This window comes from Stutzerimonas xanthomarina DSM 18231, from assembly GCF_900129835.1.
Taxonomy (GTDB): Bacteria; Pseudomonadota; Gammaproteobacteria; order Pseudomonadales; family Pseudomonadaceae; genus Stutzerimonas; species Stutzerimonas xanthomarina.
In genome coordinates, this window is sequence record NZ_FQXA01000004.1 from 111,080 (window position 1) to 226,422 (window position 115,343).

The following is a 115,343-nucleotide window of genomic DNA, read 5'->3' on the forward strand; positions in this document are numbered from 1 at the left end:
TTGGAGAAGCGAAAGGCGCTTAGCCCCGGGGCCCGAGCCCTCTTAGCCGAGATCCGTGGCGGGTGGGATATGGTAGGGAAGCGCATATTTGATAAGGACAAGCCAGGAATCCAGGGTTTTGCGTATGACGACCGGTGTGTGCTCACGCTGCGCAAGCTCAATGTGCTGTTGCGTGAAAAGTATCTTCCAAAGGATTTTCCATACACCACGCCGTACACGGAGGGCAAAGCTCGTGTGAGGTACCGTTATGCGTTGTTCACCGTGCGCACGGGAGCACTAACTGACGACTCAGCTCGCGTTGTGATACACGGGTTTGGCGTGGAGATCGCGGCGAATGCTATCCGATTGACTACGCAACTAGGCGGTACTAACAACCGGAGAAAGAAAAGCCTGTTCGAGCGCTATGGCTACCCCGGTCTCAAGGTCAACACGCATGCGTTTCGGCACGAATTAAACACGCGGATGCACGAGGCCGGTCTGTCGCAGCTCCTGATTGACGCCTTCTCCGGGCGCACGTCGATGGGGTCTGTCTACAACCATGAAACCATCGAGGACCGCACCCAAGGTGTTGCGGCTTACCACCCCAAAACGAAGCACAGCACCGCTGCTCACCGGCTGGACAAGGTCATAACCAATCAGCCTCTGCATCTTGCTGATGTGAGGGAACTGCGCGAGGGTGAGCAGGATCGCATTATCCATCAAACCCACCTTGGCGTTTGTGTTCACAACTTTCCATCCGAACCCTGCCCGAAAATGGGTGCCTGTTTGGACTGCGGGCGGCTCGGTTGCATCAAAGGGGATGACGTGAAGCTGGGCAACCTCATGGAAGAACGCGACGACCTTAAACGCCGCCTAGATAAAGCCATGGATGCGCAGTCTCGTGGTGTGTTTGGGGCGTCGGAGTCGGCCAAAAAATTGGGTGAGAAACTCTTTAAGTGCGAGGCGCTCATCCAAATGCTGGAAAACCCGGAACTCGAAAAAGGTGCCATTGTGTGGAACGCCGATAACGGTTGGACGCTGGCCAAGAACGCCGCCGCAATGTCGGGGCTGATCGAAGTCAAATTCATTGAAGATAACCAGACGCAAGAGGCGTTGCCATCGTTGGATGACGTCTTGGCTTTGCTGGATGAGATCGAGGATTAACGATGGGGCATTTAACGCCAAAGGATGAGAAACGCATCATTAAGCTGATTGAGGAATGGTCAGGGCCGAAGCTGACCTGGCCATTGCTTGTTGATGCCTGCAAAGAAAAACTGGGTATTAGTCGTGCTCGCCAGTCCCTGATGAATCTACCTGCCGTGGATTTAGCAATGAAGAATGCCAAGGCGGGATTGAAGGCTCAGAAGCTGAAGCCGGGCTGGATTAGCGATATTCAGGCAGCCAACGAGCGCATTGAGAAACTGACAGAGAATAATCAGAAACTGTCAGCTGCTGTTCGAGATATGTATCGCCGGTTTTTGATTTGGCAAGCCAATGCGGATATGCACGGGCTAACGCAATCGATGTTGGAGCGGCCGGTTTCACAACTTCGAAAGAAGAGCTGATCCGGTGCTCAAAACACATACCTGGAAAAGACTCATGGCAGCAACGTCCTGAAATCCGAGCACTCGGACCATGCTCCGCGCTAAGCTCTGGAGGGGTACGAGTTGATGACACGTCCATATTGCAAGCCACAATCGGGGATGCGAGTGCCAGTGGAGCAAAAGTCGTAGATCACATTCTCAATCATGGCTACCGTCGCCAGCGATTTGATTTCCATGCTCACACCTGAATAATTTTCTCGTGAATGAAGCGGTCTGTTGCCGCTGGCCATTAATGACCGATTTTGACCGCTTTGAGCCTTTCGGATTAGGCAGGAATCGGCCAGGAGCGGACAGTCATCCCAGGGGATTGGTTTCGCCTGCGAAATCATGCCATATAGCTACCTTTCATCAGGGATGAGTACTGCGTTGGCGGAAATGGCCAAGATAGGCGTCCCTGCCTCGTCATGAGTAACAGGGGGCCTAATCGTGTATCTATCCGTCTTGAAACTAGAAAATTTCCGCCAGTTTGGCCAGGCTAACTGTGGCTTGGAAGTCACCTTCAACCCAGGTGTTACCGCGTTGGTCGGGGAAAACGACGCAGGCAAAACAGCCGTCATCGATGCGATCCGGTATGTACTGCAAACCCGTGATGCCGAATACCTGAAGCTTCAACTCCAAGACTTCCATATCGATGACAGCGGAGCTCAGGCCAGTACCATCACGCTGAGGTGCACATTAGATGGTTTGAGTAAGGCCGAACTGGGAGCGTTCGCTGAGTATGTCACCTACAAAAACGGCGTAGGTCGTCTACACATCCATTGGTCAGCCACGCGTGTCCAAGGCTCAACTCTAACCCGCAGATGGGTGGATATTTCAGTGCGTTCTGGTGAGAATGGGGAAGGGCCGTCCCTGGATGCAGGGGCCCGTCTTCTGCTCGCCACTGCGTACTTGAAACCATTACGTGATGCAGAGCGCGAGATGTCGCCAGGCCGAAATTCCCGGCTCTCTCAGGTCTTGAGCAGCTTCCCAAGCATCGATGTCGGAAGCGCTTTCGATACCGCGACCCCGCCTGCTAGCCCCGTCGATGCAGAAGCGTTGAGCATTGCTGGCATGGGCGACTACATGCGCTATCTGGTGAACAAGCACAGCGCTATCGTCAGTGCTGAACATGCCATTAACCAGAACTACCTGGCCCCGCTTTCTCTTGTGGGACAGCCCCTGACAAGCCGTATCAGTTTCGGCGAGGGGGGTACCGAGGATGCGAGGCTCAAACAGATCCTTGAGCGCTTGGAACTCGGGTTGCTTGATCACGCTTCGGGCGAGTCCCGGGGCGTTTATGGTTTGGGCTCAAACAACGTACTGTTTATGGCCTGCGAGCTCCTCCTGCTTGGAAAGGAGCCAGACGGCCTGCCGCTTCTATTGGTAGAAGAGCCTGAGGCTCACCTGCACCCGCAGCGGCAACTGCAGCTCATGGAGTTTCTTGAGAAGGCCGCGAAACCTGCGGACGGTTTGAGACCGGTTCAGGTGATTCTGACCACTCACAGCCCGAATCTGAGCTCAAAGATTCCGATCCAGAATCTTGATCTCATGCATCGAGGGCGCGCGTTCTCGCTGGCTGAAGATCAGACCTGCTTGGGCGCCGATGACTATCGATTCCTCAGTCGCTTCCTGGACGTCACGAAAGCAGGATTGTTCTTCGCCAAAGGACTATTGGTGGTGGAGGGCGATGCTGAGGCGATCCTTCTGCCAGCCATTGCGCGTAGGCTTGGAAAAGACCTGACCAAGCATGGTGTGTCGGTGATCAATGTGGGCGGCGTCCTGCCAGTGAGGGGCCACCGACCAACCGGCGCTATTTAGAAGTCTGCGTGTTCTCCTACCTGGCCAGCGAGCTGCGATCGGGTGACATGTGTGTATCGGCACGTGGCCAACAACTACATCGCTGTGTTCCAGCACTTCATCCCACCTGGCATCTGGGAGGCGATTTACGTAATTGAGGGGCTGCTTAAGGCTGATCTGAGTGTCGAGGCAGACACTGTGTATTCAGATACTCAGGGGCAATCGGCGACCGTCTTTGCCTTCACCCATCTGCTGGGCATCAACCTGATGCCGCGCATACGCAACTGGCGTGACCTGGTGATGTGCCGGCCGGATCGCGGCGCGTCTTACAAGCATATCAACCGCCTGTTCACCGACACTGCCGACTGGCATTTGATCGAAACTCACTGGCAAGATCTGATGCAGGTCGCGCTGTCCATCCAGGCCGGCAAAATCTCCTCGCCTATGCTGCTGCGAAAACTCGGCTCCTACAGCCGGCGCAACAAGCTCTACCACGCCGCCCAGGCACTGGGCAGCGTGATCCGCACGATCTTCCTGCTCAACTGGATCGGTAGCCGCGAGTTGCGCCAGGAAGTCACTGCGAACACCAATAAAATCGAGTCCTACAACGGTTTCTCGAAGTGGCTTTCGTTCGGTGGCGACGTGATTGCTGAGAACGATCCGGACGAACAGCAAAAACGTCTGCGCTACAACGACATGATGGCCTCATCGGTGATCCTGCAGAACACTGTGGATATGATGCGCATTCTGCAGAAATTGGCCCGAGAGGGTTGGCAATTCACCGACGAGGACGTGTCCTTCCTCAGCCCCTACCAGACCAGCAACGTCAAGCGCTTCGGCGAATTCAACCTCAAGCTCAACCGGCCACCGGAGCCCTGGATCAAGGACTCGGTGTTTCAACAAGCTGCCGGCTCGCTGCGGGTGATCACACCTCGCCAGCTAGATACCGAGAAAACCACATGATCAATGTTCCTCCCCCGTCCTTTCGCGTTACGCCGTACGGCGAAGTCGATGCGGTGGCGTTGGAAAACCTGCGCGCCGCCTTCGACACCTCTCAATTGCTCTGGCTGGCTGATCGATTGGATGCCTGCTTGCTGGAACTGGGCGGAGCCACCGCCATCCGCGACGAGCTGCTGAGATTGCATGCGATGGCTCTGACGATAGTTGAGGGCATCGCTCTTACAGTGCCTGCCGAGAATGCTTGTATCTGGGCAGAGGCCGAATCTCTACAGATGGATCTTGAAGCGCTGGTTTCCTGGGCTCGCACTGCTCAGCTCCTCCTTGCGCCGCTTATAAATCTCGCACCAATCCACGAGGCATGAGCACTCTGGATGATTTCGACAAGACTCAGCTGTTCCTGACCATGGATAGGATCGCCGGTAAATGGATCACCTCAGCAATCAGCTCTACGAGTGGGTGATCACAGCCGCTGCAGCCAGCTCGCGAATGGACTCTGGGAGCGCTAGGGCCAGGGGAAGCACTACAAGCGAGTTGCGAGTGCCTGAGCTAAAGGCTACTGCCCGTGAGGCAGATGCCTCCAAACCAAATAGCCGGGAGCTGAGTACGCCGAGGGCGGGAGCGAGTAATAGAAACGCTCCGTATACCGGAAGCAACGGCGCCAGGATGTCGAGTTGGTACACTACGGCCGCGATCTACGAACCCACCACCACGATTAGAACCAGGGCCATCGCAGGCACTGGCAGCCAGGCCCAACCTGCGCTCCATGCGCGAACCAGCTGAGATCGGCGCCCGCCAAATTCGGTGAGCACAGCCGCTACCAAGGGTAGGACGATCAGTAACAGGAATGCTTCTGCGAAGGGCCACAGCTCGATCACTGTGCCGGCTTCGGAACCAAGGATTAGCTGCAAGTAGAGGGGCAGCAGCAAAAGCTGAAGCAACAGCAGCAATGGCGTCGCCGCGGGCACCAGACGAGAGTCTCCTTTGCCCAGGTGGGTGAAGACCACCACGTAATCACATGGCATACATCAGCACGGCAATCGCCGGTGTGATGGCCATGGCCGTCAGTCCGGTGAATTGCGCAGAGCTCAAACCTGCAATGGCAGCGGCCACCACCGCCGCGAAATAAAATGCTATCTGATGTTCTTCCAGCCAGTCCCGCGACATCTGATATCTTCTCTTGTTGCGCAAGGGCGACATTCTCGCACTGGCATCGAATTTAACCCAGCGCTGAGGCTGGTTGCGCAGCGGGCTGCCTGGTTGCTTTTCGCTTGTGCCGGTGGGCGGAGGTTTACAACGCTCCAACAAGTCTTGCCGACAAGAGGAAGCATGGTGTTTCGAAATAACCGGAAGGCGAGTCTGACGCAAGTGTTCGTCACCGCCAGGAGCTAACCGCAATGAACCCTCAACGTTCAGGCATGACCTGGAACCTGCTGCTGCTAACCTGGCTGGTCGCACTGGTATCGACCCTATCCGCGCTGTTCATTGGCGAGGTGATGGGCCAGGCACCCTGTGTTTTGTGCTGGTTCCAGCGCGCCTTTATGTTTCCGCTGGCGGTGATCCTGGCCATCGCCTGCTACCGCTCGGATTTCACAGTCTGGCGTTACGCCCTACCGCTGACCGTTATCGGTGCGGCGCTGGCATTTGTTCACACGCTGCTCTATGCAGGGCTGATTCCACAGCCGATCCAGCCCTGCACGGCCACCGGTCCATCCTGCTCGGGCGCCGGAATGACACTCTTCGGCGTGGTGCCCCTGCCGGCACTCGCCTTGTTCGCCTTTATCCTGATCGCCATCCTGCTCATTCTCATCCGTCGGAGAACAACTCCATGAATCGCCGTTCCGTGGTCCTGATCATCAGTGCCGTGCTCCTGGCCGTTTTTGCCGCCGCCGCATTCTTCTATTCTCCGTCGCAGTCACCTCAACAGGCCCAAGCTCCCGGTTCGACAGCCCAAGAGACCGCGACACAACCCAAACAGAACCGTGGCCAACTGGTTCGCTTCCACTCGCCAGTGTTCGGCCCAGCGCAAGCGCCAGTAACCATTGTCGAGTTCTTCGATCCTTCATGCGAGGCATGCCGCGCCTTCCATCCCTATGTGAAGCAGATCCTCGCCGAGAACCCGGAAGATGTACGTCTGGTGCTGCGCTATGTACTGTTTCATCAAGGTTCGGAAGAAGTGGCGCGGATGCTTGAGGCGGCGCGCAAGCAAAATCTTCATGAACAAGTGCTGGAGGCTGTGCTGGAGACCCAACCCGGTTGGCACGACGACCCCAAGGTAATGCAGGCATGGGCTGCTGCCGAGGGCGTCGGTTTGAACTTGGAGCAGGCCCGCCAGGACATGCATACGCCTAGCGTCAACGCCGTGCTTGAAACGGACATGCAGGACGTCAAGGCCGTTGGGATTCGTGGCACCCCGACCTTTTTTGTAAATGGTCGTGCGCTCAGCGAGTTCGGCCCGGAGCCGCTGCGCCGATTAGTGAGCAGCGAAGTGGCCAAGGCACGGGAATGACACTATGAGCGCGCTGGAGAACCGCGTGCCACCGCTGCTCGTAGCGGTCCTGATCGCTCTGCTGATGGGGTTGTCGGGACCCAGATTGCCGAGCATCGAACTGGCATGGACCGAGCGCCTGACCTTCGCTTTGCCGGTACTGTTCCTGGGGCTCGGCGTGTGTTTCGCCGGCGTACTGTCGTTCCGCCGCGCACGTACTACTGTCAATCCATTGCAGCCGCAGCAGGCTTCGGTGTTGGTGGAGGCTAGCATCTATCAGTACAGCCGCAACCCCATGTATTTGGGCTTCGCCATCAGCCTGACGGCCTGCGCGCTGGCCCTGGCCTCGCCTTTTACCCTGCTGGGCGTGGTTGCCTTCGTGCTTTACATGAATCGTTTCCAAATCGAACCCGAAGAGTCGGCGCTGGAAGCGCTGTTCGGCGAATCATTCGCTCGCTACCGCGCACGAGTCTGCCGCTGGCTCTGAGCGTCCGCGGCGGTAGCGACTGGCGGGGCTTGCTCGTCGCTGCAGCCCGCCGAAGGTGCCACGACCTAGCCTGATCTCCTCGTGACGAGCTGCTTTGGCCACATGCCGCTAGCATGTCTCTGGTCGAGGATATAGCGCCAACGAGTGATCTCGCGAGTTCACTCCGTTGATATCGAGCTAACTGTCTAGCAACAGCGGTGAGCGCAAAGCAGGCTTATGCTTCGCTGCGATGACTGTCGGCCTGCCTGGTATCGATACAAACACTGCCGTCTAGCTCCATTTCAAGTGTCGAGTGGCTAACTTCGAATTGCTCATGAAGTACTCGTTTTAAATCAGTCTTTACTCGTTCAATATCGGGTAGGCTAGCCTTCTTGATGACAACGTGAGCTTCCAATGCAGTTGAATGTTCGGCGATTTCCCAGACATGTACGTGGTGAACACTCATAACGTCTTCTACTTGCTCCATGACATTGATTATATCAGTGATGGAAACTCCTTCTGGTGCGCCCTCCATTAACAAGTGAATGGTTTTAGGTAGCATGCTAAAGCCTTGCCATAGCACGTAACCAGCAATCATCAGCGTCAGTACAGTATCTGTCCAATACCAGCCATACAGGAGGATTAATGTTCCGGCAATAATAACGCCGACGGAGGCCAGCGCATCCGACACATTGTGCAAGAATGCCGCCTTTATATTCATGCTGTCCTTAGACATTGTGTAGGTCAGCAAGGCCGTAGCGATATCTACAATCAAGGCTATTCCCGCCACCACGACCACTGTCCATCCTTCAATGGGCTGTGGGGCAAAAAACCGTCCTATAGCTTCGTAGATGAGGTAGAGACCAACGATAATTAGCGTGACCAAGTTAATCAAAGCCGCTATGGTTTCACTGCGTCGGTAGCCAAAGGTTTTAAAAGCATCTGGAGGTTTGCGGCCGATCTTACGTGCGATGAGCGCAATAACCAGTGATGCAGCATCGCTCAAGTTATGTAGCGCGTCAGCTATGAGCGATAAGCTCCCAGAAAGTATCCCGCCAACAACTTGTGCCAGAGTGAGTGCAGTATTAACGCCAATAGCTGCGATTAAACGCTTATCGCCTATGGCTTCGGTGTTATGGTTATGTTCGTGAGCCATTGGTTTTTAACCGTCCTTAAAATAACATAAGACAAGGATAGGAAGCCCAAAAAAAGTAATAGATAATACTAGCACCAATACCATCTGGCCTTCCAAACCACACTGACAGAAATGCGACCACTCTCAAGCGAGTTTGTGCGTTATCGTCTGAATCTTGCCGATAACTGGCCGATCCCTCTCAAACGCTAAACGACGTTGCTCGCTAATGATAGATGATGCGGCGTCAATCCGAAGATGACAAAATTGTAATCTTCCAATCATTCTTTTCGTAGGATAGGCCCTTGCAGATTGGTGCGCCTCGGTGCTGACATGACGAAGCAAGGCGCTCATGTCACCGCGCAATGGAAGCATTACATTTCAATAATGTAATGCTTGGCTCATGCTGCTGTTAGCTTCAGTCACGCAAAATTCATTCGAACCTGTAGAGCTCACCGATAAAGCTCAGCAAGACACCTTTGAATTTAGCGAGGACTGCCCTATGAATCTGTTGAAAGCTATTGTTGTTGGATCGGTAATATTCGGCTCCGCATTGTCTTATGCAGAAGATGGCTACGACCGCTCGATTAAATTTAATGAAAAATTCCGAGCAGATCAAAAGCGAATTCACGGAACCGAATCCGCCGAAAAAAAAGCAGGCGAGTTGAAGGTTAATGATATTCGCCAGGATCAGAACAACATGGAAATCAAGAAAGAAACCAAAGCTGACTAACCACTTAATATCCGAACGATATCCGCCGCCGCCAGCTTCCAAGCTCCGTTGGTAGCAGTTGTACTCTAAGCGCCCTTCGGGGCGCTTTTTTATGTCCATCACTTGCACGCAAAATCGCTACCAGCGAATCGCCCTGGCCTTTATAGGCCGTTTCGTTAAGTCAGGCCGCTATCGCCTGATCTGTTTGTTATTAGCGTTCGCAAGAGCATATCCGATTGAGCTGAACAGACGCTGGTGGCGTACAACGCATCCATGTCAGGGTCGCCATCTCAACGGCCTCGCGGTTCGTCCATGATTGAAGGTGTCAGCTCGGCCTTGTAAAGCCCGCTGATCGTTCCAGCCAGGGCGTTTTCGTAGCTATCGCCCGTGCTGCCGCCCGGGGCAGGTCAGCCGCTGCTTGCATAATCTTTCGTCAGCTCACCGTGGGTGAAAGCCATCAGCCGAGGAGGCGTATGTAGCGCGGAGTCATACGCACTCAGCGCTGAGCACCCTTTCTATTCACCGCTTAGATGCATTAGACCTACGCTATAAAGGCTTTGCTGCCCGCTGCGCCGCAGCTGAATCTTAGCACTCCGAAACCAACACGCCCCGTTCTCGCTAGCTAGCAAGAACGGGGCGTTGTGTGCCGCCATCCAATCTCTAGCTTGTTCTGTCAGCGGCCAACGCGATTTCTTGCTCCTCCAATTCATCTTCGCGCCTATGAGCCAGCTGGTAGAGCAACGGCAGCACTAATAGCGTTAGCACCGTTGATGAGAGAATTCCCCCGATTACCACTGTCGCAAGGGGACGTTGTACCTCTGCACCGGTACCCACATTCAAGGCCATCGGAACGAACCCGAGTGAAGCCACCAGGGCCGTCATCAATACCGGTCTTAGCCGGGTGAGAGCGCCTTCGCGGATAGCAGTGTCCAAAGGTAGACCTTGCTCCCGTAAGCTACGGATGAAGGAGATCATTACCAAGCCATTAAGAACGGCGACGCCTGACAGAGCAATAAAGCCAACTCCTGCTGAAATGGACAATGGGATATCTCTCAGCCACAGCGCAACAATGCCTCCGGTGAGCGCAAATGGAATCCCTGTAAAGACCAACAAGCCGTCTTTGACATTGTTGAACATCATGAAAAGCAGAATGAAGACAAGGAGCAGCGCCACGGGGACGACAATCTGCAGCCGCTTCGTTGCTGATTCAAGCTGTTCAAATGTACCGCCCCAGTCGATCCAATAACCTGCCGGAATATCTATCTGGGCCTGGATTTTCTGTTCTGCCTCGGATACGAATGATCCAATGTCCCGATCACGGACGTTTGCACTAACGACAATTCGCCGTTTCCCTTCCTCTCTACTGATCTGATTCGGGCCGGGGGCCAAATCTAGCGTGGCCACCTCGCCGAGGGGGATATAACTTATGGCGCTGTTTAATTCCCTTGGGAGGGCAATTGGAAGCCTCTCAATTGCGGCGAGATCGCTGCGTATCTCGTCCGGTAAACGAACCACGATATCGAAACGCCGATCCCCTTGAAACAAGGTGCCTGCCTCTCGGCCACCGATAGCTACTGCAACCGCTTGCTGGACGGTATCTAAACTCAGGCCGTATCGTGCGATCTGATCGCGATCGATATCAATCGTGAGCATGGGAAGGCCAGTCGTCTGCTCGACCGTAACCTCTGAAGCGCCTGGTACTTGTCCTAGCACCTCGGATACTTCCGCCGCCGTGCTGTTAAGAACGTCCATGTCATCACCATAGATTTTCACGGCTACCGCGGCACGAACTCCGGAAATCAGCTCGTTGAAACGCAGCTGAATCGGCTGGGAAAACTCGTAGTTATTGCCCGGCAACTCAGCGGCGGATGCTTGCACCTCGCTTAAGAGCTGATTACGCGACTTGCCTGGATCCGGCCACTGTTCTTGTGGCTTCAGCATGACGTACCCGTCAGAGATATTTGGAGGCATGGCATCAGATGCCACCTCCGCAGTGCCAGTGCGCGCAAATATGCGTTCGATCTCCGGAAACTCATCCATGAGCTTTCGCTCCAGCTGCTGCTGCATTTCAACAGACTGACTAAGACTGGTAGCTGGTACACGAAGGGCTTGTATAGCGAAGTCTCCCTCGTTGAGGCTAGGCACGAATTCACTGCCCATACGTGACCCTACGAGGCCAGAAAGTATGACTACAACTACCGCAAAGGTGAGCACTGCTGGCTTGTTGGCCATCACCGCATCGAGTGCAGGTGCGTAGGCCCGTTTAGCATTGCGGATTAGAAAGTTTTCCTTCTCCGTAACCCGCTTACCGATAAATAGCGCAACGGCTGCCGGGACGAACGTCACCGAGAGGATCATCGCCCCGAATAGCGCTGTCACTACGGTAAACGCCATGGGCGTGAACATCTTACCTTCGACCCCTGTAAGGGCGAATATCGGCAGATATACGATCATAATGATCAGCTGTCCATAGAGTAGAGGTCGACGCACTTCTTTTGCCGCAGCGAACACTTCATGAAGCCGTTCGGACAGCGTTAATGCCCGCCCGTGATGGGACTGAGCGTGAGCAAGTCGACGCACGCAGTTCTCAACAATCACCACGGCACCATCGATAATGATGCCGAAATCCAATGCGCCTAAGCTCATCAGGTTGGCGCTGACCTCGTTGGCTACCATGCCGGTGAACGTAAAGAGCATCGCCAGCGGTATAACAAGTGCGGTTAGGATCGCCGCACGGATATTGCCCAAGAAGAGAAAAAGTATAACCACAACAAGAATGGCACCTTCAGTGAGGTTCTTCTTAACGGTGGATATAGCTTTGTCTACGAGAACAGTTCGATCGTAGACAGTAATCGCCTTTACGCCTTCCGGAAGCGAAAGGTTTATCTCTTTCATCTTGTCATCGACAGCCCTAGAAACTACCCGGCTATTTTCACCGATAAGCATGAAAGCCGTACCTAGAACCACTTCGCGGCCATTCTCGGTGGCTGCGCCAGTACGGAGCTCCTTTCCAACCTCGACCGTCGCAACGTCGCGGATACGTACTGGGGTACCGTCAACGTTGCTAATAAGGGTATTGCGGATGTCCTCTACTGACTGCATTTGTCCTGGAGCACGAACAAGATACTGCTCGCCGCGTTTTTCAATATATCCGGCACCTAGATTGTTATTGTTTTGCTCAACCGCCTCGATCAGATCTTGTAATGTCAGTCCAAACGACCGCAAAGTGTCTGGGTTGGGGGCGATCTGATATTCCTTTGCATATCCTCCGATCGTATTGATCTCAGTAACACCAGGTACATTTCGGACTTGCGGTTTGATGATCCAATCTTGAATCTCACGCAAGTCAGCAGGGGTATACGGCGTACCGTCCGATTTGGTGGCACCTTCCTCAGCTTCAACCGTCCAAAAATAGATTTCGCCAAGCCCAGTGGAAATAGGGCCAAGTGTTGGAGTGACGCCATCTGGGAGCTGATCTTTGGCCCCTCCCAGGCGCTCGTTCACAAGTTGGCGGGCAAAATAGATGTCAGTGCCTTCCTCAAAAATAACTGTGATCTGAGAAAGTCCATATCGAGACAAGGAGCGTGTCTGCTCGAGCTTGGGCAACCCGGCCATTACCGTCTCGAGCGGGTAGGTAATGCGCTGCTCCACTTCCAGCGGGGAATAACCTGGCGCCGCAGTGTTGATTTGCACCTGTACGTTGGTGATATCAGGAACAGCATCGATAGGCAGCTTTTGGTAGCTGTAAGCTCCTAACGCTGCCATGCCAAGCACGGCTAGCAAAACCAGCCAGCGATGCTCTATAGAAAAACGAATGATACGTTCGAACACAGTCTATAACTCCGTATCAGTGAGCATGCGATGCGCTGGCTTTGCCAAGCTCGGACTTAATGATGAAGCTGTTAGCCAAGGCATAGCGCGCTCCGGCCTGAAGACCTTCCTTGATTTCAACCGCTTCACTATCGCCGCGACCAGTCACGATTGGCTGAGCAGCAAAGCCATGGTCGGTCCGTACAAACACCACCGGATTATCTTCCAATGTGTGGATCGCATCGGGCTTGACTGCAACCGGCACGGACACTCCGCCAGAGCCTACCCGCACTTTGACGAACAGGCCGGGACGCCATACTCCTTCCGGGTTGGGAAGCGTGACCCGGGCGGTAGCGGCGCGGCTTTGCTGACCAACAAGTGAGCCGACATAAGAAACGGTGCCATTGGCACTAGAGTCGAATGCTGTGGCCTCGATAACGGCATTGCTGCCGACTCGTACCGCGCTGAGTGCATTGGCAGGAACGCTGATATCTGCCCACACGGTAGAGAGATCGGAAATGATGAATATCTGGTCATCGGTATTGACTGACTCGCCGAGCGTGATGTCCTTCTCAACGATCATCCCATCGAACGGCGCCCTGAGTTCGTAGCGGCTCAATGCGTCTGGCTTGCCAGCATCACTGCCAAGCGCTTGTAGCTGTGCTTTTGCATTCGCAACAGTCAGCTCTGCTTCCCGTAGAGCCTGTTGTGCCTGTAAATAATCCTGTTCTGCAGAAATACGCTCTTCCCACAGCTCCTTTTCGCGTCGATAGGTTTTCTGAGCCAATGCAAGACGTTTTTGTGCCGCGTAGAACTCGCTTCTACGTTCCGACAGGTCAGTACTCGCGATCACAGCGAGTACTTGCCCCTGTTTCACCTGTTCGCCCAAATCGACTTTGACCGCTTCAACGACACCTGAGAGACGAGGCACAACTTGCGCTGTGCGATCCTGGTTAAACGTAATTTCACCTGGCAGCTCGATTGCGCTTTGTATCTGTGCAGGCTGAGCGGTTGCCAGCGAGATGCCCGCGGCTAGGATTTGGGTCTCGGAGAGTTCAACCTCTGCTGCTTCGGCGTGCGCTGCTCCCTCAGGACCATCGTCATGCTCATCTTTCTCTGCCGCACCGACCTCGTGATCGCTATCGGCGCCTCCTTCATCATGGCCATGATCTCCTTCGGCTTCGGCTTCCTCATCCGAATGCCCTTCATCCCCATGCTCCGAAGCGCCACCATGCTCTCCATGCGCGTCGCTCGCATTAGGCACAGCAGGACTATTGCCAAGAAGCAATCCGCCAAGTACTAGTGCCACGCCTAATATGACGACGATCCAAAAAATCTGCTTCTTGTGAACAGCCAAGGAAGATGTGTTCGATTTACTTGTCATATGGATTCCTTATGGCTGAGTGGCCGAGGTGATAACGGCAGACCCATCGCTGACAATTCGCGAGATTTCTGCCGCCGCCTGGTTAGCTTGCGAGAGCGCAGACAGAAACTGAGAGCGGGCTTGGAAAAGCGTGCGTTGAGCATCCAGTACATCAAGGAAGGTGAACTTTCCAAGTTCGAACCCCTTGCTAGCAGCTTCATAAGCGTTTTGGGCACTGGGGAGCATGTCGTTGCGCAACAGTTCAAACTGCTGGCGAGCAGTGCGCAGGCGCATGTGTGCTTGGGAAAGCTCGCTTTTCAGGCGTATGTGAACGGCGTTGAGCTCGTCCTGGGCCTGGTAGGCCCGTTCCTGCGCTGCTCCGATGTTGCCTTGGTTTCGATCAAACAACGGCAAGGGCATCGAGATACTCACCAGTCCCAGCGTGCCGTTATATTCATCTGAGCGTTGGGCACCTACGCTAACCGTCACGTTAGAAAAGCGATTCGCCCTTTCCAGCTCCAGCGCAGCCCGACGTCTTTCAGCCTCCCGACGCGCGCGGGTTAGTTGGGCGGAATCGTTCAAACGGCTATAAAGCTCAGCTAGCTCGGGAAGAGGAGGCACTGCCTCTACCGGCTCTTTTACTCGCTCAAAGCGTGGCTGTGGATTTCCCCAGTTGGCCGCCAGCCGAGTGCGCGCAGCTTCGAGTTCAGCTGTGGCCTGGGCAAGCTCTACTTGCACTCCAGTAGCCGCAACCCGCGCCCGGGTTTCCTCTACGGGAGAGACCATGCCGGCCCTCACACGTCGATTGGCAACGTTCACAGCTTGCTTCGCAAGCTTTGAAGCAGCCTGAGCGAGGTCCAGCCGTTCTTGAGCAGTAAGCACATCGTAGTATGCACCCATCACTGCCCCCCTCAGTCGAGCTTGGGCGTCCTGTAGGTCGGCGGCCGCTACGTCCATGGCGCGTTGCGCTGCCTCAATACGAGCCGAACGTTTACCACCCAGCTCTATTTCTTGGCTCAGCTCAAGCGTCGTCTCGGGGGCATCACCTCGGATTCCCTCCTGGCTAGCGGACAATATTGGATTCGGACGTGCTCCGGCTTGGCTAATCAATGCGCGAGAAGCAGCCAGCTCACGTCTTGCAGCAGCCAGTTCAGGGCTTGCAGAGCTAGCGAGCTCCAAGGCGCGTAGAAAGCTTATGGAGTCGACAGACTCAACGGGGAAGGTATTTGACACACTGACAGGTAAGGTCTGTGTGAAGGTCGGCAACTCTAAAGGCTGCGCATAGGCGAGGTTGCACGACAACATCGACAACCCCAGCGGTAAAAGAACTTTTCGCACCGAAATCTCCTAGAAAAGGGAAGGTTCGGTGAGACGTCAGATACAGATAAATGGCGTCCTACTGGTTAATCTGGCGTCTCACCGGCTTTGCACCGATGCGCCAATTAGGTTTCTCAGGACGCCCCGCTTCAGCCGATGCGTAGCTAGCAGAAGGAAACGGTTTCAAGCTCATTGATAATACCGAACCAGTACAGATCCCTTTCGTTATAAGCGGCTTGATATGGTCGCCATGAAAGACACAGTCTCCATCCAGACTGATTTTTTTTGCGGCTTTTGACGATCCTTCCTCGTCAGTACCCAGAGACTCGTGCGGATGTTCATGATGTCCAAGATGATTTGCTGCCGAGCCATCCTCATGACTGCAATTTGTGCTAACAACTGCCCACGATGATTGCAATGGGAACAAGGCTAGCAACATCAGCAAAACTATTTTTTTCATCCAAGGCAAAACGATGACTTCCTGGTTTAGATGTCGAATCCAATCATAAGAACTACCCCCGCCAAGACGCGAAACACATGCGCCTCTACTGCGATAGTGATTCGCCTTAGGTTTAGACAAATACACACAAGCGTTTTTTATCAGCCTTGCCAAGCCAGCGAGATAGCTGATGCTATGGGGTGGTGACTTTAAAGAAGAGTGGATAACGACCGGGTGACCGCAACATTACAAATCTGTAATCGAGGAAATGCGCGATTGCTTTTCCCTCAGATTACAAAATAGTCATTTGCCGCTAATCCTACGGTCATCTCCAGGGGAAGAACATGGCCAGGCGCTAAAAAACAAAAAGGCAAGAGGCGCCATTCGAGCGCTGACCTGCCGTATATCAGGAGCATCATCATGAGCAAAAAGGCCGCCCTTTCACTGACAGCCCTTTCATTGGCACTGGGCAGCGCCCCGGTCTTTGCCCAATCGGAAACAGCGGAGGGCTTCATCGAGGGCAGCACGCTATCGCTGATAAATCGCAACTTCTATTTCAATCGGGATTTTCGCGACGGTGAGAGCGCCACCGGCAATGGCTACTCCGAGGAATGGGCCCACGGATTGATGGCCTTCTTCGAGTCCGGATATACCCAAGGCTCGGTGGGGATCGGCGTCGACGCATTCGCCATGCTCGGCCTCAAACTCGACTCCGGTTCGGGGCGCTCCGGTGTGGGCGGCAGCATCGACCTGCTTCCCCACGACAGCGCCGGCGATCCTGAGGATGATTTCACACGGGTGGGGGGTGCGGTGAAAGCACGAATGCTCGACACCGAGATCAAGGCCGGCGATGTATTTCCCACTACACCTGTCGTGCACTTCGGCGACTCACGGCTGCTGCCAGAGTCTTTCAAGGGTGTCACCGTTGTGAACAACTCGCTGGACGACCTCACCCTCCAGGGAGGCCGCTTGCACGCGATGAGCCAGCCCAACACTAGTAACATGAACGAAGACTTCGTCACCTTCTACGGCGGAGACGTCGACGCGCCTTGGCTCGGCTACGCAGGCGGCGACTATAGCGTGAATGAAAATATCAGTCTTAGCCTGTACACCAGCCGCCTCAAAGATGCCTGGAACCAGCATTACTTCGGTGCGTCGGCCACCTATCCGCTCTCCGATATCGTCGCGCTGCTGGCCAGCTTCAACTATTACAAGGCAACCGACGAAGGCCGTGAGTTGCTGGGCGAGTTCAACAACAACATCTGGAGCTCCAGCCTGGGTGTCGCCTTCGGCGCGCACACCGTCACGGCGTCGTATCAGCGAAACAACGGTAACAACGACTTTGACTACTTGCGCCAGGCGGACTCGATCTACCTGAACAACTCCATTCAGTACAGTGATTTCAACTCACCTAAAGAGCAGTCCTGGATGCTGCGCTACGACCTGAACATGGCGGAGTACGGCATACCCGGGCTTACTTTCATGACCCGCTACGCCCGCGGTTGGGGCGCCGATTACAGCAACGCGAACGAGGTGTACATGCGCCAAGACGATAACGGTGCGCCGCTGACGGGACAGAACCGCTGGGAACGCGACGTCGAAGCCCGCTACGTTGTACAGACTGGCTCTCTCAAGGATTTGTCTCTGCGGGTGCGCCAGGCTACCACGCGGGCGACTGCTTTCGAGTCCGACCTCGATGAGGTCCGATTCATCGCCGAGTACCCTCTCTCGATCTTGTGAAACACCATGAGCAACACCACATCTTCTTTAGTTTTGCTCCCTTGGTTTGAAGATGTGTTTCAGGCGCCCATCAGGGCGCCTTTTTTCGTTTGGTGCACCCGCTCGCGCTGCGGGTCAACCAAATGACCGGTAGATTACAAATTCGCAAGATAGCCCTCACAGGGCTTTTACCGCGTTAAAGTGCTTCCCGCTTCCCTGGGCAGATCTTTTCGCCTCTGCCTTTCACGCTAGAGCCAAGCCGCTTTCGTCTTGACCTAGTTACTACATGGATTTTTTTGGTTCCGCTTACCGCGCACCTCCTTGCCGAGTTACCTCAAAACATGCGCATCCTGGTTGTCGAAGACGAGATCAAAGCTGCGGAATACTTGCAGCAGGGTCTTATCGAATGTGGTTACTTGGTCGATTGCGTAAGTGATGGCCTCGATGGGTTTCACCTGGCACTGCAGAACGACTATGACATCGTGCTGCTAGATGTGAATCTGCCAACCATGGATGGGTGGGAGGTTCTCGAACTCATCAGGCGGCGTAAGCAGACACGCGTCATCATGCTGACTGCCAATGGCCGCTTAGAGCAAAAAGTCCGCGGCTTGGAATCGGGCGCCGACGACTATCTGGTCAAGCCGTTCCAGTTCCCCGAGCTGCTTGCCCGTATCCGGACACTGTTGCGGCGAGGCGAGGCAGTCACACTTCCGAGCAACCTGCGTGTAGCCGACCTCGAACTGGACCCGGCCCGGCATAGGGCTTACCGGAGCGGTCAGCGTATCGACCTCACCAGCAAAGAATTTGCGTTATTGCATCTGCTCATGCGCCGGACTGGCGAAGTCCTCACGCGTACGGAAATAACTGCCATGGTGTGGGACATCAATTTCGACTGCGATACCAATGTGGTGGATGTTGCGATTCGTCGCCTGCGGATGAAAGTGGACGAACCCTTCGGCGATCGCCTGATACACACCATCCGGGGTGTGGGCTACGTGCTGGAGGCGCGGCCTTGAAGCCACTCAGCCTCGCATCGCGTCTCGCGCTTCAAATCACACTGACCGGCGCCGCTTTGGTCGCGCTGCTGATTGCACTGAGCTACTGGGTACTGGTGCGCCAACTGGAACTGCGCGCCCAGGAGGAAGTGACGGCCAAGCTCTCTCAGATCGATCATGGACTCCTCGAAGACACCAAAGCCCGTATGGGCCGCTCCTGGCAACACGCATTGAGCGATACCGTACTCGGCCATGACAACCTTTCGATTACGGTCATCGGCGATACAGCGAAATCACCCATTTTCAGTATCGGCCGATTCGCCAATGCGCCGCAGCAGCTGGATCTCGTGAGCAGGGACGGCGACTATCTTGGCTGGACAACGAAAGATGGCGTGCAGATGCTAACCGGGCGCAAGCAAATCCAAGTCCCGGGACTGGCTCCAATGACGCTTTTACTTTCGCAAGATCGCAGTGCCGATCAACGGCTGGTGGCTGCATTCCTGCGCTCGGCCTTAGTGACCGTGCCGATGCTACTGATATTGATCGGATTGGCTGGATGGCTAATCGCCCAAAATGGCTTGCGGCCGCTTCGCAAGTTCCGGGCCTTGGCGACTAAGGTATCTACACAGGATCTATCACCTCGAATCCGCACCGATCGGCTTCCGCAAGAGCTCCAGGCATTGGCGCACAGCCTCAACGTAATGCTTCATCGACTCGATGACGGCGTTCAGCAACTGTCACAATTCTCGGACGATGTGGCTCATGAGTTAAAAACTCCGCTGAACAACCTGATAGGCAAGGCGCAGGTGACTTTGGTGCGTGAGCGAAGCAAGGAGCATTATCGGGAGGTGATCGAGTCGTCGGTTGAAGAACTCGAACGCATGGATCGAATCGTGTCAGACATGCTGTTTCTCGCCCAGGCCAGCCACGCCAGCCCAGCACTGAAGCTCGAACAATTATCTTTAGGAAGCGAGGCGAGGCGCGTATGTGAATACTTCGAAGTCCTTGCCGAAGAAGCGGGAGTCGCTACGACAGTAACGGGCGATGCCATGATTTTGGGAAATCGACTTATGGTCCAGCGGGCCATTTCCAACCTGCTATCCAACGCGCTGCGGCATTCAAATACTGGCAGTACGGTCGAACTTAAGATCCTTGAGGAGGACGTAGACATCGTCTCGCTGGCTGTCACCAATCATGGCGCGACTATCGAATCGGATCATCTCCCACATCTGTTCGACCGCTTTTACCGCGTTAACGGCATACAACCTCGCGGGGCAGGATTGGGGCTAGCGATTGTCCGCTCAGTGATGAACCTCCACAAAGGCCACGTGGCCGTCGCCAGCAAAGACGGTCGGACCACGTTTGAACTCACGTTTCCTCGGCAGGCCTGACTCAAAGTGATACCGCACGGAGACAGCCATCACTACGAAGGGGCAAAAACCACAGGGACAAACAACCATTTCGAGGGCATGCGCGTTGGCCGGGTAACCAGGCCCGCAAGCCCCAACGCCGTTCATTTAATGCATGCGTCCTCGCTAATTCCGGCGAGAATGCCGCAAGCCTCAACTTCCCGCCCATCGTTGCAATTAGCCCGCAGTGAAACGAGTTGTCGTTCGAGTGATTGCAGAGCGGTTATCTGGGATCTGACTTGAGAAATGTGATCATCGAGTAAGGCATTGACGGCCGTACAAGGCTGGCGAGGGTCATCCTGGTAGCTTTGGAGTGCGTGAATCTCTGGAAGTGACAGATTCAAGATTCGGCAGCGCCGGATGAAAGCTAGCCGCTCGCCATGCTTCTCGGTGTAGACACGATAGCCGTTCGCCTGGCGATCAGGCGGTGGCAACAAGCCCTGCTGCTCATAGAAGCGGATCGTCTGTGTATCAATCCCTACTAGCCTTGCTAACTGACCAATGCGCATCGCGCGAATCCTCTTCGGTTCTCTGCGTTATTGACCTTATGGTAGCTATAAGGTTTTTAATGATCCCATCTTCGATTTCAAGTGGAGCCGTATCATGAGCAAATCCGATGGCGATCGTTGCGGCTGCGATGCGACACCAGCCGCCGATGCCGGTGTGCAAAACCCTGCCGATACGACAGCACAATGGGTCAGTGTTTACGCCGTGCCAAAAATGGATTGTCCATCAGAAGAGCGAATGATCCGCTTGGCTCTGAGTGGTTTGGACGGAATTCGGAAGCTGACTTTTGATTTGTCGGACCGTCGGTTAGATGTCATGCATTGCGGTGCCGTTGAGCCCATAACCACAAAGCTGGCGACGTTAGGGCTAGGCGCCACTCTTCAGAAAACTGTCGCTGCCGACCCAGAGATGATCAAAGCCGCCGAGAATTCGGCGGACTCTACACAGGAATCCCGCTCCCTGCGTTTACTGTTAGGCATCAACGCCTTCATGTTCGTGGTAGAGATGACCGCTGGCCTGATCGCCAGGTCCACGGGCCTGATTGCCGATTCGCTCGATATGTTCGCTGACGCGGCAGTGTACGGCCTAGCCCTTTATGCAGTTGGACGTAGCGTCAGTCTGCAGGTGCGTGCTGCACACCTTGCTGGTGTTCTCCAGCTAATTTTGGCACTCGGCGTGCTCGTAGAGGTGATTAGGCGCTTTGTATTCGGTAGTGAGCCCGAGTCGCTGATAATGATCGCCGTTGCGTTCCTGGCATTGCTCGCCAATACGGGCTGTCTGCTGCTTATTTCCGAACACCGGGAAGGTGGTGCTCACATGAAAGCGAGCTGGATATTCTCCGCCAATGATGTGGTCATCAACATGGGGGTTATAGTCGCCGGAGCGCTCGTCGCTTGGACTGGGTCAAACTACCCAGACCTGATTATCGGTACCGTTGTGGGATTCATCGTTCTAAACGGCGCTCGGCGTATTCTGGCGCTCAAGAGCTAAAGAAGCTCCCGTTACAGAAAAAGGCGTCGTCATGCCTCTAAGCCATCCGGGTCTAGCGGCGTCAGCTAAAACTGGCGACGCAGCTTTAGCCGTTAGCGGATGGTGGGTATTGTAGAACGTGGGCTGCAAAGTCCATCAGCGAGACGAAGCCGCACTGATCGGCTTTCCTTCACGCTGTTGGTGGTAGCCCCGCTTAACCAATCAGCTCTACGAATGCCTGAGTGATCACAACCGCTGCGGCCAATGCGCGAACGGACTTTGGGAGCGCCATCGTCAGGAAAAGCACTACAAGCGAGTTGTGAGTGCTTGAACTGAAGGCCGATAGCTGGAGGCGACCTCGATGTGCGCTAGTGCTACGTTCTAGTGACAGTCCCCGTGCCCAAAATGTGGTCTGCAAATTCGATCAGGCTAGCTAATCGGTCAGGACCACGGATGGCATCGCGCTGGAGGTGGAAGCCATGCATTCCCAGCCTTTCGGGACCGAACACATCGGCCTCCAATGTATCGCCGATCATTGCAATGGAAGACGCTTTGCAACCCAACCGCTTTAGCAGATGTTCGTAGATCGCTGGCTCCGGTTTGATCGCGCCCACCTCGAAGCTCCAGGCATAGGCGTCAAACTCAGGCAGTAGCAACTTGGCAGGTATGGCATAGGGGGTAGCCAAGTTGGAGCACAGCGCCACTTTCAGCCCCGCTCTCTTAAGGCTTTCCAGTGCCCGCAGGGCATCATCATAGGGACGCACGCTGGCCAGTTCCGCGTAGAGATCAAGCTCCAAAATAGCAAGCTCATCGTTACCTAGTTGTGTACCAAACAGGTCGGCGGCGCCGGCCAGCCCCAAGTTTCGTGTCATCAATGTCCTGGCATCATCGGCCCTAGGTTGACGACCTTGGCTGCGTACCTGTTTTAAGAGCTTGCGAAATGGCCGCCGTCGTTCACTGATTTGCAGGAGTGTGCCATAGACATCAAAAATTACGGCTTCTATCAAAACAGAGCACCTGCGCTTAGGCTTTGCACGGTTCGGTATTCATTAAAAGAAAGCGGCCGGGCTTCGGATAAGGGAGGCATAGGCTAGGCCAGCAAGCGGTATTCGCGCGAGCTACTTTTTTCAGCAGCTCGCTTCAGCATTCGTACGACCTGACATACCGGAGAACCTGACAGAAATGTAATGGTTACTTCAGCCTTTGGTCAGGACGCTTTGCATATATTGGTTGTCGGACGCTGTAAGCATCGGAAAAACCACAAACGTCCCCGCAGTAGGCTGTTCGTTGCTAACCAATCCATAAGGAGCCCGCATGACCTCCTCGCATTGCCATCATCAGCCTGACCAAACGAAAGGCTCTGCAGGACTCACAGACCCCGTCTGCGGGATGAAGGTGAAAGAGGACAGCGAGCATCAAGAGCACTATCAGGGAAGCACTTACCGCTTCTGCAGCCAGGGTTGCCAGACCAAGTTTCGTTCTGATCCTGCTAGATATCTCACTGCACAGCAGGATCATAGGGCGTCGTCTCAGGCTTCTACGTCGGCGGCACAGAAGGCACCCGACGGTGATGTAACGACCGAGTACACCTGTCCAATGCACCCTGAGATTCGCCAAATGGGGCCAGGTGATTGCCCTATCTGCGGGATGTCATTAGAACCGCTGATCCCTGAACTAGATGAGGAGGAGAATCCTGAACTCAAGGACTTTTCGAAGCGTTTCTGGTGGTCACTGCCCCTGACCGTAGCAGTGACCCTGTTGGCCATGGCGGGACATGCACTTCCGCTGTTTCACGGCGCTAGCCAGAACTGGGTTGAACTAGCCCTTACGACCCCGGTTGTCTTGTGGGCAGGCTGGCCATTTTTCGTGCGCGGTTTCGCATCTGTTAAGCATCGCAGCCCAAACATGTGGACGTTGATCGGGCTTGGCACAGGGGCTGCGTATATTTACAGCATCGTAGCAACCGTCTTACCGAGCATATTTCCAGAATCATTCACAGTGGGCGGCCGGATAGGCGTTTATTACGAAGCCGCCGCGGTCATCATTTCCCTGACGCTTTTAGGGCAGCTGCTCGAATTGAAGGCCCGCTCCCAGACGTCCTCGGCAATCAAGTCCTTGCTTGGCCTATCGCCCAAAACAGCTCGCCGTATCGCCAAGGATGGTTCCGAGGAGGACATTCCGCTTACACATGTTCACGAGGGTGACCATCTGCGCGTTCGTCCTGGTGAAAAGGTACCGGTGGATGGAGAAGTATTGGAGGGCGAGAGCGCCGTCGACGAATCCATGCTAACGGGCGAGCCCGTCCCGGTGACGAAGCGGACAGGCGATGCGCTCATCGGCGCGACGATGAACACGAGCGGCTCGCTTGTCATGCGAGCCACCAGGGTTGGCTCCGGGACTATGCTTTCACAAATCGTCCAGATGGTTGCGAATGCGCAACGCTCCAAAGCACCCATGCAGCGAATGGCGGACACGGTTGCGGGTTATTTCGTGCTGACGGTCATTGGTATCGCCTTGCTGACATTCTTTGCATGGGGCCTGTTTGGACCCGAGCAGGGCTGGGTATTCGGCCTGATCAATGCAGTTGCGGTTCTGATCATTGCTTGCCCTTGCGCACTTGGCCTTGCAACGCCTATTTCGATCATGGTTGCCACAGGCAAAGCGGCTGGAAGCGGAGTGCTTTTCAGAGACGCAGGCGCCATCGAGAACGTCCGTAAGGTAGACACGCTGATTGTCGATAAAACAGGAACCTTGACCGAGGGCCGACCTGTCTTCGATCGGGCCATAGGCGTCACGCCGTTTGACTCGCAGGAAGTCATCCGTTTGTCTGCCAGCTTGGATCAAGGTAGTGAGCATCCCCTAGCCCACGCGATCGTAGACCATGCCAGAAGCGAAGGTATCCAGCTGGCGAAGCCAGAGACCTTCGAGTCAGGGTCAGGTATCGGAGTCCGTGGTCTGGTGGAAGGCAAGCAGCTACAACTAGGCAACACCGCGCTTATGGAAGATGCGGGTGTGAGCGTCGAGCCGTTGAGAGATCAGGCAGAAAAAATGCGCGAGAGCGGTACCAGCATTGTGTACCTGGCTGTTGATGGGGCACTTGCCGGCTTGCTGGCCGTATCGGACCCAATCAAACCGACTTCCAAGGAAGCTGTAGCGCGGCTCCAAGCGGAGGGCGTGCAAGTCATCATGGCCACCGGCGACGGGCTTACCACTGCCCGCGCGGTGGCTCGTGAGCTATCGATCGATGAGGTGCATGGCGAAGTGAAGCCGCAGGACAAGGAGGCGCTGGTGGTTAAGCTACAAGCCCTAGGTAAAGTAGTCGCCATGGCAGGCGACGGAATAAATGATGCGCCGGCGCTCGCCAGGGCTGATGTCGGCATAGCGATGGGCACGGGCACTGACGTCGCCATGAACAGCGCCCAAGTTACGCTCGTTAAAGGTGACCTGATGGGGATACTGCGCGCGCGCACGCTTTCGGTGGCGACGGTTCGCAATATGCGTCAGAACCTTCTGTTTGCCTTTATGTACAACGGGTTGAGCATCCCGATTGCCGCAGGTCTGCTCTATCCGTTCTTCGGACTGTTGCTGTCTCCGATGATTGCTGCCCTGGCCATGAGCCTCAGCTCAGCATCGGTTGTGTTCAACGCACTCCGGCTCCGTCAAACGCGTGTAGTTTGAAGCCTGTCGGCTTAGGCTTAGGCTTAGGCTTCGGTTGCGAAGCGACCGAAGCCTCATTGATTGCTCATGAATTGCCCCGTAAGCTGGAAATATGAAGTCCTACATGCGCTCCTTCCTTGTCCTGCTGCTAGTGCTCGCGCTTCCGATCAACGGGATGGCGCAATTGCTCATGCCGGTTGGGTCGTCAGCGCATCACGTAATGCCTGATAGGGTAGGCATAGAGGCTATGGCAGCCAGCCACGCGTCGATGGCTGGCGTCAGCGGCGCTGAGCCCGAGTGCTGTGAAGCGAATGAGCATGGAACGGCGACCGTCTGCAAGACGGGCCAAGAATGCAAAACTGCAAGTATCCTTCAGCTTGTCTCAATAAAAGCCCAGCTGATGCCTGCTGCTAAACCCGTGACCACTCCCTATAACGGCCTGATCCCCTCTAGCCTTTTAGACGCCGTCTGGCATCCACCCCGCGTCTAATTCCGATCAAATTATAGGAACCGCCCGAGTGAGCATTCGGGCCGGCTACCGCGCGCCTTTGGCTCGCATGAAAGATCAGGAATCCTTCGCAAATGAAACCCCGTATTTATTGGGCGCCGCCGTACGTGGCCGCCTTGATCATGGGCGCGCTCTCGTTTCCAGGGTTAGCGTCCGCTTTGACCTTAGAACAAGCTCTGAGCGTGGCCGAGCAAGACGCGCCTTCGCTGCATGCGCAAGCCGCCAACCTGGTGGCCGCACGCAGCGCTGCAATCCCTGCCGGCGAGCTTCCTGACCCTAAACTTAAGCTTGGACTGCAAAGCGTGCCCATCGAAGGTGACGCTCGCTGGCAGTTGGAGCAAGAGGCCATGACCATGCAAATGGTTGGGGTCATGCAAGATGTGCCAAACCGAGCGAAAAGGCGCGCTCGTGTCGAGGCCGCGCAGGCTAGTGTTGCGCTCGCAAACGCCCAGCAAACGGTTGAACGTCTCGGTGTGCGCCAAGCAACCGCCGAGGCATGGATCGCTAGCTTCGCGGTCGAGCAGAAGCTAAGCCTTTTCAAGCAGCTTTACAGCGAGAATCAGCTCCTTTCGCGGGCTGTTCAGGCCCGCATTGCTGGCGGCAGCGGACAAACCGCAGACAGCGTACTTCCGAGGCAAGAGGCAGCATTGCTGGCTGAACAAGAGGATGAGCTGCTGCGTAACCAGGCTGTTGCGCGGGCCGGCCTCCGGCGCTGGATAGGCGAGCTAGCAGGCCAGCCGCTTACAGGTGACTGGCCGCAATGGCTTGCCGCCGTTGATAACTATCAGCACAACCTGAACCGGCACCCGGCGTTACTCGCCTTCGACCCGATGACTCGTGAAGCGGAGGCAAAGGTTCACCAGGCCATCGCAGAGAAAACACCGGATTGGAGTTGGGGGGTCGACTACCTGCGACGTGGCCGTGAGTACGGCGACATGGTGAACCTCAGCGTCAGCTTCGACCTGCCGCTGTTTACCAGCTCTCGGCAGGATCCGAAGATCGCGGCCGAACGAGCTCGCCTTGCCCAGATCGAGGCTCAGCGCCAAGCGACCTTGCGCCTGTACAACCAAGAGCTGAGTACTGACCTCGCTGAGTATCAGCGTCTGGACCGCGCACTCATCCGCCTCGACAAAACCTTACTACCCCTCGCTGAAGAGAAGGTCCGCCTTGCCATGGCCGATTACCGCTCCGGAAGCGGTGAGCTGACCGCTGTGATCGAAGCGCGACGACAGCTTGTGGAGACCCGGCTACGGCGTATTGACGTCGCCCGCGATCGATCGTTGAGCAATGCCCGCCTGCATTTCGCCTTTGGAGATACCCGACCATGACATTCCAACACAAGCGGCTGGTACTCGCCTTCAGTCTGCCTCTGATGATTAGCGCTGCAGCGCTAATCGGTCTGCCTACCGCAGCCTTCGGACAATCGCCTGCAGAAGAAGACAAGGAAGTGCTCTATTGGTATGACCCTATGGTACCCCAGCAAAAGTTCGATAAGCCGGGCAAGTCGCCATTCATGGATATGGAATTGATTCCACGCTATGCAGATGAGGGAAGCGACGGGGCATCGATCAGTATCGACCCGAGCGTGACGCAGAATCTCGGCGTGCGCTTGGCAACCGTAACGCGTGAATCGATCAGCCAGTCGCTCGAAGCGACAGGCGCGTTGATGTTTGACGAGCGAGACGTGGCGGTTGTGCAGGCGCGTGCCGGTGGCTTTGTCGAGCGCGTTTACGACCGAGCACCGGAGGATGTCATCGAAAAAGGCGCGCCGTTAGCCGATCTTTTGGTTCCCGAATGGGCTGCCGCACAGGAAGAGTACCTGGCGCTCAAAGGGGTCGGCCAACCCCAGCTGCTCGCAGCGGCTCGCCAGCGGTTGCGCCTTGCTGGCATGCCGCCAGAAGTCATAGTGCAGCTAGAACGAACTGGTAAAGCGCGCCCCGTTTGGACAGTGACGAGTCCAATAGGCGGCGTGCTGAACAGCCTCGACGTTCGCGAGGGCATGACCGTACCCGCCGGCGCTACTCTTGCGCGCGTCAACGGGCTGGACACGGTTTGGCTAGAAGTTGCAGTACCAGAGGCGCGGATCGCAAATTTAGCGCCAGGGCAATCAGTAACAACGCGCCTGCCCGCTTTTGCGGGTGAAACGCTGGAAGGAACGATCCAGACGGTACTATCGCAGGCCAACCTGGATAGCCGCACTGTGCGTGTCCGGGTCGAGCTACCTAACCCGCAACAACGGCTTCGTCCCGGCATGACGGCCGAGGTGACGTTGAGTCGCAACGTCGAAGATGTCTTGGTCATCCCGTCCGAGGCGGTCATTCGCACCGGTCGGCGCGCATTGGTGATGCTGGCCGAGGATCAAGGCCGTTACCGCCCGATTGAGGTTCGCACAGGCCGGGAATTCGATGACCAGACAGAGGTGCTTGAAGGGCTGGAAGCCGGTCAGAAGGTCGTGGCGTCCGGTCAGTTTCTCCTGGATTCAGAGGCGAGCCTACGCGGGCTGACCGCTCAGGGTTTGGAGGAGCCTGCAACTTCTACAGAACCTGCGCTGCACGAGGCTGAAGGTACGATCGTCAGCCTGGAAGATGGCATGGTTGGCCTGTCGCATGGGCCGTTCAAGACGCTGAACATGCCTGGGATGACAATGTCCTTTCCGGTTGCAGATCAATCGCTCCTAACAAAGTTGCAGACCGGCGATCACGTCCGTGTCGGCGCGCGTGAAAGCGAAGAGGGCCTGGTCATTGAGCACATCGAGAAGCTGGGGGGCCAGCCATGATCGCAGCCATAATTCGCTGGTCAGTGGCCAACCGCTTTCTGATCCTGCTGGCTACTGTGTTCGCGGTGGCTTGGGGTGTCTGGTCGGTCAAAAACACCGCTGTTGATGCATTGCCAGACCTTTCCGACGTTCAGGTCATCATCCGCACGCCATACCCCGGGCAGGCGCCCCAGATCGTTGAGAATCAGGTCACCTACCCACTGACGACGACCATGCTGTCTGTCCCCGGCGCGAAGACAGTCCGTGGCTACTCCTTCTTCGGGGATAGCTACGTGTACGTCCTGTTTGAGGACGGCACCGACCTCTATTGGGCCCGTTCTCGGGTGCTGGAGTACCTGAGTCAGGTGCAGAGTCGGCTTCCCGCCGCCGCCAAACCCGCTTTGGGCCCTGACGCCACAGGTGTCGGCTGGATCTACCAATATGCTTTGGTAGACCGAACGGGCAAACATGACCTCTCGCAGCTGCGCTCTTTGCAAGATTGGTTCCTGCGCTATGAGCTCAAGACACTGCCCAACGTGGCGGAAGTCGCGCCCATAGGCGGGATGGTCAAGCAGTATCAGGTCGTACTGGATCCCGTGCGCATGGCAAGCAGGGGCGTGACGCAGCAGCAGATTGCAAAGGCGATCGATGAAGCCAACCGTGAAACCGGCGGGAGTGTTCTGGAACTCGCAGAAACCGAGTTCATGGTCCGTGCGACCGGGTATCTCAAGACACTCAAAGACTTTCGAGCCATTCCTTTGCGTCTCGACGGCGGCGTGCCAGTGACGCTAGGGGACGTTGCGCATATCCAGCTCGGCCCGGAAATGCGCCGGGGCATCAGCGAGCTTGACGGTGAAGGTGAGGTAGTCGGCGGCGTGGTGATCCTGCGGAGCGGCAAGAACGCTCGGGAAACCATCGCTGCCGTTCAGACCAAACTGGATGAGCTGAAAGCGAGCCTGCCCCAAGGCGTCGAAATCGTCACGACGTACGACCGTAGCAAGCTGATCGACAGTGCCGTTGAAAACCTCACGCACAAGCTCATCGAGGAGTTCATTGTCGTTGCGTTGGTTTGCGCGATTTTTCTGTGGCATCTGCGCTCGTCGTTGGTCGCCATCGTGTCGTTGCCGATCGGCATCCTGATTGCTTTTGTGATCATGCAGCGGCAAGGCATCAACGCCAACATCATGTCGTTGGGTGGCATCGCGATCGCCATCGGAGCGATGGTCGATGCAGCAATCGTCATGATCGAAAACGCCCACAAGCACATTGAGGCCTGGCACAAGCGGCATCCTGACTCCACCTTGAAGGGCCAGGAGCACTGGAAGGTCATTACTGACGCGGCTGTTGAAGTGGGGCCGGCATTGTTCTTCAGCCTGCTGATCATCACGCTGTCGTTCATTCCAGTGTTCACCCTGGAGGCGCAGGAAGGCCGGCTGTTCGGTCCACTGGCGTTCACCAAAACCTATGCAATGGCAGCCGCCGCGGGCCTGTCTGTCACGCTGGTTCCGGTGCTCATGGGGTATTGGATCAGGGGCAAAATCCCTGACGAACACCGTAATCCACTCAACCGTGGCCTCATCTGGATCTACAAGCCGGCCCTGGACGCGGTACTGCGCTGGCCCAAGATGACTCTGCTGGTGGCTGTTCTGGTCTTCCTGACAGGCTTGTGGCCGGCCTCTCGCCTTGGTGGGGAGTTCTTGCCCCCGCTGGATGAAGGTGACCTCCTTTATATGCCCACTGCGCTTCCAGGCCTCTCCGCTCAGAAGGCTTCTGAGCTACTGCAGCAGACGGACCGGCTCATAAAAACGGTTCCAGAAGTTGCACACGTGTTCGGTAAGGCTGGTCGAGCCGACACCGCTACCGATCCCGCCCCGCTGGAAATGTTCGAGACGACCATTCAGTTCAAGCCGAAGGATCAATGGCGCCCTGGGATGACGCCTGACAAGCTGGTTGAGGAGTTGGATCGCACCGTACAGGTACCTGGATTGGCCAATCTGTGGATCCCGCCGATTCGAAACCGTATCGATATGCTGGCGACGGGTATCAAGAGCCCGATCGGGGTGAAAGTGTATGGCACTGACTTGGCACAGATCGACAAAGCCACCCAGGCAGTGGAAAAAATCGCCAAAACGGTGCCTGGGGTCAGTTCGGCGCTTGCTGAGAGACTGACCGGCGGCAGGTATATCGATGTGGATATCGATCGTGTCGCCGCCGCACGCTACGGCCTGAATATCGCGGACGTGCAATCGATCGTGGCCGGTGCCATCGGTGGTCAAACCATTGGTGAAACCGTGGAAGGGCTCGCCAGGTATCCGATCAACCTCCGCTATGGCCGCGAGTGGCGCGACTCGATATCCGATCTGCGCAACCTACCGATCTACACGCCGCAAGGCAGCCAGATCACGTTGGGGACCGTGGCCAAAGTACAGGTGACCGACGGGCCGCCAATGCTTAAAAGCGAAAACGCAAGGCTGTCGGGCTGGGTTTACGTCGATGTTCGTGGCCGCGACATGGCGGCTGTGGTGGGCGATCTGAGGGAAAAGATCAGCGAAGGGGTCCAGCTCGAGTCCGGCATGAGCATCAGCTATTCCGGCCAATTCGAATTCATGGAGCGAGCTAACGCGAAGCTGAAGCTCGTCGTGCCGGCTACCTTGCTCATCATTTTTGTCTTGCTCTACCTCACGTTTGGGCGCTTTGGGGAGGCGTTGCTGATCATGGCCACGCTGCCATTCGCCCTAACCGGTGGCGTCTGGTTCCTCTATTTGCTCGGGTACAACCTATCCGTAGCGACAGGAATCGGTTTCATCGCACTGGCAGGCGTTTCTGCTGAGTTCGGCGTCATTATGCTGCTGTATTTGAAGAACGCATGGACAGATCGGGTTAACGCTGGAGCCCATGGCGAAGGCGTACTGCTCGACGCAATCCGCGAAGGCGCTGTGCAGCGGGTGCGCCCCAAGGCCATGACCGTAGCAGTGATTATCGCCGGTCTGCTGCCCATCCTCTGGGGTAGCGGAACCGGCAGCGAAATCATGAGCCGCATCGCCGCGCCTATGGTGGGCGGGATGATCACCGCCCCTTTGCTCTCCCTGTTCGTTCTGCCGGCAGCTTACCTGCTGATGCGCCGCCGGCAATTGCGAGTTACCACCCAGCAAGCAACCAACCCCACTGGAGAACATCCATGAACATTAAGCACATCACCCTTGCCTCACTCTTCCTGGTGCCAGTCGCCTATGCCGCCGACAAGGAGCCAATGGACGGCATGCCGATGGATCACAAAGGCATGAACATGCCAATGGACCAGAAGTCGGCGGGACAGACCGCTACAGCCATCGGCACAGTCAAGAAAGTAAACACCGAGAGCGGCACCGTGACCATTGCACACGGCCCGGTCGAAGCGCTGGGTTGGCCTTCTATGACGATGGGCTTCAAAGCGAAGCCTGATCAGCTCCAAAAGTTGAAAGAAGGGGACCAGGTCGAATTCGAGTTCTCCTCGAAGGGCATGGATTCCACCATTACGCGTATCGAAAAACGGTAAGCACAGAAAGCGACCGCCGCAGACGCGGCGGTCGTACCAACAAAAAAATGAGCGATTACAGCTTTGTAAGCTTGGCAACAGCTTCTTGTAAGTAGCAAGCCTTTAATCTACAGGCATCAACTAACCAAGAGGTGCAAACCATGAACCGTATAACCAAAGTAATCGTTCCTTTTATTCTGACCGTTGCGTCTTCTCTTGCAATGGCCGAAGGCGGAAGCGATCGGACAATGCATCGCCTAAATGATCCTGCAGGATCCAATCTCACTCTTAAAGAGCTTGTCAAAGAAGGCAAAGTGCTGAGCATCGCACCTGCAGGGGCGACCGGTACGACTGAAATGATTCAGAACTATCGGACTACTGCAAAAGTTCAGACATATGAAATGAAGGTAAAGACCCCAGACGGGGAGATTCATACGGTGGAATTTTTGAGCGCACCGGTAGGCGTAAACAACGGCTAACCTGCAAATTAAATATTCGAGGGTAATGATATGAGCAGCCTGTTTTCGAGAATGAAAAGTGTACTGCAGCGCAATCCGATCGTGACCGGTCTAACCGTAGCTGTGGTTGGCTACATGCTCCTGAACCAAAGCACTGGGGCGTTGGCAACGACGCTGCCAAGCCTGCTCTTTCTCTTGCCCTGCTTGTTGATGATGGTCGTATGCATGAAGCATATGTCTAGCGGTAAGTGCGACAAGCCCAAGGAGCCCAACGTTGGCGAAAGCACCTTGTTAAGCAAGAGCGAATAACCCACTGAACTTGGAGATTTAACATGCGAAACACCATTACAGTAACAGCAATTGCAATCACCCTGGCGAGCGGACTGAGTTTCGCAGCGGCAGATAAAGCGGACCAAAGCCATTCAGAAACCGGCATGATGAGCGGCGACAAGCATATGGAAATGATGGGCGACATGCGTGGAATGATGAAAGAGTGTCGTGAAATGATGGAGGCGGCCAAAGCCGGCCACTCGCAAAATGGGGAAAACCCAGACGCTGCCTAGGATACGAGAGTGCGAGCAACTATGATCGAAGCAGGTCGGGCACCTTTTCTGGGTGCCCCACCTGCTTTTTTGTGCTTGATGGCCTAACCAGGACCGTACTGATGGGAAAAGTGTCACTGACGAGCAGAATGGCGATAGCTTTCATGCTCGTGGTTACGGTTGTGCTGCTGGCGGCCGCAATCAGCTTTAATTATTTTTGTCAGCTCCATTTCGAACGCAAAGATGCACAAGTGCTTAATGAAAAGGCCGCTGCAGTAGAGCGTACGCTACTCAACAGCTCAGCATTCGGGCCTGAGACCGCTTCAAGGATCGATGCCGTTATTGAGCACTCCTTTGGCTTCGCGACTGCGGTTGTAGTAGACGGTAAGACGGTTTACTCCCATCACAATCTGTCTGAGAGCTTGCTACCTCTTGTCACAGACATCCAAGAGGAACGCTGGACGGTAAGTTTCGGTGGCCACCAGTACAGCGGAATTACCAGAAAAGTAAATCGGTGGGTAGAAGGGCAGGACACTGTTATCTATTTGGCTTTGGATGTAACGCACCGAATCCACTTCTTCGATATGATTCAGCAGTGGTTTGCTTATACGCTTGTCGTTAGTGCACTTCTGAGTGGCGCGTTAGGTGTTGTTCTGATCAGGAAAGGCTTAAAACCAATAGACGAACTGTCCAAGACTTCTTCTACGGTAACCGCCCACTGCTTAGATACCAGAATTCCAACCGAGTCGGTGCCAGGCGAGCTGCATGAACTCGTAGACAACTTCAACGAAATGCTTTCGCGCTTGGACGACTCTTTTCTCAGATTGTCAGGTTTCTCAGCGGATATCGCGCATGAGCTAAGAACGCCGCTGAACAGCATGCTTACCCAAATGGAGGTCGCGCTCTTGCGCGACCGCGAGAATACCGACTACAAAGACATTTTGTATTCCGCCCTCGAAGAACTTAGGCGCATGTCAAAGATGGTCGATGACATGCTATTCCTCGCCAAGGCGGACAACGGGAAGATTACGCCCAATGCCGAAGATGCCAGCATGGCTGAGATTACCGCGAGCGTTATCGAATATTACGAGCTTGCAGCCGAGGACAAAAAGGTAGAAATCGCGCTTTCAGGCGATGGATCGGTACATGGCGATAAATCGATGCTGAGACGGGCCGTCTCAAACATAGTCTCTAACGCAGTTCGATATTCAGAGGAAGGCAGCACCATCAGCGTTGAAATAAGCGAGAGCGGTGGCTCGGTTTGCACAGCCATATCCAACCGAGGCACAACGATTCCAGCCGAGCTTCAGGCCCGAGTGTTTGATCGATTCTATAGGGTCGACACCGCAAGGCGCGAAGGAACCACCATGAATGCGGGCCTCGGCATGGCTATCACTCGTTCGATAGTCGAAGCGCACAAAGGGCGCATCGCTTGCGAATCAGCTGAGGGGCATACGACTTTCACAATGACGCTTCCAAAGCTTATGTCTAGTTAATGGCAGAGTGCCAGCAACGACCCTGACCTACGCTCATAGAAACGCCAGGCTGAACCGAAAGAGGCCGAGACTTTCGAAGCTGTATGTTTGGTTCTGGAGGTTCCCGTGCAAGCGTCCTCATCGAGAAAATGCGGTACGACAGCCGCAGCGCTCAACGAAGCGTGCTTCTGCGTAAGCCTAGATCAAGCTGCGCTCGTAAACTCATTGACCGAACAGCTTGGGAATTCAGAGCTGTCGGAGCTATTGAAGTCACGTTGCCCCCATGTGTTTGCAGCACGACCGGTCTTTGTTTCATCCTTGCGGCTGCGCCAGGTTAATGAGGTTATTCAGGCCATCGAGCAGACCGTGAGCTCGCCCGGTTGGCGTGAGCATGCTCTGGATTCTGCACCTCCTATTGCCCGACACGATCCTCGGGGCGCGCGCGGCGTCTTCTTTGGCTACGACTTCCATCTGGATGATGACAAGCTTGGGCTCATCGAAATAAACACAAATGCGGGCGGAGCGATGCTAAACGTATTGCTCGCCCGCGCGCAGCGTAGTTGTTGCAGCGGCGTAGTCGGGCTTTCGCCAGGTCAGGAAGGACCCGGCGGCTTCGAGCGTTCGATTCTGGATATGTTCGCCCAGGAATGGTCTACGAGCGGCGAGCCACGTCCGCTCACGCGCGTGGTGATCTTGGATGAAAGCCCACAAGCCCAATACCTGTATCCCGAGTTCCTTCTTTTTCAGCGGTTATTCGAGTCAGCAGGAATCGACTGCCTAATCGCGGACCCAGCCGATCTGGCCTTTCACAACGAGTGCCTCTTGGTCGACGGGAAGCCTGTGGATCTCGTCTACAACCGGCTCACCGATTTCTATCTAGAAGGCGACAATTGCAGCGCGCTGCGCAGCGCTTATTTGGCTGATGTCGTGACGGTAACGCCACATCCTCAGGCCTATGCCCTTTATGCCGACAAACGCCGGTTGGTTGACCTAACCAACGCACGTTTTTTGGAGGAGATTGGCGTCGATCAGCAAGTCCGAGCCGTATTGGCCCAGTACGTCCCGCTTACGGTTCCTGTCGAGCATCGCAATGCGGAGCACCTCTGGCAAAACCGCCGTAGCCTCTTTTTCAAGCCTGTCAGCGGGTTTGGTAGTCGCGGTGCGTACCGAGGAGACAAGCTCACCAAGCGGGTTTGGGAAGAAATCATTGGCGGAAACTACTTGGCCCAGTCCCTTATAGCTCCTGGCGAGCGTAGAACCGTCGCCGACCCTCAGGTACGACCAATGAAGTTTGACCTGCGCGCGTACGCTTATGCTGGCGAGGTGCAGTGGAACGCTGCCAGGGTCTACCAAGGCCAAACGACCAACTTTCGAACGGAGGGGGGCGGCTTTGCTCCTGTGTTTACCTTAGGCGAGGAAGAGGAGCTGGCCGGTTCCACAAAGCAACTATCGCACGCCTCGTTCACTTTCTTGCTCGACGAAACCGGAGCCATAGAAAAGCTGCCGCACCCGCTCTATCTCGCGTTGGTTCGAGCCGAAAGGGCTACTTCGAAGCTTGCCGGTAAGCGTTTTCGATTGGCGGACTGGTATGTGGCAATGGAAGACGGCCAACCGTCTAAGGTCATCCGAGAGTGGTACGGGTGGGTAGCGTTCGACGCAGATGGCGGTTACCACCCTGAACGTGGTTCGCCGAAAAACGACGAGTCGGATAGTGATGACAATGTAGATTCAACCGCTCTACCGACACGGGAAGAACACGATCGAATTGAGGGACTGTTGTTTAAAAGCGAGTGAGAGCCTGTCTCGCACAGCCCAGAGGTTCCTTACGGGCGCAGAGCCAAAGGAAGATTGCTTTTTCACTCACCTTTCAGGGCCATCATTAAACCCTTGAATGCGCCGTTCAGCCGAGTAAATGCAGCCTGGAAACGAATCGAATTTTCCGCATATTTTGCTTGTTCAACCTGAACGTCGACTGTGTTCTGATCAAGCGACGGTTGATTGGGAACCCTGTAGAGTAGGGCCGCATCGCTAAGAGTAACCTCCAAGCCACCAGTATTTATATGACTCTGGTTAGTTTTGGCCAGTGAAAACTCAGTGTTAATTGCCTGCTTGTTTTGAGCGGCAAGCACCGAGGCAAAATTCAAATCCCTGGCTTTGAAATTGGGTGTATCAGCATTGGCTATATTGTTGCTCAGCACCTCTGCTCTTTTGGCAGTGTAGAGGAGCGTTTTTTCTGGCCCGCCTACAGCCTTTTCGAAACTAATCCTCATCAACGATCCTATCAAGTTGGGAGAAAACCAGTGCTGATCAGAATTACGTCGATCAGCCCCATAGGATTTACGCCCGACCTGGCACCTGGTCGGGCGGTGCAGAGCCAGAGGGCGTTGTAATCGTAATCCTGGAAGAGTAGAGAATTATTACTGATGACACTCCCTATCAGCCGTCATCAGCTTATGCTCGCGAATCATTTGTTCCAGTACGTCGTCTACCAATTTGTCGTGCTTCTCCATCCAAGCCAAATGCTCCTCGGTAGAGACGTTTGGTCCTGGATGATCTTTATGGAGCTGGCTCATCATTTCTTCGAGCATTCCCATATGTTCTTTCATATGCACTTGGCGCTCGCAGACTGGCGCTTTCTCTGCTTGAACCAAAACCGCTTCAGCTTTATCGCGCAGTTGCTGAAGGCGCTCGAGAGTGCGGTCGCTTCCTCCTTCAGCCAAAGCCATGGGAGACAGCATCAGCGATCCGACAAGGTAAAAAGGTATCAACGATTTCATAGAGGTGACCTCCGTAGTGAAAGCTGCGGCCGTTGCTACTGAGCCTGTTTCAATGGACTAGAACCATTTTATGCCGTGTCTTGGACCATCTACTTCTGCAGATTAGTTAATCTACCCTGTCATGAAGCTGAGCTAGTGATTACATTTTTGTAAGCTATCGGTTTTTTGACCGAGCGGCCGCTCACCCGCATAAACTGGTAGCTCATTACCAGAAATCACCAGCACGGGTATTTCATCCCAAGCCAGCTCGATCAACCGGTAATAGCCGGCGTTATTTCGATTGCTCTCGTGCAGTCTCTTCCCGCTCCATACGTTCACGCACGCCGCCTTCCACACCAGTGCCAGAGTGCATTGGCTTGTAAAGCGAACCCGTTGTTGGCGGTGCTGGCGGAGCTTTTTCGATCTGCCAGCGGTGCGCGATGTTCGCCGCGAATCGCTCGGTGAGAGAGGGGAACAGCGAATGCGAGATCACTGCGCCCCGGGCTTTCCAGCCTACCGGCAGACGTTTGCGCGGGTTGACCGAGACCCAGGCGATGGCTTCAACCACCTGCTCAGGGCCGTCCATTGCGGCCATGCGTGGCGTGCCGCCGGTGTAGTTGGCCGCGTGTTCCCAGAACGGTGTGTCCACAGCCCAGGGCATAACAGTGGCGACACTAATAGTCTCGCTGCCGCTCAGGCGAATCTCCTCGGCGATTGCTGCCCCGAGATTCATCACTCCACCTTTGGTCGCTGCGTAGGAGGCATGGTAAGCCAGCGGTATCTCGCTCTCGACCGAGCCGACGTTGACCAGCGTGCCGAAGCCCTGAGTTCTGAACTGGCGCATGGCCGCGTGGCTTCCGTAGATCACGCCCTTGAGATTGACGTCCACAACCCGCGCATGGTCCTCGACGGGGACGTCTTCGAAGCGCCCCAGTGCTCCGACCGCTGCGTTGTTGATCCACACGTCGATACTGCCGAAGCGTTCGATGGCGGCTTGGGCCAGGCCTTGTATGTCGGCTGGTTTGCTCACATCGGTGGTCACTACGAGTGCCGACCCTCCTGCCTCGCGTATCTGCGTAGCCAGTTCTTCGAGCACCGCGGTTCGGCGGGCCGCCAGCACCACGTCGCCTTGCAAAGCGGCAAGCCTGAGCGCCACGCCGCGACCGAAGCCACTGGAGGCACCAGTGATGACGAAGGTTTTGCCAGCTACGCTTGGCTGGTCGCTTGGTTTCAGGCGTGGGGAAACGGCGCAGCCACTGAGTTGCAGGGCGGTAAGCAGAAGCAGCAGCAAAGCCAATCTCTGCGATGAGAAGATTCGCAAAACCATTATTGGTTCTCCTGGCAAAGTCATACGGCCGAATGGTCCGTAACTCCAGTGTTGTACGACTGCCTTGTGCCAGCGCCGCCGCAGGACAGGCGAATAGAACTTTTCAGGCTAGATCATCAATCTAGTTATGGCGCGGAAACTTGATTACATTTCTGTAAGCATAGAACTGAATTATTGAGCTATACGAATGCATGCTTGGAAAAGATTTTGCTATTCGATCTATCGAGTCTGACAATTCACAATTCACAATTCACAATCGCAATTGAAACTACTGATTAATCGTGCAGTCGACTAATAATCTGTTTCTTGTATTTTCGCGCGGCTTGCGCTTCGAAAAGCGACATCGTTATGGTTAAAAATAAGCCGGCGTACGTCGGGTTACTCTTCATGCCAACTTCAATGCATTTATTACCTCAACGCGAGCCTGCCGCTTTGAAGCAGCAGTCCAGACTGGCCTTTGAACCGTCTGTAAGCGCACCGACACGAAGAGAACTATGAGAATTAATCAGCAACTGGCAGCTGGAAAGGCAGAATATCCAACGATCGCTTCGCTGGCGGCCATCGGTGATGGTCGCTCCATGGCATTGGTGGGCCCAGATGGCAACGTGGAATGGTTCTGTCCCCAGCGCTTCGATGCCACACCGATGATTTGGCCGCTGCTCGACCGTCAACGTGGCGGGCGGCTACAGCTGTCGACACCGGGTGACGTCAAAACGCATTATCTGGACGATTCTGCAGTATTAGAGTTCGAAGTGCACAGCGCGTCCGGGTCCGCCCGTGTCACGCTTTGTATGGAGTGGCCTGGATCGGACGATCAGCAACGCTTGCTTTGGCAGGTAGACGGCTTAGCTGGCCGCTGTGAGTTCACTCTGCAGTTTGAGCCGCGTCCAGATTTCGGAAGCGTAGCCGGTGAGGCAAGCATTTCAGCCGAAGGGTTAACCTATTCTTATATGGGTCAACAGCTGTTGCTTCAAGCGGACTGCGCACTGTATCCGGACGGCGAAGGCTGGAAGGGAGCGATCTCAGTAGATGCAGGAGGGCGTGCGGGAGTTTCTCTAAGCGTTTCCTTAGAGCAAGATGCCCCACCCGTTCCTGTGTCGATTGAATCTGTACCCGCGCGGATTGAGGCGACCCTGATTGCGTGGCGCGACTGGTGCGCAGCGCTGGAGTGCCCCGCAGCATATAGAGGCGCCGTGGTACGCAGCGCGATTAGCCTTAAGTTATTGATTTACGCACCCAGCGGAGCGGTCGTTGCCGCCGGAACCACTTCCCTACCTGAACACCTGGGCGGGGAGCGGAACTGGGATTACCGCTACACCTGGTTTCGAGATGCGGGGCTGACACTTGGTGCTCTTTTCGGCCTCGGTTGTCGGGATGAGGCACATTGTTGGGCCCAGTGGATGCAGCGAACCATTGAGCAGCATGGGACGCCGCTGGCCGTGCTATACGATGTAAACGGAGCTGCGCCACCGCCAGAACGTAATATCGAAGGGGTTGATGGCTATCGCGGCTCGCGGCCGGTGCGTGTGGGTAACGCTGCTGATGGCCAGTTTCAGCTGGATGTTTATGGCGAGTTGCTGGAGTGCGTGAGCATCTGCGATAGCATGGGCGACGATGCGATGCGGGCGCACTGGCCTCATATGCGCGCCGCTGCTGATTTCATTGCAGCGCACTGGCAGGAGCCTGACCAAAGCATTTGGGAGATGCGCAGCGCGCCGCGCCACTATGTGCACTCCAAGGTCATGGCCTGGGCCGGTCTACAGCGTGCGCTATGGCTGAAGCGCCGCCATGACCTAGACGGAGATGAGGAAAGTTGGGTCAATCAGGCCGAGGCTCTACGTCAGTTAGTCCTGCGCCGTGGTCTCAGCGCCGACGGCAATAACTTCGTCCGGGCCTTCGATGACGATAGGCTGGATGCTAGCCTCCTGTTATTAGCGCGTGTTGGCTTCGTCGAAGGCGGCGATGAACGTTTCGTCAATACGGTCGATATGATCCGCAAACAACTGGACGAAGGCGGCGGCGCGCTACGGCGCTACCCTGCTGAAATTTCGGATGGGCTAGAGGGCCGAGAAGGCGCCTTCTTCATCTGTAGCTTTTGGCTGGTCGAGGCATTAGTGCAAACCGGCCGGCCTCGAGAGGCAAAGGAACTTTACGAACAGCTGCTGCAACGCAAGGGTGAGCACGGCCTGTTCGCTGAGGAGTTCGACACCCGAAGCGGCCAGCATTTAGGGAATGTACCTCAGGCCTTTTCTCATGTCGGTTTGATAAACGCCGCCCTGAGCCTCGGCTCTGCTGATTAACGTAGCTGTAGCCGGTCTATAACGCGCTCTTGCATGGTCTAGTCGTTGCCACCCAGCTAGCTAGCGGGCAATGGCAACTACTGCCGCTACACAAATCACCATTACCAGTGCCAAGGCGCCCGTGGCCAGCTTGCCCACGGATTCGGAACTGAGGCCCAGTGCCTTGTCCTTGGCCTGCGCGCCGAAGCGCCCTTCGAGACGGTGCAGGCCCTCTACGGGATGGAACAGGTTGTCAGGCTGTTCATCACCGGCCGGCGAGTCGGTCATCTGCCCACTCCAGGCCTGCTTGGCCATCATCCGGTCGAGTAGGCCGGGCATGAACATGTTGCCGATAATCGCCTGAAAAGAGGCGCGTCCGATCCACAGTTCGCGCGGCGCATCGGTTGCCGCGCGGACAATCGCGCGCGCTGCCACAGCAGGCGTATGGATCGGTGGGACCGGCTGCGGTCGTTTTTGCATCTTGTTGCGCGACCAGTCGAACTGCGGCGTGTTGTGCGCTGGCAGCTGCACCATGGTCAGCCGCACCCGGCTGTTGGTATGGATCAGTTCGCAGCGCAGCGAGTCGGTGAACCCACGAATGGCGAACTTGGCGGCGCAGTAGGCCGATTGCAGCGGTATCGCGCGATAGGACAGCGCCGAACCCACCTGGACGATGGTGCCGCGGTTGCGAGACTCCATATGCCGCAGCGCCGCCAGCGTGCCATGCACGAAGCCCAGATAGGTCACGTCGGTCACACGTTTGAATTCCGCCGTGCTGATCTTGTTCACCGGGCCGAACACCGTCGCCATCGCCGCGTTGACCCAGATCTCGATCGGCCCCAGTTCCGCCTCGATCCGATCGGCCGCCTGATCGATAGCTTCGGGGTCGGCGACATCCGCGGCAATTGCCAGAACTTTCGCCCCAGCCGCTTCCAGCTCGTTGCGAGTGTCCGCCAGGCCCTGCTCACCACGCGCAATCACGGCGACGCGGTAGCCCGCCTGGGCGAACGCGTGAGCCGTCGCGCGGCCTACGCCTGCGGTCCCGCCACAGATCACGGCGGTCTGTTCACGGTCAGTCATGTCCGGGGCTCCTTTGTGTTCGGTGAAGGTTGGCTACCGCAACAACGCATTCCAGCCGGCATAACGATGGTGAATAGGACCTCTGGGCAGACTCAGGCCGATCACCAGCGCGCCGGCGATCAGACTACCCACGGTCGCGGCGAACCCTGCACCGTCGAGGAAGGCGGGTGATGCCAGTAGCCAGGCACCGATTGGCAGGTTCAGAAAACGCAGCGGCCGTGCCACTTCGGCGCACGCCAGGACCGAGACGGTGAGCAGCAGCGAGCCCATCAGGTGATCACTGTTGGCCATCGCGCCGTCGGTGCCGAAGATCAGGCGGGTTGACATCAGCCAGACGCCTAGAATGCACAGCAGCGCGAGCCCCCAGGGAAGGTTCACTCCGCGAAGGCCTCTGAGAGTCATCGAGGAGAGGCTGCCGTCGAACTCCGGCGTATTGTCCTCACGGGCGCCTTCCATCGCATCGCCTTTGAAGAAAGTTCTCCAAAACGGTTTGCCACGGCGCCGCGCATCCTTGAGGAACTGGCCCATGGCAACCAGTTCATCCAGCGCGTAAGGCATCATCACCAGCATAGCCAAGGCTTGAGCCAGGCAAAGCGTGCACCAAGTACCGATGAAGATCGGCTGGGCGATGATGAAGAAGATGCTCACGACGCCCAGGGGCACTACCACCACGCCGAACGCGGCGACCATCCACGGCATGGTCCGCCAGCGCCGGGCATCGCCCATCACCGCCATGAGGAGCTCGATCATATAGGCCATCACACCGATCCCGGCATCGGACACCGGCCAGGCGCGCGACATGTCGGAAGTGATGATGGTTTCCGTGCCGTTGGGCTGGGTGCCGAAGAACGGGTCCCAGGCATTCGAGGTATGGCCAAGCTGATAAGCGGTTAGATAACGTGCGAGCAGAATGCCAATCACGGCGAGAATAGCTATTGGCAGGCGTTGCAGCCAGGTTGAAGGGTTGTAATCCCAGCCCGGTGGAACCGCGGCCTTCTGCATCATCCCGGACATGCTCATGCCGGGCATCATCGGCACCAGAGTGGAGAAGGCAATTACCAGCCCGCCGACCAGCAAGGCATTGCCGTAGCTCGCCGGGGAAGGAGTCCAGAACAGCAGCGGCGCGAACATCAACCACAATCCCATAATCGTGTTGGCCCATTGCGCCCAGCTGATCCGTTTGAGCGAGAGGATGGCGAACAACACGATCAACGCGCCGCTGATGACGTCGTTCCAGGTCATCAGCAGCGCGCGAGTGGCGACCTCGGGTAGATCACGCTCGGTTGCGAGGCGTGGCAGGTCGAGGTCGCCCGGCGCTACGTTCATGTAGCCGAATATGAAGGGCGCACTCAGCACCCAAAAGCCGAGCAATACATTGACGAAGTGGCACCAAAGCGTCGCGATGTGGCGCCGCTCCATCATCTGCATATGCACATCCATACCCATATCGGACGACATGGCGCCTTGGCGTAGATATTCCCCTTGATGCTCCATAAATTTAGTCCCCAGCACTGAGTATTCGTTACGTTGCGGCAAGAGAAAAAGCGTTACGGTGTAGGCCGATTCGGGACGCGCGACCACGACTGATAGCACATGAGCAGCGTGAGTTCAGCTGCGGATCAAAACACTACTGGACACGGATTGATTCGCTCCTGGCTATTGCGGGTCTCGTATGCGCTTTTTGGTAAGCCATGTACGCCAAGCATTAAGCGCAGCATGTTTTTTTCTTCGAGCGGCTCTGGAACCATCAATTTAGCTGTGCCAGAGCGGTCATCGCCGTTCTCCAGGGCTCGATAGGTATGTCGTCGTGCCTGCTCCTTCATCAGCGTCTTAGCAAGCACAGAAATACGACATGCCCCCGTCGAGCCCGTTTCGATCAAAATCATTACAATGCTGTAAGGTGCTCAACGGTACCGGAGGTAGATATGCGGGAGGGCAGCTAGGGACGGGCATGCGATCCAAGCCGGCTAGGTGGCGCTATTGATCGACCAGGATGGCCTGGCGGCCGTTCCCGAGTTTTACGGAAATTGAAGCGCGTCCGCTTGACTTGGATTTCGACGATACCGGCGGGGCCATTACCGAGCTCAACGCGCCGCTGCTCGACCGCAATGGCGAGGAGCTGGGCCGTAAACTGGGTATTGCCGAGTGGGATAGCGAAGCCATGCAGGTTTTTTGCAGCGGGTTTTAATCCACGGCAGGGCAGTGAGTACTGCAGAGCGCCGACCCGGTTCGGTCGTTTACCGCGCGCGCGTTAATAGATCAGGACTGGGTCATGAATAACAAAACGTTCCTCAATGCACCAGAGCTTCACATTGTTATTGTGGCCTTCTCCTTGCACTTTGTCTGGGAACTCATCCAGACACCGCTATACGAATGTTTTCGCGACATGCACTATTACACCGTTGTCCTGCTCATTATCCGAGCCTCGCTGGGCGATGTGCTCATCTCACTTGCCGCTTTCTGGTCAGCCAGCGTCGCCGTCAGGTCTCGTTTCTGGATCCTCGACAAGGGCAAAAAAGGCCTATGGGTGTTTCTCGGCATGGGCATGCTGATCACGGTCGTTTTCGAGGAACTTGCTACCGGTCCGCTGAATCTCTGGGAGTATACGAACGCCATGCCTATCTTGCCCATACTGGGGACGGGGTTGGCACCGGTGGCCCAGTGGATCATCTTGCCCCTCCTACAACTCTGGTTCGTCAGGCGGCAATTGCTAGGAGGCTCGATAAGCGGCTACTAGATTCGATAATTTATGAGTCTTATATGCTTGAGCATGCCCCTAAAACTAAGCGCATCCGTGTTTCCCGCGAAGCTGCTCTGGCAACGAGATAATGAGCTTTGCCAGAGCAGCAAGTCGCGAATGTTACGCAGCCATGCGCTCGCATTCTTCAGCGCACTTCATACACGCTTTAGCACACTCTTGGCAGTGGTCCGCTTGATGCTTCGCACATTCCTCGCCACATGCCCGGCAGATCTTTGCACAAAGGGCACAGAACTCTTTGGCGTAATCACTTCCACGGCTCATCAACGTGGCGGCCAACGCACAGATGTCCGCGCAGTCACGGTCAAGCTCGATGCATCGAGCCATCATTTTCACGTCATCCTCGCGCAGGCAAGTAGCGGCGCACGTTTCGCAAATCAGGGCACAGTTCGAGCAAGCTTGGATGCAGGAAGTGAACATTGAATTTGTCATTGCGTTCTCCAGGGTTCGATGGTTTCGTCGTAATTACTAGCTACATAGCTACATAGCTACATAGCTACATAGCTACATAGCTACATAGCTACATAAAATACGACAGCCCCTTGTCAGGTCCGTTTCGACCAATTTCATTACATTGATGTAAGGTTAGACTTGGTGGGGTCAACGGTTTCACGAGCGATTTAAAGGCCGGGATAGGCCTTTTCTGTGCCTGGCTGTACATCTCGGACTCAAAGTGAGATTAGGTTCGGAGTCACATCAATCTCAAGGGCCGCCTGTTGACATCTCGACCTTGAGCGGCGAACCCTCTCGATAGTTTACCGCTTGAACTCAAGGCGGTATTTCTTGAGCTTACTCGAACACTCCTTCAGCTCGGCAGATTGCTCGAACATGTCGTGCTAAAGGGTAGATCCTCTTTGTTTTACCGTTTAGTCCCCGGCCAACTGCGACACGCCGCTCCAAGCTACCAATATTAAAAGCAGATATTCTGCCAGATGGGCGCGAAGTAATTAGTAATCAATGCGTGGATAGTCACGAGGTCAACGGATGCAGTTTCAATACTTCGCTGAATGCTCGATGAGAATATTTTTGTTCGCCAGACTAATGCGCCAAAAATTCTTATTTTTCATAAAATTAAATTCCCCTCGTCCTTCCCATGCACCGCCAGCATACCTCACGCGCACAGTTTCTAGCGCTGCACAAAACGTGCGCGTATCTACGCGGTGGTAGACATGTTCCAGCGATTCCTGGAACGGTCGCTCCACCCGAGATGTTGTTAGTATAACTCCAATGGGAAACAAGGGTCTTGCAAAAGATTGGAAAACGTTTAAGGGCAACGTGAAGTCATATGAGATGAAGATTCGCACGCCCGATGGTGAAATCCATGCGATTGAATTTCGCGGGATGCCCGAAAGAATCAACAGCCATTAGTTGCATATAAACCCACCTGAAAGTTACCTCCAGAGGAGATATCGGAAGTCGAAGGGCTGCAAAAAAAAATGCAGCCCAGGCCTGCTACATCAGACCGGCTTGCAAAAAGCGCTGTACCTACACCTGGCGCTTGAGTCGTTTGCTCCAGCAGCAAACTACGTTCTAACTTTCCCAAAATGGCAGACACAATAAGGTCATTTTCTTAGATGCCATGCCATCCTGAATTTCGCGGACGCCTCGCCGTTTTCTAGCGGTATTGGGAAAGCCAAGATTCGTGCTTTGACTATCCTGATCGCCAAAGCACGTTCTTACGCTGGCACATGATAGTCTATGGGTATTATATCCAATAGATGCATCCGGTGTGAGCATCTTGCGTTCCTTATATTTTCCTTTGACCCTATCTGAATAGGAAAAAAAGTTCTCTATGTCTCAAGAAGCTCTTTATTTTGATGGCCATCACCAATCGTATGATCGTGGCGCATTGGACTAACCGTGCTCTCATCAGCCATAGCAAACGGGCTCAACGAGATTGATAATGGAAAATTATCGGTTTAAATTTCATGAGCAACATCCTCGCCTTACTTCCCGTGAAGTTTAAATGCATGGTGGTATGGCTCCGCGCAAGCGAGTTTGGCTTAGCGTAGAGCCATTTGCTGATGTGAAATGTAGGCTAAACCAATAGTCAATTAGCCATTGTTAATTCCGACTGGTTCTCCACGGAAATCGACGGAATGAGTTACGCCATCTGGGGTCTTTATGATGATTTGATAGGTACGTATTTTGCCGCCTTCAAATTCACCATCTTTTAAAGGAGATACCCTTAAAACCTGCCCTGTCTTCAACAAGTCGATCATCACCTGATGGCCGTCGCCGACCGTATGATCGTGGTTCATAACATCTGAATTTTTCCCCGCAGCCATCACTAAGGGCGCGCTTAAAGATAGGGCAAGTGCCAACACCAAACTGTTTGTGCTTTTCACAATTTTCATCTCCGATTTTTATAAATTGCTGATCCGATACTACGTTCACCCTCCTTGCAGGTTGTTGTCGCAAAAATTACATTACGGCAATATTCACGCGCGCCTTGAGGGCACAATTGGAAAAATCCCGTGCAACGCGCCTTGCTACTATTGAATCCCTTTCCGTTTCTAACGGTTCTAAGGGCGGTTTTGCCCTAGTAAAGCTGCTTTGCCACCGGAACTGTTTTTACGTCAATGTTTGTGCTGGATGTCTAGCTATTGGCAGTCGACTTCAAAGGCGCCTTCGGTGAGGACTGTGGAGCAAATATGAGCCGAAATCAAAGATCCTTAGCATATATTTAGCTAGTGCATTTCAATGTTTGTGCTGATTACTCTCTACATGCAGATAGTTGTTTGGCGAAGAATTTCTCTCCGCATCGGCACTACCACTGCCATTGCGGTGCTCAACCGCCTGGGGCTCCTCTGACGCATGATGGTCATCGCTTTCATTATTACCATGGTGACCGGAGTCTGATTGGCCGGCTGCATCATTTGAGGTGCTAGAGCCATGGTGATCCGAGCTGCTACTGTCGCCCTGATGGTGGTCGTCCGAGGCCATCTCACCGTGTTGCTCACCGTGCCCAGCTGGGGTCTCCCCACCACCATGCTGGTGACCACCGCTAGACGCAACGAGTGCTCGATACGCTCCTTCATCTAACTCAGGAAGCTTCTGCAGAAAAGCCACCATTCCCCAGATGTACGGGTCAGCCATGCTTTTACCCCACGCAGGCATCCCAGTGGCCTTGATGCCATGCTTGATGACCCAAAATATTTTTGCTGGGTCACCGTATAGCCCCGCTTCAGCCAGGCTGGGTGGAGCGGGATAAAGGCCATTGCTTAGCTCGGTCTCAGCCATGCCTGGCGCCAAATGACAACCCACACACATCGAGTCGTAGTTCCCCGCCCCGGCGCGGATTTGGTCTTCATCGTCGAGAGATGGCACGACTATGTCTTCGGAACGAACCTCAATCGAGCGATTGCGAGCAGTTTCCAGGAATGCGTGCACGACTCCCGTATGAGGATCATCCGCGGCAACGCTAATCAGTCCTGAGAAAACAACTCCGGCCACTACCAACAGGCCCAGAGCACAGAAGGCAGCGAAGCTAATAATTATTCTTTTCATCGAAGGTCCTTAAAACCAAAGCCTGATGCCAGCAACGAACCGCGCCTCATCTAGGTCTTCGCCCTCATCTCTCGCCATATCAGCGGTATTACCGTATGCCCGGCTCCACGTGACGCCGATGTACGGTGCGAACTCACGAACGATTTCGTATCGGAGGCGGAGCCCCACCTCTGTATTTGCTAGACCAGCGCCCACTCCGCGTGCAGGATCGTCCTTGCCATAGAAATTGAGCTCGGCAGTCGGTTGGAGGATGAGCCGGTTAGTTAGGAGAATGTCGTACTCGCCTTCAAAACGTGCTGCTGTCTGCCCACCTTCACCGACGAAGGCGGTGGCTTCCGCCTCAAACCCATACAGCGCCATCCCCTGGACGCCTAAAGCCGCCCACGTCTGCGGCGACTCGGGCTTAAAGTCCTGGCGAACACCTGCTACTACATCCCACCAGGGACTGATTGCACGCCCGTAAAGCGCCTGAATTTCCGCGTCTTCAGTAACGCCATTCGTTCGCTCACCTTCCGAGCGAAACCAGAACCGATTGATATCGCCACCAACCCAGGCAGTAGCTTCCCAACTGAGGGTGCTACCTTCATTTGCGTCCTGGTACTCAAGTTGATCTAGCAGAAGGAACCAGGCCAGATACTTGTCATGGACCGTATGACCTTGAAGACCAGGGAAAGCCGCTTCTCTATCCGCATCGGTCAATACTGGAATGAACGAGGGATGAACCATGCCGGGCATTTCGAGCGTATCGTCATGCTTCATTTGGCCATGGTTCATCTTGCTATGGTCCATCGCACCATGACCCATTGCAGAATGGTCCATTTGCCCACCGGAGCCATGATTCATTGCCGCGGGCTTGGCAGAAGATGCAGGGGCTTGAGCTGCCGGAATAGGAGGGGTTTGATGCATCGAGTGATCCATCATCTCGGCGGCGTTGGCTATCCGTCCAGCCGCTGCGCTCAACGAAACTCCGAGCGCAATAAGAGCAAAGCGAGAAGATCTAGTGGTCATGGTGCGAATCCACCTCAGTACCAGTAGCCTTCGGGTCATGATCCATCTTGCCATGGTCCATTTCACCATGGTCCATCGAGCCATGACCCATGTCGCCGTGGTCCATTTCTGAGTTAGAGGAGCCTTGTGTCTGAGATGCCGGCTTGTTGCCTGAATTTTGCGACGAAGCCGATGGTTGCTTGTGCTGATCATGCGTTTGCTCTGCAAACGCAGCTGATATATTCATTACGCCCAGCAGACTGAACATTAACGCGCTGCCGATAAGAGTTTTACGCTTCATAAAATTTCCCATATAAAGTTCCTCTTACTCGTCCACTCGGACTTCACGAAACATGCCCATTTCCATGTGAAGCAGTAGGTGACAGTGATAAGCCCAACGCCCGAGTGCATCGGCTGTCACGCGGTAGCTGCGCTTCGAACCTGGAGGCATGTCGATCGTGTGCTTGCGAACCATGAACTTTCCATTCTCATCCTCAAGATCGCTCCACATACCATGCAGATGAATCGGATGGGTCATCATGGTGTCGTTGACCAAAGTGATGCGTACCCGCTCGCCATATTTGAGCCGCAGGGGCTCCGAATCAGAGAACTCTATACCGTCAAATGACCAGGAGAACTTCTCCATGTGGCCGGTGAGATGGAGTTCGATCGTCCGACTGGGCTCACGGCCGTCCGGATCGGGGAAAGTGCTTCTCAAGTCGCTATAGGTCAGGACTCGGCGGCCGTTGTCTCGTAAGCCAATACCGGGATCGTTCAGCCTATGAGTTGGGCTCATGGTCTGCATGTCCACCAGTGGGTTATTGGACTCTGAGGGCGGGTGCGATTGCATACCTGCGCTCATCCCAGCCATTCCAGAGTGGTCCATCCCGGACATCCCACCCATTTTGCTGTGATCCATGCCGGCCATTGCGCCCATGTCGCCCATCCCTTGCATGTCACCGTGGTTCATGCCGGACATGTTGCTATGGTCCATCGCGCCCATGTCGCCGCCATGGTCCATGCCCGCCATACCGCCCATGCTGCCGTGATCCATCCCCATGTCGTCCATGGTGATTAGTGGTCGAGGATCGGTTTCTGGAACAGGAGCGCTCAGCCCTTCGGCAACCGCTAGCGTGCCACGGGCGTATCCTGTGCGATCCATCGATTGGGCGAAGATCGTGTAAGCCTCCTCGGTCGCAGGCTCGACAATCACATCGTAGGTTTCTGCCACGGCAATGCGGAATTCGTCGACGCTAACTGGGTTGACGTATTGGCCATCGGCTGCGACTACAGTCATCTTCAGCCCTGGAATGCGGACATCGAAATAGCTCATGGCCGAGCCGTTGATGAACCGCAGACGAAGCTTCTCGCCGGGCTTAAAGATGCCGGTCCAGTTCCCGTCGGGTGCTTGGCCGTTCATTAGATAGGTATAGGTGTAGCCGCTTACGTCGGCGAGGTCGGTGGGACTCATTTTCATCTGAGCCCACATTTTCCGATTCGCAATCGTAGCGGCCCAGCCGTCTTCGCTCACGTCGTTAATGAAGTCTCCGACAGTGCGCTTGTGGAAGTTGTAATAATCGGACTGCTTCTTGAGCTTAGAAAGGATTCGAGCGGGATCCTCATCGGTCCAATCGGTCAGCATGACGACATAGTCGCGGTCATAGCTGAACGGTTCGGGATCCTTAGCATCAATGACCAACGGGCCATAGACACCAACCTGCTCTTGTAGGCCTGAATGACTGTGGTACCAATAAGTACCGTTTTGTTTAACCTGAAACTTATATACATACATGCCATCGGGAGCGATGCCGTGGAAGCTCAATCCAGGCACGCCATCCATGTTGGCCGGCAGGATCATGCCGTGCCAGTGAATCGATGTATCTTCGCTCAGCTTATTCCTGACGCGCAGCGTGACGGTATCCCCTTCACGCCAACGTAGAAGCGGCCCTGGGATGGTCCCATTGATAGTCATCGCTGTCCGGGCCGCGCCGGTGATATTGACCGGCGTCTCCCCAATCAGCAGATCGAACTCCGTGCCGGTTAGTACGCTGGGCTGGCCTGGGCTACTCACTGCCCAGACCGGAGCTCGCCACAAGCCAAGACCGCCAAGGAGGCCTGCGGCAGTCAAGCCTTTAACAAAGGTTCGCCTAGAGGTTTTACGTTGCATGTGTAGGTTCCAATCAAACTAAGGAGCCAAGCCGAAACCAGCCTTTAGGGTTGGTGTTGCCAGCGTTAATCGATCTTAGAAGCTCGCGCACGGTCTGTCTTATCAAGCGACTCGCCATTATTCGTAAATATGGCATGCCGAAGAAAAACGCGTGATTACATTTTTGTAAGCTTAAAGCGCCCCGAAAACGTCTGCGATCAGAGTTCCGGTCACTTTAGCTGGCTTTACTTAAACCGCGGGCTGGATAAGAGCCGCTAAAAAGGTCCGGCCATAATCTAGCAGTTCATTAGCAGTTTGTTGCTCATTCACTGCTTTTCAGCGGATCTTTCCAGGCTGTGCGGGCAATCTAGAAGGCCTCATGAGATTGGATAATTATCAAATCTTAGCCGCTCAAGAGGGTTGTAACCTACTAGCCAGTATAAACTTGGTCTGCTCGGTGCGAAGATATTAGGGTAGGTTTTTGACGAGCCATGGTTCGAAGTAGCTATAACGGCTTCGCCGGTTCTACAAACATTTCTGCCTATACCAGCACCGTGGCAGCTATAACATCGCAGAAGCTGCCACAGTTAAGAGCTGCGCAGTCAAATCTGCGTACGGTTTCGCTTCAGCAATTAGCATGAGCGTGCTTCGCTGAAGTTTCCTTCGCGGCTAGCTCCTGGGCTTGGTCGTTCTGGTCAGCCTGATAACTAGCGATCGCTACTTGGCGAGCCTGCTCCATACGAGCAAAGGTACGATCACCACCACCTTCTGCCATTGCATAGGAAGAGCTTGCTGCGATGGCGAGCAGTACAGAAAGGGATTTGAAAAGTTTCATTACTTTTTACCTTTGTTTACGAAGATACGGGAGACCCAGCGCAGCTCCATTAACAGAGGCTTGGGCTTGTGTGTAAGCTAACCGAGTGTCCCTGTCAGAAACCTGATCGAAACATTACGGTTTCGTCAGTAACGCAGAAGAAGTGAGTACAAGCGAAAGCGCAGGTTGCGTGTATGGCATCTTTACCTGCTGTAAATAGGTTCTGTTCCAGCATGCAAAAAAAAAGGCGCCATCAAGGCGCCAATAGGCCAAAGGAGCATGGAAATGGCCAAAAAGCAGAGTGTGGGGGCAACTGCTGGTGTAGACGTTAACGCTAGAAGCTGTCAGACAGATGATGCGAGCATTACGTTTCTGTAAGGTACTGGATGCAAGGACCGACAACCGCCACACTGTTCTAAATGCTTGCAGGAGTACCTTATGAAGCTTCTTGTTGCTGAAGACGAGCCGAAAACAGGCACCTACCTACAGCAGGGGCTCACGGAGGCCGGCTTCACTGTCGATCGAGTAGAGAACGGGACTGATGCTGCTCAGCATGCGCTTCACGGGGAATACGACCTGCTCATCTTAGATGTGATGATGCCTGGCCTGGATGGGTGGCAGGTTTTACAGAAAGTCCGCGCTGCCGGTAATGAGGTTCCCGTGCTCTTTCTCACCGCCCGAGACGGGGTTCAGGATCGAGTAAAGGGATTGGAGTTGGGCGCTGATGATTATCTCATCAAGCCGTTTGCCTTCTCCGAATTGCTAGCCAGGATCCGTACGTTGCTTCGCCGCGGCAATAATGCTCCCAACCAAACAATACTCAAACTCCTCGACCTTGAGGTCGATCTGCTCAGGCGTCGGGTTACGCGATCGGGGAAACGAATAGACCTAACTGCAAAGGAATTCGCTCTTCTTGAGCTATTACTTCGGCGTCGCGGGGAAGTGCTCTCAAAGTCACTTATCGCCTCCCAAGTATGGGACATGAATTTCGACAGCGATACCAATGTGATTGAGGTGGCGGTACGACGGCTGAGAGCAAAAATCGATGATGAGTTCGAACCTAAGCTCATACAAACCGCGCGTGGGATGGGCTATTTGATCGACGCGCCAGACCGCTAGGATGGTCTGAAGTAGACCATGTATTTCTGGCTGACTTCGGCCCTGCCGATTTCAAAAACGGCGATTCGGCTAAAAAACGATCAAGTCATCCGCTCTTTCCCGGTTTTTAGCCGGCGCGAGCACCTCGCGGCGGCCATTTCCCGCATTACAGACGCACCTCTCCTGCATTGGTCAGCAAATGTCTGCGCGCCATCCACAGGTTCGACAGTGCGAACAGTGTCACCAGCTGCGCGGTGTTTTTAGCCAGGCCACGGAAGCGTGTCTTCACATAGCCGAACTGGCCCTTGATCACCCGGAACGGATGCTCGACCTTGGCACGCACCTGCGCCTTGGCCTTCTCGATCTTGCGCTTGGCTTTGTACAGCGCGCTGCGCTTACTCACCTTCTTGTACGTGCTGCGGCGGGCCGCGATCTGCCAGATCACCTCTCGGCCGTCATGTTCCGGGCGCTTCTCTACGCCGGTGTAACCCGCGTCAGCCCCAACCATGTTTTCCTTGCCGTGCAGCAGTTTGTCGACCTGGGTAACGTCTGCAATGTTGGCTGCCGTACCCACCACGCTGTGCACCAGGCCGGACTCGTCATCAACGCCGATATGCGCCTTCATGCCGAAGTAATACTGGTTGCCCTTCTTGGTCTGGTGCATGTCCGGGTCGCGCTTGCCGTCCTTGTTCTTGGTCGAACTCGGCGCATTGATCAGTGTGGCATCGACGATGGTGCCTTGGCGCAACGACAAGCCTCGGTCACCCAGGTAGCCATTGATCACGGCCAGGATGCCGGCAGCCAACTCGTGTTTCTTCAGCAAGCGACGGAAGTTGAGGATGGTCGTTTCGTCAGGGATGCGCTCCAGGCTCAGCCCAGCAAACTGGCGCAAGATAGTGGTCTCGTACAGCGCTTCCTCCATCGCCGGGTCGCTGTAGCCGAACCAGTTTTGCATCAGATGGACACGCAGCATCGCCATCAGCGGATAGGCCGGTCGGCCGCCTTCACCCTTGGGATAATGCGGCTCGATCAAGGCAATCAAACCCTTCCACGGCACCACCCGATCCATTTCGATCAGGAACAACTCCTTGCGGGTCTGTTTGCGCTTGCCGGCGTACTCGGCGTCGGCGAAGGTCATCTGCTTCATCGGAAAACTCGGCGGGTTGCGTCCGGGTATTTTGCCAAAATCAGGAAGTCTTTTTCAGACCATCCCTAGAGCGAAAGCTTGGCATTCCACGCGGTGGGCCAAGCTACCGGTACCTATGCGGTAAAGGCGAGCCACCGAGCAAGGAGCGGTGCCGAACCTCAGTTCTCCGAGCTAGATTTCTTCGGCTGTGGCACGAAGAAGATGGGTCTCTGCGGGGGAGCTATCAGAATATCAGTGGATTTGATGCTAGTGCCCTTGCGACGCCTGGTCTTGCCATCCTTACCGACCGCCAGCAAATCACCGGTCGCAACAGCGATATCGAGCGCCTGCTTTACGCGAAACTCGTCAGCCATGGTGTAGTTGGTCAATCCGCTCATCAGGCCCAGGAAAGGTTGCCGTTCTACCTCGTAGACCTGTTTGGGCAAGAGCTCTGAAAGTTCTCCCCGGATGCGGTCATCGGTGGCATCGTCGAAGTGATGCTCATCCAACAGCAAATCGTGTTGGCCTGTCACGGCGATATCCCGATTGGCGTCGTAGCCGAAAAAGCTGGAAGGCGACAGCATATGGGAAAAGTTGTTGCCGTATTTCCAGTGGATCTTCTTCATCACATCGTTGGCGCGGTAGTTGTTCGCCAGATGGATAAACCAATAGGCCATCGGGTTGCTGCCAGCAGGGCGGATGAAGAACACGGTCATGTACTGGGCACCGCTTTCCTGTTTGATCCCCTCAGACAGATGGCGTTGGATCAGGTACTGCCAATTGCGAGGCTGATGCGCCTTCAGCTCTTTCAGCATGCTCCATGGCACATGGTGATCCAGACCGATATTGGCGATGGCCTTCCGATTCGCTTGGCGGTCAGCCAGGTACGTGACCAGAAAATCGACGTTGAAGGTAAGCAGCACTTCGGCATTGCTGAGGTGCTGGAAAATCCATTTGATCTTGGGGAACGGCACGTCGCCATAACCTAGTCGTCCGTGATCACTTCACCTGCACCGCTAGAATTTTCTCAATGGCGTCTCTGGCTTGTGGATGCCCTGAGAAGTAATGAGCCTCTTCTATAAGAAGAGCTTTATTTGCTGCCTCATCACAGAAAATCTGCGGGCGATACCTGACCAGAAGTGATCATAGGAACACTTCGAAAAAGTTAAGTTTTGAAGCCTAGATTTGACCCAAAATCAGCAAAAGCTAACTAAAATCTCTGCCATGACACAGGGTCGAGAGAAAAAACCATGCCGAAGAGACTGGGAAGCCAGTGACTACAGGGGCTCGGCTGAAGATCGCAAAACGCGACTAAAACCTAATAGGGCAGATAGACGTATTGAGCCATGGAGACGAGTGCCCGTGACGAAGAAAAGGAGTGGGAGGCGAAACCCGTCGTGGTAGACGGGTCAAAACAATTGGGCAAAGCTACCGGAATGACACAGACAGGGCAAACCAGGGGAATGGCTTCGCTGTAATGGCATTTTGCCAAGTCGCAAGGCATTCTTGCGTCATACGTGCCAGCTACGCTGCCGCTCAGCTTGAAAGGTCCGATCCATTTTGGCCGACACTGATCCTCACCCAATACGCACGCCTCGCCCCGAGGGGCTCGCCAGGCTTGGTCACTACCTCGCCGGAGTGGTGGGTCGGTTTCTGCTGCCTCGGCGTTTTGAATCGCACTGGCAAGCCTGGCGCTACTCGGTCACGGCGTTGGATGCGGTCGAAGAGCGGATTCTCATTACCGACTTTGCCGGCGGGCTCCAGTACATCAACAGTTCAGCGGCCGCGATGTTCGGCTTGGGCCACCGCGATCTGTCTCGTTATTCGTTGCAGGGATTATTGCCAGCGCTGGCGCCAGAGGCGTTCGACGTCCGCAATGCCGAGGCCGAGATTGCTCTTGATCCAGTGAGTCTGCTGCAAGATGGCGAGCGACATCTCTATGCGGTGACCCGTCGAGCGTTGCGTCTGAGAAATGAGATACGCCCCTCGGGCTTTGTCTGGGTCATGCGTGACATCACGCGCGAGCATCTGGCACAGACTGCACTGGAGGAGCGCGAACGCTTCTGGTCCGAGGTGCTGAGAGCGGTGCCTGACACCCTCTACGTTCAGGATATCCAGAGCGGCAGTCTGGTGTTCAGCAACAGCAATCTCGCCTCCCGGCTGGGCTACAGCGAAGAGGAGCGGGGGGAGGACGCTAACGCGTTCTGGCCGCGTATCAGCCACCCCGACGATCAGGAATATATCTGGCGCCTGTTGTCTCTGCGCAAGTCGATGCGTGAAGGGGTGGGCCAGGAGTCGCTGCTGCGCTGGCGTCACCGGGACGGCAGCTGGCGCTGGTTCAGCATCCGTGAGCAGGTGCTGTCACGTGATGATAGCGGCCAGGTCTGGCGCCTGATCGGCGTGGCCCGCGACGTGACTGCGAATATCGAACACAGCCACTCGCTGCGTGACAGCGAGCGACGCTACCGGATGCTGGCCGGCAGTCTGCAGGATGTCATTTTCACCACGGACAGCTCGGTCCATATCGACTACATCAGCCCGTCCGTACAGACGGTGTTCGGCTACAGCCCGGAATGGACGATGCGTCACGGGCTCGATCGGGTCGTGACCAAGCCGCGCCAAGCTGCGCGCTTCTACGAGCTGATGCGCAGGGTACGCAAGGCCTCGTTCAATCTGGCGGCGCTCACGGAGCTTGAACAAAGCCTGCACGGTGAGACGCTGTACTTCGACTGCGTCGCTGCGGACGGTCGGCCAGTGGCGATCGAGTTGCGCATCACACTGATCTGGAATGAAAACAACCGTTTCGGCGGCGCCTTGTGCGTGGGTCGCGACATCAGCAAGCAGCGCCAGGCGGAGAAAGAACTGCGGCGTGCCGCGACGGTATTCGAGCATTCCACCGCCGCCATTGTGGTCACAGACCCTGACGGCAATATCGTCCAGGTCAACGACGCGTTTGAACGCATCACCGGGTACGCGAGCGCCGAGATAGTGGGCAAGCTGCCGGCCACGCTCAGTGCGGATCGTCAGCAGGCCAACCAGATGACATTCGTGCGAGACCAGATCCTTGAAATCGGGAAATGGGAAGGTGAGCTCTGGCTCAAGCGCAAAGGCGGGGAAGCCTTCCCGTGCTGGATCGGCATTACCGCAGTGCGTGACGCTGATGGCGACCTGGTCAGTTACGTGTGCTTCTTCAGCGACATGAGTGAACGCAAGGCCAGCGAAAAACGCATTCATCGCCTGGCCTACTACGACAGCCTGACCCAGCTGCCGAACCGTACGTTGTTCCAGGACCGTCTGCACAGCAGCCTGCAGCTGGCCGCACGACGAGGCAGCTGGGTGGTGCTGATGTTTCTCGATCTGGATCGTTTCAAACCGATCAACGATTCGCTCGGACACGCCGCCGGTGACCACATGCTCAAGGACGTCGCAATGCGCCTGGCCTCTTGCGTCGACGAGGACGATACGGTGGCGCGCATGGGCGGTGACGAGTTCACCTTTCTTCTGCATCCAAGCGCCGACCGCGACGAGGCGCTCACCCGAGCGATTCATGTGGCGGACCGGATTCTGGCCAGCCTGACGGAGCCTTTCGTGCTTTCCGGGCGGGAATTTTTCGTCACCGCCAGCATTGGCATTGCGCTCAGCCCACAGGACGGCGACGACATCAGCCAGCTGATGAAAAACGCCGACACGGCGATGTATCACGCCAAGGAGCGGGGCAAGAATAATTTCCAGTTCTATCAGGCTGAGATGAACGCGCGTGCGTTGGAGCGTCTCGAGCTGGAAAGCGACCTGCGGCATGCGCTGGAGCAGCAACAATTCGTGCTGCACTACCAGCCACAGTTTCTTTCCGACGGCAAAACGCTGACGGGCGTCGAGGCTTTGCTGCGCTGGCAGCATCCGGATCGGGGGCTGGTTCCGCCGGGCGATTTCATCCCGGCATTGGAAGAGCTGGGGCTGGTGGTCGAAGTCGGTGACTGGGTGCTGGGCGAGGCCTGTCGGCAAATGGCCCGCTGGCAGGCGCAAGGGCTGGCCGTGCAAAAGGTGTCGGTGAATCTCTCCGCGCGGCAATTTTCATCGGGGCGGCTCGGCCAGCGCATCGCGGCCATCCTGCAGGCCAGCGGAATTGCACCCGGCTGTCTTGAGTTGGAGCTGACCGAGAGCATCCTGATGCAGGATGTCGGCGAGGCGATGCGCATTCTTGAGTCACTGAAGCGGCTGGGGCCTTCAATCGCCATCGACGATTTCGGCACCGGCTATTCCTCGCTCAACTACCTCAAGCAGTTTCCGATCGATGTGTTGAAGATCGACCGCAGCTTTGTCGATGGCTTGCCTGCGGGCGAACAGGACGCTCAAATTGCCCGGGCAATCATCGCCATGGCGCATAGCCTGAAGTTGTCGGTGATTGCCGAGGGCGTGGAAACCCAGGCTCAGCTGGATTTCCTGCGCGAGCATGGCTGCGATGAGGTGCAGGGCTTCTATCTGGCCAGACCGATGCCGGCCGAGCGGTTACTGGAGATGCTTGGCTCGGCTTGAACAGCCCGCTTGCGGCGGTCCGATTCATGTTGCAGATGACCATGCTTCATACCCGCGTTCCGGCGGATGAGGTAGAATCCGCGCCTCTCTTTATTACCGCCAGCTGATTCTCAGGGGACTGCCAACCATGTTCAGCCGTGATTTGACCCTCGCCCGTTTCGACGCCGATCTCTTCGCTGCCATGGAGCAGGAAGCCAAGCGTCAGGAAGACCACATCGAGCTGATCGCCTCGGAGAACTACACCAGCCCGGCGGTGATGGAAGCCCAGGGGTCGGTCCTGACCAACAAGTACGCCGAAGGCTATCCGGGCAAGCGCTATTACGGCGGTTGCGAGCACGTCGATGTCGTTGAGCAGTTGGCCATCGACCGCGCCAAGGAACTGTTCGGCGCCGACTACGCCAACGTCCAGCCGCATGCTGGCTCCCAAGCCAACAGCGCCGTCTACCTCGCCCTTTTGCAGGCCGGTGACACCATTCTCGGCATGAGCCTGGCCCACGGCGGCCACCTCACCCACGGCGCCAGCGTGTCCTCCTCCGGCAAGCTGTACAACGCGGTGCAGTACGGCATCAACGACCAGGGCCTGATCGACTACGACGAAGTCGAGCGTCTGGCCGTCGAGCACAAGCCGAAGATGATCGTCGCCGGCTTCTCCGCCTATTCGCAGGTGCTGGATTTCGCCCGTTTCCGCGAAATTGCCGACAAGGTCGGTGCTTACCTGTTCGTCGACATGGCCCACGTGGCCGGTCTGGTCGCCGCTGGCGTCTACCCGAACCCGGTTCCGTTTGCTGATGTCGTCACCACCACCACTCACAAAACCCTGCGCGGACCCCGCGGCGGCCTGATCCTGGCGCGTGCCAACGCCGAGATTGAAAAAAAGCTTAACTCTGCCGTCTTCCCCGGTGCCCAGGGTGGCCCACTTGAGCACGTTATCGCGGCCAAGGCCGTGTGCTTCAAGGAAGCGCTGCAGCCTGAGTTCAAGGCCTACCAGCAGCAGGTCGTTAAGAATGCCCAGGCCATGGCTGAAGTGTTCATCCAGCGGGGCTTCGACGTGGTTTCTGGCGGTACGCAAAACCACCTGTTCCTGCTCAGCCTGATCAAGCAGGACATCACCGGTAAAGATGCGGATGCCGCCCTGGGCAACGCGCATATCACCGTGAACAAGAACAGCGTACCGAACGACCCGCGTTCGCCGTTCGTGACCTCCGGTCTGCGCATCGGTACCCCGGCCGTGACCACCCGAGGCTTTGGCGAGACTGAATGCCGTGACCTGGCGGGCTGGATCTGCGACATCCTCGACAACATGGGCGACGAGTCGGTGATCGACGCGGTCCGTGGCAAGGTCGAGGCGGTCTGCGCCAAGTTCCCGGTCTACGGTAAGTAACACGCTTCATGCAGTAGCGAAAGCCCGGCCTTTGCCGGGCTTTTTCGTTTTCGCGAGGAAGCGCCTGCGTTACGACGCGTCAAGGCAAAGTGCCATCCGGCACTGTGCCTGCCAGGCCGCTTGAGTTAAGTTTCACTCACGATTCGCCCGGTTCAGGTCATCGGAGAGGCTCGATGCAGCTCAAGTACAAGATCGCCGCACTCAGCATTCTGCCCCTGTTGTTGGCCGTTGCAGTGGTCTGTGCGCTGGTGCTGTTTCAGAATCAGCGCCTCGGCGAGCAGCAGGCGAAACTGATCGAAAGCAGCATCCTGGCGAGCAAGCAGGTCGAACTGAAGCATTACGTCGAAATGGCCTTGAGTACCGTGGCGCCGCTCTACGACAGCGGACAGGACGATGAAGAGACTAAACAGAAAGTGCTCGCCGCGCTGGGGCGATTCAGCTTCGGCAGCGATGGCTACTTCTTCGTCTACGACCGCAGCGGGCGCAACCTGATGCATCCGCGTCAGAGCGAGCTGGTCGGCAAGGATCTGTGGAACATGACCGATCCCAACGGCCTTAAAGTGATCCAGGCGCTCATGCAGAGCGCCGAAACGGGTAGCGGTTTTCAGCGCTATGCCTGGCAAAAACCCTCCACCGGACAGTTCGCCGCCAAGCTGGCTTATGTGGTGATGCTCGAGCGTTGGGGCTGGATGCTGGGGACCGGCATTTATCTCGAGGATGTCGATGAGGCGATCCTGCAGGTGCGCGAAGAGGTTGCCAGTCGCATCCACACCACCATGCTGGCCATCGCCGGCGTCGCGCTTGTCGCGGTATTGCTGGTCTTTACCAGCGGCCTCACGCTCAATGTCAGCGAACGAAGGCTGGCCGACCGCAAGCTTCAATTACTGACCCAGCGCATCGTCAGCTTGCAGGAAGAGGAACGCTCACGTGTTTCCCGAGAGCTGCATGACGGCATCAGCCAACTGCTGGTGTCGATCAAGTTCCAGTTCGAGCTGGCCAGCCATGAACTCGCCAGCGGCAATCCCAATGCGCTGGCAACGCTGGATCGCGGCACCGAGCGGCTGGCGGGGGCGATTGGCGAGGTGCGACGCATCTCCCATGATCTGCATCCATCGCTGCTCGACACGCTGGGCCTGTCGGCGGCTGTTGGCCAGCTTGTGGCCGAGTTCGAACAGCGCAGCGGGCTGAAAATGCTATACAGCAACGACCTCGGTGAGAACGATCCTGACGATTCGGTGGCTGTTGCGCTGTTTCGTGTGCTCCAGGAAGCGCTGGCCAATGTCGAACGTCATGCTGAAGCGCAGTCTGTGCACATCAATCTGGACGGCGACGACGCGTCGGTGCGCCTGCGGGTGAGGGACGACGGCGTCGGCTTCAATCCGCGCCATCTCGACAGTATCAAGGGCGGCGGCATCGGTCTGCGTAACATCCGCGAACGGGTGGAACACTTCGGTGGGCGTTTTAGCCTGCTGTCAGAAGCAGGCGGTACCGAACTGGATGTCACCCTGCCGGCACGGGTTGGCTGAATTATCGAACTTCAATACAAGAGGCCCGCTCGATGAACCCACACGCGTGTATCAAGGTGGCGCTGATTGACGACCATGCTTTGGTTCGGGACGGCATCCGCGCCCTGCTGATGGCGATTCCCGAACTGGACGTGGTTGGCGAAGCTGGAAGCGGCGCCGAGGCGCTTGAACTGCTGGATCGTGTCACAGCCGATGTGGTGTTGATGGACATCGGCCTGAAGGACATGAACGGCCTCGAGCTGACGCAGTCACTGCGCCAGCAGTTTCCGGAGTTGCGCGTGCTGATTCTGAGCATGTACGACAATCAGGAGTACGTGAACACCTCGGTAAAGGTCGGCGCCAGTGGCTATGTACTGAAAGACGCACCGTCTCGCGAAATCATTGTTGCGATCCAGGCGATTGCCGCCGGAGGCACCTACTACAGCGAGGGCATCGCCGAAAAGCTGGCCAGCCGGGGTGCCGAGGAGCGCGAACTCACCCCGCGTGAGCGCGAGGTGCTGCTGATGCTGGCCCAAGGGCATAACAACAAGACCATGGCGCGCGCGCTGGAAATCAGCGTGCGGACGGTGGAAACCCATCGGCTGAGCATTCGCCGCAAGCTGGATATCGATCGACCGGCGGATCTTATGAAGCACGCCATGGTGCATGGCTGGCTACCGGGGCAGCATTAAGCCAAACGCTTGTTCGCGCCTCCCGCCAGATGCGCACTAAAAGCAGGCGGTGTTCCGCGGCGGGTTCTGTAGGATAGGCCCATCCAATTCTCCGGAACGCGCCATGAGCCACGCCTCTACCAGAATGATTCCGCCGCCACCCTTGGTCTACCTGGCCTTCATTGGTTGTGCTTGGGGACTGTCGACATGGCTACCGCTGGACCTGCCTGTACACGAACTGGCGTTCTATGCCGGCTGGGTGTCGATAACGTTGGGCATCGTGCTGATGCTCTGGTCGGCGCTGGAAATGCATCGCTATCACACCACCATCAACCCCTACGGCAAGCCGAGCAGTTTGTTGCAGAGCGGGCCGTTTCGTTTCTCGCGCAATCCGATCTATCTGGCTGACACCTTTATCTATTGCGGCGTCGGGTTGTTGCTGAACAGCATCTGGCCGTGGCTGCTGCTGCCCATGCTTATCCTCTGCATGCAGCGCACCGTGATCATTCATGAAGAGCACCTGCTGCTGCGATTGTTCGGTGATGATTACCGTATGTACCGTCGTCGTGTACGGCGCTGGATCTGAGCGGTCGGGTGATGGACGTCGCCTATAGTGAAACTGAGGGTTTCGGGGAGTGGACAGGATGAATGAGACAAGCAGCGACCGCCGGCGCTTCCAGCGCTTTGAATTCGATGCCGAAACGGAGCTGATGCAGGGGCAGCGTCGCTGGCCCGTGCAACTCCACGATCTTTCACTGAGGGGCTTGTTGGTGCACCGCCCAGCTGATTGGGATGCCGATCCCGCCCAGCCCTTCGAAGCGCGTATCCGGCTCGCCGATGACGCCGAAGTTCGCATGGAGGTCGAAATGACGCATGGCGAAGGCGAGCTGGTCGGTATGGTCTGCCGACATATCGATGTCGACTCGATCAGCCACCTGCGGCGGCTGGTCGAGCTCAACCTCGGTGACGAAGCGCTGCTTGAGCGTGAGCTGGCAGCGCTCGGTGAGCCCCGATAGGCGGTGATTACTCGAACAGCGCATCAAGCGCCTGTTCAAGCCGTGTCACGGCAATAATCTGCAGCCCGGCGGGTGCCTCTTTCGGCGCGTTGCCCTTGGGCACGATGGCGCGCTTGAAGCCATGCTTGGCGGCTTCCTTCAGCCGTTCCTGGCCGCTGGGCACCGGACGGATCTCGCCGGAAAGACCAACCTCACCAAACACCAACAGATCGGTATCCAGCGGGCGATTGCGCAGGCTGGAAATCACCGCCGCCATCAGCGCCAGATCCGATGCCGTCTCCAGCACCTTCACGCCACCCACCACGTTGATAAACACGTCCTGATCGTAGGTGGGAATACCACCGTGGCGATGCAGAACGGCCAGCAGCATGGCCAGGCGGTTCTGATCGAGTCCCAGGGTGACGCGCCGCGGATTGGCCATATGGCTGGTGTCGACCAGCGCCTGCACCTCGACCAACATCGGCCGGGTGCCTTCCCAGGTGGCCATGACCACGCTGCCAGGCACCGCTTCCTGCGCACGGGTGAGGAAGATCGCAGAAGGGTTGGTGACTTCCTTCAGACCCTTGTCCGTCATGCCGAACACGCCCAGCTCGTTGATCGCACCGAAGCGGTTCTTCACGGCGCGCAGCAGCCGCAAGCGACCGTCCGATTCGCCTTCGAAGTACAGCACCGTGTCGACCATATGTTCCAGCACCCTCGGCCCCGCCAGTGCGCCCTCCTTGGTCACGTGACCGACGAGGAAGATCGCCGTGCCACTCTGCTTGGCGTAGCGCACCAGCAGCGCCGCGCTTTCCCGTACCTGGGCGACGCCGCCGGGCGCTGACTGCAGCTGCTCGGTGAAGATGGTCTGGATCGAGTCGATGACCATCACCTTGGGCTTTTCCAGTCGTGCAGTGGCAATGATTGATTCGATGCAGGTCTCGGTCATCACCTTGAGCTGGTCCTGCGGCAGGTCCAGGCGGCGTGCACGCATGGCCACCTGCTGCTGCGATTCCTCGCCGGTCACGTAGAGCGCGGGAAACTGTCGGGCAATGTTGCACAACGTCTGCAGCAGGATGGTTGACTTGCCGATGCCGGGATCACCGCCGATCAGCACCACGGAGCCGTCGACCAGTCCGCCGCCGAGTACGCGATCCAGCTCGCCGGAAGCGGTTGAAAAACGCGGCACTTCCTCGACGCTGACCTCGGCGAGGGTCTTGATATTGGCTTTCTCTCCGGCCCAGCCAGCGCGGCCACTCGGCGGTGCTGCACCGTCGATGATGGTTTCCACCAGGGTATTCCAGGCACCACAATCGCCGCATTGGCCAGCCCACTTGGGAAAGGTCGAGCCGCATTCGGTGCAACCATACATGCGCTTGGCCTTGGCCATGAGAAACTCCGGGTCGGATGAGAGGAAGCGCATGATAACGACTGGCTTGATCGACATCAGCCACAAGCACTACGCAAGTCGCGAGACTGTAAACAAATCGAACAGGAGTGAGTCCCATGCGCCATTTGTTGTTTCTGCACCTGTTGGGTGCCAGCGTCTGGGTGGGTGGTCATTTGGTGCTGTTGTTCAGCGTACTGCCCGGCGCGCTGAAACGGCGAGATGTCCAGCCGGTACGGGCTTTCGAGCAGCTCTACGAGCGGGTCGGCATTCCGGCCTTGTTGGTCCAGATCGTTACGGGCGTCTGGTTAGCAGGCAAATGGCTGCCGCATTCGCAGTGGTTCAGCGACTCGCCTATCGCCCATCTGGTCCAGGGCAAGCTGATATTGCTGGCGTTCACGGCGGTGCTGGGCGTTCATGCGCGGCTGGCGATTATTCCGAAGCTGGATGCACAGCGCTTGCCGCAACTGGGCGTGCATATCGTGCTCATCACGCTAACCGCCGTGGCGTTTGCCTGGGTCGGTACGGGATTCAGATTTGGCGGTTTGTTCTAGGCGGTGGTTGCTGAGGTTCAGCTGGTATGGCGGGGCGGGGCGGTGCTAGCGGGCAGGGAGCGAGGGGCGGAGATAGGCGGGTCGAGAAAGGTTTTTGATGTTCAGCATTCGTCCCGCGACTCATCGCCGATATCTGGCGTGTGGGTGCGGGACGTGCACGGTGCTGGGCTAGCTTAGCCGCCGCAGCCACCGCAGCAGCTGCCGCTTGCGTGCTTGAGTTCGCGGCTGATGTCGTTCTTCAGCGTCACCTGCTCTTGCTTGAGCGCGCTGAGTGCCTCGTCGTCCAGCGTTACTGCACCGGCTTCGACGCTACGGATTTTCTGGTCCAGCGCTTCATAAGCGTCTGTCTTGCTCGCGAACGAGGCGTTCTGCTGGCGCAGCTTCAACAGCTGTTCTTGCTTCTCGGGGAAGTCTTTGGCGAGCGCTTGATGTTCAACCTGCATGGTGTTTCTCCGGGCTGTTTCTGAAGGTTTGTACATTAGCGGTGTGCCTCGCCATTTCTTATTGATCGCGATCAAGATCAGGCTATGGCACCCTTCCGCCCGTCCTCGGGCAGTCTAGCGCGGCGGTTGAGCCCGCCTTTGCCTATACTCATCCGAGCCATACGGCCGGCGCTCCAGCCGCACCTTTCAAATTGAATGGGATATCTTCAGATGGGCATGATCAACGAATTCAAAGCGTTTGCAGTCAGGGGCAACGTGATCGACATGGCGGTCGGCATCATTGTTGGCGCCGCGTTCACCAAGATCGTCTCGTCATTTGTCGCCGATGTGGTCACGCCGCCATTGGGGCTGTTGATTGGCGGCGTTGATTTTTCGGATCTCTCCGTCGTGCTCAAGCAGGCGGTCGGCGATACGCCGGCAGTGACCTTGAGCTACGGCAGCTTCCTGCAAACGGTGTTTGATTTCATCATCGTGGCCTTCGCCATCTTCCTCGCCGTAAAGGGCATCAACAGTCTGAAGCGCAAAGAGGCAGAGGCGCCGTCCGCACCGCCAGCACCAAGCAAAGAAGAAGTGCTGCTTACCGAGATTCGCGATGCATTGCGGGCGCAAAATCGGCCCCAAATCTGATCCTGGCGGTATCCAGCCGGCGTTTATGGCTCTGCTTCTGCTCAAGCCGTGATCAATCGTTTGAGCCATTCCAGCAGTACGCTTGGCAGCAGCTCTGGTCTGGGCAGCAAGGCGTATTGCTGGGCACCGAAGATCTTCGGCAGGTAGTTCGCGGCCTGGCGATCAATGGTCAGACAGAAGGTCGAAATGCCCTGCAGGTTGGCTTCGGTCACTGCCTGTCGCATGTCCTCGACGCCAAAGCGACCCTCGTAGTCATCCTTGTCGTTCGGTTTGCCGTCGGAGAGCAGCAGCAGCAGTCGGTGCGTGGCGGCCTGCTGTAGCAGCTCGCTGCTCGCATGACGGATCGCCGCGCCGGCGCGGGTGTAGTGTTCCGGCTCCAGCGCGCTGATGTGCAGGGCCACGTCTTGGCTGAAAGGTTCGTCGAAGCGTTTCAGTTGCCGCACGATCACGGCGTCCGGGCCTTCGCCCGAAAATGCCTGCACCGCATAAGGCTCACCGAGACTTTCCAGGGCAATACAGACGATGAGCAGCGCTTCACGCTCAACATCGATGATTCGGCGCCCGGCTGATACCCAGCCGTCCGTCGAGCCGCTGACATCGATCAGCAGGGTAATCGCCAGATCCCGTTCCGCCGTGCGTCGGTTCTGATATAGCGTATCGGACAACGAGCCGCCGGCTCTGAAGTCGGCGTAGCTGTCGATATACGCCTGCAGGTCGATGTCATCGCCATCCAGCTGTCGCCGACGTGTCACGCGGCGGGCCCTCAGCATCTCAAAGCGCCGGCGGATCTGGTTCAACATCGAACGGTGTTGATCCAGCGTAGCGTCCACCCATTGCGGTGAGCCCGGCAGATTTGGCAGCACCCGAACGGTGGCGCCGGGTTGGCGATAATGCCCAGTACGATAATCCCATTCCGGATACTGCAATCCCTGGCTATCGGCGATGGCGCGCTTGAGCTGCAGGGCCGTGTTGCTGTCGGGCGGATCGTCTGAAATCAGCACCTCTTTAGGGCGCCCGGGTGTCGATACTAGGCGCGCCTCGGGCAGTTCGGAGAGCATATCGCCGTACTCGTCGGCGCTAGTGTCCTCGTCATGGTCAACCGGACGATTAAGGCCCAGCGGGTCTTCGGCATGCTGGTGCGGCTCATCGGCCTGCACCATGAATATGCCGTCGTCGTGCTTGTCCTCATCATCCCTGGCGTTGCGGATGTCGGGGCGCCTTGGCAGCTGGGCGCTACGCGGCGGCGTCGTGTCGGTGGAGGTTGCACTGCCGTCCGGCAGCATTCTGGCGGGCTCTTCTGCCGCACTGCCAGGCCGAAGCAGGCTGCCGGTCCACCGATCGTGAAGCAGCGGCGCGTTGCCCTGCGAACGATCCTGCGCTGATAACCCGAGAGTGGTCAGCACGGGATCGATTAACCGCTGCGAATGTGCAGGCGACTCACTGAGCGGGAAATCTTTCGGTGCGTGGCCGCAGGGGCTCGCGAGCAACTGACGCAGCAGTGCTTCGAGCCGCTGGCGCTCCGGCGAGAACGCGGTGAGTGCCGGACGTTGTTGTAACGCCTGTTGCCGTAACCGCTCGATGGCAGTGGCCATGCCTGGCAGCATTTCAACCAGCGCTTCATCGACCGCCCAGGCTTCGAGCAGCAGATAGACGTCAGCCTGCAGGGAGGAAAACGTTTCGTCGATGAGGTCGGCACTGCCGCGTTGGGCGCGTATCGCCTGTTGCAGCGCCATGATTCGATAAAACTCGTTACCGTGATCGACGTCCTCGATGCCTGAATCGGCGGGCAGCCATATGCGCTGGCCATCAGTGGCCGGAATTGCCTGGCATTGCCAGGGGTGCTGAGCACGACGAAACAGCCGAGCCAGCAAGGTGGGGCGTGCGGGAGGCTGTGCGATTCTGATCGGGTAACTTATGCCCGTGACGGCGGTAATCAGCAGGTCGAGGCGAGGCGCCGCATCGGCAAGCACTACGGTCGGTGGGCCTTTCGGCAGCGGACGATAACGGCGCCATAGCCTCTGCGCGAAGATCGTGGCATGGCGCGCGGCATCACTGACCAGCTCCTCGGCTTCAGCCATGGCGGCGGCAAGCGTAGAGGCGACGTTTCTCGGCGTGTTTAGCTGCCGCGCAAACGTAGCGAGGGACGGTGCAGTGCCTAGACAAAGGTGCCGTTTACCAGATCGCGCAAGGTGCTGACCATCGAGGGCTCGTCGGACAGCGGTGAAACTACAGCGGCATAGCAAGCCTCCCGTACCGGAATGCCGCAAAGGGTCAGCGTGCCGGCGGCGATCAGCAGGCGGGTGCTGGGGACTTCCGCCAAGCCGCGATCACGCAACTGGCGAATACGCAGGGCAAGACTGACAAGACCCTTGGCGAGAGCCGGCTCGACCCCGCTTTCGTGCTGTACGATCAGCGCCTCGTGCTCGGGCGTCGGGAAGTCCAGATCCATCGCAACGAAGCGTTGGCGGGTGCTGGGCTTGAGGTCTTTGAGCATGCGTTGGTAGCCGGGGTTGTAAGAAACGACCAACTGGAATCCGGCTGCTGCCCGAACGTTTTCACCGGTCTTGTCGATCGGCAGCGTTCGCCGATAATCGGTCAGTGCGTGCAGCACCACGACTGTGTCCTGCCGCGCCTCGACGACCTCATCCAGATAGCAGATTGCCCCTTCGCGAACGGCACGCGTCAGCGGCCCATCCTGCCAAACGGTACCGTCATGGCGGATCAGGTAACGGCCGATCAGATCACTGGCCGCGAGGTCGTCATGGCAGGGGATGGTGATCAGCGGCCGACCGAGTCGCCAGGCCATGTGCTCGACAAAGCGCGTCTTGCCGCAGCCGGTCGGGCCCTTGAGCATGACCGCCAAACCCCGGTTGTGGCATTGCTCGAACAGCGTGACCTCGTTGCCCGCCGGCCGATACCAGGGCTCGTCCCGTGGTTGGCGAACGGCAAAGTCATGAACAGACTGATCCACACCCACCTCAGACGGCCCTGTCTGCAGGCATGCCGGGTTCTGTCAGCTCCTGTTCATCCACCTCGAAACGTGGTCGGTAGCTGAAGAAGTCGTAGATAAACAGGCCGACACCGAGGGCAAAAATGCTGGCGGTGGAGATCAGCATCACGAAATGGATCTGAATCTTCAATTGAGTATCCAGATAGCCCATGCCCATGATCCGCTCCAGATACACTTGGCCAATCCCTGCCGTGGCGAACGAAAGCGTCATGCCGAACATGCCGGCCAACTGCAGCCAGAACGCCCAGTAGCCGATCGTGGTGCCTTGTTCCGGCCGCTTGTTAGTCAGTGATGGCAGGGCGTAGGTGATCATCGCCAACACGATCATGGCGTAGGCGCCATAAAAAGCCGCGTGGCCGTGCATGGCGGTGATCAGCGTGCCGTGGGTCCACTTGTTGATGCTCGGCCAGGTATGCGCCAGCCCCAGCAAGCCGGCGCCGAACAGGGTGAAAATGGTGCTGCCAAGTGTCCAGTGCAGCGCCAGGGAGTTGGGGTGTGCCATGCCTGAGCGGCGCATGGCGCTATAGGCATACATCGCCATGCCGATGATCGCCAGCGGCTCCAGCGCGCTGAAGAAACCGCCAATCGGCAGCCAGTAATGGGGCACACCGACCCAATAGTAATGGTGCGCGGTGCCGATAATGCCAGCGATGAATACCAGGCCGACGATCACGTACAGCCACTTCTCCAGTACTTCACGGTCCGCCCCGGAGAGGCGAATCAGCAGATACGCGAGAAAAGCGCCCATGATCATCATCCATACGCCTTCGACCCACAGGTGAATGGTCCACCAGCGGTAAAAGATGGAAACCGTGTAGTTCTCGTAATGCAGCAGGGCGGGGAAGAACAGCACGGCTGAGCTGACCAGACCGAGCAGCAGCACCCCTTCGGTGGTCGTGAATCGGCCGGATTTCTTGATCGTCATGCCGATGTTGTAGAGGAAGATCAGCATGCAGATGACGATGACGATCTTATGCGGCAGCGGCTGCTCCAACAGCTTGTTGCCTGTGCCATAACCGAACAGGTAGCCGATGATCGCGGTAACCCCCATTGCGGTCCACAACCCCAGCTGGATGTAGGCGAGCTTGGTGCTGTGTAGTTCGGTGCGTGACTCATCGGGCACCATCCAGTAGGTGGCACCCATGAAGCCGGTCAGGACCCAGACGATAAGAAGGTTCGTGTGGATGACCTTAGTGACGTCGAACGGCAGGATATTCAGCAGCGGATCTGGACCGAGATATTTGGTGGCCGACAGCAGGCCGAACACCAATTGCAGTCCGAAAAGCACCATTGCGACGGCGAAGTACCAGTAGGCGACCGATTGTGATTTATAGCGCATGGCTGAACCCCTGCATGTTCGTCCGGCGGGCAGTGCGCACCGCACTCATTTGAAAGACGCCAGGTACTGCACCAACTGATCGATCTGCTCGTCGGTCAGCGATTCGGCGTAGCTGGTGGGCATGAAGGACACGCCCTCGGCTGAGTACATCTCCCCAGGATGCAGGTAGGCGCTTGGCGAAACGATCGACTCACGGATATAGCTCTCGATGCTGTCGGCTTTACCGCTGTAACTCGGCGAGTCGAGAGTTTGCTGCGCACGTGTTGCAACACCAGCCAATGTTGGGCCCGCAAGATTCACGCCGGGCGCAATGGAATGGCATGCGTTGCACGCCGGGGTGGCGGTGCGGAACAGTGCCTCGCCGAGGGCAATTGGGCTTTCGTTGCCTGAGACTGGCCGAGCGCCAGGCGGCATCTGATTCTCGGTTTTGCCGGGGCCGGAAATATCCTGCTGGGCAATGGTCAGGCTGGTGCCCGGAATCGACGAGCCGGTGACCAGAATGGGCCTCGGTGGCCAACCCTGGTTGTCGACATTGGCGACCCAATCGAGGAACGCGATGAGGTCGTCGATTTCCGGGTCTTCGAGGTTGGGGTTAGGCATCAATCGACGATGCTGCTCCTCGTTATAAAACCGTTCTGGCTCCCTTAGAAACGCCTTGAGATAGGGTGCGCCGCGCAATTGGGCAATCTTTGTGAGGTCGGGCGCGTAGTAGGCGCCTTCACCGAACAGCGTGTGACAGTTGATGCAGTTGTTGGCGTGCCATACGTCGTTACCTCGGGTGACCGCCGGGGTGATGCTGTCGGCATTGGTCAGCTCTGGAAACTGCCGGTGGCTGTCAATCGTCATTCCGAGGAATGCCAATGCGGCAACCAGAGTCGAGCCGATGGCGAACAGGCGGGTTTGTCGTTTGTTCATTGCAGGCTCCCCCTAAACGCCGATTCCGGCCCAGTGGACGATACCCATGACGCCGGCATAAATGGCTGCCGCGGCCATTAGCGCCAGCACCACAAAACTGAGGACTCTGAAGAACTTAACCAAAGCTGTGCTCCTTTCGTTCGCTGCGGGGCTGCGGTTAGTCGGGACTTGTTTGGCTCGTTTTCGTGTCAGTGCGGCGCTGGATATTCACCAGCACCACGGCGTCGGTCAGCCCGCTTATCGCATGTTCAACGTTTCCAGCCAGATAGAGGTGATCGTTCACCTGCATGGGGTGCCAACCGTCATGCGCCTGCACTTCGATACTGCCCTGCAGACATTGCAGGGTGATGGCGCCCGCGACAGTGTGAGGTGGAACCTGTTTGCCGGCAGGCAAGCACAGGCGCATGACCTCAAGCTCCGGGGTGCTGACGATTGCTCGTGAATGCAGAGCAGGTGTTTGAGGGTGGGCGAGGAGATTGACCACTTCACCCGATTGAGCATGGTGTAAGGCCATGAGTCATCACCAAACCAAATGTGTACTCGGAGGCTAGTTCAGGGATTGTGATACGTCGAATGGGATTCGGGGTTGAGACCTGCAAGCCAGAGCGGCCTGCAGGTATTGATGCCGTGTTTACTCGGGTTTAGGCGTGTTCGCGGTGCTGGCCGGCAGCGTTGGATAAGCAACTTGTGGCTGGTCGCCAGTAAGGCTGTGCAGGAAGGCTGTGATCGCCTTTACCTCGTCACCTTTGAGCTGGCGGCCCAGCTGGCTATCGCCCATGATGGCCACCGCCTGCTCCAGGTCCCAGACCTCGCCACTGTGGAAGTAAGGCGGTGTCAGGGCGACGTTGCGTAGCGGTGCGGCACGGAACACGTACTCGTCGTTGGCCGTCTGGGTCACTGCGAAACGGCCCTTGTCGCCCTCCGGCAGGATCTCCGCGCCTGGCTTTTTGATCACGCCAAACGGGAAGTAACCTTGGCCACCGACGTTGACACCGTTGTGACAGGCAATGCAGCCGGCGTCCATGAACAGCGCCAGGCCTTCTTTCTGTTGGGCATCGAGCGCCTTGTCGTCACCCTTCAGAAAGCGGTCGAACGGCGAGTTCGGCGTGGTCAGGCTGACTTCGAAGGCTTCCAGGGCATACGCCATGTTGTCGAAACTGACCGGCTCCTTGTCTCCAGGAAAGGCCTTCTTGAACTCGGACACGTACGCCGGAATGCTCTTGAGGGTCGCTTCGACCCGTTCGGGCGTACTGTTCATCTCGACGCTGGCCTGGACAGGCCCCTTGGCTTGCTCCTGTAGATCCTTGGCGCGGCCATCCCAGAACTGAGCCGCATTGAACACGGCGTTGAGGACGGTCGGCGAATTGCGTGGGCCTTTTTGCCAGCCGTGGCCGATGGAGGTGGGCACGTTGTCGCTGCCGCCGATGCTCAGGTTGTGGCAGCTGTTACAGCTGATCACATGGCTGCTGGACAGACGCGGATCGAACCACAGCTTGTGGCCCAGAATGACCTGATCCTTGTTGACCGCCTGACCACGGACTTCGGTGACCTGATCGGGCACCGGCTGAAATATGGCATTGGCACGATCGCGCAGCTCATCGGCATGGGCAATGTGCGTGATCAGCATTAGCCCACTGACCAGGGCGGGAAAATAACGAGGCATCACGGAATCCCTTTTCTCATGTTGGCGATTTCATGAGGCGCTATCTCCCTTCTGGTCGAATTGATATGCGTCAAGGCACCGGCCGTTCGTGATGGGCCTGGTTGTCGCACGCTGTGGATGAGCCGGGCGAGGGCGGCCGTATCGTCTGACTCTGCGCGCTACAGCCCGTCGAGTGTGCCCGGTCTCGATAGGCGTTCTGATCACCGTCACGCGATGACGGCAGGCTCTAATCGGCAATTCACCTTTCGAGGCTTTGTCGAGCCTTGCAGGCGGGCGGAGGCATCGCCAGAATGGCAGCATCAATCGTGGCCACAAGGCCATTCCTGCAAGGATTTCCAATGCCCGAAACTGTCGCTGCCGGCCTGCGCCTGGCGCCTGATGCGCTGACCCGTCCCTTCGAACCCAGCCAGTTCGCCTTCAAGACCACCGATGAACTGGAACCCTTTCTCGGCGTGCTCGGGCAAGAGCGGGCCGTCGAGGCGCTGCAGTTCGGCGTGGCGATGCCGCGCCCTGGCTACAACGTGTATGTGATGGGCGAGCCGGGGACCGGGCGGTTCTCGTTTGTGCGTCGCTACCTCAAGGCCGAAGGCAAGCGGCTCGATACGCCGTCGGACTGGCTCTATGTAAACAACTTCGACGAGCCGCGCGAGCCGCGTGTCGTGGAGTTGCAGCAAGGCGGTGCGGGTGAGTTGATTGCCGATATCGGGCAGCTGATCGACAACCTGATGGCTACCTTCCCCGCAGTGTTCGAACACCCGAGTTTCCAGCAAAAGAAGAGCGCCATTGACCGCGCCTTCAACCAGCGCTACGACAAGGCTCTGGATGTCATCGAAAAGCTGGCGCTTGAAAAAGAAATCGCGCTGTACCGCGACAGCACCAACATCGCGTTCACGCCGATGAAGGACGGCAAGTCGATGGACGAGGCGGAATTCGCCCAGTTGCCGGAAGCGGAGCGCGAGCGTTACCACGAGGATATTTCCGCGCTGGAAGTCCATCTGAATGAGGGGCTTGCCAGCCTGCCGCAGTGGAAGCGCGAGTCCAGTAATCAGCTGCGACAGCTGAATGACGAAACCATCAGCCAGGCGCTGCAGCCGTTGCTGGCGCCGCTGTCGGAGAAATACGCTGAAAACGCAGGCATCGAGGCTTACCTTCAAGCCGTGCAGGTCAACCTACTGAAAACGGTAGTGGAGCAGCTGGTCGACGAAAACCGTCCCGATGCCCAGACCCGCCAGCTTCTCGAAGAGCAGTACAGTCCGAGCCTGGTTGTTGGCCATCCGCTCGATGGCGGCGCGCCGGTGGTGTTCGAGCCGCATCCGACCTACGACAACCTGTTTGGCCGCATCGAATACAGCACCGATCAGGGTGCGCTCTACACCAGCTATCGCCAGTTGCGTCCCGGCGCGCTGCACCGTGCCAACGGCGGCTTCCTGATGCTCGAAGCGGAAAAGATGCTCAGCGAGCCCTTTGTCTGGGAAGCGCTGAAGCGTGCCTTGCAGTCGCGCAAGCTGAAGATGGAGTCGCCGCTGGCCGAGCTGGGGCGACTGGCTACGGTGACGTTGAATCCCGAAGTTATCCCGCTCAACGTCAAAGTCGTGATCATCGGCTCACGCCAACTTTATTACACCCTGCAGGACCTGGATCCGGACTTTCAGGAGATGTTCCGAGTGCTGGTGGATTTCGATGAAGAAATCCCGCTGGCCGAAGACAGCCTTGAGCAGTTCGCCCAGTTGATGAAAACGCGTACCTCCGAAGAGGGCATGGCGCCGTTGACCGCAGCCGCAGTCGCCCGTCTTGCGACCTACAGTGCCCGACTGGCCGAGCATCAGGGGCGCTTGTCGGCACGGATCGGTGATCTGTTCCAGCTGGTCAGCGAGGCGGATTTCATTCGTCAACTGGCCAAGGATGAAGTCACCGACGTCGGCCATATCGAGCGAGCCCTGAAGGCCAAGGCCACGCGTACCGGGCGCGTCTCGGCACGCATTCTGGAAGACATTCTTGCAGGCGTGATCCTGATCGATAGCGAAGGCGCTGCGATCGGCAAGTGCAATGGCCTGACCGTCCTCGAAGTAGGCGATTCGGCGTTTGGCATGCCCGCGCGGATTTCCGCCACTGTTTATCCGGGTGGTTCGGGGATTGTTGACATCGAACGTGAGGTTAACCTCGGTCAGCCGATTCACTCCAAAGGCGTGATGATCCTGACCGGTTTTCTTGGCAGCCGCTACGCGCAGGAATTCCCGCTGGAGATTTCTGCCAGCATCGCGCTTGAGCAGTCCTATGGCTACGTTGACGGTGACAGCGCTTCACTGGGCGAATGCTGCGCGCTGATTTCGGCTATCTCGCGTACCCCGCTCAAGCAGTGTTTCGCGATTACCGGCTCGATCAACCAGTTCGGCGAGGTGCAGGCGGTCGGTGGCGTGAACGAGAAAATCGAAGGCTTTTTTCGCCTATGCGAAGCACGCGGCTTGACTGGAGAGCAGGGCGCGATCATTCCTTTTGCCAACGTCACGACGCTGATGCTCGACGAGCGCGTGCTCGAAGCCGTGCGTCAGGAGCGCTTCCACATCTACGCGGTGCGTCATGTGGATGAAGCGCTTTCGCTGTTGGTGGGTGAGCCTGTAGGCGCGGCAGACAAGGATGGCCAGTTCCCCAAGGGCAGCGTCAATGCGCGCGTGGTAGAGCGCTTGCGCGATATCGCTGAGATCGAGCTGGAAGACGATCATCGAAGCGATGCGGCGTCTCCCGAGGAGGTGCTAGCCGCCGCCCAGACAAAAGGAGACGAGCAAGGATAATTGATTATCTGAGCAATATCTGGACGGAACGATACGGCGCGCGACGGGTCTGCAATGGAAGAGAGCTTCCACTCTCCATCCACAAGGTTATCCACAGTATCTGTGGATAACGGATTTGCGGCCCTTTCCTCTGATAGAGGGCGCGCAACCGAGCGCGAGGATCGCCGTCATGTCGCAAACACTCTGTTTGAACCGCCAGTGCCTGGGGCTGGTAACCCGCATCGAATGCATCATCCGGCCACTGTCCGGCGGCAATGGTTTGTGGACGTTGCTCTGCGCGGCAGGAATCGATGCCGGACAACCTACTGCGATCAAGGCGCAAGGCCCATTCCATGGGCCTCGCGAGGCCGAATCGGTGCTGAAGGCAATTGCCGAAAATCTCTATGGACAGGGCTATGCCGTATCGGAATCGCCATCGATCTGGCAACTGCACATGCTTGCGGAACTACGCAAGGTCAACGCAAACCAGTCGCGCTATCTCAGTGGATGGGGCGTAAAGTCCTGAGCGCACCGGCCGAATGTGTCAGCGCGGCCCGGTACTGGCGCTTGTTTGGCGCTTGAAGAGTGCTTTGCAGATTTTTATCCACAGTGAACATGCCGCCATAGCGTCGCATTGAACACTCCGCAACGCTGCGTATACTCGCCTGCCGAACCCGTCCTGCCTAGTGAGAACAGATGGAACGCTTGATCGAAAACACCATGTACGCTGCCCGTTGGCTGTTGGCGCCTATTTACTTCGGCCTGGCCTTCGCCCTGCTGGCGTTGGCGATCAAGTTCTTCCAAGAGATCTGGCACATCCTTCCTGCCGTGCTTTCTCTCAGCGAAGGCGATCTGATCCTCAAGCTGCTCTCGCTGATCGATATGGCGCTGGTGGGTGGTTTGCTGGTGATGGTGATGCTGTCTGGCTACGAGAATTTCGTTTCGCAACTGAATGTGGATGAGGGCAAGGAAAAGCTCGACTGGCTCGGGAAGATGGATTCCGGCTCATTGAAGATGAAGGTCGCTGCCTCGATTGTGGCGATTTCGTCGATCCATCTGCTGCGCATGTTCATGGACGCACAACAGCTCGAGAGCGAGCAGCTGATGTGGTACGTGATCATCCATCTGACGTTCGTCTTTTCGGCCTTCGCTATGGGCTATCTGGATAAGCTCACCAAGCACTAATGTGGTTCGTGCTGTGCTGTGCTGCAGCCGGCTTCTTACGCCTTCCACGCTGTTCAATAGAACGGTCTTGGGTGGGCGTCGCTGAACGCTGTGCTAGGCTGTGCGGCCTTTTTTCCAGCGGAGCCGATGCATGACTGACCTGAATCTATCAACCGACGAAACGCGCGTGAGCTACGGGATCGGCCGTCAGCTGGGTGATCAGCTGCGTGAGAATCCGCCCCCAGGAATCAGCCTGGATGCTGTGATTGCAGGTATTCGTGATGCCTTTTCGGGTTCAGCTAGCCAGGTTGGCCCTGAAGAGCTCAACGCCAGCTTTGCGGTCATTCGCGAACGGATGCAGGCCGAGGCGCAGCAAAAGGCTGAGGCCGCGGCCGGCGAAGGCAAGGCGTTTCTCGCCAAGAACGGTCAGCGTGGCGGCGTGACAACCCTGCCATCGGGTCTGCAATACGAAGTGCTGACCGCTGGCGAGGGCGACAAGCCCAGCGCTGAGGATCAGGTGCGTACCCATTATCATGGCACCCTGATCGATGGCACAGTGTTCGACAGCTCCTACCAGCGTGGCCAGCCGGCCGAGTTTCCGGTAGGCGGCGTAATCGCTGGCTGGACCGAAGCGCTGCAGTTGATGGGCGTGGGCAGCAAATGGCGTCTATATGTACCAAGCGAGCTGGCTTACGGCGCGCAAGGCGTCGGTAGTATCCCGCCACACAGCGTGCTGGTGTTCGACGTCGAGTTGCTGGCTGTTCTGTAAGGCTACTGTCGTTACGGGCGCAACGCCCGCGCGTAGGAGAACAGAAACAGGCTCCGCACCTGTTCTTTGAGGACACAGGGTTCACTGGTGCTCAGCTCCTGCAGGTCCAGATCGCCCTGGTCGCGAAGCTCGTCCAGGGCGTCTCCCTCTAAACTAATGCACACCGCGCCGGTGCTCCGGTCGAGTATTCGCAGGTAAGGTTGCGGACGGTCCAACCAGGCATCTATCAGATAAGTCATATGCACCTCCAAATAATCATCTTTAATGAGAATAATTGTTATTTGCAAATATGCAAGCGCAAAGATTCCCGGAAGTGATTGCTGATGCGTAAAGTGGGTTGCCGCGGAGGAGGGGTGAAGGATGCCCAAGTGCACCCCTCACTGTGCCGGGCTCAGTGGGTGCGAGCGACAGCGAAACGGCTCAACTCGACCAGCGCGTCGCGATAACTGTTGGCGGGAATCAGTTCGAGGCAGGCAATGGCGCGATCGGCATAGCTGCGTGCCAGGCGCGCCGTGTAGTCCAATGCGCCGGCTGCTTCTACCGCGCTACGGATGCTTTCCAGATTCTCGATGCCACCTTTCTGAATGGCCTGGCGCACCAGGGCAGCCTGTTCTGCTGTGCCTTCGCGCATCGTGTAGATCAGCGGCAGCGTCGGCTTGCCTTCGGCCAGGTCGTCGCCGACATTCTTGCCCAGCGCTTCGACATCGCCCTGATAGTCGAGCAGATCATCGACCAGTTGGAATGCAATGCCGAGGTAGTCGCCGAAGGTTCGCAGCGCCTCGCGCTGTTCCAGGCTAGCGCCCGCCAGGGTGGCTGCGCTATGCGTGGAGGCTTCGAAGAGCATGGCGGTCTTGCCGCGGATGACCTCCATGTAGATTTCTTCGGTGGTGCTGGCGTCGCGCACCTTGGACAGCTGCAGGACTTCGCCTTCGGCAATTACGCGGGTGGCCTGCGAGATGATTTGCATGACGTCCATCGAGCCCAGTTCGACCATCATTTCGAAAGAGCGTGCATAGAGGAAGTCACCGACCAGCACGCTGGGCGCATTGCCCCACAGGGCGTTGGCGGTTGAGCGGCCACGGCGCATGCCGGACATGTCGACGACGTCGTCGTGAAGCAGTGTCGAGGTATGCAGGAATTCGATGATCGCAGCTAGCAGGCGCAGCTGCTCACCCTTCAGTCCCAGCGCATTACCGCTGAGCAGGACCAGCAGAGGACGCAGGCGTTTGCCGCCGGCCGAGGTAATGTAATCCCCGATCTTTTCCACCAGCGGTACGCGGGACGTCAACTGGTTGCGGATGATGACGTCAACAGCGGCGAAATCTTCCGCCACTACTTGGTAAAAGGCCTGGGGTTGCATCGGGGACGAGTACTCCTCGGAGATTGCGCGGCATGCTATGGGGCGGGTCCTGCAGTGTCAAGGCAAGGCCCGGCGGCTATTGCGCAGGGTCAGGTGGATGCGTACAATCGCGGACCCTGAACTTTCCCCCTGGGCATTTCCCTGCCTTACGCAATTGCAAGGGCGTCCCTTCCGGCCCCGAGCAGCCATGCCAGCCACTAATTATTTCACTTAAGCGCTGGGTGAGCAGGATCAACGGAGATACACAGATGTACGCAGTTATCGTTACCGGCGGCAAGCAATACAAGGTCGCCGAAGGCGAATACCTCAAGATTGAAAAACTCGAAGTTGCCACTGGCGAAGCTGTCACTTTTGACCGCGTTCTGCTGGTTGGCAACGGCGACGATGTAAAGATCGGCGCTCCGGTGGTCGATGGTGCCAAGGTCACTGCTGAAGTGATCGCTCAGGGCCGTCACGACAAGGTCACCATCATAAAATTCCGCCGTCGTAAGCACCACATGAAGCGTCAGGGCCACCGTCAGTGGTTCACTGAGGTCAAAATCACCGGCATTCAGGGCTAATCGGGCCTGAATCCCCTTATAGGAGTATTGAACTCATGGCACACAAAAAAGCTGGCGGTTCTACCCGCAACGGTCGCGACTCAGAAGCCAAACGCCTTGGCGTGAAGATGTATGGCGGCCAAGTCATCAAGGCCGGTAACATCATCGTGCGTCAGCGCGGCACCCAGTTCCACGCCGGTTACGGCGTTGGCATGGGCAAGGATCACACCCTGTTCGCGAAAGTCGAAGGCGTGATCAAATTCGAAGTGAAGGGCCAGTTTGGTCGTCGCTACGTGAGCGTCGTCGCGGCCTAATCGCGGCGTTGCTGGAAAAGCCCTGTCATGCGACGGGGCTTTTTTGTTTCTGTATCCTCTGTAGGGCTCTTGCAAAACGCTGCTGTGCTCTAACTATCGCTGGGTTTTGCAAGACCCTTATGTTCCTGTTTTCTAGCCCGTCCTTGCGGCGGGAGGCGTTCCCATGAAATTCGTCGATGAAGTATCGATTTTTGTAAAGGCCGGTGACGGCGGTAACGGCATGATGAGCTTCCGGCGTGAGAAGTTCATTGAGAAAGGCGGCCCCAATGGTGGCGACGGGGGGGATGGTGGCTCCGTTTACCTGGTGGCAGACGAGAACCTCAATACGCTCGTCGACTACCGCTACACCCGCCGCTTCAATGCGCCCAATGGTCAGAAAGGTGGCAGTACCGAATGTACTGGCGCCAAGGGTGACGACCTTGTCCTGCCGGTGCCGGTCGGCACAACGGTCATTGATGCGGCAACCCAAGACGTCATTGGCGACCTGACCAAGGCGGGGCAGCGCCTGCTGGTGGCGCAGGGTGGCTGGCACGGTCTGGGCAATACCCGCTTCAAGTCTAGTACCAACCGTGCGCCCCGCCAGACCACGCCCGGCAAGCCAGGCGATGCGCGTGACCTGAAGCTTGAGCTGAAGGTGTTGGCAGATGTCGGGTTGTTGGGCTTGCCCAATGCTGGCAAGAGTACATTCATTCGCTCGGTGTCGGCCGCCAAGCCGAAGGTTGCAGATTATCCGTTTACCACGCTGGTGCCGAACCTTGGGGTGGTCAGTGTTGGTCGCTACAAAAGCTTCGTGGTGGCTGATATTCCGGGTCTGATTGAAGGTGCTTCGGAAGGCGCAGGGCTGGGTATTCGCTTCCTCAAGCACCTTGCGCGGACACGGCTGTTGTTGCATCTGGTGGACATGGCGCCGCTGGATGAAAGTGATCCGGCCGATGCGGCTGAGGTGATTGTGAGTGAGCTGGAAAAATTCAGCCCGGCTTTGGCGCAGCGTGATCGTTGGCTGGTATTGAACAAGGCTGACCAGCTGCTCGAGGAAGACCGTGACGAGCGGGTTCGGCAGGTGGTCGAGCGTCTTGAATGGGACGGTCCTGTATTCGTCATCTCTGCGCTTGAGCGCGAGGGTACGGAGGCGTTGAGCCAGGCCATCATGCGCTACCTCGATGAGCGGCTCGTGCGTATCGCCGAGGAGCCGGCTTATGCAGAGGCGCTTGCCGAGTTGGATCAGCAGATTGAGGACGAGGCGCGTGCTCGTCTGCAGGAGTTGGATGATCAGCGGGCCTTGCGTCGTGCAGGTGTGAAATCTGTCGAGGAGGCTGATGAAGACGACTTCGATGATGACGACGACGATGAGGGTGGTGCCGAGATTTTCTACGTGCGTTGATGGTGCATGCTCGCTTCGTTGCGAGCGTCGCTAGCGAATGGTTGCGGGCTGGCTTGTCTGCCGCCCGCCATGGTTTGGCCGGGTACCGATTGGAAGACAGGATCGATGCGGGACAAGGTGAGCGGCGCACGGCGCTGGGTGGTGAAAATTGGCAGTGCCTTACTGACCGCTGATGGTCGCGGCTTGGACCAGGACGCAATGGCTGTCTGGGTCGATCAGATGGTGGCGCTGCGCGAGGCGGGCGTCGAGCTGGTGCTGGTGTCGTCTGGCGCTGTCGCTGCTGGTATGAGTCGTCTCGGTTGGGCCGCCAGGCCAAAGGCCGTCCATGAGTTGCAGGCTGCAGCAGCAGTTGGGCAGATGGGGCTGATACGGGCTTGGGAATCCAGCTTTGCGCGCCGTGAGCAGCAGACCGCGCAGATCCTCGTAACCCATGATGACCTCTCCGATCGCAAGCGTTATCTCAATGCGCGCAGCACGCTTCGCACGCTGATCGATCTGGGTGTGGTGCCGGTCATCAATGAAAACGACACCGTCGTCACTGATGAGATCCGCTTCGGTGACAACGATACGCTCGCTGCGCTGGTGGCAAACCTGGTCGAGGCGGACCTGCTGGTCATCCTTACCGACCGCGACGGCATGTTCGATGCCGATCCGCGCAATAATCCCGATGCAAATTTGATCAGTGAGGCTCGCGCCGACGACCCGGCATTGGATGCGGTAGCTGGTGGCACGGGTGGCGCGCTTGGGCGGGGCGGTATGCAGACCAAGTTGCGCGCGGCGCGTCTGGCGGCGCGCTCTGGTGCCTATACGGTCATCATCGGTGGTCGAATCGAGCGGGTGTTGGCGCGTCTGAAGTCGGGTGAGTCGCTCGGCACCCTGTTGGCTCCTGAGCAGAATCGCCACGCGGCGCGAAAGCAATGGCTGGCGGGGCATCTGCAAACGCGTGGTACGGTCGTTCTTGATGATGGTGCGGTGCATGCCTTGAAGCAGGGTAATCGCAGCTTGCTGCCGGTGGGGGTCAAGGCGGCGCAGGGTGGCTTTCGGCGTGGGGAAATGGTGGTGTGTGTTGGCCTGGATGGCCGTGAAGTTGCCCGCGGTCTGGTCAATTACAGTGTGGCCGAAACGCAGCGAGTCCTTGGGCGTCCATCCGACGAAATCGAGAAACTGCTCGGCTATGTTGATGAGCCGGAGCTGATTCATCGCGACAACATGATCCTGGTCTGAGGGGGGTTGATGCGGCTGGCAAAGGCGTTAATGGTGTTGCTGGCGTGGCCGATGGTTGGCATGGCGCGCGAAGTGGGCGAAGTTGACACGGTCTTCAAGTGGCTCGGCCCCAATCACAAGATTGTTGTCGAAGCGTTTGATGACCCCGAGGTCGAGGGTGTGACCTGTTATCTGTCGCGAGCAAAGACCGGCGGTATAAAAGGTGGGCTCGGTCTGGCTGAAGACCGCGCCGAGGCGTCGATCGCCTGCAGGCAGGTCGGGCCCATCCGACTGAGTGAAAAACTCAAGGATGGCGAGGTAGTCTTCAAGGAGCGGACATCTCTGGTATTTAAAACCATGCAGGTAGTCCGCTTTTTCGATGAGGCGCGCAATACATTGGTCTATCTGGTGTACAGCGATCGGGTTATCGAAGGGAGTCCGCAAAACGCGGTTACCGCGATTCCGATACTCCCTTGGGCTCAGCCATAAGCGGTATGTGGTTGAGCTCGATGTTGGCCGATGGGCTCGGTATCGAATCGTAGGCATAAAAAAACCGGCTCAAGGCCGGTTTTTTCACAAGAGCGTACAGCTTAGGCTGCAGCAGCTTCGCCGAGGGCCTTGATGTGGCCGTTCAGGCGGCTTTTATGCCGGGCTGCTTTGTTCTTGTGGATGATGCCTTTGTCGGCCATACGGTCGATTACGGGCACGGCTGCGGTATAAGCAGTACGAGCTTTATCCAGATCTTTTGCGTCGATGGCTTTGACCACATTCTTGATGTAGGTACGAACCATGGAGCGCAAGCTGGCGTTGTGGCTGCGACGCTTCTCAGCCTGAATTGCGCGTTTTTTGGCGGAAGGGCTGTTGGCCACCGTCGAACTCCTCGAAAACGTGGGATTACAAAGCAAATAAGGCCGCGAATCATGCCGATGCGGCGGGCCCTTGTCAACCCCGATTGAACTAATCGAGACACTGGCCGGACAGGAGGGGGGTCGCTAAACTCGCGACCTCTTTCACTGTCGTAACTGGCCATCGAGTCGATGCTCAGTGCTTGGCCGGAACCCTCCTGCTGCAACTCTAGGAAGACAAATGTCCGATACATCCGGCAAAGGTGGATTGCTGCGGTCCAGTGCGGTAGTCAGCGTGATGACGCTGCTATCCCGGGTGCTGGGTATGATACGCGATATGGTGGTAGCCAGCTACTTCGGCTCTGGCGCCGCTGCCGATGCTTTCTTCATAGCGTTCAAGATTCCCAATTTTTTGCGCCGTCTGTTTGCGGAAGGCGCGTTTGCGCAGGCTTTCGTTCCGGTGTTGTCGGAATATCGGGCCAAGCGGTCCCTTACGGAGGTCAAGCTGCTGGTCGATCGCACGGCTGGCATGCTTGGGTTGATCCTGACTGGTATTACTGCGGTCGGGGTGTTGGCTTCGCCTTATGTGGTCATGCTCTTCGCGCCTGGCTTTCATGATGACCCAGCGAAGATGCAGTTGGCCGGCGAGTTGCTGCGCATCACCTTTCCTTATCTGCTGCTGATTTCCCTCACGGCATTCACTTCTGGCGTACTCAACACCTATGGACATTTCGCGGTGCCAGGCTTCACGCCGGTGCTGCTCAACGTGTGCATGATTACCTCGGCGGTGTTTCTCACACCCTATTTTGATCAGCCGATCATGGCGCTGGCTTGGGGCGTGTTCATAGCCGGCTTCGCCCAGTTGGCTTTTCAACTTCCATACGTCGCCAAGCTGGGATTGTTGCCACGGCCCCGGGTGAAGGTCGGAGACCAGGGCGTGCGACGAATCATGCTGCTGATGGTTCCGGCTTTGTTCGGTGTGTCGGTCAGTCAGATCAACCTCTTGCTCGATACGGTGCTCGCCTCGTTTCTTCAGACCGGTAGTGTGTCCTGGCTCTATTACGCAGACCGCCTTTCCGAGTTGCCGCTCGGCGCCTTCGGCATAGCCATCGGCACGGTGATTCTACCGAGCCTTTCACGTCAGCACGCTGGCGAGGATCCCAAGGCCTTTTCCAACACCCTCAATTGGGCGCTGCGAATGGTATTGCTAGTGGGGATTCCAGCTGCGCTCGCGCTGGGGATCCTGGCTGAACCGTTGATCGCCAGTCTGTTTTTTTATGGTGCGATGAGTGAGGAGGCCGTGGTGCAGTCGGCCAATGCATTGGAGGCCTATTCGCTAGGGGTGCTGGCGTTCATGTTGATCAAGGTGCTGGCGCCAGGTTTCTTCGCACGCCAGGACCTGAAGACGCCCGTGCGCGTCGCCATCATCTGCATGATCGCCAACATGGCGCTGAACCTGATGCTTATCTGGCCGCTCCAGCATGTCGGGCTGGCATTGGCCACCTCGCTGTCGTCGATGCTCAATGCTGGGCTGCTGTTCTGGGGGCTATATAAAACGGGCGTGTTCCGGTTTACCCCGGGTTGGGGGGCTTTCCTGCTGCGGCTGGCTGGGGGCTGCGCTGCCATGGCGGCGGTGGTCTGGTGGCTCAACGCGCCGTCGGTCGAATGGTTCGCCTGGGGTTGGCAGCAGCGCGCGCTGCAGCTAGGGCTGCTCGTCGTAGCGGGATTGGGCGCTTTCGCGGCGGGCCTGGTAGTGCTCGGCTTGCGACCGCGACATCTACGTCATTGATCCGCACGCTAGGCGGATGGCAAACCTGTCCGCGACTGCTGGCTCATGCGTATAATCGACGACTTTTCAAGCAAGAAGTGCGGTATGCAGCTGGTTCGAGGTCTTCATAACCTACGACCCCGGCATCGGGGTTGTGTCGCCACCATCGGCAATTTCGACGGGGTCCACCGGGGGCATCAAGCCATCCTGGCGCGCTTGCGCGAGCGTGCCGCCGAGCTCGGCTTGCCTAGCTGCGTGGTGATTTTCGAGCCACAACCGCGCGAGTACTTTGCGCCGGACAAGGCGCCCGCACGGTTGACCCGCCTGCGTGAAAAGCTGCGGTTGCTGGATGAGCAGGGCGTCGATCTGGTGCTGTGCCTTGCATTCAACCGTCGTTTGCGGGAGCTGAGTGCTGCGGAGTTCGTTCACGCGACGCTGGTCGATGGCCTTGGCGTCCGGCACCTGGAGGTCGGCGATGACTTCCGTTTCGGTTGTGACCGTGCCGGCGATTTCAATTTTTTGTTGAAAGCGGGCGCTGCCGAAGGCTTTACCGTTGAGGCCGCCGCTACGATCGAAGTTGCCGGTGCGCGCGTAAGTAGTACGCGGCTGCGCCAGGTGCTTGCCGATGGCAATCTGGAGCTGGCGCAGAAGCTGCTCGGTCGGCCGTTCAACATTACCGGCCGTGTCATGCATGGACAGGCGCTGGGCCGGCAATTAGGCGCGCCGACCGCCAACATCCAGCTCAAGCGCAAGAATACGCCGGTTAGCGGAGTATTCATGGTGAGCACGGAGGTCGATGGCATCGTCCAGCCCGCGGTCGCCAATATTGGCATGCGGCCTTCGGTTGAAAGCGACGGGCGACCACATCTGGAAGTGCACTTGCTCAATTATCAAGGCGACCTCTATGGTCGCCTGCTGCGCGTGACGTTTCACCGCAAGCTGCGTGACGAGCAGCGCTTTGCCTCGCTGGAGGCGCTCAAGACGGCAATCGAAGCAGATATTGCTGCGGCTCGCGAATACTGGCGGGCTTCACCCATTACCACGAGTCAGGACTGACATGACCGATTACAAAGCGACCCTCAATCTGCCGTCCACGGCATTTCCGATGAAGGCCGGTCTGCCACAGCGCGAGCCGGAGACCCTGCAGCGCTGGAACAGCATCGACCTCTACGGAAAGCTGCGGCAGATTGGCGAGGGTCGCCAGAAGTTCGTCCTGCATGACGGCCCGCCGTACGCCAACGGCAGCATTCATATCGGTCATGCTGTGAACAAGGTCATCAAGGACTTCATCGTCCGTTCCAAAACCCTAGCCGGTTTCGATGCGCCCTACGTGCCGGGCTGGGATTGTCATGGCTTGCCGATCGAGCACAAAGTCGAGATCACCTATGGCAAGAACCAGCCTGCCGATCTGACCCGCGAACGTTGCCGCGCCTATGCCGCCGAGCAGATCGAAGGGCAGAAGGCTGATTTCATCCGCCTCGGCGTGCTCGGCGAATGGGACAACCCTTACCGCACCATGGATTTTGCCAACGAAGCCGGTGAGATCCGTGCGCTGGCGAAGATGGTCGAGGGCGGTTTCGTCTTCAAGGGCCTCAAGCCGGTGAACTGGTGTTTCGATTGCGGCTCGGCGTTGGCTGAAGCGGAAGTCGAGTACCAGGAGAAGAAGTCCGACGCCATCGACGTCTCCTTTGAGGTCGAAGATGCTGACAAGCTGGCGGCAGCCTTTGGCGTCGCTGCGCTGAGCAAGCCGGCCAGCATCGTCATCTGGACCACCACCCCCTGGACCATTCCTGCCAACCAAGCGCTCAACGTCCATCCCGATTTCGTCTACGCGCTGGTCGATACGGGTGACCGGCTGCTCGTGCTCGCCGAGGAGCTAGTCGAGTCCTGCCTGCAGCGCTACGAACTGCAGGGCGAGATCATCGCCCGCTGCGAGGGCAAGGCGCTGGAGCTCATCCGCTTCCGCCATCCGTTTTACGAGCGTTTCGCACCGGTCTATCTGGCCGACTACGTGGAAACCGGCGCCGGCACCGGCATCGTTCACTCGTCGCCCGCCTACGGTGAAGACGACTTCCGCTCCTGTAAGCATTACGGCATGGAGAATGACGACATTCTCAGTCCGGTTCAGAGCCACGGCGTCTACGTATCGGACTTGCCGTTCTTCGGCGGCCAGTTCATCTGGAAGGCTAATCCTGCAATCGTCGAGAAGCTGCGTGAAGTCGGCGCGCTGCTTAAGCACGAGCCGATCCAGCACAGCTACATGCACTGCTGGCGGCACAAGACGCCACTGATCTACCGCGCCACTGCGCAGTGGTTCGTGGGCATGGACAAAGTCGCTCACGACGGCAGCTCGCTGCGTCGTCGCGCGCTGGATGCTATCGAGCAGACTGAGTTCGTTCCCGCATGGGGCCAGGCACGACTGCACGGCATGATCGCAGGGCGTCCGGACTGGTGCATTTCGCGCCAACGCACTTGGGGTGTGCCGATCCCGTTCTTCCTGCACAAGGAAAGCGGCGAGCTGCATCCTCGTACGGTCGAGTTGATGGAAGCAGTGGCACAGCGAGTGGAGCACGGCGGCATCGAGGCCTGGTCCAAGCTGGACGCGGCCGAGTTGCTGGGTGACGAAGCCGCGCAGTACGAAAAGATCAGTGACACCCTGGACGTCTGGTTCGATTCCGGCACTACTCACTGGCACGTCATGCGCGGCTCGCATCCGATGGGCCACGAGCAGGGCCCGCGCGCTGACTTGTACCTGGAAGGTTCCGACCAGCACCGCGGCTGGTTTCACTCCTCACTGCTGACCGGTTCCGCTATCGACGGTCACGCACCCTACAAGGGCTTGCTGACACACGGCTTCGTGGTCGATGAGAACGGCCGCAAGATGTCCAAGTCGCTCGGCAACGTCGTCGCGCCACAGGAGGTCACTGACAGCCTGGGTGCAGACATCCTGCGCCTGTGGGTCGCGTCGACCGATTATTCCGGCGAGATGGCGGTTTCCAAAGTCATCCTGCAACGCAGCGCAGATTCCTATCGCCGCATTCGCAACACCGCGCGTTTCCTGCTTTCGAACCTAGACGGTTTCGACCCGGCGCAGCACCAGGTTCCGGCCGATCAGCTGATCGCGCTCGACCGCTGGGCCATCGATCGTGCTCTGTTGTTGCAGCGGGAAATCGAAGAAGCGTATGCGACCTACAAGTTTTGGAACGTCTACCAGAAAGTGCATAACTTCTGTGTTCAGGAACTGGGCGGTTTCTACCTCGACATCATCAAGGACCGTCAGTACACCACTGGTGCCGACAGCCTGCCGCGGCGTTCATGTCAGACCGCGCTGTACCACATCGCCGAAGCACTGGTGCGTTGGATTGCCCCGATTCTGTCGTTCACGGCTGATGAAATCTGGCAGTACCTGCCGGGCGAGCGCAACGAATCGGTGATGTTCAATACCTGGTACGAGGGGTTAGCTGAGCTGCCTGCTGACGTCGAGCTGGGCCGCGAGTTTTGGGATAAGGTCATGGCGGTCAAGGCCGCGGTGAACAAGGAGCTGGAAGCCCAGCGTGCCGCGAAGACAATTGGCGGTAATCTGCAAGCCGAAGTGGTGCTCTACGCCGAAGACACACTGGTGGCCGATCTGGCCAAGTTGGGCAGCGAGCTGCGCTTCGTGCTGATCACCTCGGCGGTGACGGTAGCGCCTCTCACCGCAGCGCCGGCTGAGGCCGTACAGAGCGAGCTTTCTGGTCTCAAGCTGCAGATCAGCAAAACCAGTCACGCCAAGTGCGGCCGTTGCTGGCACCACCTGCCTGACGTCGGTACCCACGCGGAGCACCCGGAAATCTGCGGCCGCTGCGTTGAAAACATCGAAGGCGCCGGCGAGGTCCGCCACTATGCGTGACGAGCTGCGCTCAGTGGCCATTGTAGGGTGGGCTTCAGCCCACCGTTGGCCTCTATCACGTGAGTGCAGCGTGATGCACTTTGCTGGGGAGGCAGCATGACATCCCGCCTTGGTAAGCTGACCTGGTTATGGCTCAGCATCTTGGTCGTTGTGCTGGATCAGGCCACCAAGCACTACTTCGAAGCCAATTTCAGCCTGTATCAGAAGGTTGACGTCATACCCGACTACTTCGCCTGGACGCTGGCCTACAACACCGGCGCGGCCTTCAGCTTCCTCGCCGATCATTCCGGCTGGCAGCGTTGGCTGTTTGCCCTGATCGCCATGGGTGTCAGTGTGGTGTTGGTGGTCTGGTTGAAGCGCCTGAAGCCTGGCGAGACCTGTCTCGCCGTCGCCTTGGCACTGGTTCTCGGCGGCGCGCTCGGTAATCTTTATGATCGCGTGATGCTTGGGCACGTAGTCGATTTCATCCTGGTGCATTGGCAGAACCGCTGGTATTTCCCGGCGTTCAACATTGCCGACAGCGCCATCACCATCGGCGCTGTGATGCTGGCGCTGGACATGTTCCGTAGCAGTAAAACGGGAGAAACGGTAAATGACTGAACAACGCATCGGGCCGGACATGCAGGTGACTCTGCATTTCGCGCTCAGTATGGAAAATGGCGAACAGGTCGACACGACTTTCGATAAACAGCCGGCTACTTTTAAAGTGGGCGACGGTAACTTGCTCCCAGGCTTCGAGCAGCAGTTGTTCGGGCTTAAGGCCGGCGACAAGCGCACCTTCCAGATCGCGCCGGAGCAGGGCTTCGGTCAGCACAACCAGCAGAACGTGCAAACCATGCCGCGCAACCAATTTGAAGGCATGGAGTTGTCCGAAGGGCTGCTGGTGATCTTCAACGATGCTGCCAAGTCAGAGCTGCCTGGGGTGGTCAAGACTTTCGATGATCGTCAGGTAACCGTGGACTTCAATCATCCGCTGGCTGGCAAGTCGCTGACCTTCGAAGTGGAAATATTCGAGGTGAAGCCGGTCTGAGTGACCGGCTCACGTAAGTAAGCTGCTTGTTGTAGGAGCCGAATCGTAAGGTGGATCACGCTTCACCGATCCTCCGCAGGCCGCAATGGTGGATGCAAAAGCGCAATCCAGCTACGAGTCTGGCGAAGCGCGTTACCTCTATCTTCAGCCTGGTTTTTATGCCGATTCCAGCTTCGCTTCGCGCCGCCGACCAGGCGTTACACTTCACCACTCACCCGCCCCGAACGTCGAGAATCCCCATGCAAATCAAACTCGCCAATCCGCGTGGCTTCTGTGCCGGTGTCGACCGGGCCATCGAGATCGTCAACCGCGCGCTTGAGGTATTTGGGCCGCCGATCTACGTGCGTCACGAAGTCGTGCACAACAAGTTCGTCGTAGAGGACCTGCGTGAGCGCGGTGCAATTTTCGTGGATGAGCTGGATCAGGTGCCGGACGGCTTTATTGTGATTTTCAGCGCCCACGGCGTGTCCCAAGCTGTGCGGATGGAAGGGGAAAGGCGCGGCCTCAAGGTATTTGACGCTACTTGCCCATTGGTGACCAAGGTCCATCTTGAAGTGACCAAGTACAGCCGGGAAGGGCGTGAGTGCATTCTTATCGGCCACGCTGGGCATCCCGAAGTGGAGGGCACCATGGGGCAGTACGACACTGCCAATGGTGGCTCGATCTACCTGGTGGAAGACGAAAAGGATGTTGCTGAATTGCAAGTACGCAACCCGGAAGCGTTGGCTTTCGTCACTCAGACCACACTCTCCATGGACGACACCAGCCGTGTAATCGACGCTTTGCGCGCACGCTTCCCGAGTATCGGTGGCCCGCGTAAAGATGACATCTGCTACGCCACCCAGAATCGTCAGGATGCGGTCAAGCAGCTTGCGGCTGAGTGCGACTTGGTATTGGTAGTAGGTAGTCCGAACAGCTCAAACTCAAATCGTCTTCGTGAGCTGGCCGAGCGCATGGATACGCCGGCTTATCTGATCGATGGCGCCGAAGACCTCAGGCGTCAATGGTTTGAGAACATCGAGCGCGTCGGTATTACGGCTGGTGCCTCTGCGCCAGAGGTGTTGGTGCGCGGCGTGATCGACCGGCTGCGCGAGTGGGGCGCTACGGGTATGGATGAGCTGGATGGCCGGCCCGAGAACGTGACGTTCTCGATGCCCAAAGAGTTGCGGTTAAAGGCAGTGTGACCGAGCTGGCGCTTTTTCTTAGCGGCAGTTCGTCAGCTCCTGCCGCAGCCGGCCGCCGCTGCTTAGCACCAGCTTTATGCCCTGCGAGTTTCCAGTCGCGTGACAAAGCGTCAGGGTTCCAGCTTGAAAAGCGCCGCTATATAGTCGGGCGGTGCCGTCGGGCGTATAGCGGATGTAGTTGCTAACTGGCGTATTTCCACTAAGGGCAATGTCCCCCTCCGGCCCGGCCTGCTGACGGATGACAATGTCCGTGGTGTCAAGCGTACCGTTGCCATCAAGGTCGACCATCGTGGTCCAGCCATTGGACCAGTCACCGTTGCGTTGTAACAGCGTTACTGCGCGGTTGCGATAGACCGCTTCCTGCCGGGTCATCTTTATTGCGCTCACTAATTTCATCCGGGCCGCATCAAGAGCCTGTTTATGCAGCATCTGGTTGAAGCTCGGCACAGCCAGGCCGAGGACAACGGAAATAATGACGAGCGCCACCATGCACTCAATAAGCGTGTATCCCTGTTGTTTCATATGGCTTCCTGCCGTGTGATTTTGTTCTCAATTATTCATGTCGCCGGCCCGCTAAGCTGCCAACCATCGCCCCGAGAGGCCATCTCGTCCCCTTGCGAGTGTCATGCTGATCGGCGGCGGTTAGGCTTAAGCCCTCGATGAAGGATATCGGAATGAAGTTCTTGAGAGGATTTACGCTGCTCGAATTGATGATCGCGATCGCAATTTTAGGAATTGCGTTAGGCATTGCTGTTCCGGGTTTCACTGATCTGCTGCGATCCTACCGGGCCCAGAGCCAGAGTTCCGAAATTACCCGAACGGTGGCGCTTGCCCGTAGCGAGGCCATCAAGCGCGGCGGCAACGTTTATGTAACCGCGTTGACTGACGGGGATAACTGGGAGGCTGGTTGGCGTGTCTGGCACGACGCTGACAGTAATGGCATTTATGCGGCAGCAGAGCTGATTCGCGCGTTCGGCCCGCTGGGTGGAAATGGCGTTTCCCTTGAGGGCAAAAGCTATACAACTGTCGGCGGTGTCGTCACGCCGGGCAGCGCCTCCGAACAGTTTCGCTTTACCGCGCAAGGATTGCAGCAGGGCGTACCGCCAGGACAGGGCCTCCTGTTTGAGTTCAGCTTGGGCGACGACTTCTGCCCGCTCGCACGGGACATGCAGATCAACCATATAGGGCGCGTGTCCACCGCTCGCAAGGATTGTGACGATGATAACTAGTAAGGGATTGCCCCGGCGGACTGCTGGCTTCAGCTTGATCGAAGTGCTTATCTCGATGCTGGTGCTGGGCATCGGGATTCTGGGCATGGCTGCGCTACAGCTCAATTCGATGAAGTTCAATCAGACGGCGGGAGTTCGCACCCATGCGACATTTCTGGCCTACGACATGTCGGACCGCCTGCGTGCCAACCGAGCGGACGCCCGGGGTGGCTCATACGACACGGACCTCAATGACGCCGCTCCGGCGGGCGCGAACATCACTGCAACTGATCTGCGGCAGTGGAAAGCCGCGCTGGGTACCCAGCTTCCGGCCGGGTCCGGGTCCATCGAGCGCAGCGGCAACGTGATCTCGATTACGGTGCAGTGGAGCGAAGGACGCATCGGCGAAAGCGAAACCCAGCAGTTCGTATTCGAGACGCAGCTATGAGTGGACCTACCTTTCACCGTTCGCGAGGCATTGGCCTGATAGAGCTGCTGATTGCCCTTGCGCTGGGCCTGATCATCAGCGCCGCCGTAATGCAGGTATTCCTCACTAGTCGCACAACGTACCGGATGCAGGAAGCGATGGCCCGCGTACAGGAGAACGGCCGATTCGCTGTGGGCTACATGGCGAACGATATCCGTATGGCTGGGTATATGGGATGCGGCAATCTGGGCAGCATCACCGTGAATGACATTATCGACCCGGCCGATGTGCCGGCTGGGTTCGACTTCGACATTAGCCAGGAGGCCGTAATTGAAGGGCACGATGCGGTTGCCGCCGTTAATGGCTGGGGCGCCAAGGTTGGAACCGATGTGATTGAGATCCGGCGTGCGGCCAGTACCGGCGTGACGCTGACCGGCAACATGAGTGCCGACAACGCGCAAATTCACGTGACCAACAATGCGCCCGGTTTCGATGCCGGCGATGCGCTGTTTATCACCGACTGCACGACTGCCGATCTTTTTCGAGCCACTACTGTTTCAAATGGCGGCGGTTCGACAATCAATATCGCACATGCAAACGACCTAAATATAGATAACCGGCTGAGTAAGCCGTACGGCGAAGAGGCGGAGGTGCTGGCATTCGAATACAGCGTCTTCTTCGTTCGCAATACAGGCCGTACGACGCCAAATGGCACCGCCATTCCGTCTCTTTACGTAGAGACGATGCGTGCAGGGAGCGGAGCGACTACCGAAGTGCAGGAGCTCATCGAGGGGGTCGAGGATATGCAGCTCGAATACGGTGTCGACACCTCCGGCAATCGGGCTGCCAACGAATACAGGCCCGCCGATGAAGTCGCCGACTGGTCGCGCGTGGTCAGCATCCGGATGAATCTGCTGATGCGCAGCACCGAGGAGAACGTTGCTCCCGCGTCTGGCGAGGCAAGCCAGATTCTCACCTATAACGGCAGCGCGGTTGCCGCGGATGGATTCCTCAGGCAGGTGTTCAGCTCCGTGGTCACCGTGCGCAACCGGGTTCCCTAGTCATGGTCGGATCAATCATGCGTGTATCGAAATCTCAGCGTGGTTCGGCCCTGCTGGTCAGCCTCGTGTTTCTTCTGTTGCTAACCATGATCGGCATCAGTTCGATCCAAGATTCGATCCTTCAGGAGCGGATGGCGGGTAACAACCGCGACCGCGAAGTCGCCTTCCAGGCGGCGGAGGCCGGGCTGCGGACGGCCGAGCGTTACCTGCAGGGTGCCGTGGTCGGGCCCTTCGAGACCAATGCCAGTGGTTTGTTTACGGCCGGTAGTGTCTCCGTGCCGGATTGGGCCATGAGCAGCAGCACCAACTGGCTCGCTTTGCCGGCCGACACCCTTGCCGGTGTCGACAGCCAGCCCCAGTACATCATCGAGGAAGTCACCCAGACAGGTATGTTCGGCCTGGGCGCGGATGAACCGGAGGAGTCCATCTCTTTCTATCGAGTGACCAGCCGTGGCTACGGGGCCAGCCCCGACGCTCGCGTCGTGTTGCAATCAACCTACCGTAGATAACGGCTTGGCAGGGAGCGAAAAATGCCGGTAACCAGCAAAAGTAAAGTTCGTGTTGGTGTGTTCATAGCTGCGCTCACAGTCGTTAGCGGTTCGGTACAAGCCGCGATCGATATCGCCCAGACACCACTTTTTATCAATGCAGCGGTGCCGCCGCTGAACATGCTGGTGATGGGGCGTGACCACACGCTGTATTACGAGGCCTATAACGACGCTTCGGACCTTGACGGTGATGGTTTGCTCGATACCCGGTTTAAGCCGGACGACATTGACTACTACGGCTATTTCGACTCGGCCAAGTGTTACCAATACGTCGAAGGCGATACCCGTTTCGAGCCGGTTGGCGCCACGAGCAACAGCCGGTTCGATGGCAGTTGCAGCGGTAATTGGAGTGGTAACTTCCTCAATTACGTGACCATGTCCCGCATCGATGCGCTCCGTAAGGTGCTTTATGGCGGCAAGCGCGTCGTTGATACTCACACGGGCGCTGGTGCAGGCGTGACCGTGCTCGAACGCAGCGCGATTCCGCAAGACGGGCATAGTTGGGGAAAGGAGTACACCAGCGTCGCGGTCGATGGGTATGACATCTCGAATTACACGCCGCTGGCCGTCCCTCAGGCTGGTACGCGTCATCTTTTCGCTAACGTGACCATCGGGGCTTCACCTGCAACCAGCGGCAATGACCCCCTGTTGCGCGTGCTGCGCAACTCACGATTCCGAATCTGGGAGTGGGTTTCCATCGAAGCCCCGGTGGCCGGTGATCGTTGCGAGCATGGTAGTAGCGGGCCGACCTGTGTGTATGGCGTCGGGGTGGATACGAGCCATCCGAGTTCCAGCCTTGAATTTGCGGATCTAATTAAACGGATGGAGGGCAATGTACTCATTGACGGCGTTGCTCGGACCCGTATTAACAAGACAGCAAACGGAGCGGGAGCGCTTGCGGACAGCGGGACGACCGCAGGACAAGCTGATAACTACGTCTCCGTGTTGAAGGGCATCATCAAGATACCGACGGCTGGCACCTATCAATTTGCAGTCGATGGCGATGACGCCGTTGAGGTGCTAATCGATGGCCAGCTGGTTGTCGGTTGGTATGGTGGGCATGGTGCCGCTACCTTGGGAGAGCATTCTGGAAGCATAACGCTCACAGCTGGTAATCACGATCTCGAGTTTCGCCATGAGGAAGTAGGCGGGGGCGATAGCTATAGACTTGCTTGGTGGAACGGCACGACGTGGGAGGTAGTGCCGGCCAGCTCGTTCGAAAATCTCAAGCTCTGGGCCTATGGCCGGACCGTACCGGCCTCCACGCGAGACGATCCTGACTATGTTGTACGGGTCCAGGTCTGCGCAGCCGGCCCGCTGGAAGATAACTGCCAAAGCTACACACGTGTTGATGACGGTATTAGCTACGTAACCCACAAGCCGGTAGGCCTCTTGCAGGAGTTCGGCACGGCCACTGACGAAACCTCGGTGGCCCGAATGAAATTTGGCCTGCTTACCGGGAGTTATCGCAACAACCTTAGAGGTGGCGTGCTGCGGCGCGCGGTCGGTGACATCAGCGACGAGCTTGATCCTGAGACGGGTGTATTTGACGACGACGTCGTCGGCGTCATCGAAACCATCGATCGCTTGGGGTTCATGGGCTATAACGGATCCCAGCATGGTTCGAGAGGCAACAGCGGCGGGTGTGGCCTGATCACCAATCGGGCTATCGACAACAACGAATGCAATATGTGGGGTAATCCGGTCGCCGAAATGATGTACGAAACCCTGCGCTATTTTGCTGGGGCGACGTCGGCTACATCTGATTATTCCAGCAATGTCAGCTCCAACGGTTACGAAACCGGGCTCGGGCTGCCGTTAGTGGCGACCTGGGAAAACCCCTACGTCGGCCAGGGCGCGTATAGCTGCGCTGCGCCGGTCCAAACGATCATCAGCGACATTAATCCCTCCTATGACACCGATGACCTGCCTGGCACGGCATTCGGCGACGGCGTGACAGCGTCTCCTTCACGCCTGTCGTCACTCAACGTGGCGAACGAGGGGCAAACGATTTGGAACGGTGAGTTTGGCTCGGGTTTCAGCCGCCAGCATTTCATCGGCCAGTCGGCTGCGGTCAGCGACGGCGCTCCGACGGCAAAAACCGTGACCTCGTTCGGCAATATTCGAGGCCTCGCTCCGGCCGAACCGACCAAGATGGGCGGTTACTACTCGGCCAGTCTGGCTTATTACGGTTTGCGCAACGACCTCAGCGCTGCCACAGGCGACCAGAAGTTGAGCAGTTATGTTGTGGCACTTGCCTCCCCCCTTCCGCAGTTCCGTATTCCTTTAGGCGACCACTTCATCACGCTGGTACCTTTCGGCAAGTCCGTTGGCAGTGGATCGACGCCATACAGTGCGTATTACCCGACCAATACCATTGTTGATTTCTATGTCGAGGACATCGCCGAGGATGGACGCAGCGGTACCTTCCGCATCAACTTCGAGGACGTCGAACAGGGCAACGACCACGATATGGATGCGATCGTGCGCTATGAGTACGAAGTGATCGGTGACAGCCAGTTACGGCTGGAGCTGACCTCCGAGTACGCGGCCGGTAGCGTGGTGCAGCATATGGGTTACGTCATTTCAGGTACGACCGCGGATGGGGTCTATCTCGAAGTTCGGGACGAGGACACTCCCGCTGCCGACGACGTCAGCGCTGCCTATACGCTGGATACACCTCCGAGCCGTGCAACGCCATCGGATCCGCGGGGTGCGGGCGAGCTGCCCTTGCAGGCGACTCGCACTTTCACAGTCAATACCTCGAGTGGCGCCAGCACGGCCTCGCTCCTCAAGGGCCCGCTGTGGTACGCGGCCAAGTGGGGTGGTTTCAAGGACCGTAACGGCAACGGCATTCCGGACCTGCGCGAGGAGTGGACGAGTGCCGCCGCCGGTGAGTCCGATCCCGATCCAGACAACTATTACCTGGTTACCAACGCGCTAGGCTTGCGTGATCAACTGACCAGCGCCTTCAACAATATCCTCATCCAAACATCTTCGGCTTCGGCGGTTGCGACCAACTCTACGCGATTGGATACCGGAACCCAGATTTTCCAGGCGCGCTTCAATAGCGAGTTCTGGTCCGGTGAGCTGCGTGCGCTCAACGTCAACGCCAATGGGTCTATTGGCTCGACCGCCTGGGAAGCCTCCGAGCTGATTCCGGCCGAAAACGACCGGACGATCGCAACCTGGGACCACGCCGCCGAAGAGGCTGTCGAGTTCGAGTGGGGCGAGCTTAGCGAGACTTATCAGACCGCGGTGGGTAGTAGTGAGGCATTGATCAACTATCTGCGTGGCGACCCCGCGGGAGAGGAGCGCAACGGCGGCAACTTCCGTGACCGTCCTTCCGGCCTGCTGGGTGACATCGTCAACTCAGACCCGGTATTCGTTGGCAATCAAGACTACGGTTTCAGCCGCCTGCCAATCGGTGAGCCGGAGCGGCCGACGGCCGACAGTAACCCCTATCGCACCTTCAAATCTGGCATCAGTCGCAAGGCGATGGTCTATGCAGGCGCTAACGACGGCATGTTGCATGGATTCTGCGCAGGAGGCTGCGGCAGCGCGAGCCCGGGGCAGGAAATTCTTGCTTATATACCTGGCGCCCTTGCCAACGGGCTCAGCCAGTTAGCCAATCCCGCCTACCAGCATCGCTACTATGTGGATGGTTCGGCACGGGTGGTGGATGCCTACCTTGGCACCGGAAGCGCTGCCGGCTGGGCCACCGTGCTGTTGGGCAGCCTGGGAGCTGGCGGGCGTTCGGTGTTCGCCCTGGATGTAACCGATCCTGATAGCTTCGGGCCGAACAAGGTCTTGTGGGAGTTTCCGAATGCCGATACTCCGGAAGCGGACAGTGTAGAGGTTGGGCAGGGCATCACCCAGCCGACCATCGCTCGTCTCGCCGCTAATGACAAATGGGTCGCCATCTTCGGCAATGGCTATAACAGCCAGAGTGGCCAGGCTGCTCTGTTCATCGTCGACCTTAATTCCGGTGAGCTGCTCAAACGAATCCCCGTCGGCGTAGCCGGGGACAACGGCTTGTCGGCGGTGTTTCCGGCCGACCTGAATGCCGATGGAATTACGGATTATGTTTACGCGGGTGACATGAAGGGGAACGTCTGGCGATTCGACCTCAACGGATCAACTCAGGCCTCGTGGGCGGCTGGGCTGTCCCGCAAACCGATCTTTACAACTCAGGCCAGTCAGCCGATCACCACCCGACTCGTCGCCGGCAATCACCCCAGCGGTGGTGTGATGCTCTATTTCGGCACGGGCCGCTACCTGGGCGACACCGACCGGATCGTCGGGGACGAACCGCCGGTCCAGTCGTTCTACGGTGTGTGGGACCACGATGTGCACACCTCGGTCAACATGAACAGTAAGACCCAGCTCGTGGCACTTAGCGATTTGCAGCAGCAAACGATTGTCTACGAGTCCTCGTCGGCCACCACCCGCTCTGGTTCAGCTGCTGATTTTGCGGTGCGTGTCATGTCTGACTCCACGTTTGAATACGGCACTAATGGCAGCCGCAAGCAAGGTTGGTATTTGAATCTGGTGTACCCCACCGGGACCACGGGAGACGGCGAGCGGGTCACGTCTGCCGCAACATTGCGCGGTGGCAAAATCATCTTCGCCACCAGTGTTCCCTCCGGCGACGCGTGCGCCTATGGAGGGAACAGTTGGCTGATGGAAGTCGACGCAATGTCCGGTGGTCGCCTCGAAGGCTCGGTGTTCGATGTGAACAACGACGGCGTGATAAATGACGACGATTTCGCCGAGTGGGGTGATGATGGCGAAAATCAAGGCAGCGTTGGCGGCAAGGGCTTTGAGGAGCTGATCCGCAACCCAGGGATTATTTCGGGTGGCGAAGTCGAGTACAAATACACCTCCGGCTCCAGCGGCAACATTGGCGTGACGTTGGAAGATGCAGGCACGGCCGCCACTGGTCGACAATCTTGGAGACAGTTGCAATGACAGGAGCACGTCACCGCGCTACTAGGCAATTCGGGTTTACGCTCATCGAACTTATGATTGTGATTGCCATCATGGGTATCCTCGCTGCGATTGCCTTGCCGGCATATCAGGAATATTTGCGTAAAGGAAAGCGCGCAGAGGTCAAGGCCACGCTCCTCGAAGCAGCGCAAGCGCTTGAGCGGCACTACTCGCTAAACAGCACGTATCTGAACGCAGATGATTCTGGGCTGGCTGCAGTATTCCCTACCCAATCCCCGCAAAGCGGAAGCGCAAATTACACCATAGCTGCGGAAGGAACTCCGACTCGCTCAACCTACGTTTTGATGGCTACCCGTGCTGGAAGCATGGCTGGAGACCTCTGCGGCGATTTTCAGATTGACCACGCCAACAACCAGACGCTCAATCAGACAGGTATTCAGAACCCGATGTCGCTGGAAGCGTGCTGGTGACCTTAACTGAAGTGTTTTATAACCTCGCCATTTGAAATAGGTGAGTAACCGTTTATGAATGTCTTGGTCATCGGAGCTGGAGCGATAGGGCTCCAGTCTGCTTTTTTGCTAGCACAGGCTGGTTGTAAGGTCATGGTAATTGATCAATCCGCGGCCGGCCAGGAAGCCTCCTGGGCCGGTGGCGGTATTGTCTCGCCGCTATACCCCTGGCGTTATAGCGCAGCGATTACAGCACTGGCGCATTGGTCGCAGGACTACTACCCGGGGCTCGGCGAGGCTTTGAAGCAGCAGAGCGGGGTCGATCCGGAGGTTCACGAGACTGGCCTCTACTGGCTGGACCTGGAAGACGAGGATCAGGCCCTAGCCTGGGCGCACCGCCATAGTCGGCCGCTGCACCGGGTAGGCATGGAGCAGGTACACGCCGCTGTGCCCTCGCTTGGCGAAGGTTTCTCCAGCGCGGTGTACATGCCAGGCGTCGCCAATGTCCGTAATCCGCGTTTATTGCAGGCGCTGCGTGCAGCGTTGGCGAAGCTGCCCAATGTAACGATCATCGAACATTGCCCTGTAAGCGGTTTCATCAATGACGGAGCGCGGGTCGTCGGTGTGCAAACGGCTCAGGGCGAAATGCGTGCCGAGCAGGTTGTCGTTGCAGCGGGTGCCTGGAGCGGGAATCTGCTGGCAACGCTGGGGCTCAAGCTTCCAGTCAAGCCCATGAAGGGCCAGATGATCTTGTTCAAGTGCGCCGAAGATTTCCTGCCGAGCATGGTGCTGGCCAAGCGGCGTTATGCGATTCCGCGACGTGATGGTCACATTCTCGTGGGCAGTACTTTGGAGGATGTCGGTTTCGATAAGACGCCAACCGAAGATGCCCTGGAAAGCCTCCGAGAGACGGCCATTGAGCTGCTTCCTGGGCTGGCTGATGCAACAGTGGTCAAGCATTGGGCGGGTCTGCGTCCTGCTTCGCCTGAGGGCATTCCTTATATAGGGCCGGTGCCGGGCCACGAGGGGCTTTGGCTCAACTGCGGACATTTCCGAAACGGGCTGGTATTGGCGCCTGCTTCATGCCTGCTATTGACGGATCTGATGCTGGATCGCTCGCCTTGCATCGATCCCAAGCAGTACGCTCCTGCTGGTCGACTCTGATTCTGATACTGCCAAGGACCTCGAGCGCACGGTGTATCGATGACCAACGCGGCGCTGGTTTTGGGTTTGATTGTCGGGCGCGTCGTTTCGTTGAATCGTCATGTCCGGCACCGATACCCTTGGGCTGAGGCGCGTCGGCATTCGCCGCGGATTGGGCCTTACACAACGTCCGCCGTTACGCATGCGTAACCGATGGTCAAGAGGCAGAGCGGCGGGTCTTTCAGCAGCCTGAACGCAGCATTTCATCACTCAGTGCGGTGCTGTCGTGCTATTCGGCGGCGTTTGCAGCAAAGCGCTGCGCAGCCCTTCGAGTGCGCGGGTTTTGCTGTTAAATTGGACGGCTTTATGGCGCTGAGCCTTGTCGCGCCGATTTCTGTCTTCAAGAGGTTGTGTGTGGCCAAGAAAACCACGTCCCTTTCAGGCCTTGGCGGTCTGGTCTTTTCCACCGACACGGGGCGCCACTGCCCAGATTGCAGCCAACCGCTGGACGCCTGCATCTGCAAGCAACTGCTGATTCCCGCGGGTGATGGCATCGCTCGTGTTCGCCGGGAAAGCAAAGGGCGGGGTGGCAAGACGGTAACGACCATATCCGGCGTTCCCCTCGCTGAAGCTGAACTCAAGGAATTGGCCAGTGCGCTCAAGCGCCGCTGCGGTACCGGCGGCGCGCTCAAAGAAGGCGTGATCGAGATCCAGGGCGACCATGTTCAATTGCTCATCGACGAACTGATCAAGCGCGGATTCAAGGCTAAGAAGTCGGGCGGTTGACCGCTCGACCTTATCAATCCGGCGCGTGCGCTTATTTCCGGGCACGCCGGCTGTCCAAACTCGGACAGCCCTGTTGTCGCACCAGCTCGACAGACTCATCCCATTTCGCAGGAGGCCTAGATGCCCGTACGACGCACACGTAAAGATGACGGCAGTCAGTGGACCGCAGCGGATAGCCGTAGCGTCTATGGTATTCGCCACTGGGGGGCAGGCTACTTTTCGATCAGTGATGACGGTCATGTCGAAGTGCGCCCACAAGGGCCGAACGGCGCGGCCGTCGAATTCACCGCGCTGATCGAGCAGTTGCGTGATGCTGGGCTGACCTTGCCGTTACTGGTGCGCTTCCCCGACATTTTGCAGGACCGGGTACGTCATTTGACCGGTGCCTTCGATGCCAACATCGAGCGCCTCGAATACCAGAGCAAATACACCGCGCTGTACCCGATCAAGGTCAACCAGCAGGAAGCGGTGATCGAGAACATCATCGCCACGCAGAATGTTTCGATCGGTCTGGAAGCAGGTTCTAAACCCGAGCTGATGGCGGTGCTGGCGCTGGCGCCGAAGGGTGGCACCATCGTCTGCAACGGCTACAAGGATCGTGAATTCATCCGCTTGGCGCTGATGGGGCAGAAGCTCGGCCACAACGTCTTTATCGTCATCGAGAAGATGTCTGAAGTGGGCATGGTGATCGAGGAAGCGGTGGAGCTGAAGATCATTCCGCAGGTTGGCTTGCGCGTGCGGTTGTCCTCGCTGGCTTCGAGCAAGTGGGCCGACACTGGTGGTGAAAAATCCAAGTTCGGCCTGTCCGCCGCGCAACTGCTCACCGTTATCGAGCGTTTCCGCGCAGCTGGGGTGGAGCAGGGCGTGCGCTTGCTGCACTTCCACATGGGCTCGCAGATCGCCAACCTGGCGGACTATCGTGACGGCTTTCGCGAAGCCATCCGTTATTACGCCGAGCTGCGCGCGCTCGGGTTGCCGGTCGATCATATCGACGTGGGTGGCGGCCTCGGTGTCGACTACGACGGCACGCACTCGCGCAATGCCAGCTCGATCAACTACGACATCGATGAGTACGCCGGCACAGTGGTCGGGATGCTCAAGGAATTCTGTGATCGGCAGGAACTGCCGCACCCGCACATCTTCTCCGAAAGCGGCCGGGCCATGACCGCGCATCACGCCGTGCTGGTGATGCAGGTGACCGACTTCGAGCGCCACAATGATGAAGCGCCGACTATCGAGAACTACGACGAGCTGCCAGAAATTGTCCAGGCGCTGGCCGATCTGCTCGGCCCAACCGATCCCGAAATGGTCACCGAGACCTATTGGCGCGCGACGCACTACATGAGCGAGGCCGCAGCACAATATGCCTCCGGCAAGCTGAGCCTGGCGCAGAAGGCGTTGGCCGAACAGAGCTACTTCGCCATCTGTCGCCGCCTGTACAACCAGCTCAAGGCACGTCAGCGGTCCCACCGTGCGGTGCTCGACGAGTTGAATGACAAGCTGGCCGACAAGTACATCTGCAACTTCTCGGTGTTCCAGAGCCTGCCGGACACCTGGGCGATCGACCAAATCCTGCCGATCGTGCCGCTGCAGCGTCTGAGCGAAGAGCCGGTGCGCCGCGCGGTGCTGCAGGACCTGACCTGCGACTCGGACGGCAAGATCAAGCATTACGTGGACGAGCAGAGCATCGAGAACAGCATGCCGGTGCATGAGATTCAGGCGGGGGAGGAGTACTTCCTCGGGGTGTTCCTGGTGGGCGCCTACCAGGAAATTCTCGGCGACATGCACAACCTGTTCGGCGACACCGATTCGGTCAACGTCTATCAGCGCGAGGATGGCAGCTTCTATCACGCCGGTATCGAGACCCACGACACCATCGAAGATATGCTGCGTTACGTGCACCTCTCGCCCGAGGAGCTGATGACCTACTACCGCGACAAGGTGTCGAGTGCACGGCTCAGCGCCAAGGAACGCACCCAGTACATCGATGCGTTGCGGCTGGGGCTGACGCGTTCTTCCTACCTGACGCCCTGATCCAGTTATCTATGCTGGCATCGGGAGCAGTCGAGCACCGATCGCCAGTAGGCTAGCTTCTATCGGACCGTAGATACCGTCTTCCCCATTACCGAGCAAGGGCCAGTTGAGGGTCGAAACGCTGGCCCGATTTGAGTACCCCATAGGCAATGTGCAGCAGCTTGCGCATCGCTGCACAGACGATTTGTTTTCCGGATTTTCCTTTTGCACTCAGACGCTCGCGTAGAGCACTAATGGCCGGGTTGTGTGTGAGCGAGCAGACCGCCGGCATGTAGAGCCCAGCCCTCAAGCGAGACGATCCTGTGCGGGATATGCGCGTCTGGCCTTTGTAGGAGCCAGACTCCTGAAGGCGGGGGTTTAGCCCGGCATAAGCGGTGATCGCGCGTGAGCTGGCGAAGCGTAACGGATCGCCCAGCTCAGCCAGCAACAGGGCTGCGGAACGCTCGCCGATGCCATCAATGCTGGTCAGCAGGTCGCGTTTGTTGCGCAGGTCCGGGTCATCATCGATGTGGTCTCGGATCGCACGGAGCGTCTCTCCGATCTGCCGCTCGACATGGTGCAGCACTGAGTAGATTGAAGCCTGCACATTAGCGTCGGCCAGATCCAGGCGGTTGCGTTCCATTTGTTGGATCTCCTGCAGATCCTCCAAGCGCCGCACTAATGCTTTCAAGCGCCGGACGGCGGGAGGCTCAGGCTGCCAGGCCCGCAGATCGCTCTGGTGCCGCTCGCCATACTCAGCGATGAGTTTGGCGTCGACTTTGTCGGTCTTTACGCGCTGGAGCTGGCTTCGAGCGTAATAGGCGACCTGTGCAGGATTGAGCACGCAGACCTGATAGCCTTTATCGTGAAACCAGGTCGCGAGCGCTTCATGGTAAGCGCCGGTCGCTTCCATCACGATCCAGGCTTGGGCATTGGCGTGCTTGAGCAGCCACTGCTGGAGCGCTTCGAAACCGGCCACCTCGTTAGGCAATTTGGCCTTGGTGCGGTACTTGCCATTGGGCTGCTGGGTGGCGATGTCGAACGTGCGTTTGGCGATATCGATGCCGATGACGCTGGGCATAAGAACTCCTCCCGCTGGTTCAGAAAGATCAATACTTCACTCAGCTCTACCTTGCTGATGCGAGCTCTCGCCGGAGGCGGGCTCTGGATACCGTTCGAGCTGTAAGAGTGAGTATGGAAGGCTGCAGCGCTATCTACGTCGCAGGCTCAAAGCCTAAGGGTGGATACGGCTTTCTGACCTCCCCCCGATGATCAGTCGGGAACTATCACCCCAACATAGCGTGGTAGTCGAGATACAAGGGTGGATGTCGCCTTTTACATCCACCGTGGCTCCGCTCGGTGGATCGATGAAGTGCGATCCACCCTAAGGACTAGGAGGTGATGTTGGTACGCACGCTTCTATGTGAACGTGAGGTCGAGCGGTCCCGCTTTTTGTAGGCGCCAGCTCGCTGGCGAAGCTTTTTTATCGCCAATTCGCGAGCAAGCTCGCTCCTACAAGACAGCAACGCTATCGCGCCGCCCCTGATGGAGCCGGTTCGCAATCAAACCTTGCGCACGAACTCAGACTTCAGCTTCATCGCACCGATGCCGTCGATCTTGCAGTCGATGTCGTGGTCGCCGCCGACCAGGCGGATGTTCTTGACCTTGGTGCCCACCTTGACCACCAGCGACGACCCCTTGACCTTGAGGTCCTTGATGACGGTGACGGTGTCGCCGTCCTGCAGGGTATTGCCGACTGAATCCTTGATCAGCTTTTCGTCGTCGCCAGACGGTTCTGCCGCGTTGGCCGACCATTCGTGGGCGCACTCCGGGCAGACCAGCATCTGGCCGTCTTCATACGTGTATTCGGAATTGCATTGGGGGCAGGCTGGCAAAGCGCTCACGGCGGATCCTCGGTGGCGGTGCGAAAAGCCGCGAATTATATAAGGTTTTATCGGCCCGTGGAGAGTGCGCCAAGCTGAGGAGGCTTTGCGGGCTAGACGGAGATGCCTCCATCTCCCCGCCTGAGCGGCGGCGGAGACAGAAATTCGCAGCGAGCAGCGCTCAGTATTCGTCCTTGATTGCGCGGTAACGCTCGTCCAGCTCTCGGCGAATCTGCCGGCGCTGCTGGGCCTGGGCGAAGCGACGCTTCTGGTCAGGTGTTTTTGGCTCCAGTGACGGCACCGTAGTAGGGCGACCGTCCTCACCAACTGCCACCATCGTGAAGAAGCAGCTATTGGTATGCCGCACGGTTTTCTGCCGGATGTCTTCGGTGATCACCTTGATGCCGATCTCCATCGAAGTGTTGCCGACATAGTTGACCGAGGCGAGAAAGGTCACCAGCTCGCCAACATGCACTGGTTGGCGGAAATTCACCTGGTCGACCGACAGCGTCACAACGTACTGACCTGCATAGCGGCTGGCACAGGCGTAGGCCACTTCGTCCAGGTATTTCAGCAGCGTGCCGCCATGTACGTTGCCCGAAAAGTTGGCCTTGTCCGGGGTCATCAGTACGGTCATGGTCAGTTCGGCATGTCCATCAAGCATGGTGCGCGGCTCGTGCTGGCAAAAAGGGTTGCTACTTTAGTCGAATGCGAGGCGATTGTGACTCAGAAATCTGTGTCGCCACCCGTTTTTTTTCGAACGGTCAATGTGGCAATAGCGCGCAGGTTGTCATTGCCGCATCGCCTGCCTGATCAATCTGAACTGCAAGGTCGCTGGCGGAAGCCGCTGCGCTGCGCGCTGTGCAGCAGACGAATTGTGCGAACCGGTGCTCGCGATTAATGGCGCGCTGCCGTGGTGTGAGGCTTTATTGACCTGCGCCAGTATCGCAACTGATGTTCTCCCTATAGTCCGGTGGCTGCCATACATGCCTAACCACCCATCAGCGCCGGACTAGCCATGCGTTTATTCAGCCTCCTTCTGCTCAGTTGCCTCGTTCCGTTCGCCCACGCCAGCGAAGAGGCGATGGAGCGCTTTCAGTACCTAATGGAAGATGCGGCACGGCGTCAGCAGGCGTATGCGGCCGGCCAGGAGCGTGCACTGTTCTGTGGCTATTGCCATGGTGAAACCGGCAATAGCAAGCGCCCGCATATCCCCAATCTGGCGTCGCAGAATCCGATCTACCTGTTCCATTCGTTCGAAAAGTTCTCCAGGGGCGAGCGTGTGGATTTCGTGATGTCGAAACTGGCGAAAAACTTGACGCTCGAGGATCGGGTCAACATCGCCGTCTTCTTCAGTCAGCAGAAAGTCGAGCCTGCTGCGACTGCGTCGGACGCGGCGCTGGTCCAGCGTGGCGAAGCGCTGTTTCAGCGCACCTGTACTTCCTGCCATGGCGATCATGCGCAAGGCAAGGAGACCATGCCGCGACTGGCGGGCCAGCCTGATGAGTACATCCGCAAAGCGCTGGGTCGATTCCGCAGCAATGACCCGAGCCGAGCCGGTTCAGTCATGATCGGTGTCGCTGGGCAGCTGTCCGAAATGGACATAGAGGCACTGGCCGCTTATCTGACGCAGCTGCAGTTGAGTGAGCAGGAAGAGCAGCAGGCCAGCACGCAGCTGCTCGGGGTGGTTGAACACTAGGCCTGTCCGCGACGGTGTTGCGGCTGGACGCACACTCCGATGCAGGGGATATGCCATTTGATTGCCTGTCGGGCTGGCCGCGCCGTACCCATTCAACTCAATCGTATTCCGACGGCTCATGCTCGCCAAGCAAGCGCCGCTGCCTCGGCGTGGCAGCGGCGATCACATCCGGGTTGAATCGCCATTGCAGGTAAGGCGAAAACTTCTGCGCCACCATGCGGCGGCCGTAATGCACCTGCAGCAGATAGCGGCTGCGGTCGGCCGTGCGGTTGCGGCTACCGGCGTGCCAGAGGTCGCTGCGAAACAGCAGCACGTCGCCGGCCTCGCAGAGCACTGGCTGTGGCTCGCGACCCTGCCAGTGGAGTTCACCCGTGCGTGGTTTGCGACCGGACCGGTGACTACCGGGTATCACCAGGGTAGGGCAGAGGTCTGCATCGATCTGGTCGAGATAGAAATGCGCCGTGCAGACCTGCATCGGCAGCTCGAAGGCTGGATCCTGTAACCAGTGCTCGGGCAGCACCAAGGCGAGGTAATCGGCATGCAGTTCACCGCCAACGAAGCCCGGATGGCTGCGCCAGGCAGTCTGGCCGATGACATGGCAATCCGTGCCGAGACAGGCTTCAGCCAACTCGATCACACCAGGAGGATCGAGCAGGGGTAGCCAGGACGGATCACGGTTAAAGACGCATTTGTAGTGATCGTCGACCAGACCCTGGTAGTCCCAGTGGATGGGTTCGAGGCGATCAATGGCCGTTCGCACAGCCTCAACCTGCGGCGGCTGCAACACCTGGCGCAGCAGAACGAAGCCCTGCTCGTGCATGGCCTGTAACTGCTCGGCGGTGCTGCGGCTGAGTGACATGGCGGTCGATTCGGTGATGTTCACCGCTATCGACAGTTTGTTGAAAGCTTGGGTTCGTATGCTCCCGGCGCTGCTGATGACCTGTCGTCGCAGCAGGCACACGGCCACAAGCGGTGAGCCCGTTTTACCCTTCCTGTGCGAACCCCGGCGCGCAGCCACAAGCGGCGTCTGCCGGGTTCGCTTCTAGCCTGCTTACGGCGGCGGCGATGCTGCTCCAGCGCCGACACCTCTGCTTCGGCCAGCTCGTCCAAGGGCGCTAACAAGCGCTGCTGGCGTAACGGCAAGCAATGCGCATTGCTCCTTTGCACCCGGTTTGCCTAGCCCTGGACGCCCGCTCCGCCGACGATCCGCAATCCGCTCTGGCCGTTGCCCTGGCGTTGCACCTGGATTTGCACCGGGATGCGCTCGTGCATTTCCGCCACGTGTGAAATCACCGCGACCTTGCGGCCTTGGGCCTGGAGCGAATCCAGCGCGTCCATGGCGATCTGCAGAGATTCCGGGTCGAGGCTGCCGAAGCCTTCGTCGATAAACAGCGACTCGATCTTGAGCTTGCTCGACGCCATCGAGGCCAGTCCCAGCGCCAGGGCCAGCGAGACGAGGAAGGTCTCGCCACCCGACAGCGAATGCACCGAGCGCAGCTCGTCGCCCATCTCCGTGTCCATCACCAACAGCCCCAGCGGGCTGCCGCCGCGCTTGAGCCGATAACGACGAGCCAGCTGGCGCAGCTGCACATTGGCGTGCTGCACCAATAGGTCGAGGTTGTAGGCCTGGGCGATCTTGCGGAAGGCACCGCCATCGCTGGAGCCGATGAGCGCGGCAATGCGGCCCCAGCGCTGGCTTTCCGCAGTGGCGTCGGCGATCTGCGTGAGCAAAGCCTGGCTTTGATTACGGCGCCTGTCGTCGTCGAGCAGCGCCGCGCGGGTTTCGGCGCTGCGCTGCTCGGCCGCGTTGCAGCTGATTTCCTGTTCCGCGTACTGGCGCTTCAGCGTTTCGCCATTCGGCGCGTCGGGCTGCCCGGCCTGATGCGCGGCCAGCCGTTGCGTGCAGCCGTCTAGCCGTTCACGGCTACGGGCGAGCAGTTCGGTGTTGGCGCGCAGGCGTTCGCGGGCTTCGGTGAGCAAGGCGTCGTCCAGTTGCAGCAACTGCGTCAGGGTCGCATCGTCCAGATCGGGGTGCGCGGCACGCCAGGCGGCAAGTTCTTCGCCAAGGGATTCGCGTTCGGCCAAGAGCTCGCCGCGACGCCCGGCGCAGTTCTGCTGCTCGCTGGCATGCCGGGCCAGCTCGACGCGCGCTTCGTTGAGTTGCCGGTCGATCTCAGCCTGTTGCTTGCGAGCGGTCTGGATGGCGTTCTCCAGTTGCAGCTGCCAGGCCTGGGCGCTGGCTTGCTCACCCAGGCTGTCACGCAGGCTCTGGCGGCAGGCCAGTTCGCGAGCTTCGAGTTCGGCGAGGCGCGCCGCGAAGGCTTTGTGCTGGTCGAGACGATGCTGTTGTTGCAGCTGCTCACGTTCCAGTGCGCTCTGGCGCTGCTGTTGCTCCTCGGCAACCGCTGTCTGTTGGTCGATCTGCTGGCGCCGGGCCTCGACCTGGCTGTCGAGCTGCATAAAGGTTTCGGCTGGCGCCTCGCGCCAGCGTGCGAGCAGGGCGGCGGGCAGCAGGCTGCCGAACTCGGCCAGCTCTTCGTCCAGTCGTTCGTCGTCGCGGGCAATGGCGTCGCGCTGGCCAGTGAGGGCCTGGGTCGCCTGGATGCAGGCTTCACGCGCGCGCTGCCAGTCGTTCTGCAGGGTTTCGCTGCGCTGCTGCAGCGCCAGCAGATCGCGCTGGCGGGCGTTGGCCGTGGTGATGTCGGTTTTGAGCGTGGCGAGTTTCGTGTCCAGCCAGGAGTGGCGTTCTGTTTCCGGCTCGTTCAGCAGCTCGGCATAGAGGGGCATAGCGGTCAGTTGCGGCTCCAGCTTCGCCAGCTCATCGGCGATTTCCGCGTGTCGCTGCGCGTTCTGTTTGATGCCCGTGGTCAGGGCGATGTGCTGGTCACGCAGCGCCTGAAGTTTCTCGTCGTGACGCTTGAGCTGCAGCTGGGCCTGCTCGGCTTCGTGCTCATCGCCCTGGTCGAGGGCGGCGAGCAGCGCCTTGCCGTCATGCCAGGGATGCTCGAGGCTGCCGCAGACGCTGCACGGCTCGCCGGGGACAAGCGCCGTGCGCAAGGCCTCGACATTGGCACTGCGGGCCAGACGCTGGCGATCCAGCAGCGCCTGTACAACCTTCAGCGCCTTTTCCGCGTCATCGCGTTCCGTGCGAGCGAGCTTGCCGGCTTGTGTCAGGGCCTCGAGCTCCTGCTGCTGGCGGTTCTGCTCATCGCGTAACGTCTGTTGCTGATCTGTTAGTTGCAGATGACGAGACCAGAACCCGAGCAGGCTTTCACCTTCGCGCTGGGCTTCACGCCAGGCGTCGAGCTGCGTGTTGAGCTGCGCGAGCTGCTCGGCCAGGCCCGTTGCGCCGCCAATCCCAGTTTGCAGTTCGTCGAGCGCCTGGCGTGCCTGCGCCTGTGCAGCCTCGGCGGTCTTGGCCGCGGTTTCCAAGGCGGGGAGTTCCTTACGACCCTGCTGCAAGCGAGCCGCTATCTGCACGGCTTGCTGCAGGCGCGGCCGGTAGCCATTCCAGGCGGCGCACAACGGCTGCAGCTCGGCGCTGCGGGCAAGCCCTTCGGTCAAGGCCGCCAGTTGGGTGGCGGCTTTTTCCTGTTGCTGTCGTAGCTGAGCGAGGGTCTGTTCGCCGGCCTTGCTCGCGGCTTCGGCGTGTTCGGCTTGCTGGCGCGCGTCACTCAGGTCATTGCCCAGGTGGCTCAAGCGTTCCTCTTCGCGGCGCGCCTGCACCAGCCGGGGTTCGGCTGCCTTGAGCGCCTGCTCGGACGCCGTCAATGCCTCGGTCGAGGTCTTGCAGAGCTGCTCCAGCTCGTCGAGCCGCTGCTGCACCGCGCTGTGCTCGCGGGCGTGTCGAGCCAGGTTTTCCTCGACCTTCGCCAGCAGCGGCGCCAGTTCCTGTTCGCGCAAGAAGCGGTGCCTTTGTGGTGCTAGCAGTTCGAACAGCCCGAGAATGCGGCGGGCGTCGGCCAGGTTCTCCTGTTCGGTCTCGGCATCGCTCAGCTGCTGCCTGGCGTTGTCGCGTTCCCCTTGCAAGCGGGCCAGATCATGTAGCCATTGGCTCTGCTGTTTCAGCATCTCGAGCTGCTGCTGCAGCGCCTTGAGCTCGGCCAGTTGTGTCTGGTGCTGGGCTTCCAGCGCCTGGCGCGCTTCAGGTTCAAGAGGTATCACCCCTTCTGCTTGGCGCGTCAAACCGCCTAAGTTGTCTTTCGCCTGCTGAGACGCTTCGTATGCCGCTTGGCCGATACGGCTGTAAAGAGCTGTATCGGTAAGCTTCTCAAGTAGCGTGCCTCGCTCATCGTCTTTTGCCTTCAGAAAAGCGCTGAACTCGCTTTGCGCGAGAAGAACTGCCCTGGTGAATTGGGCAAGATTGAGGCCGATCTTCTGATGTATCAGCTCCTCGAATCCACTCTTTTTACCGCTGGCCAACAGCTGGCCGCTATCGAGGTCGGTAAGACTCTGATTGCTGGCCTGCAAGCGACCGTCGACCTTTTCCCGAGCGCGCTTGACCTCCCAGCGGGCGCGGTAACGGTTTCGGTCAATGCCGACGAAATCCACTTCCGCATAGCCACTACCACAACCGCGACGCAACAAGTTTCGGACGTCGTTCGTTCCTATTTCATCGTCACCGTCCGGTACTTTGCTAAGGGCATTGGTGTTGGCCAGGCGTGGGGTTTTGCCGAACAGCGCCAGACACAGCGCATCGAGAATGGTGCTCTTGCCGGCACCTGTAGGCCCAGTGATGGCGAACAGGCCTGCGCTGGCCAGGGGTTCGGCGGTGAAGTCGATGACCTGCTCGCCTGCCAGCGAGGCGAGGTTCTTCAGGCGAATGGCGAGGATCTTCATCGGGCGTCTCCTTCACCTTCGAACTCAACGCCTTGCAAGAGGCTGGCAAAGTCGTCCAGTGCCTGCTCATCCGGCGGGTTGCCGAACTGTTCTTCCCAGGCGCGCGCGAAGAGTTCCTGCGGGGTGATCTGGTCGAGGCCAAGCAGCACATCCGAGTCGGCCTCACCGCGTTTCCCTGCATATTCACTGGCGATTCGCACCAGCCGGCAGGCCTTTCCGGTGATCGCCGTTTCGATGCGCTGGCGCAGGTCCGGAAGCGGCTCGTCGAGCTGCACGCGCACTTCCAGCCAGGGCAGGTTCTCGGCGAACAGGCCTACCGGCGGCAGCGATTCGAGCTGGCTGATGACGTCGGCCAAGGGCGCACGGCCGATGCGGATCATCTCCACGGCGCGGGGCACGGGTAGTGCCTCGACGCTGGCGAGGCGGTCGCCCTCGAAGCCGACCAGCAGGACCTGATGCAGGTAGTTGATCTCGCCGAACGACAGGGGCAAAGGCGAGCCGCTGTAGCGGATGCGCTCCTGCCCGATGACCTTCTGCGGCTTGTGCAGGTGGCCGAGGGCAACATAGGCGATGGGCTCGGGGAACAGGCTGGCGGGCAGCGCCTCGGCATTGCCGATGACGATATTGCGCTCCGAATCCTCCGATACCGCGCCGCCGGCCATGTGGGCATGGCTCATGGCGATCAGCGCTTGGCCGGGCTGGCGCTGCGCTTCTGCAGCGGCGATCAGGCGCTGATGCACATGACGGATGCCGGCCATGTAGTCCTCGCCCGCCTCACCTCCGGTAACTTCCGCCGGGCGTAGAAAGGGCAGGGCCAGGCACCAGCCCGCAACTTCGCCCTTGGCATCGTGCAGCGGGACCAACAGCCGGCCATGATCGAGCTGATGGTCCGCCAGCCAACTGATACGGCCGATGGCATGGGCGTTGAGGCGCCTCATCAGCGGTCCGGGCAATTCGATGCGCCCGCCGGAGTCGTGGTTGCCGGCGATCATCACGATATCCAGCTGCGGGAGGTTTGCGTGGGTGCGGACGATGAAGTCGTAGAGGCGTTCCTGCGCCTTGAGCGGCGGGTTGACCGTGTCAAAGATATCGCCGGCGATGAGGAGAGCGTCCGGCTGGTGGACGGTTAGCTGGTCGAGCAGCCAGGCGAGGAACTGCGCGTGCTCGTAGCCGCGGTCCTGGCCGTGGAGGGTCTGGCCGAGGTGCCAGTCGGAGGTGTGGATCAGGCGCATACGAAGGGTCTTTTGAACGTTCGGTTGGAATTCACCGCAGCTTGGTGGAAACGGCGGTCAGGGTTCGCGTGTCGCTCTCTGCAAGAGAGAGTCGGATGCCGAATTGCTTGCGGCTCAAGACCTATTGGCGGTGGTTGCCGAGGCATTTGTTTCGCCCTGCTGGGCGAGTTCCTTTTGGCAGTCGCCCCAAAAGGAACCAAAAGGTCTTGCCCCTGCATCCGGGTCTCGCTGCGCTCGACTTCCCTCATTCCATCGCTGCTCCGAGGGTCGCCGCGCAAGGGCCATCCATGGCCCTTCACGGCTCTTGCGGCATCCATGCCGCTCGCCCCTCTGCGCAGCGATTCCATTCGGCCTTCTGAAAGGGGCGTTCGGCGTCGTCTGAGGGGCTGTTTGTCATCGAACGAGGAAGGCGCTTTGTAGCTGTTGCTGTTCCAAAACTTCCAGACAACTCGGTCCCGAGTCCCCTTCAGGAGGCCGAGCGTAGGCGCTGCGCAGGGGGACGCTAGGCATGGATGCCGAGCGAGGAGCGATGGGACATGGATGTCCCTTCGTGACGACCCCTGGAGCAGCGTCGGAGGGAGGGAAGTTTTGCGAAGCAAAACCCGGATGTAGGGGTGGCCTTCTTTTTGGTTACTTTTTCTTGGCCACACAAGAAAAAGTGACGCGCCGTGCAAGGCGCAACCTGTAGTCCCGGCCGAGGAAAGCGCGGCGCCATACGAAAGTGTGCGCGCCACCAGCATCTGATCGCGAGCAAGCTCGCTCCTACGAAAAACGACGGGCCAGTGCGTTGCCCAATCAACAGGCGCTCCACTCGCAATCGGCCTGGCGGACGAAGGCGGGCGAGTGAATTCGCTCCTACAGGGAAGGCGGCCGCTGGTAATGGTCATGTGTACAACCACACCTTCAGCCCCTGCAGATTCCTCACCTGAATCTGCTGCGCCGCTGCATTCGCCTGCACCGTATTCGGATCGATCTGATAGCGCTGCAACACGTACTGCACCAACGCGCCACGGGTGGCGATACGCAGTTCACCGTCCTGCATGCCGTAATCGGTTTCGATGATCGATTTCTGCTCCGCACTGAGTCGCACATCCGGCTCGATGACCACATCTACCGGAGTGTTCCAGGCTTCGTCCTGCTCGAGCCTGTTCTCGCTTTCATCCATCAGGTCCGGTTCACCACGGAAGCGGCTGAGGACGAAGTCGCGAAAGCCCCGGTTCTTCTCGCAATAGGCGCGCACATGCCAGCGGGTGCCGGTGAACACCAGGGTATGCGGTGCCATCACGCGGATTTCGACATCCGGGTGGGCGAGGGAGACATATTCGGTTTCCAACCGTAGCCCTTCGCGGCAGGCCTTGAGAATTGGCCGCAGCACCTCGGGCCGGATGCTGCGGTCAGGCATGTGCAGCACTTCGGTGTGCGCGTAAGCCAGCGCC

98 protein-coding genes and 6 pseudogenes (2 of these 104 running past the window's edge) are annotated in these 115,343 nt (G+C 57.8%); 61 read left to right on the forward strand and 43 right to left on the reverse strand.

Annotation, left to right across the window (positions count from 1 at the left end):
- The 5 genes and pseudogenes from BUE09_RS11535 to tnpC all read left to right on the forward strand — a co-directional run.
- Nucleotides 1-1,143, forward strand: the 3' portion of a protein-coding gene (locus tag BUE09_RS11535) for a hypothetical protein (protein ID WP_073301116.1). It extends 1,089 nt beyond the left edge of the window; only the last 1,143 of its 2,232 coding nucleotides appear in the window; its start codon lies beyond the left edge, outside the window; the stop codon is at nt 1,141-1,143.
- A 2-nt stretch (nt 1,144-1,145) separates the two neighbouring features.
- Nucleotides 1,146-1,544, forward strand: coding sequence for a hypothetical protein (locus BUE09_RS11540; protein WP_073301117.1), 399 nt, complete (start codon nt 1,146-1,148; stop codon nt 1,542-1,544).
- Nucleotides 1,545-2,009: 465 nt separating this feature from the next.
- The gene (locus BUE09_RS11545; protein ID WP_231975560.1) at nt 2,010-3,380 is read left to right on the forward strand and encodes an ATP-dependent nuclease; all 1,371 of its coding nucleotides are present in this window, start codon (nt 2,010-2,012) and stop codon (nt 3,378-3,380) included.
- A 54-nt stretch (nt 3,381-3,434) separates the two neighbouring features.
- Nucleotides 3,435-4,322 (forward strand): annotated as a pseudogene (locus BUE09_RS11550) (Tn3 family transposase); the annotation flags it as partial.
- Nucleotides 4,319-4,681 carry a Tn3 family transposase post-transcriptional regulator TnpC gene (gene tnpC, locus BUE09_RS11555; protein ID WP_073301118.1) on the forward strand — a complete coding sequence of 121 codons (363 nt, stop codon included), beginning with the start codon at nt 4,319-4,321 and terminating at the stop codon, nt 4,679-4,681. The pseudogene BUE09_RS11550 and the gene tnpC, both read left to right, overlap by 4 nt.
- Nucleotides 4,682-4,706: 25 nt before the next feature.
- Here tnpC and BUE09_RS11560 read toward each other — a convergent pair.
- A pseudogene (locus BUE09_RS11560) lies at nt 4,707-5,483 on the reverse strand (arsenic resistance protein).
- Nucleotides 5,484-5,713: 230 nt separating this feature from the next.
- Here BUE09_RS11560 and BUE09_RS11565 point away from each other — a divergent pair.
- From BUE09_RS11565 to BUE09_RS11575, 3 genes are read left to right on the forward strand one after another with little or no spacing between them, the layout of a single operon-like run.
- Nucleotides 5,714-6,148 carry a disulfide bond formation protein B gene (locus BUE09_RS11565; RefSeq protein ID WP_172830714.1) on the forward strand — a complete coding sequence of 145 codons (435 nt, stop codon included), beginning with the start codon at nt 5,714-5,716 and terminating at the stop codon, nt 6,146-6,148.
- Nucleotides 6,145-6,825, forward strand: a complete 681-nt coding sequence (locus tag BUE09_RS11570; protein WP_073301119.1) for a DsbA family protein — start codon at nt 6,145-6,147, stop codon at nt 6,823-6,825. Before BUE09_RS11565 ends, BUE09_RS11570 begins: the two co-directional genes overlap by 4 nt.
- 4 nt (nt 6,826-6,829) lie before the next feature.
- On the forward strand, nt 6,830-7,291 hold the full coding sequence (locus BUE09_RS11575) for a methyltransferase family protein (protein WP_073301120.1): 462 nt from the start codon (nt 6,830-6,832) through the stop codon (nt 7,289-7,291).
- Nucleotides 7,292-7,505: 214 nt separating this feature from the next.
- Here the strand turns inward: BUE09_RS11575 and BUE09_RS11580 are convergent, their stop codons facing one another.
- A complete protein-coding gene (locus tag BUE09_RS11580) occupies nt 7,506-8,426 on the reverse strand; it encodes a cation diffusion facilitator family transporter (RefSeq protein WP_073301121.1) in 921 nt (306 codons plus the stop codon).
- Nucleotides 8,427-8,904: 478 nt separating this feature from the next.
- Between BUE09_RS11580 and BUE09_RS11585 the strand changes: the two genes are divergently transcribed.
- Nucleotides 8,905-9,135: a hypothetical protein gene (locus BUE09_RS11585; RefSeq protein ID WP_064482708.1), complete on the forward strand. Its 231-nt coding sequence runs from the start codon at nt 8,905-8,907 to the stop codon at nt 9,133-9,135.
- A gap of 168 nt (nt 9,136-9,303) precedes the next feature.
- Here the strand turns inward: BUE09_RS11585 and BUE09_RS20035 are convergent.
- The 5 genes and pseudogenes from BUE09_RS20035 to BUE09_RS20120 form a co-directional block, all read right to left on the reverse strand.
- Nucleotides 9,304-9,509: pseudogene (locus BUE09_RS20035) on the reverse strand (IS3 family transposase); the annotation flags it as partial.
- Nucleotides 9,510-9,774: 265 nt separating this feature from the next.
- Nucleotides 9,775-12,945, reverse strand: coding sequence for an efflux RND transporter permease subunit (locus BUE09_RS11590; RefSeq protein ID WP_073301122.1), 3,171 nt, complete (start codon nt 12,943-12,945; stop codon nt 9,775-9,777).
- Nucleotides 12,946-12,961: 16 nt separating this feature from the next.
- On the reverse strand, nt 12,962-14,308 hold the full coding sequence (locus BUE09_RS11595; protein WP_073301123.1) for an efflux RND transporter periplasmic adaptor subunit: 1,347 nt from the start codon (nt 14,306-14,308) through the stop codon (nt 12,962-12,964).
- A 9-nt stretch (nt 14,309-14,317) separates the two neighbouring features.
- Nucleotides 14,318-15,625, reverse strand: a complete 1,308-nt coding sequence (locus tag BUE09_RS11600; RefSeq protein ID WP_073301124.1) for a TolC family protein — start codon at nt 15,623-15,625, stop codon at nt 14,318-14,320.
- A 58-nt stretch (nt 15,626-15,683) separates the two neighbouring features.
- A complete protein-coding gene (locus BUE09_RS20120; protein WP_143164657.1) occupies nt 15,684-16,073 on the reverse strand; it encodes a hypothetical protein in 390 nt (129 codons plus the stop codon).
- Nucleotides 16,074-16,463: 390 nt separating this feature from the next.
- Here BUE09_RS20120 and BUE09_RS11605 point away from each other — a divergent pair, with 390 nt between their 5' ends.
- From BUE09_RS11605 to BUE09_RS11615, 3 genes are all read left to right on the forward strand, one after another.
- Entirely contained in the window at nt 16,464-17,783 is a 1,320-nt protein-coding gene (locus tag BUE09_RS11605; protein WP_073301125.1) for an OprD family porin, read from the forward strand.
- A 320-nt stretch (nt 17,784-18,103) separates the two neighbouring features.
- Nucleotides 18,104-18,778 carry a heavy metal response regulator transcription factor gene (locus BUE09_RS11610; protein WP_008569962.1) on the forward strand — a complete coding sequence of 225 codons (675 nt, stop codon included), beginning with the start codon at nt 18,104-18,106 and terminating at the stop codon, nt 18,776-18,778.
- Nucleotides 18,775-20,148 (forward strand): heavy metal sensor histidine kinase, encoded by a 1,374-nt coding sequence (locus tag BUE09_RS11615; protein WP_003292663.1) that lies wholly within the window; start codon nt 18,775-18,777, stop codon nt 20,146-20,148. The genes BUE09_RS11610 and BUE09_RS11615 overlap by 4 nt, the downstream gene beginning before the upstream one ends.
- A 122-nt stretch (nt 20,149-20,270) precedes the next feature.
- Here BUE09_RS11615 and cadR read toward each other — a convergent pair whose 3' ends face one another.
- Entirely contained in the window at nt 20,271-20,675 is a 405-nt protein-coding gene (gene cadR, locus BUE09_RS11620) for a Cd(II)/Pb(II)-responsive transcriptional regulator (protein ID WP_044316303.1), read from the reverse strand.
- Between the two features lie 94 nt (nt 20,676-20,769).
- Between cadR and BUE09_RS11625 the strand changes: the two genes are divergently transcribed.
- Entirely contained in the window at nt 20,770-21,663 is an 894-nt protein-coding gene (locus BUE09_RS11625; RefSeq protein ID WP_044316302.1) for a cation efflux transmembrane domain-containing protein, read from the forward strand.
- 193 nt (nt 21,664-21,856) lie between these two features.
- On the opposite strand, the pseudogene BUE09_RS20650 reads toward BUE09_RS11625, so the two are convergent.
- Together BUE09_RS20650 and BUE09_RS11635 are read right to left on the reverse strand one after the other, a co-directional pair.
- Nucleotides 21,857-21,982: pseudogene (locus BUE09_RS20650) on the reverse strand (arsenic resistance protein); the annotation flags it as partial.
- A 34-nt stretch (nt 21,983-22,016) separates the two neighbouring features.
- The gene (locus tag BUE09_RS11635; RefSeq protein ID WP_036998676.1) at nt 22,017-22,649 is read right to left on the reverse strand and encodes an HAD family hydrolase; all 633 of its coding nucleotides are present in this window, start codon (nt 22,647-22,649) and stop codon (nt 22,017-22,019) included.
- Nucleotides 22,650-22,956: 307 nt separating this feature from the next.
- On the opposite strand from BUE09_RS11635, the gene BUE09_RS11640 reads away from it, so the two are divergent.
- The 10 genes from BUE09_RS11640 (at nt 22,957) to BUE09_RS11690 (ending at nt 36,345) form a co-directional block, all read left to right on the forward strand.
- A complete protein-coding gene (locus BUE09_RS11640; protein WP_073301127.1) occupies nt 22,957-25,320 on the forward strand; it encodes a heavy metal translocating P-type ATPase in 2,364 nt (787 codons plus the stop codon).
- Between the two features lie 561 nt (nt 25,321-25,881).
- Entirely contained in the window at nt 25,882-27,135 is a 1,254-nt protein-coding gene (locus BUE09_RS11650; RefSeq protein ID WP_014822248.1) for a TolC family protein, read from the forward strand.
- Nucleotides 27,132-28,583, forward strand: coding sequence for an efflux RND transporter periplasmic adaptor subunit (locus tag BUE09_RS11655; RefSeq protein WP_014822247.1), 1,452 nt, complete (start codon nt 27,132-27,134; stop codon nt 28,581-28,583). The genes BUE09_RS11650 and BUE09_RS11655 overlap by 4 nt, the downstream gene beginning before the upstream one ends.
- The gene (locus BUE09_RS11660; protein ID WP_073301128.1) at nt 28,580-31,744 is read left to right on the forward strand and encodes an efflux RND transporter permease subunit; all 3,165 of its coding nucleotides are present in this window, start codon (nt 28,580-28,582) and stop codon (nt 31,742-31,744) included. Before BUE09_RS11655 ends, BUE09_RS11660 begins: the two co-directional genes overlap by 4 nt.
- Nucleotides 31,741-32,097 carry a copper-binding protein gene (locus BUE09_RS11665; protein ID WP_045423044.1) on the forward strand — a complete coding sequence of 119 codons (357 nt, stop codon included), beginning with the start codon at nt 31,741-31,743 and terminating at the stop codon, nt 32,095-32,097. Before BUE09_RS11660 ends, BUE09_RS11665 begins: the two co-directional genes overlap by 4 nt.
- 140 nt (nt 32,098-32,237) lie before the next feature.
- Complete coding sequence (locus BUE09_RS11670) at nt 32,238-32,555, forward strand: co-regulatory protein PtrA N-terminal domain-containing protein (protein ID WP_045423048.1); 318 nt, start codon at nt 32,238-32,240, stop codon at nt 32,553-32,555.
- Nucleotides 32,556-32,585: 30 nt separating this feature from the next.
- A complete protein-coding gene (locus tag BUE09_RS11675; RefSeq protein ID WP_041015594.1) occupies nt 32,586-32,843 on the forward strand; it encodes a DUF2933 domain-containing protein in 258 nt (85 codons plus the stop codon).
- A 23-nt stretch (nt 32,844-32,866) separates the two neighbouring features.
- Nucleotides 32,867-33,097, forward strand: coding sequence for a hypothetical protein (locus tag BUE09_RS11680; RefSeq protein ID WP_041015593.1), 231 nt, complete (start codon nt 32,867-32,869; stop codon nt 33,095-33,097).
- A 101-nt stretch (nt 33,098-33,198) separates the two neighbouring features.
- Nucleotides 33,199-34,572, forward strand: a complete 1,374-nt coding sequence (locus BUE09_RS11685) for a heavy metal sensor histidine kinase (RefSeq protein WP_073301129.1) — start codon at nt 33,199-33,201, stop codon at nt 34,570-34,572.
- Nucleotides 34,573-34,776: 204 nt separating this feature from the next.
- Complete coding sequence (locus BUE09_RS11690) at nt 34,777-36,345, forward strand: hypothetical protein (protein ID WP_231975561.1); 1,569 nt, start codon at nt 34,777-34,779, stop codon at nt 36,343-36,345.
- A 62-nt stretch (nt 36,346-36,407) separates the two neighbouring features.
- Here the strand turns inward: BUE09_RS11690 and flgB are convergent, their stop codons facing one another.
- From flgB to BUE09_RS11705, 3 genes are all read right to left on the reverse strand, one after another.
- Entirely contained in the window at nt 36,408-36,821 is a 414-nt protein-coding gene (gene flgB / locus BUE09_RS11695; RefSeq protein ID WP_046164420.1) for a flagellar basal body rod protein FlgB, read from the reverse strand.
- A 147-nt stretch (nt 36,822-36,968) separates the two neighbouring features.
- Nucleotides 36,969-37,328: a co-regulatory protein PtrA N-terminal domain-containing protein gene (locus BUE09_RS11700; protein ID WP_003298785.1), complete on the reverse strand. Its 360-nt coding sequence runs from the start codon at nt 37,326-37,328 to the stop codon at nt 36,969-36,971.
- A gap of 271 nt (nt 37,329-37,599) precedes the next feature.
- The gene (locus BUE09_RS11705; RefSeq protein ID WP_073301130.1) at nt 37,600-38,634 is read right to left on the reverse strand and encodes an SDR family NAD(P)-dependent oxidoreductase; all 1,035 of its coding nucleotides are present in this window, start codon (nt 38,632-38,634) and stop codon (nt 37,600-37,602) included.
- 494 nt (nt 38,635-39,128) lie between these two features.
- Between BUE09_RS11705 and BUE09_RS11710 the strand changes: the two genes are divergently transcribed.
- A complete protein-coding gene (locus BUE09_RS11710) occupies nt 39,129-40,934 on the forward strand; it encodes a glycoside hydrolase family 15 protein (RefSeq protein ID WP_003298782.1) in 1,806 nt (601 codons plus the stop codon).
- Between the two features lie 60 nt (nt 40,935-40,994).
- Here BUE09_RS11710 and BUE09_RS11715 read toward each other — a convergent pair whose 3' ends face one another.
- The 3 genes from BUE09_RS11715 to BUE09_RS20135 all read right to left on the reverse strand — a co-directional run bounded on the left by BUE09_RS11715 (nt 40,995) and on the right by BUE09_RS20135 (nt 43,879).
- On the reverse strand, nt 40,995-41,993 hold the full coding sequence (locus BUE09_RS11715) for an SDR family oxidoreductase (protein ID WP_073301131.1): 999 nt from the start codon (nt 41,991-41,993) through the stop codon (nt 40,995-40,997).
- A 33-nt stretch (nt 41,994-42,026) separates the two neighbouring features.
- Nucleotides 42,027-43,487, reverse strand: a complete 1,461-nt coding sequence (locus BUE09_RS11720; RefSeq protein WP_231975562.1) for a vitamin K epoxide reductase family protein — start codon at nt 43,485-43,487, stop codon at nt 42,027-42,029.
- A gap of 125 nt (nt 43,488-43,612) precedes the next feature.
- Complete coding sequence (locus tag BUE09_RS20135) at nt 43,613-43,879, reverse strand: hypothetical protein (protein ID WP_143164658.1); 267 nt, start codon at nt 43,877-43,879, stop codon at nt 43,613-43,615.
- 107 nt (nt 43,880-43,986) lie between these two features.
- On the opposite strand from BUE09_RS20135, the gene BUE09_RS11725 reads away from it, so the two are divergent.
- Both BUE09_RS11725 and BUE09_RS11730 read left to right on the forward strand, forming a co-directional pair.
- Nucleotides 43,987-44,181 carry a hypothetical protein gene (locus tag BUE09_RS11725; RefSeq protein ID WP_073301132.1) on the forward strand — a complete coding sequence of 65 codons (195 nt, stop codon included), beginning with the start codon at nt 43,987-43,989 and terminating at the stop codon, nt 44,179-44,181.
- Nucleotides 44,182-44,265: 84 nt separating this feature from the next.
- Nucleotides 44,266-44,730, forward strand: a complete 465-nt coding sequence (locus BUE09_RS11730; protein WP_073301133.1) for a hypothetical protein — start codon at nt 44,266-44,268, stop codon at nt 44,728-44,730.
- Between the two features lie 123 nt (nt 44,731-44,853).
- On the opposite strand, the gene BUE09_RS11735 is transcribed toward BUE09_RS11730, so the two are convergent.
- The 7 genes from BUE09_RS11735 to BUE09_RS11765 form a co-directional block, all read right to left on the reverse strand.
- A complete protein-coding gene (locus BUE09_RS11735) occupies nt 44,854-45,183 on the reverse strand; it encodes a four-helix bundle copper-binding protein (protein ID WP_073301134.1) in 330 nt (109 codons plus the stop codon).
- Between the two features lie 1,622 nt (nt 45,184-46,805).
- Nucleotides 46,806-47,108 (reverse strand): hypothetical protein, encoded by a 303-nt coding sequence (locus tag BUE09_RS11740; protein ID WP_073301135.1) that lies wholly within the window; start codon nt 47,106-47,108, stop codon nt 46,806-46,808.
- Between the two features lie 343 nt (nt 47,109-47,451).
- Nucleotides 47,452-48,261 (reverse strand): c-type cytochrome, encoded by an 810-nt coding sequence (locus tag BUE09_RS11745; RefSeq protein WP_073301136.1) that lies wholly within the window; start codon nt 48,259-48,261, stop codon nt 47,452-47,454.
- Between the two features lie 9 nt (nt 48,262-48,270).
- On the reverse strand, nt 48,271-49,269 hold the full coding sequence (locus BUE09_RS11750; protein WP_037000667.1) for a copper resistance protein B: 999 nt from the start codon (nt 49,267-49,269) through the stop codon (nt 48,271-48,273).
- On the reverse strand, nt 49,259-49,549 hold the full coding sequence (locus BUE09_RS11755; protein ID WP_170934340.1) for a hypothetical protein: 291 nt from the start codon (nt 49,547-49,549) through the stop codon (nt 49,259-49,261). Before BUE09_RS11755 ends, BUE09_RS11750 begins: the two co-directional genes overlap by 11 nt.
- Nucleotides 49,550-49,573: 24 nt before the next feature.
- Nucleotides 49,574-51,415 carry a copper resistance system multicopper oxidase gene (locus BUE09_RS11760; protein WP_073301137.1) on the reverse strand — a complete coding sequence of 614 codons (1,842 nt, stop codon included), beginning with the start codon at nt 51,413-51,415 and terminating at the stop codon, nt 49,574-49,576.
- Between the two features lie 604 nt (nt 51,416-52,019).
- The gene (locus tag BUE09_RS11765; RefSeq protein WP_023444727.1) at nt 52,020-52,229 is read right to left on the reverse strand and encodes a co-regulatory protein PtrA N-terminal domain-containing protein; all 210 of its coding nucleotides are present in this window, start codon (nt 52,227-52,229) and stop codon (nt 52,020-52,022) included.
- 417 nt (nt 52,230-52,646) lie between these two features.
- Between BUE09_RS11765 and BUE09_RS11770 the strand changes: the two genes are divergently transcribed.
- Nucleotides 52,647-53,327: a heavy metal response regulator transcription factor gene (locus BUE09_RS11770; protein WP_073301138.1), complete on the forward strand. Its 681-nt coding sequence runs from the start codon at nt 52,647-52,649 to the stop codon at nt 53,325-53,327.
- 145 nt (nt 53,328-53,472) lie between these two features.
- On the opposite strand, the gene BUE09_RS11775 is transcribed toward BUE09_RS11770, so the two are convergent.
- Both BUE09_RS11775 and tcmP read right to left on the reverse strand, forming a co-directional pair.
- On the reverse strand, nt 53,473-54,453 hold the full coding sequence (locus BUE09_RS11775) for an IS5 family transposase (protein WP_073301139.1): 981 nt from the start codon (nt 54,451-54,453) through the stop codon (nt 53,473-53,475).
- Nucleotides 54,454-54,611: 158 nt separating this feature from the next.
- Nucleotides 54,612-55,418: pseudogene (gene tcmP, locus BUE09_RS11780) on the reverse strand (three-Cys-motif partner protein TcmP); the annotation flags it as partial.
- 928 nt (nt 55,419-56,346) lie between these two features.
- Here tcmP and BUE09_RS11785 point away from each other — a divergent pair.
- The 6 genes and pseudogenes from BUE09_RS11785 to BUE09_RS11810 all read left to right on the forward strand — a co-directional run.
- Nucleotides 56,347-58,965 (forward strand): annotated as a pseudogene (locus BUE09_RS11785) (sensor domain-containing protein); the annotation flags it as partial.
- 127 nt (nt 58,966-59,092) lie between these two features.
- On the forward strand, nt 59,093-60,346 hold the full coding sequence (gene glyA / locus BUE09_RS11790; RefSeq protein WP_073301141.1) for a serine hydroxymethyltransferase: 1,254 nt from the start codon (nt 59,093-59,095) through the stop codon (nt 60,344-60,346).
- Nucleotides 60,347-60,519: 173 nt separating this feature from the next.
- Nucleotides 60,520-61,872 (forward strand): cache domain-containing protein, encoded by a 1,353-nt coding sequence (locus tag BUE09_RS11795; protein ID WP_073301142.1) that lies wholly within the window; start codon nt 60,520-60,522, stop codon nt 61,870-61,872.
- A gap of 32 nt (nt 61,873-61,904) precedes the next feature.
- A complete protein-coding gene (locus BUE09_RS11800; protein ID WP_073301143.1) occupies nt 61,905-62,543 on the forward strand; it encodes a response regulator in 639 nt (212 codons plus the stop codon).
- A 103-nt stretch (nt 62,544-62,646) separates the two neighbouring features.
- Nucleotides 62,647-63,108 carry a methyltransferase family protein gene (locus BUE09_RS11805; protein WP_073301144.1) on the forward strand — a complete coding sequence of 154 codons (462 nt, stop codon included), beginning with the start codon at nt 62,647-62,649 and terminating at the stop codon, nt 63,106-63,108.
- A 58-nt stretch (nt 63,109-63,166) separates the two neighbouring features.
- Nucleotides 63,167-63,538, forward strand: a complete 372-nt coding sequence (locus BUE09_RS11810; protein ID WP_073301145.1) for a PilZ domain-containing protein — start codon at nt 63,167-63,169, stop codon at nt 63,536-63,538.
- A gap of 7 nt (nt 63,539-63,545) precedes the next feature.
- On the opposite strand, the gene radA is transcribed toward BUE09_RS11810, so the two are convergent.
- On the reverse strand, nt 63,546-64,907 hold the full coding sequence (radA, locus tag BUE09_RS11815; protein ID WP_073301146.1) for a DNA repair protein RadA: 1,362 nt from the start codon (nt 64,905-64,907) through the stop codon (nt 63,546-63,548).
- Between the two features lie 116 nt (nt 64,908-65,023).
- On the opposite strand from radA, the gene BUE09_RS11820 reads away from it, so the two are divergent.
- Complete coding sequence (locus BUE09_RS11820; protein WP_073301147.1) at nt 65,024-65,458, forward strand: CopD family protein; 435 nt, start codon at nt 65,024-65,026, stop codon at nt 65,456-65,458.
- A 173-nt stretch (nt 65,459-65,631) separates the two neighbouring features.
- Here BUE09_RS11820 and BUE09_RS11825 read toward each other — a convergent pair whose 3' ends face one another.
- Entirely contained in the window at nt 65,632-65,901 is a 270-nt protein-coding gene (locus BUE09_RS11825) for an HP1242/YdcH family protein (protein WP_073301148.1), read from the reverse strand.
- 210 nt (nt 65,902-66,111) lie between these two features.
- On the opposite strand from BUE09_RS11825, the gene mscL reads away from it, so the two are divergent.
- The gene (mscL, locus tag BUE09_RS11830) at nt 66,112-66,528 is read left to right on the forward strand and encodes a large-conductance mechanosensitive channel protein MscL (RefSeq protein WP_073301149.1); all 417 of its coding nucleotides are present in this window, start codon (nt 66,112-66,114) and stop codon (nt 66,526-66,528) included.
- 41 nt (nt 66,529-66,569) lie between these two features.
- On the opposite strand, the gene BUE09_RS11835 is transcribed toward mscL, so the two are convergent.
- From BUE09_RS11835 to BUE09_RS11850, 4 genes are all read right to left on the reverse strand, one after another.
- Entirely contained in the window at nt 66,570-68,606 is a 2,037-nt protein-coding gene (locus BUE09_RS11835) for a nitric oxide reductase activation protein NorD (RefSeq protein ID WP_073301150.1), read from the reverse strand.
- A 77-nt stretch (nt 68,607-68,683) separates the two neighbouring features.
- Entirely contained in the window at nt 68,684-69,499 is an 816-nt protein-coding gene (locus tag BUE09_RS11840; RefSeq protein WP_073301436.1) for a CbbQ/NirQ/NorQ/GpvN family protein, read from the reverse strand.
- A 7-nt stretch (nt 69,500-69,506) separates the two neighbouring features.
- On the reverse strand, nt 69,507-70,877 hold the full coding sequence (locus BUE09_RS11845; RefSeq protein WP_073301151.1) for a cbb3-type cytochrome c oxidase subunit I: 1,371 nt from the start codon (nt 70,875-70,877) through the stop codon (nt 69,507-69,509).
- Nucleotides 70,878-70,922: 45 nt separating this feature from the next.
- The gene (locus BUE09_RS11850; RefSeq protein WP_073301152.1) at nt 70,923-71,792 is read right to left on the reverse strand and encodes a c-type cytochrome; all 870 of its coding nucleotides are present in this window, start codon (nt 71,790-71,792) and stop codon (nt 70,923-70,925) included.
- 172 nt (nt 71,793-71,964) lie between these two features.
- Between BUE09_RS11850 and BUE09_RS20490 the strand changes: the two genes are divergently transcribed.
- Nucleotides 71,965-72,234: a hypothetical protein gene (locus tag BUE09_RS20490; RefSeq protein ID WP_156889440.1), complete on the forward strand. Its 270-nt coding sequence runs from the start codon at nt 71,965-71,967 to the stop codon at nt 72,232-72,234.
- Nucleotides 72,235-72,423: 189 nt separating this feature from the next.
- On the opposite strand, the gene BUE09_RS11860 is transcribed toward BUE09_RS20490, so the two are convergent.
- On the reverse strand, nt 72,424-73,455 hold the full coding sequence (locus tag BUE09_RS11860; RefSeq protein WP_073301154.1) for a cytochrome-c peroxidase: 1,032 nt from the start codon (nt 73,453-73,455) through the stop codon (nt 72,424-72,426).
- Nucleotides 73,456-73,793: 338 nt separating this feature from the next.
- Between BUE09_RS11860 and BUE09_RS11865 the strand changes: the two genes are divergently transcribed.
- The 4 genes from BUE09_RS11865 (at nt 73,794) to bamJ (ending at nt 78,156) form a co-directional block, all read left to right on the forward strand.
- Complete coding sequence (locus BUE09_RS11865; protein ID WP_073301155.1) at nt 73,794-76,244, forward strand: Lon protease family protein; 2,451 nt, start codon at nt 73,794-73,796, stop codon at nt 76,242-76,244.
- Between the two features lie 169 nt (nt 76,245-76,413).
- Nucleotides 76,414-76,749, forward strand: a complete 336-nt coding sequence (locus BUE09_RS11870) for a PA4575 family protein (RefSeq protein WP_073301156.1) — start codon at nt 76,414-76,416, stop codon at nt 76,747-76,749.
- Nucleotides 76,750-76,919: 170 nt separating this feature from the next.
- The gene (locus BUE09_RS11875) at nt 76,920-77,408 is read left to right on the forward strand and encodes a TIGR00645 family protein (protein WP_019339708.1); all 489 of its coding nucleotides are present in this window, start codon (nt 76,920-76,922) and stop codon (nt 77,406-77,408) included.
- A 130-nt stretch (nt 77,409-77,538) separates the two neighbouring features.
- On the forward strand, nt 77,539-78,156 hold the full coding sequence (bamJ, locus tag BUE09_RS11880) for a BamJ family beta-barrel-assembly machinery protein (RefSeq protein WP_073301157.1): 618 nt from the start codon (nt 77,539-77,541) through the stop codon (nt 78,154-78,156).
- 11 nt (nt 78,157-78,167) lie between these two features.
- Here the strand turns inward: bamJ and BUE09_RS11885 are convergent, their stop codons facing one another.
- Together BUE09_RS11885 and BUE09_RS11890 are read right to left on the reverse strand one after the other, a co-directional pair.
- The gene (locus BUE09_RS11885) at nt 78,168-78,395 is read right to left on the reverse strand and encodes a PA4570 family protein (RefSeq protein WP_073301158.1); all 228 of its coding nucleotides are present in this window, start codon (nt 78,393-78,395) and stop codon (nt 78,168-78,170) included.
- Nucleotides 78,396-78,547: 152 nt separating this feature from the next.
- Nucleotides 78,548-79,516 carry a polyprenyl synthetase family protein gene (locus BUE09_RS11890; protein ID WP_073301159.1) on the reverse strand — a complete coding sequence of 323 codons (969 nt, stop codon included), beginning with the start codon at nt 79,514-79,516 and terminating at the stop codon, nt 78,548-78,550.
- A 248-nt stretch (nt 79,517-79,764) separates the two neighbouring features.
- Here BUE09_RS11890 and rplU point away from each other — a divergent pair, with 248 nt between their 5' ends.
- The 5 genes from rplU (at nt 79,765) to creA (ending at nt 83,442) form a co-directional block, all read left to right on the forward strand.
- Nucleotides 79,765-80,076, forward strand: coding sequence for a 50S ribosomal protein L21 (gene rplU, locus BUE09_RS11895; RefSeq protein ID WP_019339712.1), 312 nt, complete (start codon nt 79,765-79,767; stop codon nt 80,074-80,076).
- 35 nt (nt 80,077-80,111) lie between these two features.
- Nucleotides 80,112-80,369 carry a 50S ribosomal protein L27 gene (gene rpmA, locus BUE09_RS11900; protein ID WP_019339713.1) on the forward strand — a complete coding sequence of 86 codons (258 nt, stop codon included), beginning with the start codon at nt 80,112-80,114 and terminating at the stop codon, nt 80,367-80,369.
- Nucleotides 80,370-80,532: 163 nt separating this feature from the next.
- Complete coding sequence (gene cgtA, locus BUE09_RS11905) at nt 80,533-81,750, forward strand: Obg family GTPase CgtA (protein ID WP_073301160.1); 1,218 nt, start codon at nt 80,533-80,535, stop codon at nt 81,748-81,750.
- Between the two features lie 105 nt (nt 81,751-81,855).
- Nucleotides 81,856-82,974 (forward strand): glutamate 5-kinase, encoded by a 1,119-nt coding sequence (gene proB, locus BUE09_RS11910; protein WP_073301161.1) that lies wholly within the window; start codon nt 81,856-81,858, stop codon nt 82,972-82,974.
- Nucleotides 82,975-82,983: 9 nt separating this feature from the next.
- Complete coding sequence (creA, locus tag BUE09_RS11915) at nt 82,984-83,442, forward strand: protein CreA (RefSeq protein ID WP_073301162.1); 459 nt, start codon at nt 82,984-82,986, stop codon at nt 83,440-83,442.
- 101 nt (nt 83,443-83,543) lie between these two features.
- Here creA and rpsT read toward each other — a convergent pair whose 3' ends face one another.
- The gene (gene rpsT, locus BUE09_RS11920) at nt 83,544-83,822 is read right to left on the reverse strand and encodes a 30S ribosomal protein S20 (protein WP_003281567.1); all 279 of its coding nucleotides are present in this window, start codon (nt 83,820-83,822) and stop codon (nt 83,544-83,546) included.
- Nucleotides 83,823-84,039: 217 nt separating this feature from the next.
- On the opposite strand from rpsT, the gene murJ reads away from it, so the two are divergent.
- From murJ to ispH, 6 genes are all read left to right on the forward strand, one after another.
- Complete coding sequence (murJ, locus tag BUE09_RS11925; protein WP_073301163.1) at nt 84,040-85,587, forward strand: murein biosynthesis integral membrane protein MurJ; 1,548 nt, start codon at nt 84,040-84,042, stop codon at nt 85,585-85,587.
- Between the two features lie 84 nt (nt 85,588-85,671).
- Complete coding sequence (ribF, locus tag BUE09_RS11930) at nt 85,672-86,622, forward strand: bifunctional riboflavin kinase/FAD synthetase (protein ID WP_073301164.1); 951 nt, start codon at nt 85,672-85,674, stop codon at nt 86,620-86,622.
- Between the two features lies 1 nt (nt 86,623).
- The gene (gene ileS / locus BUE09_RS11935) at nt 86,624-89,455 is read left to right on the forward strand and encodes an isoleucine--tRNA ligase (RefSeq protein ID WP_073301165.1); all 2,832 of its coding nucleotides are present in this window, start codon (nt 86,624-86,626) and stop codon (nt 89,453-89,455) included.
- Between the two features lie 96 nt (nt 89,456-89,551).
- Nucleotides 89,552-90,055: a signal peptidase II gene (gene lspA / locus BUE09_RS11940; RefSeq protein ID WP_073301166.1), complete on the forward strand. Its 504-nt coding sequence runs from the start codon at nt 89,552-89,554 to the stop codon at nt 90,053-90,055.
- Nucleotides 90,048-90,485 carry an FKBP-type peptidyl-prolyl cis-trans isomerase gene (locus BUE09_RS11945; protein ID WP_073301167.1) on the forward strand — a complete coding sequence of 146 codons (438 nt, stop codon included), beginning with the start codon at nt 90,048-90,050 and terminating at the stop codon, nt 90,483-90,485. Before lspA ends, BUE09_RS11945 begins: the two co-directional genes overlap by 8 nt.
- Before the next feature lie 239 nt (nt 90,486-90,724).
- Nucleotides 90,725-91,669 carry a 4-hydroxy-3-methylbut-2-enyl diphosphate reductase gene (gene ispH / locus BUE09_RS11950; RefSeq protein WP_073301168.1) on the forward strand — a complete coding sequence of 315 codons (945 nt, stop codon included), beginning with the start codon at nt 90,725-90,727 and terminating at the stop codon, nt 91,667-91,669.
- Nucleotides 91,670-91,687: 18 nt separating this feature from the next.
- Here the strand turns inward: ispH and BUE09_RS11955 are convergent, their stop codons facing one another.
- Nucleotides 91,688-92,191 carry a GspH/FimT family pseudopilin gene (locus tag BUE09_RS11955; protein ID WP_073301169.1) on the reverse strand — a complete coding sequence of 168 codons (504 nt, stop codon included), beginning with the start codon at nt 92,189-92,191 and terminating at the stop codon, nt 91,688-91,690.
- Nucleotides 92,192-92,328: 137 nt separating this feature from the next.
- On the opposite strand from BUE09_RS11955, the gene BUE09_RS11960 reads away from it, so the two are divergent.
- The 9 genes from BUE09_RS11960 (at nt 92,329) to speA (ending at nt 104,275) form a co-directional block, all read left to right on the forward strand.
- Nucleotides 92,329-92,898 (forward strand): GspH/FimT family pseudopilin, encoded by a 570-nt coding sequence (locus BUE09_RS11960; protein WP_083380801.1) that lies wholly within the window; start codon nt 92,329-92,331, stop codon nt 92,896-92,898.
- On the forward strand, nt 92,888-93,325 hold the full coding sequence (gene pilV / locus BUE09_RS11965) for a type IV pilus modification protein PilV (protein ID WP_073301171.1): 438 nt from the start codon (nt 92,888-92,890) through the stop codon (nt 93,323-93,325). Before BUE09_RS11960 ends, pilV begins: the two co-directional genes overlap by 11 nt.
- Complete coding sequence (locus tag BUE09_RS11970) at nt 93,322-94,365, forward strand: PilW family protein (RefSeq protein ID WP_073301172.1); 1,044 nt, start codon at nt 93,322-93,324, stop codon at nt 94,363-94,365. Before pilV ends, BUE09_RS11970 begins: the two co-directional genes overlap by 4 nt.
- A 17-nt stretch (nt 94,366-94,382) precedes the next feature.
- Nucleotides 94,383-94,874, forward strand: a complete 492-nt coding sequence (locus BUE09_RS11975; protein ID WP_083380657.1) for a pilus assembly PilX family protein — start codon at nt 94,383-94,385, stop codon at nt 94,872-94,874.
- 21 nt (nt 94,875-94,895) lie between these two features.
- Nucleotides 94,896-99,884, forward strand: coding sequence for a PilC/PilY family type IV pilus protein (locus BUE09_RS11980; protein WP_073301174.1), 4,989 nt, complete (start codon nt 94,896-94,898; stop codon nt 99,882-99,884).
- Nucleotides 99,881-100,333, forward strand: a complete 453-nt coding sequence (locus BUE09_RS11985) for a type IV pilin protein (RefSeq protein ID WP_073301175.1) — start codon at nt 99,881-99,883, stop codon at nt 100,331-100,333. The genes BUE09_RS11980 and BUE09_RS11985 overlap by 4 nt, the downstream gene beginning before the upstream one ends.
- Before the next feature lie 54 nt (nt 100,334-100,387).
- Nucleotides 100,388-101,476, forward strand: a complete 1,089-nt coding sequence (thiO, locus tag BUE09_RS11990; RefSeq protein WP_073301176.1) for a glycine oxidase ThiO — start codon at nt 100,388-100,390, stop codon at nt 101,474-101,476.
- Nucleotides 101,477-101,869: 393 nt separating this feature from the next.
- Nucleotides 101,870-102,241, forward strand: a complete 372-nt coding sequence (locus tag BUE09_RS11995) for a translation initiation factor Sui1 (protein WP_046163963.1) — start codon at nt 101,870-101,872, stop codon at nt 102,239-102,241.
- Nucleotides 102,242-102,361: 120 nt separating this feature from the next.
- Nucleotides 102,362-104,275: an arginine decarboxylase gene (speA, locus tag BUE09_RS12000; protein WP_073301177.1), complete on the forward strand. Its 1,914-nt coding sequence runs from the start codon at nt 102,362-102,364 to the stop codon at nt 104,273-104,275.
- 88 nt (nt 104,276-104,363) lie between these two features.
- Here speA and BUE09_RS12005 read toward each other — a convergent pair whose 3' ends face one another.
- The 3 genes from BUE09_RS12005 to BUE09_RS12015 form a co-directional block, all read right to left on the reverse strand.
- A complete protein-coding gene (locus BUE09_RS12005; protein ID WP_073301178.1) occupies nt 104,364-105,335 on the reverse strand; it encodes an IS110 family RNA-guided transposase in 972 nt (323 codons plus the stop codon).
- Nucleotides 105,336-105,816: 481 nt separating this feature from the next.
- A complete protein-coding gene (locus tag BUE09_RS12010) occupies nt 105,817-106,158 on the reverse strand; it encodes a zinc ribbon domain-containing protein YjdM (RefSeq protein WP_073301179.1) in 342 nt (113 codons plus the stop codon).
- A 160-nt stretch (nt 106,159-106,318) separates the two neighbouring features.
- A complete protein-coding gene (locus BUE09_RS12015; protein WP_073301180.1) occupies nt 106,319-106,801 on the reverse strand; it encodes an acyl-CoA thioesterase in 483 nt (160 codons plus the stop codon).
- 354 nt (nt 106,802-107,155) lie between these two features.
- Between BUE09_RS12015 and BUE09_RS12020 the strand changes: the two genes are divergently transcribed.
- Complete coding sequence (locus tag BUE09_RS12020) at nt 107,156-107,836, forward strand: c-type cytochrome (RefSeq protein ID WP_073301181.1); 681 nt, start codon at nt 107,156-107,158, stop codon at nt 107,834-107,836.
- 97 nt (nt 107,837-107,933) lie between these two features.
- Here the strand turns inward: BUE09_RS12020 and BUE09_RS12025 are convergent, their stop codons facing one another.
- The 4 genes from BUE09_RS12025 to BUE09_RS12040 all read right to left on the reverse strand — a co-directional run.
- On the reverse strand, nt 107,934-108,695 hold the full coding sequence (locus BUE09_RS12025; protein WP_073301437.1) for a phytanoyl-CoA dioxygenase family protein: 762 nt from the start codon (nt 108,693-108,695) through the stop codon (nt 107,934-107,936).
- A gap of 317 nt (nt 108,696-109,012) precedes the next feature.
- Entirely contained in the window at nt 109,013-112,675 is a 3,663-nt protein-coding gene (locus BUE09_RS12030) for an AAA family ATPase (protein WP_073301182.1), read from the reverse strand.
- On the reverse strand, nt 112,672-113,907 hold the full coding sequence (locus BUE09_RS12035) for an exonuclease SbcCD subunit D C-terminal domain-containing protein (RefSeq protein ID WP_073301183.1): 1,236 nt from the start codon (nt 113,905-113,907) through the stop codon (nt 112,672-112,674). The genes BUE09_RS12030 and BUE09_RS12035 overlap by 4 nt, the downstream gene beginning before the upstream one ends.
- An 883-nt stretch (nt 113,908-114,790) precedes the next feature.
- Nucleotides 114,791-115,343 carry the 3' portion of a helix-turn-helix transcriptional regulator gene (locus tag BUE09_RS12040; protein ID WP_046163868.1) on the reverse strand. Its footprint extends 320 nt past the window's final position, so the window shows 553 of its 873 coding nt (coding positions 321-873); its start codon lies off the right edge, out of view; the stop codon is at nt 114,791-114,793.

Excerpts from the sequence above, each read along its gene's own strand:
- BUE09_RS11540 (WP_073301117.1), top strand. The coding sequence starts at position 1,146 with ATGGGGCATTTAACGCCAAAGGATGAGAAACGCATCATTAAGCTGATT.
- tnpC (WP_073301118.1), top strand. The coding sequence starts at position 4,319 with ATGATCAATGTTCCTCCCCCGTCCTTTCGCGTTACGCCGTACGGCGAA.
- BUE09_RS11565 (WP_172830714.1), top strand. The coding sequence starts at position 5,714 with ATGAACCCTCAACGTTCAGGCATGACCTGGAACCTGCTGCTGCTAACC.
- BUE09_RS11570 (WP_073301119.1), top strand. The coding sequence starts at position 6,145 with ATGAATCGCCGTTCCGTGGTCCTGATCATCAGTGCCGTGCTCCTGGCC.
- BUE09_RS11575 (WP_073301120.1), top strand. The coding sequence starts at position 6,830 with ATGAGCGCGCTGGAGAACCGCGTGCCACCGCTGCTCGTAGCGGTCCTG.
- BUE09_RS11580 (WP_073301121.1), bottom strand. The coding sequence starts at position 8,426 with ATGGCTCACGAACATAACCATAACACCGAAGCCATAGGCGATAAGCGT.
- BUE09_RS11585 (WP_064482708.1), top strand. The coding sequence starts at position 8,905 with ATGAATCTGTTGAAAGCTATTGTTGTTGGATCGGTAATATTCGGCTCC.
- BUE09_RS11595 (WP_073301123.1), bottom strand. The coding sequence starts at position 14,308 with ATGACAAGTAAATCGAACACATCTTCCTTGGCTGTTCACAAGAAGCAG.
- BUE09_RS11605 (WP_073301125.1), top strand. The coding sequence starts at position 16,464 with ATGAGCAAAAAGGCCGCCCTTTCACTGACAGCCCTTTCATTGGCACTG.
- BUE09_RS11610 (WP_008569962.1), top strand. The coding sequence starts at position 18,104 with ATGCGCATCCTGGTTGTCGAAGACGAGATCAAAGCTGCGGAATACTTG.
- cadR (WP_044316303.1), bottom strand. The coding sequence starts at position 20,675 with ATGCGCATTGGTCAGTTAGCAAGGCTAGTAGGGATTGATACACAGACG.
- BUE09_RS11625 (WP_044316302.1), top strand. The coding sequence starts at position 20,770 with ATGAGCAAATCCGATGGCGATCGTTGCGGCTGCGATGCGACACCAGCC.
- BUE09_RS11640 (WP_073301127.1), top strand. The coding sequence starts at position 22,957 with ATGACCTCCTCGCATTGCCATCATCAGCCTGACCAAACGAAAGGCTCT.
- BUE09_RS11650 (WP_014822248.1), top strand. The coding sequence starts at position 25,882 with ATGAAACCCCGTATTTATTGGGCGCCGCCGTACGTGGCCGCCTTGATC.
- BUE09_RS11655 (WP_014822247.1), top strand. The coding sequence starts at position 27,132 with ATGACATTCCAACACAAGCGGCTGGTACTCGCCTTCAGTCTGCCTCTG.
- BUE09_RS11660 (WP_073301128.1), top strand. The coding sequence starts at position 28,580 with ATGATCGCAGCCATAATTCGCTGGTCAGTGGCCAACCGCTTTCTGATC.
- BUE09_RS11665 (WP_045423044.1), top strand. The coding sequence starts at position 31,741 with ATGAACATTAAGCACATCACCCTTGCCTCACTCTTCCTGGTGCCAGTC.
- BUE09_RS11670 (WP_045423048.1), top strand. The coding sequence starts at position 32,238 with ATGAACCGTATAACCAAAGTAATCGTTCCTTTTATTCTGACCGTTGCG.
- BUE09_RS11675 (WP_041015594.1), top strand. The coding sequence starts at position 32,586 with ATGAGCAGCCTGTTTTCGAGAATGAAAAGTGTACTGCAGCGCAATCCG.
- BUE09_RS11680 (WP_041015593.1), top strand. The coding sequence starts at position 32,867 with ATGCGAAACACCATTACAGTAACAGCAATTGCAATCACCCTGGCGAGC.
- BUE09_RS11685 (WP_073301129.1), top strand. The coding sequence starts at position 33,199 with ATGGGAAAAGTGTCACTGACGAGCAGAATGGCGATAGCTTTCATGCTC.
- flgB (WP_046164420.1), bottom strand. The coding sequence starts at position 36,821 with ATGAGGATTAGTTTCGAAAAGGCTGTAGGCGGGCCAGAAAAAACGCTC.
- BUE09_RS11700 (WP_003298785.1), bottom strand. The coding sequence starts at position 37,328 with ATGAAATCGTTGATACCTTTTTACCTTGTCGGATCGCTGATGCTGTCT.
- BUE09_RS11705 (WP_073301130.1), bottom strand. The coding sequence starts at position 38,634 with ATGGTTTTGCGAATCTTCTCATCGCAGAGATTGGCTTTGCTGCTGCTT.
- BUE09_RS11710 (WP_003298782.1), top strand. The coding sequence starts at position 39,129 with ATGAGAATTAATCAGCAACTGGCAGCTGGAAAGGCAGAATATCCAACG.
- BUE09_RS11715 (WP_073301131.1), bottom strand. The coding sequence starts at position 41,993 with ATGACTGACCGTGAACAGACCGCCGTGATCTGTGGCGGGACCGCAGGC.
- BUE09_RS11720 (WP_231975562.1), bottom strand. The coding sequence starts at position 43,487 with ATGGAGCATCAAGGGGAATATCTACGCCAAGGCGCCATGTCGTCCGAT.
- BUE09_RS20135 (WP_143164658.1), bottom strand. The coding sequence starts at position 43,879 with ATGATTTTGATCGAAACGGGCTCGACGGGGGCATGTCGTATTTCTGTG.
- BUE09_RS11725 (WP_073301132.1), top strand. The coding sequence starts at position 43,987 with ATGGCCTGGCGGCCGTTCCCGAGTTTTACGGAAATTGAAGCGCGTCCG.
- BUE09_RS11730 (WP_073301133.1), top strand. The coding sequence starts at position 44,266 with ATGAATAACAAAACGTTCCTCAATGCACCAGAGCTTCACATTGTTATT.
- BUE09_RS11735 (WP_073301134.1), bottom strand. The coding sequence starts at position 45,183 with ATGACAAATTCAATGTTCACTTCCTGCATCCAAGCTTGCTCGAACTGT.
- BUE09_RS11740 (WP_073301135.1), bottom strand. The coding sequence starts at position 47,108 with ATGAAAATTGTGAAAAGCACAAACAGTTTGGTGTTGGCACTTGCCCTA.
- BUE09_RS11745 (WP_073301136.1), bottom strand. The coding sequence starts at position 48,261 with ATGAAAAGAATAATTATTAGCTTCGCTGCCTTCTGTGCTCTGGGCCTG.
- BUE09_RS11750 (WP_037000667.1), bottom strand. The coding sequence starts at position 49,269 with ATGACCACTAGATCTTCTCGCTTTGCTCTTATTGCGCTCGGAGTTTCG.
- BUE09_RS11755 (WP_170934340.1), bottom strand. The coding sequence starts at position 49,549 with ATGAAGCGTAAAACTCTTATCGGCAGCGCGTTAATGTTCAGTCTGCTG.
- BUE09_RS11760 (WP_073301137.1), bottom strand. The coding sequence starts at position 51,415 with ATGCAACGTAAAACCTCTAGGCGAACCTTTGTTAAAGGCTTGACTGCC.
- BUE09_RS11765 (WP_023444727.1), bottom strand. The coding sequence starts at position 52,229 with ATGAAACTTTTCAAATCCCTTTCTGTACTGCTCGCCATCGCAGCAAGC.
- BUE09_RS11770 (WP_073301138.1), top strand. The coding sequence starts at position 52,647 with ATGAAGCTTCTTGTTGCTGAAGACGAGCCGAAAACAGGCACCTACCTA.
- BUE09_RS11775 (WP_073301139.1), bottom strand. The coding sequence starts at position 54,453 with ATGAAGCAGATGACCTTCGCCGACGCCGAGTACGCCGGCAAGCGCAAA.
- glyA (WP_073301141.1), top strand. The coding sequence starts at position 59,093 with ATGTTCAGCCGTGATTTGACCCTCGCCCGTTTCGACGCCGATCTCTTC.
- BUE09_RS11795 (WP_073301142.1), top strand. The coding sequence starts at position 60,520 with ATGCAGCTCAAGTACAAGATCGCCGCACTCAGCATTCTGCCCCTGTTG.
- BUE09_RS11800 (WP_073301143.1), top strand. The coding sequence starts at position 61,905 with ATGAACCCACACGCGTGTATCAAGGTGGCGCTGATTGACGACCATGCT.
- BUE09_RS11805 (WP_073301144.1), top strand. The coding sequence starts at position 62,647 with ATGAGCCACGCCTCTACCAGAATGATTCCGCCGCCACCCTTGGTCTAC.
- BUE09_RS11810 (WP_073301145.1), top strand. The coding sequence starts at position 63,167 with ATGAATGAGACAAGCAGCGACCGCCGGCGCTTCCAGCGCTTTGAATTC.
- radA (WP_073301146.1), bottom strand. The coding sequence starts at position 64,907 with ATGGCCAAGGCCAAGCGCATGTATGGTTGCACCGAATGCGGCTCGACC.
- BUE09_RS11820 (WP_073301147.1), top strand. The coding sequence starts at position 65,024 with ATGCGCCATTTGTTGTTTCTGCACCTGTTGGGTGCCAGCGTCTGGGTG.
- BUE09_RS11825 (WP_073301148.1), bottom strand. The coding sequence starts at position 65,901 with ATGCAGGTTGAACATCAAGCGCTCGCCAAAGACTTCCCCGAGAAGCAA.
- mscL (WP_073301149.1), top strand. The coding sequence starts at position 66,112 with ATGGGCATGATCAACGAATTCAAAGCGTTTGCAGTCAGGGGCAACGTG.
- BUE09_RS11835 (WP_073301150.1), bottom strand. The coding sequence starts at position 68,606 with ATGGCTGAAGCCGAGGAGCTGGTCAGTGATGCCGCGCGCCATGCCACG.
- BUE09_RS11845 (WP_073301151.1), bottom strand. The coding sequence starts at position 70,877 with ATGCGCTATAAATCACAATCGGTCGCCTACTGGTACTTCGCCGTCGCA.
- BUE09_RS11850 (WP_073301152.1), bottom strand. The coding sequence starts at position 71,792 with ATGAACAAACGACAAACCCGCCTGTTCGCCATCGGCTCGACTCTGGTT.
- BUE09_RS11860 (WP_073301154.1), bottom strand. The coding sequence starts at position 73,455 with ATGCCTCGTTATTTTCCCGCCCTGGTCAGTGGGCTAATGCTGATCACG.
- BUE09_RS11865 (WP_073301155.1), top strand. The coding sequence starts at position 73,794 with ATGCCCGAAACTGTCGCTGCCGGCCTGCGCCTGGCGCCTGATGCGCTG.
- BUE09_RS11870 (WP_073301156.1), top strand. The coding sequence starts at position 76,414 with ATGTCGCAAACACTCTGTTTGAACCGCCAGTGCCTGGGGCTGGTAACC.
- BUE09_RS11875 (WP_019339708.1), top strand. The coding sequence starts at position 76,920 with ATGGAACGCTTGATCGAAAACACCATGTACGCTGCCCGTTGGCTGTTG.
- bamJ (WP_073301157.1), top strand. The coding sequence starts at position 77,539 with ATGACTGACCTGAATCTATCAACCGACGAAACGCGCGTGAGCTACGGG.
- BUE09_RS11885 (WP_073301158.1), bottom strand. The coding sequence starts at position 78,395 with ATGACTTATCTGATAGATGCCTGGTTGGACCGTCCGCAACCTTACCTG.
- BUE09_RS11890 (WP_073301159.1), bottom strand. The coding sequence starts at position 79,516 with ATGCAACCCCAGGCCTTTTACCAAGTAGTGGCGGAAGATTTCGCCGCT.
- rplU (WP_019339712.1), top strand. The coding sequence starts at position 79,765 with ATGTACGCAGTTATCGTTACCGGCGGCAAGCAATACAAGGTCGCCGAA.
- rpmA (WP_019339713.1), top strand. The coding sequence starts at position 80,112 with ATGGCACACAAAAAAGCTGGCGGTTCTACCCGCAACGGTCGCGACTCA.
- cgtA (WP_073301160.1), top strand. The coding sequence starts at position 80,533 with ATGAAATTCGTCGATGAAGTATCGATTTTTGTAAAGGCCGGTGACGGC.
- proB (WP_073301161.1), top strand. The coding sequence starts at position 81,856 with ATGCGGGACAAGGTGAGCGGCGCACGGCGCTGGGTGGTGAAAATTGGC.
- creA (WP_073301162.1), top strand. The coding sequence starts at position 82,984 with ATGCGGCTGGCAAAGGCGTTAATGGTGTTGCTGGCGTGGCCGATGGTT.
- murJ (WP_073301163.1), top strand. The coding sequence starts at position 84,040 with ATGTCCGATACATCCGGCAAAGGTGGATTGCTGCGGTCCAGTGCGGTA.
- ribF (WP_073301164.1), top strand. The coding sequence starts at position 85,672 with ATGCAGCTGGTTCGAGGTCTTCATAACCTACGACCCCGGCATCGGGGT.
- ileS (WP_073301165.1), top strand. The coding sequence starts at position 86,624 with ATGACCGATTACAAAGCGACCCTCAATCTGCCGTCCACGGCATTTCCG.
- lspA (WP_073301166.1), top strand. The coding sequence starts at position 89,552 with ATGACATCCCGCCTTGGTAAGCTGACCTGGTTATGGCTCAGCATCTTG.
- BUE09_RS11945 (WP_073301167.1), top strand. The coding sequence starts at position 90,048 with ATGACTGAACAACGCATCGGGCCGGACATGCAGGTGACTCTGCATTTC.
- ispH (WP_073301168.1), top strand. The coding sequence starts at position 90,725 with ATGCAAATCAAACTCGCCAATCCGCGTGGCTTCTGTGCCGGTGTCGAC.
- BUE09_RS11955 (WP_073301169.1), bottom strand. The coding sequence starts at position 92,191 with ATGAAACAACAGGGATACACGCTTATTGAGTGCATGGTGGCGCTCGTC.
- BUE09_RS11960 (WP_083380801.1), top strand. The coding sequence starts at position 92,329 with ATGAAGGATATCGGAATGAAGTTCTTGAGAGGATTTACGCTGCTCGAA.
- pilV (WP_073301171.1), top strand. The coding sequence starts at position 92,888 with ATGATAACTAGTAAGGGATTGCCCCGGCGGACTGCTGGCTTCAGCTTG.
- BUE09_RS11970 (WP_073301172.1), top strand. The coding sequence starts at position 93,322 with ATGAGTGGACCTACCTTTCACCGTTCGCGAGGCATTGGCCTGATAGAG.
- BUE09_RS11975 (WP_083380657.1), top strand. The coding sequence starts at position 94,383 with ATGCGTGTATCGAAATCTCAGCGTGGTTCGGCCCTGCTGGTCAGCCTC.
- BUE09_RS11980 (WP_073301174.1), top strand. The coding sequence starts at position 94,896 with ATGCCGGTAACCAGCAAAAGTAAAGTTCGTGTTGGTGTGTTCATAGCT.
- BUE09_RS11985 (WP_073301175.1), top strand. The coding sequence starts at position 99,881 with ATGACAGGAGCACGTCACCGCGCTACTAGGCAATTCGGGTTTACGCTC.
- thiO (WP_073301176.1), top strand. The coding sequence starts at position 100,388 with ATGAATGTCTTGGTCATCGGAGCTGGAGCGATAGGGCTCCAGTCTGCT.
- speA (WP_073301177.1), top strand. The coding sequence starts at position 102,362 with ATGCCCGTACGACGCACACGTAAAGATGACGGCAGTCAGTGGACCGCA.
- BUE09_RS12005 (WP_073301178.1), bottom strand. The coding sequence starts at position 105,335 with ATGCCCAGCGTCATCGGCATCGATATCGCCAAACGCACGTTCGACATC.
- BUE09_RS12015 (WP_073301180.1), bottom strand. The coding sequence starts at position 106,801 with ATGCTTGATGGACATGCCGAACTGACCATGACCGTACTGATGACCCCG.
- BUE09_RS12020 (WP_073301181.1), top strand. The coding sequence starts at position 107,156 with ATGCGTTTATTCAGCCTCCTTCTGCTCAGTTGCCTCGTTCCGTTCGCC.
- BUE09_RS12025 (WP_073301437.1), bottom strand. The coding sequence starts at position 108,695 with ATGTCACTCAGCCGCAGCACCGCCGAGCAGTTACAGGCCATGCACGAG.
- BUE09_RS12030 (WP_073301182.1), bottom strand. The coding sequence starts at position 112,675 with ATGAAGATCCTCGCCATTCGCCTGAAGAACCTCGCCTCGCTGGCAGGC.
- BUE09_RS12035 (WP_073301183.1), bottom strand. The coding sequence starts at position 113,907 with ATGCGCCTGATCCACACCTCCGACTGGCACCTCGGCCAGACCCTCCAC.